At 60.9% G+C, this 113,805-nt stretch carries 111 protein-coding genes, 1 tRNA gene and 3 pseudogenes (1 of these 115 only partly in view); 52 read left to right on the top strand and 63 right to left on the bottom strand.

Annotated elements, in window-relative coordinates:
- A protein-coding gene (locus EQG66_RS10385; protein WP_129404511.1) for a GNAT family N-acetyltransferase crosses the window boundary here: on the top strand, positions 1-919 show its 3' portion. It extends 155 nt beyond the left edge of the window; the window shows 919 of its 1,074 coding nt (coding positions 156-1,074); its start codon lies off the left edge, out of view; the stop codon is at positions 917-919.
- 317 nt (positions 920-1,236) lie between these two features.
- On the opposite strand, the gene EQG66_RS10380 is transcribed toward EQG66_RS10385, so the two are convergent.
- A complete protein-coding gene (locus tag EQG66_RS10380) occupies positions 1,237-2,235 on the bottom strand; it encodes a CobW family GTP-binding protein (RefSeq protein ID WP_129404510.1) in 999 nt (332 codons plus the stop codon).
- Positions 2,236-2,237: 2 nt separating this feature from the next.
- Positions 2,238-3,560, bottom strand: coding sequence for an amidohydrolase family protein (locus EQG66_RS10375; RefSeq protein ID WP_220428655.1), 1,323 nt, complete (start codon positions 3,558-3,560; stop codon positions 2,238-2,240).
- A gap of 174 nt (positions 3,561-3,734) precedes the next feature.
- Here EQG66_RS10375 and EQG66_RS10370 point away from each other — a divergent pair, with 174 nt between their 5' ends.
- A complete protein-coding gene (locus EQG66_RS10370) occupies positions 3,735-4,976 on the top strand; it encodes an MFS transporter (RefSeq protein ID WP_164975659.1) in 1,242 nt (413 codons plus the stop codon).
- On the top strand, positions 4,973-5,269 hold the full coding sequence (locus EQG66_RS10365; RefSeq protein WP_129404508.1) for an antibiotic biosynthesis monooxygenase family protein: 297 nt from the start codon (positions 4,973-4,975) through the stop codon (positions 5,267-5,269). The genes EQG66_RS10370 and EQG66_RS10365 overlap by 4 nt, the downstream gene beginning before the upstream one ends.
- A 523-nt stretch (positions 5,270-5,792) precedes the next feature.
- On the opposite strand, the gene EQG66_RS10360 is transcribed toward EQG66_RS10365, so the two are convergent.
- The 9 genes and pseudogenes from EQG66_RS10360 to EQG66_RS10325 form a co-directional block, all read right to left on the bottom strand.
- Positions 5,793-6,575 carry a class II aldolase/adducin family protein gene (locus EQG66_RS10360; protein WP_129404507.1) on the bottom strand — a complete coding sequence of 261 codons (783 nt, stop codon included), beginning with the start codon at positions 6,573-6,575 and terminating at the stop codon, positions 5,793-5,795.
- A 21-nt stretch (positions 6,576-6,596) separates the two neighbouring features.
- Positions 6,597-7,547, bottom strand: coding sequence for an NAD(P)-dependent oxidoreductase (locus tag EQG66_RS10355; protein WP_245988025.1), 951 nt, complete (start codon positions 7,545-7,547; stop codon positions 6,597-6,599).
- Positions 7,544-8,725 (bottom strand): acyl-CoA dehydrogenase family protein, encoded by a 1,182-nt coding sequence (locus tag EQG66_RS10350; protein WP_129404506.1) that lies wholly within the window; start codon positions 8,723-8,725, stop codon positions 7,544-7,546. Before EQG66_RS10350 ends, EQG66_RS10355 begins: the two co-directional genes overlap by 4 nt.
- Before the next feature lie 257 nt (positions 8,726-8,982).
- On the bottom strand, positions 8,983-11,478 hold the full coding sequence (locus EQG66_RS10345) for a TonB-dependent receptor plug domain-containing protein (RefSeq protein WP_129404505.1): 2,496 nt from the start codon (positions 11,476-11,478) through the stop codon (positions 8,983-8,985).
- A 336-nt stretch (positions 11,479-11,814) separates the two neighbouring features.
- Positions 11,815-12,486 (bottom strand): peroxiredoxin-like family protein, encoded by a 672-nt coding sequence (locus tag EQG66_RS10340; RefSeq protein ID WP_129404504.1) that lies wholly within the window; start codon positions 12,484-12,486, stop codon positions 11,815-11,817.
- Between the two features lie 287 nt (positions 12,487-12,773).
- Positions 12,774-13,205: pseudogene (locus EQG66_RS15745) on the bottom strand (rhodanese-like domain-containing protein); the annotation flags it as partial.
- A gap of 39 nt (positions 13,206-13,244) precedes the next feature.
- A pseudogene (locus tag EQG66_RS10335) lies at positions 13,245-14,348 on the bottom strand (rhodanese-like domain-containing protein); the annotation flags it as partial.
- A gap of 8 nt (positions 14,349-14,356) precedes the next feature.
- Complete coding sequence (locus tag EQG66_RS10330) at positions 14,357-14,938, bottom strand: cysteine dioxygenase family protein (RefSeq protein WP_129404502.1); 582 nt, start codon at positions 14,936-14,938, stop codon at positions 14,357-14,359.
- Between the two features lie 354 nt (positions 14,939-15,292).
- Positions 15,293-16,656, bottom strand: a protein-coding gene (locus EQG66_RS10325; RefSeq protein WP_235399085.1) for an IS3 family transposase whose coding sequence is annotated in 2 segments (ribosomal slippage) — positions 15,293-16,306 and positions 16,309-16,656 — 1,362 coding nt in all. Because the reading frame shifts where the segments join, the coding sequence is not laid out codon by codon here.
- Positions 16,657-16,728: 72 nt separating this feature from the next.
- Here EQG66_RS10325 and EQG66_RS10320 point away from each other — a divergent pair.
- Positions 16,729-17,727, top strand: coding sequence for an IS110 family RNA-guided transposase (locus EQG66_RS10320; RefSeq protein ID WP_020819418.1), 999 nt, complete (start codon positions 16,729-16,731; stop codon positions 17,725-17,727).
- Between the two features lie 311 nt (positions 17,728-18,038).
- Here the strand turns inward: EQG66_RS10320 and EQG66_RS10310 are convergent, their stop codons facing one another.
- The 16 genes from EQG66_RS10310 to EQG66_RS10235 all read right to left on the bottom strand — a co-directional run bounded on the left by EQG66_RS10310 (position 18,039) and on the right by EQG66_RS10235 (position 32,982).
- Positions 18,039-19,004, bottom strand: coding sequence for a DUF2339 domain-containing protein (locus EQG66_RS10310; RefSeq protein WP_129404500.1), 966 nt, complete (start codon positions 19,002-19,004; stop codon positions 18,039-18,041).
- 179 nt (positions 19,005-19,183) lie between these two features.
- Positions 19,184-19,981: a LysR family transcriptional regulator gene (locus tag EQG66_RS10305; protein WP_129404499.1), complete on the bottom strand. Its 798-nt coding sequence runs from the start codon at positions 19,979-19,981 to the stop codon at positions 19,184-19,186.
- A 7-nt stretch (positions 19,982-19,988) separates the two neighbouring features.
- The gene (gene apaG / locus EQG66_RS10300) at positions 19,989-20,387 is read right to left on the bottom strand and encodes a Co2+/Mg2+ efflux protein ApaG (protein WP_129404498.1); all 399 of its coding nucleotides are present in this window, start codon (positions 20,385-20,387) and stop codon (positions 19,989-19,991) included.
- A 16-nt stretch (positions 20,388-20,403) separates the two neighbouring features.
- Positions 20,404-21,612: a trans-sulfuration enzyme family protein gene (locus EQG66_RS10295; RefSeq protein ID WP_129404497.1), complete on the bottom strand. Its 1,209-nt coding sequence runs from the start codon at positions 21,610-21,612 to the stop codon at positions 20,404-20,406.
- A 9-nt stretch (positions 21,613-21,621) separates the two neighbouring features.
- Positions 21,622-22,662: a 3-isopropylmalate dehydrogenase gene (leuB, locus tag EQG66_RS10290; protein ID WP_129404496.1), complete on the bottom strand. Its 1,041-nt coding sequence runs from the start codon at positions 22,660-22,662 to the stop codon at positions 21,622-21,624.
- 46 nt (positions 22,663-22,708) lie between these two features.
- The gene (recO, locus tag EQG66_RS10285) at positions 22,709-23,449 is read right to left on the bottom strand and encodes a DNA repair protein RecO (RefSeq protein ID WP_129404495.1); all 741 of its coding nucleotides are present in this window, start codon (positions 23,447-23,449) and stop codon (positions 22,709-22,711) included.
- Between the two features lie 3 nt (positions 23,450-23,452).
- A complete protein-coding gene (gene uvrC, locus EQG66_RS10280; protein ID WP_129404494.1) occupies positions 23,453-25,387 on the bottom strand; it encodes an excinuclease ABC subunit UvrC in 1,935 nt (644 codons plus the stop codon).
- 76 nt (positions 25,388-25,463) lie between these two features.
- The gene (locus EQG66_RS10275) at positions 25,464-26,354 is read right to left on the bottom strand and encodes a dienelactone hydrolase family protein (protein WP_129404493.1); all 891 of its coding nucleotides are present in this window, start codon (positions 26,352-26,354) and stop codon (positions 25,464-25,466) included.
- 174 nt (positions 26,355-26,528) lie between these two features.
- A complete protein-coding gene (locus EQG66_RS10270; RefSeq protein ID WP_129404492.1) occupies positions 26,529-27,128 on the bottom strand; it encodes a F0F1 ATP synthase subunit B family protein in 600 nt (199 codons plus the stop codon).
- Positions 27,121-27,612, bottom strand: a complete 492-nt coding sequence (locus tag EQG66_RS10265) for a F0F1 ATP synthase subunit B (protein ID WP_129404491.1) — start codon at positions 27,610-27,612, stop codon at positions 27,121-27,123. The genes EQG66_RS10270 and EQG66_RS10265 overlap by 8 nt, the downstream gene beginning before the upstream one ends.
- Before the next feature lie 82 nt (positions 27,613-27,694).
- Positions 27,695-27,922, bottom strand: coding sequence for a F0F1 ATP synthase subunit C (locus EQG66_RS10260; protein ID WP_070157997.1), 228 nt, complete (start codon positions 27,920-27,922; stop codon positions 27,695-27,697).
- A gap of 45 nt (positions 27,923-27,967) precedes the next feature.
- Positions 27,968-28,756 (bottom strand): F0F1 ATP synthase subunit A, encoded by a 789-nt coding sequence (locus EQG66_RS10255; protein WP_181951799.1) that lies wholly within the window; start codon positions 28,754-28,756, stop codon positions 27,968-27,970.
- 46 nt (positions 28,757-28,802) lie between these two features.
- Positions 28,803-29,123 (bottom strand): AtpZ/AtpI family protein, encoded by a 321-nt coding sequence (locus tag EQG66_RS10250; RefSeq protein WP_129404490.1) that lies wholly within the window; start codon positions 29,121-29,123, stop codon positions 28,803-28,805.
- Between the two features lie 162 nt (positions 29,124-29,285).
- Positions 29,286-29,681, bottom strand: coding sequence for a YdbL family probable chaperone protein (locus EQG66_RS10245; protein WP_129404489.1), 396 nt, complete (start codon positions 29,679-29,681; stop codon positions 29,286-29,288).
- Complete coding sequence (locus EQG66_RS10240; protein ID WP_129404549.1) at positions 29,678-29,863, bottom strand: YnbE family lipoprotein; 186 nt, start codon at positions 29,861-29,863, stop codon at positions 29,678-29,680. The genes EQG66_RS10245 and EQG66_RS10240 overlap by 4 nt, the downstream gene beginning before the upstream one ends.
- Positions 29,864-29,895: 32 nt before the next feature.
- On the bottom strand, positions 29,896-32,982 hold the full coding sequence (locus EQG66_RS10235; RefSeq protein ID WP_245988027.1) for an intermembrane phospholipid transport protein YdbH family protein: 3,087 nt from the start codon (positions 32,980-32,982) through the stop codon (positions 29,896-29,898).
- Between the two features lie 79 nt (positions 32,983-33,061).
- On the opposite strand from EQG66_RS10235, the gene radC reads away from it, so the two are divergent.
- Positions 33,062-33,850, top strand: a complete 789-nt coding sequence (radC, locus tag EQG66_RS10230; protein WP_129404487.1) for a RadC family protein — start codon at positions 33,062-33,064, stop codon at positions 33,848-33,850.
- A gap of 46 nt (positions 33,851-33,896) precedes the next feature.
- On the opposite strand, the gene EQG66_RS10225 is transcribed toward radC, so the two are convergent.
- The gene (locus tag EQG66_RS10225) at positions 33,897-34,295 is read right to left on the bottom strand and encodes an EF-hand domain-containing protein (protein ID WP_129404486.1); all 399 of its coding nucleotides are present in this window, start codon (positions 34,293-34,295) and stop codon (positions 33,897-33,899) included.
- A 252-nt stretch (positions 34,296-34,547) separates the two neighbouring features.
- On the opposite strand from EQG66_RS10225, the gene purB reads away from it, so the two are divergent.
- A complete protein-coding gene (gene purB, locus EQG66_RS10220) occupies positions 34,548-35,861 on the top strand; it encodes an adenylosuccinate lyase (protein WP_129404485.1) in 1,314 nt (437 codons plus the stop codon).
- Positions 35,862-35,897: 36 nt separating this feature from the next.
- Here the strand turns inward: purB and EQG66_RS10215 are convergent, their stop codons facing one another.
- Positions 35,898-37,370: a methyl-accepting chemotaxis protein gene (locus EQG66_RS10215; protein ID WP_129404484.1), complete on the bottom strand. Its 1,473-nt coding sequence runs from the start codon at positions 37,368-37,370 to the stop codon at positions 35,898-35,900.
- Between the two features lie 336 nt (positions 37,371-37,706).
- Positions 37,707-39,656 (bottom strand): alkaline phosphatase PhoX, encoded by a 1,950-nt coding sequence (locus EQG66_RS15715; protein WP_129404483.1) that lies wholly within the window; start codon positions 39,654-39,656, stop codon positions 37,707-37,709.
- A gap of 245 nt (positions 39,657-39,901) precedes the next feature.
- Between EQG66_RS15715 and EQG66_RS10205 the strand changes: the two genes are divergently transcribed.
- From EQG66_RS10205 to EQG66_RS10165, 9 genes are all read left to right on the top strand, one after another.
- Entirely contained in the window at positions 39,902-41,770 is a 1,869-nt protein-coding gene (locus EQG66_RS10205) for a methyl-accepting chemotaxis protein (RefSeq protein WP_245988024.1), read from the top strand.
- A 356-nt stretch (positions 41,771-42,126) separates the two neighbouring features.
- The gene (locus EQG66_RS10200) at positions 42,127-42,474 is read left to right on the top strand and encodes an energy transducer TonB family protein (protein ID WP_129404482.1); all 348 of its coding nucleotides are present in this window, start codon (positions 42,127-42,129) and stop codon (positions 42,472-42,474) included.
- A 189-nt stretch (positions 42,475-42,663) separates the two neighbouring features.
- Complete coding sequence (locus tag EQG66_RS10195; protein WP_129404481.1) at positions 42,664-42,999, top strand: LapA family protein; 336 nt, start codon at positions 42,664-42,666, stop codon at positions 42,997-42,999.
- On the top strand, positions 42,996-43,670 hold the full coding sequence (gene pyrF / locus EQG66_RS10190) for an orotidine-5'-phosphate decarboxylase (protein WP_129404480.1): 675 nt from the start codon (positions 42,996-42,998) through the stop codon (positions 43,668-43,670). Before EQG66_RS10195 ends, pyrF begins: the two co-directional genes overlap by 4 nt.
- A gap of 165 nt (positions 43,671-43,835) precedes the next feature.
- Entirely contained in the window at positions 43,836-44,480 is a 645-nt protein-coding gene (locus EQG66_RS10185) for a phosphoribosylanthranilate isomerase (protein ID WP_129404547.1), read from the top strand.
- 99 nt (positions 44,481-44,579) lie between these two features.
- Entirely contained in the window at positions 44,580-45,809 is a 1,230-nt protein-coding gene (trpB, locus tag EQG66_RS10180) for a tryptophan synthase subunit beta (RefSeq protein WP_129404479.1), read from the top strand.
- The gene (gene trpA, locus EQG66_RS10175; protein WP_129404478.1) at positions 45,806-46,618 is read left to right on the top strand and encodes a tryptophan synthase subunit alpha; all 813 of its coding nucleotides are present in this window, start codon (positions 45,806-45,808) and stop codon (positions 46,616-46,618) included. The genes trpB and trpA overlap by 4 nt, the downstream gene beginning before the upstream one ends.
- A complete protein-coding gene (accD, locus tag EQG66_RS10170; protein WP_129404477.1) occupies positions 46,615-47,469 on the top strand; it encodes an acetyl-CoA carboxylase, carboxyltransferase subunit beta in 855 nt (284 codons plus the stop codon). Before trpA ends, accD begins: the two co-directional genes overlap by 4 nt.
- A 12-nt stretch (positions 47,470-47,481) precedes the next feature.
- Positions 47,482-48,795 carry a bifunctional folylpolyglutamate synthase/dihydrofolate synthase gene (locus EQG66_RS10165; protein WP_129404476.1) on the top strand — a complete coding sequence of 438 codons (1,314 nt, stop codon included), beginning with the start codon at positions 47,482-47,484 and terminating at the stop codon, positions 48,793-48,795.
- On the opposite strand, the gene EQG66_RS10160 is transcribed toward EQG66_RS10165, so the two are convergent.
- Entirely contained in the window at positions 48,780-50,444 is a 1,665-nt protein-coding gene (locus EQG66_RS10160) for an AmpG family muropeptide MFS transporter (protein WP_129404475.1), read from the bottom strand. The two genes, EQG66_RS10165 and EQG66_RS10160, sit on opposite strands and share 16 nt — an antisense overlap.
- 101 nt (positions 50,445-50,545) lie before the next feature.
- Between EQG66_RS10160 and EQG66_RS10155 the strand changes: the two genes are divergently transcribed.
- The 5 genes from EQG66_RS10155 to cysK all read left to right on the top strand — a co-directional run bounded on the left by EQG66_RS10155 (position 50,546) and on the right by cysK (position 56,661).
- Positions 50,546-51,505, top strand: coding sequence for a pseudouridine synthase (locus EQG66_RS10155; protein WP_129404474.1), 960 nt, complete (start codon positions 50,546-50,548; stop codon positions 51,503-51,505).
- The gene (gene rsmD / locus EQG66_RS10150) at positions 51,502-52,056 is read left to right on the top strand and encodes a 16S rRNA (guanine(966)-N(2))-methyltransferase RsmD (protein WP_129404473.1); all 555 of its coding nucleotides are present in this window, start codon (positions 51,502-51,504) and stop codon (positions 52,054-52,056) included. Before EQG66_RS10155 ends, rsmD begins: the two co-directional genes overlap by 4 nt.
- Positions 52,057-52,103: 47 nt before the next feature.
- Complete coding sequence (locus EQG66_RS10145; RefSeq protein WP_129404546.1) at positions 52,104-54,374, top strand: ATP-dependent helicase; 2,271 nt, start codon at positions 52,104-52,106, stop codon at positions 54,372-54,374.
- 68 nt (positions 54,375-54,442) lie between these two features.
- The gene (locus tag EQG66_RS10140) at positions 54,443-55,747 is read left to right on the top strand and encodes an MFS transporter (protein ID WP_129404472.1); all 1,305 of its coding nucleotides are present in this window, start codon (positions 54,443-54,445) and stop codon (positions 55,745-55,747) included.
- Positions 55,744-56,661 carry a cysteine synthase A gene (gene cysK, locus EQG66_RS10135; RefSeq protein ID WP_129404471.1) on the top strand — a complete coding sequence of 306 codons (918 nt, stop codon included), beginning with the start codon at positions 55,744-55,746 and terminating at the stop codon, positions 56,659-56,661. The genes EQG66_RS10140 and cysK overlap by 4 nt, the downstream gene beginning before the upstream one ends.
- A 126-nt stretch (positions 56,662-56,787) precedes the next feature.
- Here cysK and EQG66_RS10125 read toward each other — a convergent pair whose 3' ends face one another.
- Genes EQG66_RS10125 through EQG66_RS10075 form a run of 11 tightly spaced genes read right to left on the bottom strand, consistent with a single transcriptional unit; the run spans position 56,788 to position 69,249 of the window.
- Positions 56,788-58,590 carry an acyl-CoA dehydrogenase C-terminal domain-containing protein gene (locus EQG66_RS10125; protein ID WP_129404469.1) on the bottom strand — a complete coding sequence of 601 codons (1,803 nt, stop codon included), beginning with the start codon at positions 58,588-58,590 and terminating at the stop codon, positions 56,788-56,790.
- A gap of 43 nt (positions 58,591-58,633) precedes the next feature.
- Positions 58,634-59,053 (bottom strand): MerR family transcriptional regulator, encoded by a 420-nt coding sequence (locus EQG66_RS10120; RefSeq protein ID WP_129404545.1) that lies wholly within the window; start codon positions 59,051-59,053, stop codon positions 58,634-58,636.
- A gap of 51 nt (positions 59,054-59,104) precedes the next feature.
- On the bottom strand, positions 59,105-59,638 hold the full coding sequence (locus tag EQG66_RS10115) for a hypothetical protein (RefSeq protein WP_129404468.1): 534 nt from the start codon (positions 59,636-59,638) through the stop codon (positions 59,105-59,107).
- Positions 59,631-59,996, bottom strand: coding sequence for a phosphoribosyl-AMP cyclohydrolase (gene hisI / locus EQG66_RS10110; RefSeq protein WP_129404467.1), 366 nt, complete (start codon positions 59,994-59,996; stop codon positions 59,631-59,633). The genes EQG66_RS10115 and hisI overlap by 8 nt, the downstream gene beginning before the upstream one ends.
- A gap of 12 nt (positions 59,997-60,008) precedes the next feature.
- Positions 60,009-61,211, bottom strand: coding sequence for a class I SAM-dependent RNA methyltransferase (locus EQG66_RS10105; protein WP_129404466.1), 1,203 nt, complete (start codon positions 61,209-61,211; stop codon positions 60,009-60,011).
- Between the two features lie 11 nt (positions 61,212-61,222).
- A complete protein-coding gene (locus tag EQG66_RS10100) occupies positions 61,223-62,635 on the bottom strand; it encodes an NAD(P)H-hydrate dehydratase (RefSeq protein ID WP_129404465.1) in 1,413 nt (470 codons plus the stop codon).
- Positions 62,622-64,343 (bottom strand): dihydroxy-acid dehydratase, encoded by a 1,722-nt coding sequence (ilvD, locus tag EQG66_RS10095; protein ID WP_129404464.1) that lies wholly within the window; start codon positions 64,341-64,343, stop codon positions 62,622-62,624. Before ilvD ends, EQG66_RS10100 begins: the two co-directional genes overlap by 14 nt.
- Before the next feature lie 47 nt (positions 64,344-64,390).
- On the bottom strand, positions 64,391-65,107 hold the full coding sequence (locus EQG66_RS10090) for an N-formylglutamate amidohydrolase (protein WP_129404544.1): 717 nt from the start codon (positions 65,105-65,107) through the stop codon (positions 64,391-64,393).
- Positions 65,104-65,934, bottom strand: a complete 831-nt coding sequence (locus EQG66_RS10085) for a 4-(cytidine 5'-diphospho)-2-C-methyl-D-erythritol kinase (protein WP_181951798.1) — start codon at positions 65,932-65,934, stop codon at positions 65,104-65,106. The genes EQG66_RS10090 and EQG66_RS10085 overlap by 4 nt, the downstream gene beginning before the upstream one ends.
- Entirely contained in the window at positions 65,931-67,622 is a 1,692-nt protein-coding gene (locus EQG66_RS10080) for a tetratricopeptide repeat protein (protein WP_129404463.1), read from the bottom strand. Before EQG66_RS10080 ends, EQG66_RS10085 begins: the two co-directional genes overlap by 4 nt.
- A complete protein-coding gene (locus EQG66_RS10075) occupies positions 67,597-69,249 on the bottom strand; it encodes an electron transfer flavoprotein-ubiquinone oxidoreductase (protein ID WP_129404462.1) in 1,653 nt (550 codons plus the stop codon). Before EQG66_RS10075 ends, EQG66_RS10080 begins: the two co-directional genes overlap by 26 nt.
- Before the next feature lie 145 nt (positions 69,250-69,394).
- On the opposite strand from EQG66_RS10075, the gene EQG66_RS10070 reads away from it, so the two are divergent.
- From EQG66_RS10070 to moaB, 3 genes are read left to right on the top strand one after another with little or no spacing between them, the layout of a single operon-like run.
- On the top strand, positions 69,395-70,111 hold the full coding sequence (locus EQG66_RS10070; RefSeq protein WP_164975657.1) for a uracil-DNA glycosylase family protein: 717 nt from the start codon (positions 69,395-69,397) through the stop codon (positions 70,109-70,111).
- 20 nt (positions 70,112-70,131) lie between these two features.
- Positions 70,132-71,847: a lytic transglycosylase domain-containing protein gene (locus EQG66_RS10065; RefSeq protein ID WP_129404542.1), complete on the top strand. Its 1,716-nt coding sequence runs from the start codon at positions 70,132-70,134 to the stop codon at positions 71,845-71,847.
- Between the two features lie 2 nt (positions 71,848-71,849).
- Positions 71,850-72,377, top strand: coding sequence for a molybdenum cofactor biosynthesis protein B (moaB, locus tag EQG66_RS10060; protein ID WP_129404460.1), 528 nt, complete (start codon positions 71,850-71,852; stop codon positions 72,375-72,377).
- Between the two features lie 4 nt (positions 72,378-72,381).
- Here moaB and flaF read toward each other — a convergent pair whose 3' ends face one another.
- Positions 72,382-72,729, bottom strand: coding sequence for a flagellar biosynthesis regulator FlaF (flaF, locus tag EQG66_RS10055; RefSeq protein ID WP_129404459.1), 348 nt, complete (start codon positions 72,727-72,729; stop codon positions 72,382-72,384).
- Between the two features lie 190 nt (positions 72,730-72,919).
- Here flaF and motA point away from each other — a divergent pair, with 190 nt between their 5' ends.
- From motA to EQG66_RS09990, 13 genes are all read left to right on the top strand, one after another.
- Positions 72,920-73,804, top strand: coding sequence for a flagellar motor stator protein MotA (motA, locus tag EQG66_RS10050; RefSeq protein WP_129404458.1), 885 nt, complete (start codon positions 72,920-72,922; stop codon positions 73,802-73,804).
- Positions 73,779-74,120 carry a hypothetical protein gene (locus EQG66_RS10045; protein ID WP_245988022.1) on the top strand — a complete coding sequence of 114 codons (342 nt, stop codon included), beginning with the start codon at positions 73,779-73,781 and terminating at the stop codon, positions 74,118-74,120. Before motA ends, EQG66_RS10045 begins: the two co-directional genes overlap by 26 nt.
- Entirely contained in the window at positions 74,117-74,482 is a 366-nt protein-coding gene (locus EQG66_RS10040) for a response regulator (RefSeq protein ID WP_129404457.1), read from the top strand. The genes EQG66_RS10045 and EQG66_RS10040 overlap by 4 nt, the downstream gene beginning before the upstream one ends.
- On the top strand, positions 74,479-76,689 hold the full coding sequence (locus EQG66_RS10035; RefSeq protein ID WP_129404456.1) for a chemotaxis protein CheA: 2,211 nt from the start codon (positions 74,479-74,481) through the stop codon (positions 76,687-76,689). The genes EQG66_RS10040 and EQG66_RS10035 overlap by 4 nt, the downstream gene beginning before the upstream one ends.
- The gene (locus tag EQG66_RS10030; protein ID WP_129404455.1) at positions 76,686-77,198 is read left to right on the top strand and encodes a chemotaxis protein CheW; all 513 of its coding nucleotides are present in this window, start codon (positions 76,686-76,688) and stop codon (positions 77,196-77,198) included. Before EQG66_RS10035 ends, EQG66_RS10030 begins: the two co-directional genes overlap by 4 nt.
- Complete coding sequence (locus EQG66_RS10025) at positions 77,195-78,061, top strand: CheR family methyltransferase (protein WP_129404454.1); 867 nt, start codon at positions 77,195-77,197, stop codon at positions 78,059-78,061. The genes EQG66_RS10030 and EQG66_RS10025 overlap by 4 nt, the downstream gene beginning before the upstream one ends.
- Positions 78,058-79,116: a protein-glutamate methylesterase/protein-glutamine glutaminase gene (locus tag EQG66_RS10020; RefSeq protein WP_281273934.1), complete on the top strand. Its 1,059-nt coding sequence runs from the start codon at positions 78,058-78,060 to the stop codon at positions 79,114-79,116. Before EQG66_RS10025 ends, EQG66_RS10020 begins: the two co-directional genes overlap by 4 nt.
- A 1-nt stretch (position 79,117) precedes the next feature.
- Positions 79,118-79,507: a response regulator gene (locus tag EQG66_RS10015; RefSeq protein WP_181951797.1), complete on the top strand. Its 390-nt coding sequence runs from the start codon at positions 79,118-79,120 to the stop codon at positions 79,505-79,507.
- Positions 79,507-80,052 carry a chemotaxis protein CheD gene (locus EQG66_RS10010; protein WP_129404453.1) on the top strand — a complete coding sequence of 182 codons (546 nt, stop codon included), beginning with the start codon at positions 79,507-79,509 and terminating at the stop codon, positions 80,050-80,052. Before EQG66_RS10015 ends, EQG66_RS10010 begins: the two co-directional genes overlap by 1 nt.
- A 39-nt stretch (positions 80,053-80,091) precedes the next feature.
- Positions 80,092-80,382: a hypothetical protein gene (locus EQG66_RS10005; protein ID WP_129404452.1), complete on the top strand. Its 291-nt coding sequence runs from the start codon at positions 80,092-80,094 to the stop codon at positions 80,380-80,382.
- 7 nt (positions 80,383-80,389) lie between these two features.
- Complete coding sequence (locus EQG66_RS10000) at positions 80,390-81,256, top strand: flagellar motor protein MotB (RefSeq protein ID WP_129404451.1); 867 nt, start codon at positions 80,390-80,392, stop codon at positions 81,254-81,256.
- A gap of 28 nt (positions 81,257-81,284) precedes the next feature.
- Positions 81,285-81,719, top strand: coding sequence for a hypothetical protein (locus EQG66_RS09995; protein ID WP_129404450.1), 435 nt, complete (start codon positions 81,285-81,287; stop codon positions 81,717-81,719).
- A gap of 165 nt (positions 81,720-81,884) precedes the next feature.
- The gene (locus EQG66_RS09990) at positions 81,885-82,193 is read left to right on the top strand and encodes a hypothetical protein (protein ID WP_129404449.1); all 309 of its coding nucleotides are present in this window, start codon (positions 81,885-81,887) and stop codon (positions 82,191-82,193) included.
- A gap of 75 nt (positions 82,194-82,268) precedes the next feature.
- On the opposite strand, the gene fliP is transcribed toward EQG66_RS09990, so the two are convergent.
- From fliP to EQG66_RS09975, 3 genes are read right to left on the bottom strand one after another with little or no spacing between them, the layout of a single operon-like run.
- The gene (gene fliP / locus EQG66_RS09985; RefSeq protein WP_129404448.1) at positions 82,269-82,922 is read right to left on the bottom strand and encodes a flagellar type III secretion system pore protein FliP; all 654 of its coding nucleotides are present in this window, start codon (positions 82,920-82,922) and stop codon (positions 82,269-82,271) included.
- The gene (locus tag EQG66_RS09980) at positions 82,919-83,347 is read right to left on the bottom strand and encodes a flagellar biosynthetic protein FliO (RefSeq protein ID WP_129404447.1); all 429 of its coding nucleotides are present in this window, start codon (positions 83,345-83,347) and stop codon (positions 82,919-82,921) included. The genes fliP and EQG66_RS09980 overlap by 4 nt, the downstream gene beginning before the upstream one ends.
- A 3-nt stretch (positions 83,348-83,350) precedes the next feature.
- Positions 83,351-83,584 (bottom strand): FliM/FliN family flagellar motor switch protein, encoded by a 234-nt coding sequence (locus EQG66_RS09975; RefSeq protein ID WP_129404446.1) that lies wholly within the window; start codon positions 83,582-83,584, stop codon positions 83,351-83,353.
- A 97-nt stretch (positions 83,585-83,681) separates the two neighbouring features.
- Here EQG66_RS09975 and flgC point away from each other — a divergent pair, with 97 nt between their 5' ends.
- From flgC to flhB, 5 genes are read left to right on the top strand one after another with little or no spacing between them, the layout of a single operon-like run.
- Positions 83,682-84,089: a flagellar basal body rod protein FlgC gene (gene flgC, locus EQG66_RS09970; RefSeq protein ID WP_129404445.1), complete on the top strand. Its 408-nt coding sequence runs from the start codon at positions 83,682-83,684 to the stop codon at positions 84,087-84,089.
- A 13-nt stretch (positions 84,090-84,102) separates the two neighbouring features.
- Positions 84,103-84,435, top strand: a complete 333-nt coding sequence (fliE, locus tag EQG66_RS09965) for a flagellar hook-basal body complex protein FliE (RefSeq protein WP_129404444.1) — start codon at positions 84,103-84,105, stop codon at positions 84,433-84,435.
- A 6-nt stretch (positions 84,436-84,441) separates the two neighbouring features.
- Positions 84,442-84,705, top strand: coding sequence for a flagellar biosynthetic protein FliQ (locus EQG66_RS09960; RefSeq protein WP_129404443.1), 264 nt, complete (start codon positions 84,442-84,444; stop codon positions 84,703-84,705).
- 4 nt (positions 84,706-84,709) lie between these two features.
- Complete coding sequence (fliR, locus tag EQG66_RS09955; protein WP_245988021.1) at positions 84,710-85,495, top strand: flagellar biosynthetic protein FliR; 786 nt, start codon at positions 84,710-84,712, stop codon at positions 85,493-85,495.
- A gap of 4 nt (positions 85,496-85,499) precedes the next feature.
- Positions 85,500-86,561, top strand: a complete 1,062-nt coding sequence (gene flhB, locus EQG66_RS09950) for a flagellar biosynthesis protein FlhB (protein WP_129404442.1) — start codon at positions 85,500-85,502, stop codon at positions 86,559-86,561.
- Positions 86,562-86,694: 133 nt separating this feature from the next.
- On the opposite strand, the gene EQG66_RS09945 is transcribed toward flhB, so the two are convergent.
- Positions 86,695-87,174: a flagellar assembly protein FliX gene (locus tag EQG66_RS09945; RefSeq protein WP_164975656.1), complete on the bottom strand. Its 480-nt coding sequence runs from the start codon at positions 87,172-87,174 to the stop codon at positions 86,695-86,697.
- Positions 87,175-87,217: 43 nt separating this feature from the next.
- Here EQG66_RS09945 and EQG66_RS09940 point away from each other — a divergent pair, with 43 nt between their 5' ends.
- The 3 genes from EQG66_RS09940 to EQG66_RS09930 are packed head-to-tail and all read left to right on the top strand — an operon-like array spanning position 87,218 to position 89,042.
- Positions 87,218-88,315, top strand: coding sequence for a flagellar basal body P-ring protein FlgI (locus tag EQG66_RS09940; protein ID WP_129404440.1), 1,098 nt, complete (start codon positions 87,218-87,220; stop codon positions 88,313-88,315).
- Complete coding sequence (locus EQG66_RS09935; protein ID WP_129404439.1) at positions 88,315-88,608, top strand: rod-binding protein; 294 nt, start codon at positions 88,315-88,317, stop codon at positions 88,606-88,608. Before EQG66_RS09940 ends, EQG66_RS09935 begins: the two co-directional genes overlap by 1 nt.
- A complete protein-coding gene (locus EQG66_RS09930; RefSeq protein WP_129404438.1) occupies positions 88,605-89,042 on the top strand; it encodes a flagellar protein FlgN in 438 nt (145 codons plus the stop codon). Before EQG66_RS09935 ends, EQG66_RS09930 begins: the two co-directional genes overlap by 4 nt.
- A 166-nt stretch (positions 89,043-89,208) precedes the next feature.
- Here the strand turns inward: EQG66_RS09930 and EQG66_RS09925 are convergent, their stop codons facing one another.
- Complete coding sequence (locus tag EQG66_RS09925; protein WP_129404437.1) at positions 89,209-89,610, bottom strand: ArsR/SmtB family transcription factor; 402 nt, start codon at positions 89,608-89,610, stop codon at positions 89,209-89,211.
- Entirely contained in the window at positions 89,607-90,239 is a 633-nt protein-coding gene (locus tag EQG66_RS09920; protein ID WP_129404436.1) for a peroxiredoxin, read from the bottom strand. The genes EQG66_RS09925 and EQG66_RS09920 overlap by 4 nt, the downstream gene beginning before the upstream one ends.
- A 103-nt stretch (positions 90,240-90,342) precedes the next feature.
- On the opposite strand from EQG66_RS09920, the gene EQG66_RS09915 reads away from it, so the two are divergent.
- The 5 genes from EQG66_RS09915 to EQG66_RS09895 all read left to right on the top strand — a co-directional run bounded on the left by EQG66_RS09915 (position 90,343) and on the right by EQG66_RS09895 (position 96,059).
- Positions 90,343-91,260 (top strand): MBL fold metallo-hydrolase, encoded by a 918-nt coding sequence (locus EQG66_RS09915; protein ID WP_129404435.1) that lies wholly within the window; start codon positions 90,343-90,345, stop codon positions 91,258-91,260.
- Complete coding sequence (locus tag EQG66_RS09910; RefSeq protein WP_129404434.1) at positions 91,257-91,697, top strand: YeeE/YedE family protein; 441 nt, start codon at positions 91,257-91,259, stop codon at positions 91,695-91,697. Before EQG66_RS09915 ends, EQG66_RS09910 begins: the two co-directional genes overlap by 4 nt.
- Positions 91,694-92,104: a DUF6691 family protein gene (locus EQG66_RS09905; RefSeq protein ID WP_129404433.1), complete on the top strand. Its 411-nt coding sequence runs from the start codon at positions 91,694-91,696 to the stop codon at positions 92,102-92,104. Before EQG66_RS09910 ends, EQG66_RS09905 begins: the two co-directional genes overlap by 4 nt.
- Before the next feature lie 15 nt (positions 92,105-92,119).
- Positions 92,120-93,928 carry a SulP family inorganic anion transporter gene (locus EQG66_RS09900; protein ID WP_220428653.1) on the top strand — a complete coding sequence of 603 codons (1,809 nt, stop codon included), beginning with the start codon at positions 92,120-92,122 and terminating at the stop codon, positions 93,926-93,928.
- 145 nt (positions 93,929-94,073) lie between these two features.
- On the top strand, positions 94,074-96,059 hold the full coding sequence (locus EQG66_RS09895; protein ID WP_129404432.1) for a TonB-dependent receptor: 1,986 nt from the start codon (positions 94,074-94,076) through the stop codon (positions 96,057-96,059).
- 34 nt (positions 96,060-96,093) lie between these two features.
- Here the strand turns inward: EQG66_RS09895 and EQG66_RS09890 are convergent, their stop codons facing one another.
- The gene (locus EQG66_RS09890; RefSeq protein ID WP_129404431.1) at positions 96,094-97,248 is read right to left on the bottom strand and encodes a polysaccharide biosynthesis/export family protein; all 1,155 of its coding nucleotides are present in this window, start codon (positions 97,246-97,248) and stop codon (positions 96,094-96,096) included.
- A 361-nt stretch (positions 97,249-97,609) separates the two neighbouring features.
- On the opposite strand from EQG66_RS09890, the gene EQG66_RS09885 reads away from it, so the two are divergent.
- Together EQG66_RS09885 and EQG66_RS09880 are read left to right on the top strand one after the other, a co-directional pair.
- Entirely contained in the window at positions 97,610-99,046 is a 1,437-nt protein-coding gene (locus EQG66_RS09885) for a mannose-1-phosphate guanylyltransferase/mannose-6-phosphate isomerase (RefSeq protein ID WP_129404430.1), read from the top strand.
- A 173-nt stretch (positions 99,047-99,219) separates the two neighbouring features.
- Positions 99,220-100,137, top strand: coding sequence for a class I SAM-dependent methyltransferase (locus EQG66_RS09880; protein WP_164975655.1), 918 nt, complete (start codon positions 99,220-99,222; stop codon positions 100,135-100,137).
- 6 nt (positions 100,138-100,143) lie between these two features.
- On the opposite strand, the gene EQG66_RS09875 is transcribed toward EQG66_RS09880, so the two are convergent.
- The 12 genes from EQG66_RS09875 to EQG66_RS09825 form a co-directional block, all read right to left on the bottom strand.
- Positions 100,144-101,520 carry a sulfotransferase gene (locus tag EQG66_RS09875; RefSeq protein ID WP_129404428.1) on the bottom strand — a complete coding sequence of 459 codons (1,377 nt, stop codon included), beginning with the start codon at positions 101,518-101,520 and terminating at the stop codon, positions 100,144-100,146.
- 257 nt (positions 101,521-101,777) lie between these two features.
- The gene (locus EQG66_RS09870; protein WP_129404427.1) at positions 101,778-102,599 is read right to left on the bottom strand and encodes a DUF5672 family protein; all 822 of its coding nucleotides are present in this window, start codon (positions 102,597-102,599) and stop codon (positions 101,778-101,780) included.
- Positions 102,600-102,629: 30 nt separating this feature from the next.
- The gene (locus EQG66_RS09865; RefSeq protein WP_164975654.1) at positions 102,630-103,541 is read right to left on the bottom strand and encodes an NAD-dependent epimerase/dehydratase family protein; all 912 of its coding nucleotides are present in this window, start codon (positions 103,539-103,541) and stop codon (positions 102,630-102,632) included.
- A gap of 16 nt (positions 103,542-103,557) precedes the next feature.
- On the bottom strand, positions 103,558-104,856 hold the full coding sequence (locus EQG66_RS15350; RefSeq protein ID WP_164975653.1) for a hypothetical protein: 1,299 nt from the start codon (positions 104,854-104,856) through the stop codon (positions 103,558-103,560).
- A gap of 27 nt (positions 104,857-104,883) precedes the next feature.
- Positions 104,884-106,188: a hypothetical protein gene (locus EQG66_RS09860; RefSeq protein ID WP_129404425.1), complete on the bottom strand. Its 1,305-nt coding sequence runs from the start codon at positions 106,186-106,188 to the stop codon at positions 104,884-104,886.
- A 162-nt stretch (positions 106,189-106,350) separates the two neighbouring features.
- The gene (locus EQG66_RS09855) at positions 106,351-107,451 is read right to left on the bottom strand and encodes an NAD(P)/FAD-dependent oxidoreductase (RefSeq protein WP_129404424.1); all 1,101 of its coding nucleotides are present in this window, start codon (positions 107,449-107,451) and stop codon (positions 106,351-106,353) included.
- Between the two features lie 48 nt (positions 107,452-107,499).
- Positions 107,500-108,057 (bottom strand): dTDP-4-dehydrorhamnose 3,5-epimerase, encoded by a 558-nt coding sequence (gene rfbC / locus EQG66_RS09850; protein WP_129404423.1) that lies wholly within the window; start codon positions 108,055-108,057, stop codon positions 107,500-107,502.
- Positions 108,058-108,087: 30 nt separating this feature from the next.
- A complete protein-coding gene (locus EQG66_RS09845) occupies positions 108,088-109,131 on the bottom strand; it encodes an NAD-dependent epimerase/dehydratase family protein (RefSeq protein ID WP_129404422.1) in 1,044 nt (347 codons plus the stop codon).
- Positions 109,132-109,138: 7 nt separating this feature from the next.
- Positions 109,139-109,909 carry a glucose-1-phosphate cytidylyltransferase gene (gene rfbF, locus EQG66_RS09840; RefSeq protein ID WP_129404421.1) on the bottom strand — a complete coding sequence of 257 codons (771 nt, stop codon included), beginning with the start codon at positions 109,907-109,909 and terminating at the stop codon, positions 109,139-109,141.
- Between the two features lie 12 nt (positions 109,910-109,921).
- Positions 109,922-110,569, bottom strand: coding sequence for an ABC transporter ATP-binding protein (locus EQG66_RS09835; RefSeq protein ID WP_129404420.1), 648 nt, complete (start codon positions 110,567-110,569; stop codon positions 109,922-109,924).
- Positions 110,566-111,351, bottom strand: coding sequence for an ABC transporter permease (locus tag EQG66_RS09830; RefSeq protein ID WP_245988019.1), 786 nt, complete (start codon positions 111,349-111,351; stop codon positions 110,566-110,568). The genes EQG66_RS09835 and EQG66_RS09830 overlap by 4 nt, the downstream gene beginning before the upstream one ends.
- A 17-nt stretch (positions 111,352-111,368) precedes the next feature.
- Entirely contained in the window at positions 111,369-112,421 is a 1,053-nt protein-coding gene (locus tag EQG66_RS09825) for a KpsE/RkpR family capsule polysaccharide export protein (RefSeq protein ID WP_245988017.1), read from the bottom strand.
- A 456-nt stretch (positions 112,422-112,877) separates the two neighbouring features.
- On the opposite strand from EQG66_RS09825, the gene EQG66_RS09820 reads away from it, so the two are divergent.
- Positions 112,878-112,951 (top strand) — tRNA-Gly (locus EQG66_RS09820).
- A gap of 613 nt (positions 112,952-113,564) precedes the next feature.
- Here EQG66_RS09820 and EQG66_RS09815 read toward each other — a convergent pair.
- Positions 113,565-113,805 (bottom strand): annotated as a pseudogene (locus EQG66_RS09815) (hypothetical protein); the annotation flags it as partial.

The raw sequence follows: 113,805 nt of genomic DNA, 5'->3' as shown, positions 1-113,805 counted from the left end.
GTTGCCGCAACTGCTCGTTATAGGCGACGAGATGCGTGACGAGGGGCTGGCCCTGATCGGCGAGGGACAGGCGAAGCGCCTGCTCGGCTCCGTGCCCGCGCTGTGGCTCAACGAGGCGGGCGATATCGATGCCGACCGCCCCTTCATCGAGTATAATGGCATTTTATGTACTAAGGATACGCTGCCGCTGTGCGTTCATGCCTTTTGCGAAGCGATGGCCGAACGGGACGACTGGAGGGTGCTCCATCTTTCCGGCCTTGGCTTTGGTTCCATGCTGACCGAGGTGCCGGGTGTGCGCCGCCGCGTGATCCGCGATGCCTCGCCCGCTTATAATGCAGACCTCAAGGCCGTGCGCGAAGCCGGCGGGGACTATCTCTCTCTGCTGAGCGCCAACACACGCGGGCAGATAAAGCGCTCGCTGAAAGATGAGCCGGCAGAACTGGCGATCGAAAGCGCGACGAATCTGGCAACGCTCGACCTCTGGCTGGAGGATATGCGCGTGATGAACGCGGGCCGCCACACCGACAATGCGTGGGACAGTGCCTTTTTTCGCGATTTCGCGAGCCGGATTACCCGCGCCGGATTAACAGACGGCACTGTCGAGCTGCTCAGAGTCTCCAGCGGAGAAACACCCGTCGGCTATCTGCTCAATTTCGTGTGGGCGGGCCGGGCGATGAACTATCAGTCCGCCTTCGCCCAGCCGCGCACCGCCAAATCCAAGCCCGGCCTGATGTGCCATGCTGCCGCCGTGGCGCATTATGCCGCACGCGACCTAAAGCTCTACTCCTTCCTCGCGGGCAAGGACCGCTACAAGCACAGCCTGTCTACCGGCGCGGAAGAGCTGAACTGGTGGGCGCTGGAGCGGCCCGACTGGCGGCTGGAGGCCGAGGCAGCCTTGCGGAAAATCTTTCGACGTTAGCATCGCTCTATTTGTATAGTCCCCTCATTTGATAGTTCGGGCTTAGGGTGAGGCATTGAGGTTGGTTTGCAGAGCCTTTGCGGATGTATTCGTATGACGTGAGGCCGCGCAGCGTCTTCAGGTTGCACGTGCAGTTCGACAAAGGCGAGCTTGCTGGTCCAGTCGATCGCCTCCGGGCAACTCAGGCTCTCTTGACTGTGCGGTATCGCTCAACCAACTGCCTCAGTCGTCCCAGCCCTCCCGCATAGATCCTGCCCCATAGTGCATCCTTCCTTTCCCGCATGAATAATGCACCATAAAATGCCGGGACTGAACACTTAGCCTGATATCAGAGCTTTAGGTTTCGTTTGGCAAGCTTCAAAGTTTCTGCGTAGGCGATCGCGATCAAGATTGCGCCCGATGAAAACCAGTTTCGATTTGCGTTGATTACTAGACCATTCGCCAAGGAAATCACCCTCCGCGATGCGATGAACAGCCTGAAACACAAAGCGGCGGTTTTCACCCTCGAAATCGAGAACGCCTTTCACACGAAACAGGTCATCACCACATTTGGCTATCAGATTTTCGATCCAGGGGAGGAACCGCTCAAGGTTAAGCGGCCGGTCAACTTCCATACTGAAGCTACCAACGCCATTACTGTGATGATGTCCGTGGTGATGGTGATGTGTGTCAACCACCAGTCTTTCAGGATTAATATTCCCGCATGCGAGGTCGAATGCATTTCGATCCAACACTTCTGAGGCCGGAATAGCAGACCGCAGCGTATGACGGATCTCCGCATCGGGGTTGATCGCCCGGATACGCTTTTTACAAGCGGTTAGCTGATCCGGGTCCACCAGATCGATTTTGTTCAGCAGGATCAGGTCAGCGCAAGCGATCTGCGCTTGAGCCTCTATGGCATTATCTAGTTGTTGGCTGAGGTGCTTGGCATCCGCAACTGTCACGAAGGCGTCCAGACGTGTGCGGGCGGAGATGCTCTTATCCATGAAGAAGGTCTGGGCTACCGGCGCCGGATGCGCGAGACCAGTGGTTTCGATCAATATGCCGTCAAGATCCGACGCGCGATCGAGAACATCATTGATGATTTGGATCAGGTCGCCACGAACAGTGCAGCAAAGGCAGCCATTGTTCATAGTCAAGACCTGGTCGTCGCTATTGACTACCAAATCGCCGTCGACACCGAGTTCACCGAATTCATTCACAATCACCGCATAGCGGCGACCGTGATTTTCTGAGAGGATGCGGTTCAGCAGTGTCGTCTTTCCGGCACCGAGATAACCGGTGAGGACCGTAACGGGTAGGCGCGCATCAACCATGGTCAATCCTTCTCGACGACAATCTCGCCGTTCAGGATCACCTTTCGGAGCTTGCGTACGTTGCTGATGTTCTCCGTAGGATCAGCACTCAGCAGCAATAGATCGGCACGTTTGCCCGGTTCCACCACGCCGAGATCGGCGCGCTCGCACTGCTTCGCGGCAGCGCTGGTGCCGGCAACAAGCGACTGAAGTGGCGTCATCCCTGCCGCAACCATCAACTCGGTTTCCGCCAACGTGTTTTCCCCGTAAATGCCCTTGCCCGCGAAAGTGTCTGTGCCCAGCGCAATGCCGACACCGGCGTCAGAGACCTTCTTGACATTGGCGACAAGTTCCGGATGGGCTTCGCCATGGGCATAAAGCGTAGGCACGAACATGACATCCCTGTCTATCATCAATTGGATTAGGGAGTCGTCGGTGATCGGTTCGTTCATGACACCATGCTCCAGCGCATCGGCGCCGGCTTCGATCGCCTCACGCGCGACATCCTGTTGAGCTGTGTGAACCGTTGCCCGCAGGCCACGTTCATGCGCGGTTTCTATGCCTGCTTGCAGCATATCGAGGGGAAGCCGTTCCAGCTCGAAGGGGCCGAGGAAACCCGGAATCTGCCACACATATTTTTCGTCGCTATGGCAGGCGCAGGCGCCTTCGGATAGGATCTTGATCGCATCCACCTTCATGTCCGCCAGATAGTGGATCAGGTCACGCATTTCCTGCACAGTGCCTACCTCGCCCGCAAACCGCGCCCGTGCCCACGGGTTTTTGCTGAAGATGGTGGCAGCAGGATGTCCATCACGCCCGGTGACGCCGCAACCGGTCGCCAGCAGCCTTGGTCCACGCAACTGTCCCGATGCTATTTTGGCTCGTGTCGCCAGAATGCCACTAGTCGGATCACCAACTGATTTGATAGTAGTCACCCCATATTGGAGGAACGAGTCCAGACGACCTGGCAGCTCGTTTTCCTCGAAGGCGTCCATCGATGCGGGGTCAGACACGGCGAAGACGTTGTAGAAATGGATATGTGAGTCTATTAAGCCAGGCATCACCCAGCCCTCGGCAGCATCGATCTCTTTGGCACCGTGGATTGGACTTGCTGATACCGCGGCTATTTCTCCACCCATGACAGCTATGTCGTATAGTCCATTAAGCGCTTTGTGACCGTCGAAGACATGTGCGCGGCGGATAACAAGATCATATGTTGCCGGATCGCCTGATTGTGGCTTTGTGATCGCAGGTTCATAGGTCATCGTTTTCCCTCCAGGTGGGCTGCATTTGTGTGATTTGTGGACGCCTAATCTGAGCCATTTTAAACAGGTAATCGTTTTCAATGATGCTGGACACAATCTGTGTTTGTGAATTAAAGTTGCTTGGAAAATGGATGGGGCGGCATGTCAATTGTGACATTCTAGGTATCCCCTGCGAGTTTTTGTGATCGCCCGGAACGTATGTGTTGCAAATATGGATCGGCATCCCTCGCTTGCGGGCGTAAATCAGGGAAGTTGATGACAGAGACGGCACTCAGCAAATCGGACAATGCCGCTTCACCTTTGCTATTGATAGCTGCTGGCGCGAGCGCCGCTTTGTTCGTTGCAAACCTATATTATGCACAACCTCTGTTGACAACGATTGCGGCGGATATCCACATACACCCACAGTATGCTGGAGCTGTAGTGGGAGCGAGCCAACTCGGCTATGGTATGGGCCTTTTTTTGCTCGTGCCACTCGTAGACATCATAGAAAACCGTAGGCTGGTGCTCACATGCATCGTCCTGACGCTGATTGGCATTGTCGGCGTTGCATGCGCCAGTTCTGCACTCACCTTTCTATTTTGCGCCCTCGTGATCGGTATTTTTTCAAGCGGTGCACAGGTGCTGATCCCTTATCTATCATTGATGATCCCGAAAGCCCGCCTGGGCCGGGTCATGGGCAGCGTGATGTCAGGCATCCTTGCCTCTGTCATGTTCGCTAGGCCTTTTGCTCTGTTTGCTGCGGCTGCATGGGGCTGGCGTTCGGTCTATATTTTATCCGCCGCTGCGACTGCAGTGCTTGGTGTGGCGTTGTGGTGGATAATGCCTCCCCGCCAGCCGCAAGTCCGCATTGCCTATTGGCGCACGATCGTTTCGATGTTTGCTCTTTTTGTGGCGGAAACGCCCGTTTGGCGAAGGACTATGTATCAGGCCGTGCTGTTCGGATGCTTCACCATGTTCTGGGCAACCTTTCCAATTTTGCTGGCCGAGCATTTCGGTTTTGGCAAACCAGCGATCGGACTTTTCGCCTTGGTTGGGGCTGGTGGTGTCCTTGCTGCACCGCTTGCCGGACGCATAGCGGAACGGGGGGCCATACGGACTGGAACAATTGTTGCCGCCTTGTGTGTTTCCGGTGCCTTCCTTTGTTCCGCCCTTTCAGTGCAGTTCGGCGCTCCTTTCGGGATTGCCCTGATGGCTTTGTGGCTAGCCGCAACCTCACTGGTTATAGATGGCTCAATACAGGTCTCTCAGGTTTTGAGCAGAATAGTTGTTTTGGAGGTGCCACCGGAAGTGCGGGGCCGGATCAATGCTGTCTACATGACAGTCATATTTCTTTGTGGCGCTATCGGATCGGCCTTCGGTGTAACCATTTACTACCATGCAGGCTGGCTAGCAGTGGCTACAGTAGGCATGGTTGGCGGGCTAGTTGTTTTTATGGCTGCGTTGGCTGAAGGTCAGACGGTGTTTCGATTATCGAAAAAGGATGAGGCGGCGTGATTACAGAGGTTGTTGAAATTCCATTGAAGGCAGGCATGGTTGAGCAATTCGTGGCTGGGGTTGAGAGATCCCGGTCGTTATTCGAGGAATCGCCAGGCTTCATCGCCTTTGAGGTGCATCGTGTCATAGAGCACCCATCGACAGTCATGCTTTTAATACAATGGGAGTCAGTTGCCCATCACATGGACATGTTCCGAAACTCCCCGCAGTACACGGCCTGGCGCGCAAATGTCGGCGAGTATTTTGCTGAGGCACCGCGGCTTTTGCACACACAGACGTTGGTGAGTTACTGACGCAGCCGCCGCTTAGAACGATTTTCAGTCAAATGGTATCATCTGACGATTGAGAAATCACGATAAAACAAAGAATGAGAGCAGTCGATCTGATTCGATCAGATCGAAAACTCCTCTAAATATGGATATTGAGAGAGTTCTTTGTTCACATTTCTTGCCAAGTACATAGTCCGCTCGCTTAGGAAGCGTGGCCTGTAAGGTCACACTATTCTTTGAAGCTCCGCATGGCGGCAGCGTTCAAAGCAATTCATCGTGTCATCTGGGACTGTCATCTGGAGCGGGGCGGGATAACCGGAGGGATGCCGCGCCACAGCAGGTTTTCGCGGAAGCGGCACCGTCATAGCCCTTGTCGGCGGGCAGCCCATTGGGTTTTGGCAGCGACAGCACCATCAGGTCATCAGCCACGGTGTAGTCGGAAAGCCTTGCTACCGGTCAGGAGGAAGCTGAGAGCGCGTCCTTGACTGTCCGTGCAGGCTCTTGCTTGTAAATCCCTTTTGTCAACGCCGCCTGGGTCTGATCCTAACTATTCGAGAAAGTCTGGTTGCTCCCTCAAAATCCTCTCCCAGAACGGCTGGAAGCCCGCCGCGGCTGCATCTCTGCGTTTCATCTGGTTTGATGTGTACTGGGCAACCTCTTGCGGGATCAATTTCACGTTTCCTGCGGCTTCAGCCAGCAACTGCGTCTCACAGCAATTCTCCAACATGATATAACTCATCACTGCATTCTCGACGCTCTGCCCGACCGTCAATATGCCGTGGTTTTGCAAAATCACAGCCTTTTTGTCACCAAGCGCCTGGGCAATCCGCTCTCCCTCTGAGGTATCCAGTACCACACCGCCAAACGTCTCATACAACGCATGCTGCTCATAGAAAAAGCAGGCATCCTGCGTAATCGGATCAAGCAATCGGCCCAGCGTAGACCAAGCCTTGCCATAAATAGAATGGGAGTGCGCAGCAGCAACGACATCTGCACGCGCCGCGTGCAACACCGAATGGATGGCAAAGCCTGCCTGATTGATTGGTCCCTTGCCGTAAACGATTGTGCCATCATGGTCGACCATCACCAAATCGGACACACGGATATGGCCAAACCACGGGCCGAGCGGCGCAACCCAGAAGCGATCTGCATATTCAGGATCGCGCACGGTAATATGACCGGCCAGACCGAGGTCGAGACCACGCTGCGCGAAAATTCGATAGGAGGCCGCCAGCCTGCGCTTGCGGTACGTGCGTTCCTCCTCGATTGAGCGCGGAGCCCCCTCCTGCTGATGCCAGACATGTTTGCTGGCGGGGTCTATCTGGTTCATAAGCGCTTCCTTCCTACAGGATCAATAGCCGGCAATCTTGTCGACTATATCAACAAGTGCCTCACCCCGCACAAAGCGGTCGATATTGGCCGCAACCCTCTCAAGGAGGACTGCATGCACATCCGTATGGTTAGCCGAGACATGGGGCGTCAGCCGCACTCGATCATGCGTCCACAACCGATGACCCTCCGGTAGTGGCTCAGGCTCGGTCACATCCAACGTGGCGAAGCCGAGCCGACCGGCATCAAGCGCATCGATCAGAGCCTCATGATCCAACACTGCCCCACGCCCAACATTGATAAGGTGCGCGCCCGGCCGAGCATAGCCAAGCATGGCCGCATCAATAACGAGCCGCGTGGAATCCGTCGCCGGCAGCGCCAGCACCAGGTGATCAGCCGAGGCAACGACATCTTCGAGTTGATCTAACAATTCAACCCCGTCAACCGGGCTGGGCAACTTACGGCGGCGGACCGCCGTCACGCGGACGCCCGCAGCAAGCGCCCGCCGCGCCACAGCCGTGCCGATCGCACCAAATCCTAAAAGGCCCACCGTGCTGCCTGCCATCCGTCCAAGCGGTCGTGTCTTCCACTGTGAGGGAGCATGAACGCGTACCGCCTCCAGATCCTTGGCCTGGAGATAGATGGCTGCCATCACATAATCTGCAATCTGATCGGATGCGATCCCCCGCCCACAGGTGACGACCGGCGCATCCAGCAACCAGCGCGGGTAGAAATCAATGCCCGTGGTGCCACTATAGACCCATTTGAGCCGGCCCGGCCAAGCGGCAGGTCGAGCCAGATCGCGATTGTCGGTCCACGCCGAAGTCGGGCGCACAAGCATGATGTCAGCATCGTTCGCAGCCACCCAGGGACACTCCTCTGGCGCCGCGATCACGGTCGCATCAACCTTCATGCGTAACCCCGCATTGAAGCTCTCCGTCATCTGGCTGGCGATGACGAGTGCGCTGCTCACAGCCCGAACCCTGCTCGCCCTGCGCCAACCAGAATCGTGTCATCCTGCGGGCTGTGAATACGGCTGCACATAACGTCACGATAGTGGCGCTCCAGCGGGTTCTTGCGCGTGAGACCAGGGTTGCCTGTCAACTCTAGGCCGATCTGGACTGCCCGGATTGCGTTGGACGTGGCAGTATATTTGACGATGTTGAGAAAGACGAGCGACAGTGCCTCGCCATTGTCCGCCTTCTGCGCGGCAGTCTCAAGAAGCGTACGGTTGACCTGCAACAGCGCCTCGATCTCGCCAAACTTCTCCTGCACACGCGGTAGCGTGGCCAGTGAGGCACCCAGATTGGTAGGCACGCGCTCCTTGAGATATGTGCATAGCCAGTCGCGCGCAGCTTGGGCAACGCCATCATAGATGGTCGAGATCGCTAGCGAGTTCCAAACCGCGAGCGACTTGTCATCAACACCGAATACCCACTCGTTCGGTTTGCGCACGTCAACCGCATGATCAAGCGGGATCTGCGTCTCATCGAAGACAACCCGGTGGCTCACCGTCGCACGCATCCCGAAATGGTCCCACTCTGGCTCGATCGAAATACCAGGACGATCGCTTCCGACAAGGAACACCCCGGTTCTCGGCTCTTCCTCATCAGTCATCGCATACACTGCATACCAGTCGAGCCCCGTCGAACCGGTCGCGTATATCTTCGTTCCACTGATCGACCAGCCGTCAGCCGTTCTCCGCGCGATCGTCTTGGGCATCCCGCCGCGCACAGGCGTGCCAAGCTCCGGTTCAACCCGGAAGAAGCCGATCAGCCCCCTGCCGCAGGCCGCTTCCCGCGCCAGCTTTTCATACAAATGTGGCGGCCACCGCGTAAGGCGCTCAGGCTGCGCATGGTGAGCATAGGTCATAAAAAGAATCAGGGCTGTCGAAGGCTCGCCCTTGGCAACAGCGCCCAAAACCCTGATCGCTTCCGCGTAACCGGCGCCGCGACCACCATAACGCCTCGCCACAGTCAGGCCGATCAAGCCCTGGGCAGCAAGATAATCGAAATTGGCACGCGGAAACTCCGAACTGCGATCATAATCCTCCGCAGTCGCCGCCAGCCTGCGCGTAATGTCGTCAAGCAACGTCTGCGATATCGGTTCGTTCACGCTCTCTTCGCGATCAGGGGCCGTGGCGAGGGTCATTCTGTCTCCGCTTTCTTTATGACGACACCGCAGTGCGGATTCGTGAGATCTTAGGATCAATAACTGAAATTGCAGCACCGCTGACAAACTCATAATCTCTAAAAATAGGACAGTCGAGTTTTTATACTTTGCTGTTTTAAATAAAATTCCAATGTATAAACATTATATATAGTACAGTTTAGAAAATATCATAGATTTTAATATATCAGGTTCTGCTCGCATCCCACTTCATAAGGGCGTTGCGAGCAGCAGAGGCATTAAAAATCGAACGACAGCTTGCCATAGTAAAAACCCCCCATTTGCGAGAACGGAGGCTGACCATAAAGGAACAGTGATGAACCTGTCGTCGGATCAGGCGCGCCATTTTCCTGAGGGTGTACACCAAACAAGTTGGCGGCGCCCGCTGTCACCTTTAGCCCTTTCCATAACTTCACAGACACATCAACGTCTGTTAACCAACGCGCGGAGTGAGGTATGCCGTTCGGGATCAGCGCACTGCGGGTCCATCTGTAGCTGCCATAGCGGGTTCCGCTCACGTTTACAGCTAACCCGCCAACCGTCCAATGCGCTCCCAGAACCACTTTGACCTTCGGCAGATTGGTGCTCATGTCGCCAATCGTTCCTACCGCCAGAAACGCAAGGCTGCCGCCTGGATTGGGACCAAGGTTGGAGAGTGCCGCAGGAGAAGCAGCGATCCTCGTTATTTTTATTTCATTATAATTTATTGCGGCATCTAGGCCGAGACGGCCACCGGCTGCATCCATGCTATAGTCAGCTACCAGATCGAAGCCACGGCTACGCGTGTCCACCCCATTGGCGAAGTATGTGACCTGCGCTGTGACCGGCACATTATTGGCCGTGAGGATGTTGGCAAGCGCAGGGCCGAGCAAGGGGCTGGTGCGCACGATTCTGTTCTTGACCTTGATCTGATAGCCATCGAGAGTGATGTTAAAGCGAGAGGCCGGGCGCAAAACAATACCCAGTCCGTAATTGGTGGATTTTTCCGCTTTCAAATCCTGCGCACCCAAGGCTCGCGCAAGCGAGGAGTTGTTGCGAGCGAGTTTCGTAACTGTCGGTTCGACTATATTCGTAACAGGGTTCGGCTGCACCCGGCTGTCTGTTTGCGAATACCCGATCTGGGTGAGCGAAGGCGCCCGGAAGCCCGTACCCACAGTGCCGCGTACTGCCAACCAAGGCGTAAAATCATAGCGCGAGTTGAGCTTATTACCAAATGTTGTTCCAGCAGCATCGTTATAATGCTCGGCGCGGACGGCCGCACCCACAAACCAGTTTTTTACTGGGGTGACACCAACTTCAAAATACCCCGCTAGATCATTTCGAGTCAGTTTGGTTTCATCCGCAGGTGACAGGCTGATACCGCCCTGTGCGGTGGCAACCGCCGGTTTCCCAACGTTAGGATTGCCGTCCTGGTCACCTGGCTGATAAATATAGCCGCCGTTGGAATAGCCTCGCGGATCTCCGGCGAAAGTCTGGAAGTAGTCAACCCGATATTCGATACCTGCGGATACCTGCAACGGCTCTGGCAGATCGATGTCAAATCCGCGCGTTATATCAAGATTAGTGACCCATTGGCCGAATTGAAAAGTCGCCAGGTTATCAAACCGGGTCGGCGAAGCGGGGCCGAGCGACGCATTGATTGTCCGGTCGCTATACTGGCGCACCCGATTGCGCCCGTATGTCGTGCTGAGATCCCAGTGCATCTCCCCTATCTCGCCCTTCAGCCCAACCAGCACCTGATAATCAGTTTCGGCTGTATTGGAGTGCGGAAAGAAGCCATTGGGGAAAATCTGGGAAATATTGGCATTCGAATTCGGGCGACGTAAGGTGTTGCCGCTGACCGTCCAACGCTGACCAAAGGTGCCGTAAGAATAGACCGTCATCGTGTCACTTGTCGGCAATTCTGCATTATAGCTCGTGGAATAGGAGCGAATCTTGGGATCGCCATTTTCTGCAGCCTTGCCGTCAAAACCCACATTCTTGGGGTTGGCCGCGGGAGAAAATGGCAGCACCGTTGCGCGGTAATTGTTCCACGCCATTCCCCGCTTGCGCAGATCACCGCTCAAATGCACAAAGCCGCCATCAGCCAGCTTGAAGCCGAAATCAGCTTCGGCTTTCAGCGTCACAAGATCACCCTCATTACGATCACACGAGCACAACTTACCGGCCATGACGCTTATATGGCCGCCATGGTCCTGTGATTTTAGTTTGAGATTGATCACACCAGCGACCGCATCCGAACCATATTGCGCGGCCGCACTGTCTTTCAAAACTTCGATATAGGCAACAGAGGACAAAGGAAGTGTATCCATGTCAACCGGATTGACTCCACTGGTGTCGCCACCACCATTGGTGAACAGAGCGCTATTGTGGCGCCGCTTTCCATTGACCAGAACCAGTGTGTATGCCGGGCCAAGTCCACGGTTGAAAATCGGCCGCACGACTGAGTACACGCCACCGGCATTAGAGCCGTAATTGATAGATGGCAGCAACTTTGACAGCGACTCTGACAGGTCGGCACGTCCTGGAGCGGCCAGCTGGTCGCCCTTGATAACGTCTATCGGCGCCGGGCTTTCCGCTACCGTGCGTGGCCTGCCGCCACGCTGGCCGATAACGACAATGGTGCCAGACGTGTCCGCACCCGCAGTCGACGGAGCCGTTGCTTGAGGATGCCCCACAGCCGCAGCAGGAACGGCATATATAATTGCATAAGTTGAAAGAAGAATATCTCTCATAATATTCACTCCCCTAATTATAAAATATTTATATTATTGATTTTTATAATAAAGATTTATATATAAAATATCGATATTATTATAATTAATATAAAATACTGCTTTCGCACCTTCAAATTTGCAGCAACAGCTAGATCAATATTCAGAGTTTACTATCAAATAATTTGATTGATATATGGATTTCTGGTCGGCTCGCCAGAAAAATACCAGCTCTTGCCCCAGCCCCTACCTGCCCGCCTTCTCATCCTAGGATCTTTAGGGGATCACGCGGACATGCCATTCTTATTTATATAATTGAATTTACTGTATAATATTGGGATTTTTTGTTGCCACACCCTAAGCGGATGCCCCAACTGTAAGCGCTGTAACAGCGTCAATGATCGGCTCCGCTTCCGTTCGGATAAGCCAGTCCGGTTGCACGTCGATAAAGCGGATATTTCTGTCCTCATCGAGGACAAGCGCTGTCGTCTGCGGAAGATCGGTACTATTTGTACCCAGAAGGCCCGGCAGGTCGATTTCCTTGGCTGCCAGCCACTTGTGAACATCTTCGTTGGAAGAAAAAGTGACGCCCAGATAGTTGGAAAAGCGATTGCCGGGGTCCGAAGCGACAGTAAACTCCAACCCGTGACACGTCTGGATTTCGATCAGCTTTTCCGGGACCTGTTGGCTGACAGCGACAAGCGGGACACCCAATTCGCGCAATCGCGGCCACAAGTTGCGCTGGTAATAGGGCAATGCCACATTACACGAAGGACATGTAGCCCAACGGAAAATGATCAGCACCGCGGCTCCACTCTTCACCAGATCGCCAAGCGTGAAGTTGCCACCTTTGACATCAATAAACTCGAAATTATCGAGATGGTCTCCGAGCTTCATGATCTTGGACGGATCGAATGCTTCGACTAATTCACGTCGCTGCCGGATATTCAATTCAAGATCTTCGGGTGGCCAGGTACGAACACGTTCGGCATGAAGCTCCCCAAGCAATTCACGCAGCGACTCCCCCATGCCATCCTCCATCTCGTTTTTAACAAGCAGATCATATCGGTGTGCAGTGAGCTTGAATAACGAGTTTGTGTAAGCTTGGAGATGACGCCCGCTTATAACACTCGCATGGAATGATCAGTAACTCTCATCATATCTGGCATTTGCCTGCCTGCTTTATCGTACACAACCACTCCCATCCCGCAGCGGCGCAACAAGCCGGAGCGCATTGCTAGAGCATTTTCAGAATGACCGTTTTCGAGCCGATGAGCGTTCTACGCTCATCTTGAAAACGGACCAGGACCAGGCTTTTAAATAACAAAAAAGCCGTGCGTGCCGTCTCGCCGAAGTTGCTCCACCAAACCGAATTCCCAATCCAGATAAGCCTGCATGGCCTCTGCTGCGTTGTCGGTTCCCTCATATGGACGCTTGTAGATGTCGCGCGGTTCGCTCAACGGATTTTCCAGTCCGCTCGCCAATGCACGCCCTGCATCGGTCCAGCCCCCCGTTCCCTGTGCCAATGCATACACGTTCAGTTGTGCCCGGTGACGCCCAGCAGCAAGGCGTGACAGCCGCCCGTCTGGGCAAGTTAGCACAACCGGTCCCTCCGCCACTTTAGAAGATAGGATTGAACCCAGCTCAATGGGCAAGGCAAAGCGGGCACCCGGAATATGCCCTTTTCTGTGTTCACGCGACGTGGCCAAATCGATCAATGTGTATGGACCGGACGCCAGCAAGCGGTCTAGTTCCGTCAGAGAAATGCTGAGTGGCTCTATATGTAGCGGAAGCGGACCAACATAATCGCCTTGTTCCAACTGCACATCAAAGCCACCGTCCAGGACATATACCTCCCAGCCCATTTGCGCGAGCCAGGATGCTGTCATGTCGGCGCGCGAGCCCAACGAATCACAGAGCAGGATGCGCGCGCCCCGCACAGGGGCCTTCATATCGGTTTCCTGCACCAGTTGACCGCCCGGCGCATTGAGATAGCCGGGAATATGACCTTTCCGGTACTCTTCGGGGGAACGGACATCGAAACGGTACAGCGTACGCGATTTATCCTGTGCCAATATATCCGCCTCGGATGGGATCAAATGGCGCACACCGGCGCGATAGGCGGTTTCACGGGCACGCTGAGCCGCGGCTGCCTGATCAGCGGCAGAGACTTCAGGCGCTTGGCGCTGTTGGCCTGTTTCAAGCTCCTGGCCAGCGAGTACCCAGCCTATCGTGCCGTTACGCAGCGCAAAAACAGGATTTGGTATCCCGGCATTTACAAGCGACTGTGTGCCGATAATGCTTCGGGTCCGACCAGCGCAGTTGACGATGATCGTCGTTTCAGGATCGGCTGCCAACGCCGGCGCCTTCAGCACGAGTTCCGCGCCCGGAACACTGGTCGAGGTCGGGATATTCATCGTTTTGTATTCGTCGAAACGGCGAGCATCCATGATGCGGATGTTCGCATTTGTTTCTATCAATTGCCTGACTCTCTCTGCGGGAAGCGAGGGAGTATGGCGGCAGTGTTCGACAAGTTCGCCAAATGCCTTGCTGTATGAATTGACGTCCTGGAAGAGCTCGTAACCGGCGTCCCGCCAACCCTGTAGGCCCCCATCCAAAATTCGCACATCGGAATAGCCCAACGATAGGACAAGCGCTGCGGCGTCATCTACCAGCCCCTCACCGTCATCATACAAAATGATCGGAACATCCTTTCGCGGAATGCGATCGAAGATTTCCATTTCTATACGGCCCGCTGACATCTGGGCTGCAAAAAGCGGATGAGCCAGTGCGAACGGCGCTTCTTCTCTCAGGTCAATGAGAGCAAGCTCGTAGCGCGCAAGCAGCATTAGCCGGACTTCCGACGGTGTGATTATTGTACACGATGTCATATGATTTACTATTTACCCCAGATATTTGGGCAATGCTTGTTAGCATAGCCCGATATAAATGGCCGGACGTTGCCACTTTCATCATAGATGGATCGTTCAACCCGACCGATATTGGCTCCATACACATGAATGCTGATCGATACCCGATCAGCAAGGGCGTTAGCTACGCGATGAATGTCTCCAATGCGTGGAGAAACGCGATCTATATCGCCTGGCTCAAGTCGCTGCGGAGAGCCATCGGCCAGTATGCGCCCATCCTTTCCTCTTGACCAGCGTTCACCGGTTTCAGAGCCACGTAACATACCAATCAAACCCCAGACGCGATGGTCGTGAATAGGTGTCGCCTGATTGGGCCCCCAGACGAAGCTCACGACAGAAAACCGCTCCCGGCTGTCGCAGTGCAGGAGATATTGCTGATACCGGTCCGGGTCTGGCTCCGCATATTCGGGAGGAAGCCAGTCGTCTCTTTCCACCAGCGCCGCAAGCAGCACAGCGCCCTCGGTAAAAATAACGCTCTCCGTTGGATTCCTCTCGATCAACCTACCGAAATCGATCACGAAATCGCGCAGACGAGACAGATTATAGTTCATATCATCCATTTGCTATTATGAGCGATGCAAACGCCACAATCAGGATACAAATCGCCAAAAATTAGACAGCAAGACCGTCTATCAATCTCAGTTGAAATCAATTGATAATTTAAAATATTGCTCTTGAAGGAAAATCAATATTGCCACGTTTCAGGGCACTAAACCGGCTGAGAAAAGTCGCCATGGTCGGACAAAATCAACATCCCGCAGGCCAGATAACATCTTCAATAGGCTAGACCATCTGATCGTTCGAGCAAGCTACGATCGATATCGGCCACTCTGTCCGTCGTCAGAACATTCGGCACGGATTGCGGCGTAAATTAGCGGAGTGCGGGCCTCGTCTGGGGGTTGATGTTACGCGGCGAGCTTGCGGTGTTGCAAGCGCCGATGCTCGATGGTCTGCCGCTTGATCCTTTCACGCTGTTTGATGATGGCTGCGGCCCTGCCGAAGTAGGCGTCGGCGGGCGTCACGTTGTTCAGGCTCTCGTGGTAGCGCTGGTGATTATAGTGCTCGACAAAGGCCTCGATCTGAGCCTCGAGATCACCTGGCAGGAAGTAGTTCTCCAGCAGGATGCGGTTTTTCAGGGTCTGGTGCCAGCGCTCGATCTTGCCCTGCGTTTGTGGGTGCAGCGGAGCACCGCGCACATGGCTCATGTTCTGGGCCTCGATATATTCAGCCAGTTCGCTCGCGATGTAGCTGGGGCCATTATCGCTGAGCAGCCTGGGCTTGTGCAGCACGGTGGCGCTGTCGCAGCCCGAGGCCTTGAGCGCGAGGTCGAGCGTGTCGGTGACGTCCTCGGCGCGCATATTGGTGCACAGTTTCCAGGCGATGATATAGCGCGAGAAGTCGTCGAGCACGGTCGACAGATACATCCAGCCCCAGCCGATGATCTTGAAGTAGGTAAAATCAGTCTGCCACATCTCGTTCGGCCGGGTGGTTTTGGTGTGGAACTGATCGGCGGCCTTGATCACGACATAAGCCGGGCTGGTGATCAGGTCGTGGGCCTTCAAAAGGCGGTAAACCGTGGCTTCGGACACGAAGTAGCGCTTCTCGTCGGTGAAGCGCACCGCCAGTTCGCGCGGTGACAGCTCGCTGTAATCCAACGCCATCTCGACGATCTGGTCCTGGATGTCGTCGCCGATGCGGTTCCACACACGGCTCGGCGCCGATGGCCGATCTTCCAGCGCCTCAGGCCCGCCCTCGAGGTATCGATCATACCAGCGGTAGAACGTCCGGCGGGGGATGCCTAGCTGGTCCAGGGTGCGCTTGGCGGGCAGGTGCGACTGCTCGACGATCCTGATGATCTCGAGTTTCTCGGATGCAGGATACCTCATTCTTCGTCGCCCCCATCCGCAATCATGCTTTTTTTGAGCAGCCGGTTTTCCAGCGTCAGGTCGGCCACGCATTCCTTCAGGGCGCGGGCTTCGCGGCGCAGGTCCTGCACCTCGCCAGTGGTCGCGGCACGGGCGGTATCACCAGCCAGGCGGCGCTTGCCCGCTTCCATGAACTCTTTCGACCAGGTGTAATACAGGCTCTGCGCGATGCCTTCTTTGCGGCACAGCTCGGCAATGCTGTCCTCGCCACGCAGCCCGTCGAGCACGATGCGGATCTTGTCTTCAGCCGAGAAGTGGCGACGGGTCTGGCGCCGAATATCCTTCACAACTCGCTCAGCAGGGGCCTTTGTCGGCGATTTTTTCAAGGAGGGTTGAGCCTTCATCTTATGGGATGGACGCCTCCCGCAAGCGGGCCGAGCATGTTGCCACAGCGACCGGGAAGAGGAGTTCATCACATGCAAATGCTAGCGATCGATTTGGGCAAGCAGTCTTTTCACATCTACGGGATCACTTGCGAAGGTGAGGTAATCTCGCGGAAGGTTAGCAGGGCAAAGCTGGTCGATGCGGTGACCAGATTGCAACCGCAGTCGGTCGCGATGGAAGCCTGCGCCAGTTCACACCACTGGGGCCGCGTCTTCGAGGCGCTGAGTTATGCCGTTCGCCTGATCCATCCGCGTTTCGTCAAGCCATTCGTGAAGGGATCGAAGAATGATGCGGTTGATGCCGAAGCCATTTTCGAAGCTGCCAACAGGCCAACCATGCGGTTCGTGCCGCTGAAGAGCGTCGAACAGCAGGATCTGCAAGCTCTGCACCGAACGCGTGACAGACTGATCGTGCAGCGCACCGCGTTGATCAATCACACTCGTGGTCTTTTGGCCGAGTATGGCGTCGTCATGCCGGCAGGTGCGTCCCGGTTCCGGCTGCAGGTCGACAAGATGATCGAAATTGCCGAACTATCGCACTTGGCGAAGGACCTGTTCCTGAAGCTCGTCGAGGAGTATCGCGACTTGGATGCCAGAGTATCCACTCTGGATGACATGCTGGTTGATATCTGCCGGAGAGACGATCGTTGCAAACGTCTGACTACGCTGCCGGGGGTAGGACCGATTGTCGCAACCTCCCTCATCGCCGCAATTGACGATGGCCGACACTTCGCATCCGGCCGAGCCCTTTCTGCCTGGATTGGACTGGTTCCGCGACAATACACGACCGGCGGAAAGCCAAGGCTCGGTGGTATCGGGAACAGAGCCAATCATTACCTGAGGCGCCAGCTGATACATGGTGCACGGTCTGCGTTGCTGCGGATCGCCAAGCATGACGACCGGCGTTCAAAATGGGCGCAGGAACTGCAATCAAGGGCAGGCCACAACAAGACACTCGTCGCCATGGCAAACAAGACTGCTCGCATGGCCTGGGCGATGTTGCGAAGCGGCGAAAGTTACAAAATGGCGTGACCGTTCGGGCAGCGGGCCGCAATCTGATCAGAGGTTACAAATGCGAGGTGAAGACTTGATGGTGTAACGGCACGGACCGCCGCTTCACAGCCTGTAAGGAACGATGGCCCTCGAGGCCGCTCATCTTAAAAGGCACTGAACCGCGCGGATTCCCATCATGGCCAGGGGCGAAAACACCTCAATCAACAGGCCGGATAGATTCACGCATCCAATGCCGGAGCAACATCGAGAAACTACCTTGCGCGGGAGGCGTCCATAGATTCGTTCCTTCGTCACTACGACGAAGCCCCAACCCTCCTTAAATCACAACCTCAAATCTGTGCCATTGGTGCTGACGGCGGACATGTGGCGACAAAGCCCAGCAGGTTGAGCGGCCGCCAGCTCTTTTTCCAGGCGATACCGAAAATAGCGACATTCAGCGTCGTCATATACGCAAACAGACCGAGCGGCGTCTCGCTCTGGCCGCCCACCAGCACCGGCACAGCAAAGCCGCCGAGGAACGCAATAAATGCCATCGCCAGCGAATTCTGCATGACTGCGAGGGCGCAACCGAGCGCTGCGAACAGGATCATCAGCGCGAATGCGGCAAACGGCGGCATCATGCCATATCCGCGCGCGGCGGCAAACACCGTGAGATACAGCACCGCGATGCCTGCGCCCTGCAACGACAGCGCAAATGGCGGGCGCTCGGCCCGCTTTTTCAGCCCGATCGCCAGCAGCGCGACGCCCACCGCGGCCACCAGCGCCAGCCGTATCTCGATCGGGAACATGCCCGCCATCGCAGCGAAGCGAACAAGGAACACGAGGCCCAGGAACAGAATGACGATGCCCACCCGCACGATGGTGTTGCCGCCCAGCAGCCAGTCTCGCGCTTTGCCGATGATCACCTCAACCGGGCCGGGAGGCGGTGCTTCGTGCGCAGCCGCAACGGGCGCCCGGACTCGCGGCACCGATGGCGCGATGCTTGGCAGCACAGGTGCTTCTTCTGGCAGAGCAGGTGGGTCGTCCACCGTCGCTTGTGTGGCGGGCTGAGGCGCCGCCTGTCTTATACTGGCAGTGGCTGGTGGCCGCGCGGCCTCGGCTATCGGCGCAGGCGGCTGGTTAACCGGGAGCGCCGCATGCACCGCATCGGCAATTTCCCGCCGGATGATCTTGCGCAGCCAGACGCCCATGCCGCCGCCGACCACTCCGCCGAAAAAGAAGCCGAATTCGGAGAAGTCTCCGAGTATAAAGCCTATGAACGCGCCGAGCGCCGCTCCCCAAACCGCTATTCCCATCCCGACAGACCTTCCCCGTTATCATCCGAGATTGGCAGATTTGGCAGAAATTGAAAGCGATGCTTTGATGCTATTCAAGGGCTTTGCCGGTCGATACAGCGCCACATGCCGGGCATGGGTGAGCCTAGAGCGCGCTGCGTTCAGCGCCCGGTAGGCTCTGCCAGTACAAGCGCAGAGAGCTATCCTTCCACCAGAGCCGCGACCAGCGCCTTGACCTTTTTCTGCCGCCATTGCGGCGTGGGGGCGACGAGCCAATAGCCCTGCGGCCCGCCGATATGCTTGCCCACCTGCCTCACGCGCCCGGTGTCGATGGACATCTGCGCCAGAAGGCGGGGCACGCTCGCGCGGCCCAGCCCAGCCGCCGCAGCCGCGATCGCAAGGCCTCCATCCGCCACGCTGACGCATCCCGGCTCGCCCGTTGCCATCGCGCCGGGCCACTCGATCCAGCCTTCAGCGCCTCTGCCATCCTGCGCTTCGACCGTGACATAGTGCATCTCGTCCATGGCCAAACCCTCATGTTCGCCCGGCCCATCGGCCAGCACCACGGCAAGATCGAGATTGGCCTCGGCAAAGTCAGGCGGGGTATCGGCAGCGATAAGCGTGAAGCGCAAATCCTCGTGCGCGGCGGCATAGGCCGTGAGTTTGGGCAGCAGCCAGGCGGCGCTGATGTCCCGCGGCGCGGCGATGGCGAGCGCGCTGGACGATTGCCCGGCCTGCATCGCATGCACCGCCTCCTCGAACATCAGGAAGCCGCCGCGCAACGCATCGAGCGCGCCTTCGGTCTCCGGCGTCAGCTCCAGCCCCTTGGGCGTGCGCCGAAACAGCACGACGCCGAGCATGTCCTCCAGCGCCCTGATCTGTTGCCCCACGGCGGCGGGCGTCACCGCCAGCTCGTCCGCCGCGCGGGTGAAGCTCAGATGCCGCGCCGCCGCATCGAGCACGCGCAGGCCATTCAGGGGTAGATGCGTCCGCTTCACCGCCGCCTCACTCCGCCTCGGCCGGCGCCACCAGCGCAAAGCGCGGGATAGCGACGCGCAGCATCCGCCCATCCGCCGCGACCATGGTGTAATGCCCCTCCATCACCCCGGTAGAGGTGTTGAGCGGGCAGCCCGACACATAATCATAGGATGAATTGGGGTGGATCACGGGCTGTTCGCCGACCACGCCCTCACCCTCGACATGATGGATCGCCCCGCGCCCGTCAGTAATCGACCAGCGGCGGGTGAGGAGCTGCACCGGCGCATCGCCCTCGTTCTCGATGCGCACATGATAGGCCCAGAACCAGCGCCCCCGCCCCGGCTCTGACTGTTCCGGCAGGAAGCTGACCGATACGCGTACGATGATGTCGTCCGTCGCGGCATAATAAGGGAAGAAGGCCTTCATGCCGCTAGAGACTCCCCTAAAGCCCGACCTGCGTCAATGCCTGATCCAGATCGTCGATAAGATCCTGTGGATCTTCAAGGCCGACATTGATGCGCACCATACCCTCGGTCACGCCCATGTCCGCCCGCACGGCTGGAGAGAGGCTGCTGTGCGTGGTGCTGGCCGGGTGGGTCATCAGCGATTTCGCATCACCGATATTGTTGGAGATGTCGATCAGCGAGAGCGCGTTGAGAACGGCCATCGCCTTATCGCGCCCGCCCTCTACCTCAAAGGAGAAGATCGGCCCGGCATAGCGCATCTGGCTCATCGTCAGGGCGTGCTGCGGGTGGCTGGGCAGGCCGGGGAACAGCACGCGCGGCACCCGCTGCTCCAGAAAGCGCCCGACTTCGAGCGCGTTCTCGGATTGCTTCACCGCGCGCAGATCGAGCGTCTCCAGCCCCTTCAGCACCACCCAGGCGCTGAACGGAGAGAGGATCGGCCCGGTGTTGCGCTGATAGGGCAGCAGCTTATTGTTGATGAAATCCGCCGAACCGCAGACCGCACCGGCGAGCACGCGCCCCTGCCCGTCCATCAGCTTGGTGGCGGCATAGGCGACGACATCCGCCCCCAGCTCCAGCGGACGTTGCAGCGCAGACGACGCGAAGGCGTTGTCCACCACGCTCAATATGCCATGCTCGCGCGCCAGCGCGCACACCGCGCGGATGTCCACGATGTCCATCGTCGGGTTGGCGGGCGTTTCGAAGAAGAACATCTTGGTGTTGGGCTTTATCGCCTTTGCCCAGGCATCATTATCCCGCCCGTCCACCGGCGTCACCTCGATGCCGAAGCGCGGCAGCAGATTGTCCGTCACCCAGCGTGTCGGCCCGAAGGCGGCGCGCGCGATGACCATGTGATCGCCCGCCGACAGGTAACAGAGCATCGCGGCAGACATGGCGGCCATGCCGCTCGCCTGTACGCGGCATGCCTCGGCGCCCTCCATCAGGGCGATGCGCTCCTCCAGCATCTGCACCGTCGGGTTCTGGGTGCGGGAATAGGTCATCCCCGGTTCCTCGCCCGCAAAGCGCGCGGCAACGCTCTGCGCGTCGTCATAGCTATAGCCGGAGGTGACGAAGATCGCCTCTGACGTCTCGCCCTGCTCGCTGCGCCATGTGCCCCCGCGCACCGCCTGCGTGGCGGGCCGCCATTTGGAGGTGATCGCGCGATTCTGGCCTGTGTCTCGTTTCATATCTTTACCTTACAGCACCGCAAGCACGGCGTCTCCCATTTGCTGCGTCGTCATCGTTCCACCGAGATCAAAGCTGCGGGCGCCGCCTTCCAGCGCCTTGGCCACCGCGCCTTCGATCCGGTCCGCAGCCTCCGCCATGCCCAGCGAATAGCGCAGCATCATCGCGGCGGAGAGGATGGTGGCGAGCGGATTGGCTTTGCCCTGCCCCGCAATATCCGGCGCGGAACCGTGGATCGGCTCGTAAAGCCCCTTGCCGTTCGCATCCAATGAGGCAGACGCCAGCATGCCGATAGACCCCACGCACATGCTCGCCTGATCGGAGAGGATATCGCCAAACAGGTTGCCGGTGACGATCACGTCGAACTGGCCCGGATTGCGCACCAGCTGCATCGCCGCATTATCGACATACATGTGGCTCAGCTCCACATCGGGATACTCGGCAGCAACCTCGATCACCACATCGCGCCAGAGCTGGCTGGTTTCCAGAACATTCGCCTTGTCGACCGAGCAGAGCTTGCCGCGCCGCACCTGCGCCGCCTTGAACGCGCTGTGCGCGATGCGACGCACTTCGGCCTCGTTATAGGACATCACGTCATAACCCTCGCGCAGGCCATCGGCGGTCTTGCGCATGCCCTTCTCGCCGAAATAGACGTCGCCGTTCAGCTCACGCACGATCAGCAGATCGATGGCGGAGGCGACCTCCTGCTTGAGCGCCGATGCACCCGCAAGCTGGGGGAACACCTTGGCCGGGCGCAGGTTCGAGAAGAGGGTCAGCGCCTTGCGCAGGCCGAGGATTGCCTGCTCCGGGCGCAGATGCCGCTCCAGATGATCGCAGTCGAAATCGCCCACCGCGCCAAACAGAATGGCGTCTGCGCGCTTCGCCACATCCAGCGTCTCCGGGGGCAGCGGATGGCCGACCGCCTTATAGGCCGCGCCGCCGACCAGCCCTTCCTCGAAGCGCAAGCCGAGATCGAGCGCATCCAGCACCCGGCGCGCCTGCGCCATGATCTCCGGCCCGATGCCATCGCCCGCAAAAACCGCTACCAGCATGTATACTTCTCCCTTGTCGCGCGCACGCATATGGGCGCGCGGGCGATCACGCAACCGCTCTTTTGAGCCGATCGACCAGCCTGTCCCGCCCATCGAGCACATCCGCCCGCCGCTCTGTCAGCACCGATCGTTCAAGGAAGTGGCGGGTGAGCGCGAGGGCGGCGAGAATTTCCGCCCAGTCCGCAGCCATGCCGCCTTCGCGCAGAAAGGGGGGGAGAGGGAGCAACTTCGCCTCATAGCCTTGAGCGCCCTCGGCAGACACGCCCGCGCCGGTGCGGGGCGAAACATAGCGCAGGCTCTCCGGCCCCGCGTCGGTCGTCGCGCAGCCAGTCAGGTCCAGCCCAAAGCCGAGATGCGCGAGCAACAACAGCTCATAGCGCACCAGCGCCACCGCCCAGCCCCGCGCAGCGGGCGCCGCCTCGATAGCGTCCAGCACCGCGCCCAGCGCTTCATAAAGCGCGGGATAGCCGCTCTCCTCCGGCAGCGCCACGGCGGTGAGCGCGCATACCCATTCTATCGCCGCGGCGGGCAGCGGCTCGGCCAAGATCGGCGCGATGCTATGCACCAGTTCGACGGTCAGCGACGCAAGCTGCTCCGCCGTGCGGGCGCGAAACTCGGCCTGCACCCGGTTGCCGGGCATCAGCACCGGCCGCATCGCGCGGGATCGTCCACCGCGCACATAGCCCGCCATCAGGCCGTTATCTGGCGTCAGCGCGCGCACCACCGCCCCATGCTCGCCATGCGCCCGCACGGCACAGAGTATGGCAGGCGTGGTCAGACCCGCCACGCCTCACCCGTCTCCATGGAAATAATCATAGATCATCTGCGCCACCTTGTCCGAAACGCCCGGCGCCCGTTGCAAATCCTCCAGCCGCGCGTCCTTCACCGCGCGCGCCGTGCCGAAATGCATCAGCAGCGCCTTCTTGCGCGCAGGGCCGATGCCCGGCACCTCATCGAGCGAGGAGGTGGTGATCGCCTTGCTGCGCTTGCCCCGGTGCGCGCCGATGACGAAGCGATGCGCCTCGTCGCGCAGGCGCTGGACATAGAACAACAGCGGGTCGTTTACCGCCAGGCTGATCTCCCGCCCGTCTGGCAGATGGAAGATTTCGCGCCCGTCACGCCCGTGAAACGGCCCCTTGGCGACGCCGACCAGCGGCACATCCTCCACGCCCAGCTCCTCCAGCATTGCGCGCGCAGCAGAGAGTTGCCCCTTGCCGCCGTCGATCAGCACCAGGTCCGGCCATTCGCCCTCTTCCCGATCGGGGTCTTCCGCCTGCGCGCGGGCAAAGCGGCGGCTGAACACCTCGCGCATCATGCCAAAGTCGTCGCCCGGCAGCGTCTCCGGGTTCTTGATGTTGAACTTGCGATACTGGTTCTTGCGAAAGCCCTCCGGCCCCGCCACCACCATCGCGCCCAGCGCATGGCTGCCCTGAATATGGCTGTTGTCGTATATCTCGATGCGCCCCGGCGGTTCGGGCAGGTCAAACAGCTCGGCGAGATCGCGCAGCAGCTTGGTCTGGCTGGCGCTCTCTGCTTGCCGCCGTTGCAATGCCTCGGCGGCATTGCGCCGTGCCTGCTCGATCAGCTTGGCCTTGCCGCCCCGCTGCGGCGCCTCGATCCGCACCTTGCGCCCGGCCTTGACCGAGAGTGCCTCGGCCAGCACCGGCCCATCCTCTAACGCACGGTCGAGCACCAGCACCGGCGGCGGGGGCGCATCCTGATAGAATTGCGCGAGGAAGCTCGTCATCACCTCGCCCTCGTCCACCTCCGCCGTATGGACGGGGAAGATCGAATGGCTACCGCAATTCTGCCCGCCGCGGATGAAGAAAGCCTGGATGCACATCGCCCCACCCTGCGCGGCCAGCGCGAACACGTCCGCATCCTCCAGCCCCTCGCCGTTGATCGCCTGAGAGGTCTGCACAAAGGTCAGCGCCTTTAGCCTGTCGCGAAACACCGCTGCCAGCTCATAGTCCATCGCCTCGGACGCCTGCTGCATCGCGCCCGCAAGTTTGGCCTGCACCCCGTTGCCCTTGCCGGCAAGAAACGCGTCCGCATCCGCCACCAGCTCGGCATAGCCCGCCGCATCGATCCGCCCGACGCAGGGCGCGGAGCAACGCCGGATCTGATAGAGCAGGCACGGGCGGGAACGGTTGGCGAAGAAGCCGTCTGTGCAGCTGCGCAGCAGGAACAGCTTTTGCATCGCGTTTAGCGTGCGATTAACCGCGCCGCCGCTGGCATAGGGGCCGAAATAGCGCCCCGGCGCCTTGCGCGCGCCGCGATGCTTCTGGATGCGCGGGAACTCATGATCCTGCCGCAGCAGGATATAGGGGAAGCTCTTGTCGTCCCTCAGCAGCACATTGTATGGCGGGCGATATCGCTTGATGAGCTGTGCCTCCAGCAGCAGCGCCTCCGCTTCCGTGCCGGTGGTGACGATGGTCATCGAGCGGGTTTGCGCCACCATGCGTTGCAGGCGCTTGGGCAGGCGGGTGATCTGGGTGTAGTTCGTCACCCGGTTCTTGAGCGCCTTGGCCTTTCCCACATAGAGCACATCGCCCCGCGCATCGACCATGCGATACACGCCGGGCTGAAGGCTGAGCGTCTTCACCGTATCGCGGATCGCGGCAACGCCCTGCTCGATATCCGGCTGGCCCAGCCCGCGCAGGGCGTAGGCCGCCTTCTCCTCGCTGAAACGATCGGGGATGATGGGCGGTGGGGAGGACGACATGAGCGTTATGTAGGAGTCCAACACCCGTTTGCCCAGCCCGATCCGACGGGCCGGACGCTGCCGCAAGCCTCCAATGTCAGGTCAGCGCTTGCCTGAACATGGCCAGCATCCGGCCCCATGCCCTCTCGGCCTGCTCCTTGTCATAGACCGGCGCGTCGATGGTGCACCAGCCATGTTGCGCGGGATAGACCTCGATCTCCGCCGTGCGCCCTGCCGCCTTTGCCGCATCGCGCAGCGCATCCTTGGTGGCAGGCTCTCGCGCGTCGTCATTCTGCGCGACCGCGACCAACAGCTGAGCCTTCATTTTGGGCAGCAGGAGGTGCGGGCTATCCGCCGCCTCCTTGACAAGGCCGCCGCCATGGAAGGAAGCTATTGCGCCCACATGATCCGGCCGCGCCGCCGCTGTGCGGAACGTGAACGCCCCGCCCATGCAATAGCCGCTGCTGCCCATCTTGCGCTTGGCGTCTACGGCGGGCTGTTTGGCGAGCCAGTCGACAAAAGACCCTGCGTCCGCGCTCGTTCCAGCAGGGGTGATCGCCGCGATCATCGGCTTTAGGCGCGCCTGCCCCTCCTCCGTCCGCCATTCGGCAAGGGAGTTCATGATCGGCGCCTTGGCGGAGCGGTAATATTGGTTGACCACCAGCACCGCATAGCCCGCCTGCGCCAGATGAGTGCCCATAACCTGATAGGCTTCACGCAAACCGGCAATATCCGGCCACAGGATGACGGCGGGGTGTCGCCCTTTCGCCGGGTGCACGAAATAGGCGTCGGCGGTGCCATCGGCCGTGGGGATAGAGACGGTGGTGGCCGTGACCGCCGCCTGCGTGGCGCTACTTGCCGCCATTGCGGCGCCCGGCATCATCATGGCGACGGAGGCACTGGCGCCCAGCCCTGCGAATTCACGGCGACCAAACGCGCGTCCCTGCATCCAGCGTTCGTTTTCAGCTTCGGAGATTTCATCGCACATCAGGATTGCCTTTCGCTCAGTCAATGACCAGCCCCCTGGCACCACACTATCCTGTGGGGGCGGCGCGACAAGCCCTTTCATGGCTGGCGCTGGCCGGGCACACAAAAAAACGGGCCGACCGCCCGCCCGGCGCATCGACCCGTTTTTGAACTTCGACAGGAAGCGTCAACTGCCTCAGTTGAGGCTGCTCAGCCCCTTGATCGCGCCATCGACCATCGCCTTGTCGGCCTTGGCATCGTGGTTGCCAGCGATCAGCGCGGCAGCGGCGCTGGTCGCGGCGGTCACGGCTTTCGCACGAATGTCCGCAATGGCGGCGCGCTCGGCGGCGGCGATCTTGTCTTCGGCCATCTTCTGACGGCGCTTGACCAGATTGGCGGTCGCGGTCTTGGCTTCGGCAACCATATTGGCGGCCTCATCCTCGGCGCGGGCGCGCAGGGCTTCCGCCTCTTTTTCCGCCCCGGCGAGCTTCTTCTGATACTCGGCCTTCAGCGCTTCCGCTTCGGCGCGCAGCTTGGCGGCTTCATCCAGCTGGCTGCGGATGCCCGCAATCTGGCCATCGAGCGCCTTGCCAAGCAGGGCAGGCACCTTTTTCCAGATCAGCACGGCGATGAACACCAGCATCGCGAAGCTGACAACCGTGGTGGCGTTGAGATAGCCACCCGCGCCGCCAATCGCCGGATCGGGCGCGTGATGCGCCTCGGTGGTGGCATGCGTTTCCGCAACAGCGCCGTGCGCGTCGACAGCCGGGGCCATGTGGTTTGCTTCCTCAGCCATTGAGCGCCGCCTTTACTGCCTTTTTCGCGTCCGCCGCAGACACCGAAGCGCCGGAAATGCGGGCGACCATATCCTGCGCCGCCTCGGCAGACACCGCCTCTATCTCGGCCAGAGCCTTGGCGGATGCAGCGCGAATGGCGTCTTCCGCTTCCGCGAGCTTGGCGGCGATTTTCTTGTCCTCGGTCGCGACCTTCTTTTCCGCGTCCTTGGCCGCCTTGGCCTTGGCCGCGGCGACGATAGCCTGCGCGTTGGCGCGGGCCTCGGCATCACGGGCGCGGTTCTGCTCTTCCAGCTCGTCCGCGCGGGCGAAGCTCGCCTTGGCGGTGGCGAGATCATCGGCGATCTTTGCGTCGCGCGCATCGACCGTCGATTGCACCTTGGGCACCATGCCCAGGCCGATCACGAAGAACACGAAGCCGAACGTCAGCAACAGCCAGAAGATCTGGGAGCTGTATGTCGCGGCCAACTGGGCTATCTGAGGCATTGCACCCGTCCCGTTAAGTCAAACCGTGGAGCGGGTGGGCGTGTGTTCGCCCACCCCGCCATATTCTTAATCGCCGCGTAAATCAGGCGACGAAGATCAGGATCATCGACACAACGAACGCCAGCAGGCCGAGAAGCTCGGCAGCGGCGAAGCCGATGAAGAGGCGGCCCTGCTGGCCATCAGCGGCCGAGGGGTTGCGCAGCGCGCTCTCAAGGAACGAGCCGAAGACATTGCCCACGCCGAGTGCGGCCATGCCCGCACCGATTGCTGCGAGACCGGCACCGATCAGCTTTGCGGCTTCTGCGTCCATAATGATAACTCCTTTTCTAAACTCTATTGGAAGATGGATGGGAACTCAGTGAAGATGCTCGGCGTCGTTGATGTAGAGCGACGTGAGCAGGGCGAAAACATAGGCCTGGATGCAGGCGACCAGCATTTCCAATGCGCTGATGCCGATCATCAACGTGAAGCTGGGGATGCCGACCAGCGCGCCATAGCCTGCGCCCGCATTGGTCGAGTTGATGACGAAACCCGCCAGCACTTTCAGCAGCACGTGGCCCGCCGTCATCGCGACGAACAACCGCAGGCCGAGCGAGAACGGGCGCACGAGGAACGATACCAGCTCGATCGGGAAGATCACCGGGATCATCGGCAGCGGCGTACCATGCGGCACGAACAGCGAGAAGAAATGCAGGCCATGCTTCCAGAAACCGACGATCAGCACGATCGAGAAGCTCATGATCGCGAGCACGCCGGTAACGGTGAAATGGCTGGTGGGGGTGAAGGGATGCAGGCCGAAAATGCCAATGGGCAGCAGGCCCAGCAGGTTCGCCATCAGGATGAACATGAAGATGGAGAAGACGTAGGGCACATATTTCTTGCCCGCTTCGCCGACATTTTCCATCATCAGCTTGTTGATGAAGCCGGTGAAGAACTCCACCGCCATCTGCCAGCGGCCGGGCACGAGCTGGCGCTTCATGCCGCCCGCAACGAAGATCCACAGCACCACGGCGGTGATGACCATCCATAGCGCGCTGTTGGTGAAGGCAATGTTGTAGCCGCCCAGCGCCAGTTGATCGGTGCCGAACAAGGGCTCGATCGCAAACTGGTGCATCGGGTCGATTTTGCCGGATTCTGCTGCCACGCTTAGCCCCTAAACCACTCAAAATATGCCTGCGACGAAAGCGCCCTTATTCCTTCGGGCGCTGCATCGAAATCCTGTAGATATTCCTGAAGGCCACAATGATCCCCAGAAAGAGGAAAACCAGCAGGAGCCAGGGCTGCGTGCCGAGGAAGTGGTCCAAAACCCATCCCACCAGCGCACCGCCGGCAATCCCCCCGATCAGTTCCGCCAGAACCCGATTGCCGAGGCGGGTGTTTGCATCCGCCTGTTCATCGCGCTGGCCGGTCCTGATCCGCTCGGCCCGCTCGACTTGCTCGATTCGCTCTTTGAGCGACGCAACGCGCGGGTCTTCGCCAACAGGGTCTTGCCCAGGTCCGTTTTCCGTCATTTCAGCCATCCTTCTCCAGCATGCTACCGGAAATACAACGCTTGAAACGCAAAAGCCGCACCCGTCAAGGCGCGGCCCGTTTAGAAAGGGTAGGAGATCAAGTCAACCGGGGTGATGGTGCGCCGCACACTTCATACGCACGCCACCCCGCCGCCCGGCAAATCACCCCGCCGTCGCGCAATAATCCGGCAGGGCGATGGGGGCGCTGCCCCTTGTCTGCCACGCGCCGGTGCCGATGCGATAGGCCTGCCCCGGCTTCACCCGGTTGGCAAGGGTCTGACAGCCGGTGGCCGCCGCCATATCCGCCACGGTAACACCGCGCTTGGCAGCCAGATCGGTATAGGCGGCGCGGCGCTTGATGTTGATGGCGTTCACCTCTTCGCGCACCGCGTCGCTCACCGATCCGGCAATGCCGAGATAGCCGTCGGACTGCTCGCCCACAGCGCCGGAGGCCATTGCCTGCGCTACCGCGCCCTGCGCGCGCGCGGGGGCGGCGAGAAATGCGCCTGCGGCAAGTGCGCCCAGCGCGGCGGCGATGATAAGGGTCTTGCGTGTCATACTGGAAATAGCTCCGGGTTACTCTGGATGAGATCCTGCGCGTCTTTCTGAAGGCGCACGATCACTTCCTGCTGCACTTTCACGTTGAGGTTGATCTCGATCGGCTTGTCCGGCGCCTTCACCGTGATGCATCCGCCCGCAAACAGGCAGAGCGCCATGATACCCAACGCCTTTCCAGCCATCCGACCGGCATCTCCCTCGCCCACTTCGTCGATCATTTCTGTTCCCCTAATGGCATAGTCTGGCTTTCGTTGGGCTGAACGGCAAGCATATTCCGCTTCACCGGCGTGAAGCTGTCTCCCATATGCTGTTGGATCAGCAGGCTTGGGTCGGTGAAGGAACGCGCGGTATTGATCAGCCCACGAAACGGCGCGCTTATCTTGATGTTGAAGATGAACGGCAGGCCGACGAATTGCTGCGCAATCGGCCTGGGCACACTGGAAAGCTCACCCCGGTTGACGCCGTTGAACGCCACCTGCGTCACCACTTCGCCGTCGATGGCGCCATCCATCAGGATGGTGAGGCACTTATATTGCAGGTCTTTCAGCGCATCGAACGCCAGCCGCCCCATCCGCCCCAGATTCTCGTTGGATACCTGCCCCACATAGGCGAGGCGGCCGCCTTGCCGGGTGCGGTCGCACGGGATGCTGACGCCCTCGACATGATCGAGCACCAAAGGCGGCATGCCCGATTGCCGCGCGGTCAGGATGCCGCCGACGATCCGCCCGCCGCCCGCATCGAACACCATCGGCAACAGCCCGTCGAACGTGCCGGTGGCGGAGATATTCTCCAGCTCCATCAGCTGGATGAATGCGCCCGCCTGCAGGCCCACGACGCGGAAGGTCATGGCGCGCGGCTTTTCGGCGCTCATGTCCATCACCGTCGGCAGCATCGAGAGCGCGCCGCCCGCGAACGGCCACTCGCCGCCCAATATCCGCACCCGCTGGCCCGGCAGCAGCGCATAGCGGATCAACCCGTCGCGCACCTCTACGCCGGGGTTGATGGAAGCGAGGCGCATCTCCTGCGTCGGGGCCGTGACGAGGCCGAGCAGGTCGGTAAACTCCACCCGCGTCGAGAGGCCACGAACCGGGCCGAACGCGGCGGCGAGATTGGTGCCTTCGGTGGCGAAAGTGCCGGTGCTGGTCACGCCGTCGCGTGTCCACGCAATCCGCCCCCCGCCCGTTACCGTGCCCTCGACATTGGCGACGACGCCGAGCGCGATATGCGTGATCTCGTCGGGCTGGAGCGCCTTGTCAAAGCGCAGCGAGCCGATATCGAACTCCGCGCTGCCGCTACCCGAATCCAGCATGTGGCGGATGGAAACACTCGCAATGCGGCGCTCCCGCCCCGGCAGGTGAAGGCTGCCACCCGCCTCGATTCGCCCGTTGGCGAGGGTGAGGCGGAAATCCTCCGACTCGACCGGGTTGAACCGATCGGGCGTGGCATCATCCAGCAGGAGGATGCGCCCCTTGAGCGCCAGTGCGCCGTTGGCGAAACCCCATGTGGCGCTTCCCTCGCGCACCAGCAGCGGCACCGTGCCGATCTTCGCCTCGATGCCGCTTGCCAATCCGCCGACACCCTCTTTCATTGGGCGCCCGTCCAGCCGCGCTGCGGAGAGCAGCACCGGCGCGTCGCCCGCGCCCATGCGCAATCGGGCATCCGCGAGCGCAAAGCCATCGCGCAAGGCATAGCGGACAGAGCGCGCCTCCAGCCGCATGGGCGATTCGCCGATTCGCCCCGTCAGGCTCGTCTGCCCCAGCGCCACGCCGCCGCCCAGCCCGCCCCCGCGCGAAACGAGCATCCCGCCATCGACCGGGCAGGCCCGCCCGGAATAGCGCTCAAGGATAAGGCTCCCGGTCTTCAGGCTGCCGAAGCTCACCGGCGCGCAGCCGGGGTTCACGATCAATCCGCGCGGCCCCCATGTCGCTATCAGCGGCATCGCCAGCCCGCGCAGCCGCCCATCGGGCATCGGCCCGTCAAGCGTGAAGGACGTCGTAATCCGCGTCGCGCCTCCCCCGCCCGCCGCAAAGCGCACCGGGGCCATATCCAGCCGCGCATCGCCCGCCGCATAGGGCTGGACAAACATCTCGCCCGCCATGCCGCCGCCCGCCACCGGCCGCAGCCGAAGCGCCATCTCCGGCAGGCCACCCCCGCCGCTGGTCATGCCACCTGCCAGCGCCCAGCGCATGTCGGGTAGCGACAGGTCGATCCGCCCGCCCTCGCTCAGGGCAATACGGCTGCCGCGCGCGCCGCTAAGCGAGAGCGCGTTAATCTGCAACGCGGCCTTGCTGCCCCGCTGATCGAACGCGAAGCGGCTTTCGAGGCGGGTATCGGTATGCAAGGCGCCCACCCCATCCGCCAGCCGCTCCAGCAATGGCCCGACCGGCGTCGACGAAGCCGATCTAGCCATGGAGCGAAGCGCGCGCGCGTCCACTCCCTCCATGCCCAGCCCTTGTGCCGTCAACGCGCCACCGCCGCGCGTGCCTTGTGCGCTGCCGTCGAAACTCAGGCGCAGTTGCGGCGCGGTGCCGATAGCATTGCCGGCGCGCACCGCCTGTGCCTCCGCGCCGATAGTGCCCTGCCAGCGGTCCAGCGCGGGAGAGAGCATTACATCGGGCCGCAGCACCAGCCCAGCCAGCGTCACCGCCCCATCCGCACAGCCCAGCGCTTCCGCCCGCACCGGGCCGGAAAGATGCGGCGATCCGCCATCGCGCATCCGCACATCGAGATAGGCCGTCACGCGCGGAGTAACGCACCCGCTAACCTTCACATCGCGCATCAGCGCCGCCGCCTTGCCGGCAAAGCCGTCATGCAGATTGCCCGCGCCGTTGATGATCAGCCCCAGCGGCCCCAGCGGCGTTTCGATGCGCGCGCGCGCATCATCCAGCGTCAGCGCGATGTCCGGCAGGCTGAACGGCGCGGTCGATTTCGGATCACGAAACTTGTCCAGCTCGCCCAGATGCAGACCCTTCGCATCCGCATGCCCAAAGATCCGCACCCCTCGCGCCCGCACCGCCACCACACGCGGCGCGGCCAAGCCATAGCCGATATCCACCTCAACAGACCGCGCAACGAGATCCGGGCGGGCGGGATCGCCCAGCACCAGATTCTCGATCCGCTGCGTTCGCAATCCGATCTGGCTTACGGTATAGCTGGCGCGCACGCCCCGCTCGTCCAATGCCTGCTCGATATAGTGCTCTGCTATCGGTGTGCGCCTTGCCCACAGCACCGCTATGGCCACTATCACCACCAGAGCCAGCAGCGCGATTATGCGGCTTTTCATGGTGGTGGGAACGCGCATCACAGGGTAAATATCCTTGCGGGGAAATATAGCAACGCCTAGCCAGCAACACATGAATGGTGACTTGCCAAAAAAGGATATGCAAGCGGAACGGCTGAACGACGCCGGCTTTCGCCCGCCTGATGCTGCGTCTGGGCTTTTCGGGGCACTACCCGAAGCTAGCTCCGCCGCCGAGGAGAGCGGCAACAAGGCCGCCCCGCATCATGGCACCGGCCATCGCGCCCGCCTGCGGCAACGCTTGGCGGAGGGCGGGCCGGAGGCTCTGCTCGATCATGAGCTGGTCGAATATCTGCTGGCGCTGGCTATCCCGCGCCGGGACACCAAACCGCTGGCAAAGGCGCTTATCGCGCATTTCGGCGGCATTAATGGGGTTCTGACGGCAGACTGGGACGCGCTGTGCAACTATCCTGGCATGGGCGAAACAAGCACGGCAGCGCTGAAGATGGCGCAGGCGGCGGCGTTGCGCCTGCTACGCGCGCCGATAGCGCAACAGCCGATCCTCTCAAGCTGGCAGGCGCTGCTCGATTATCTGAGGGCCGACATGGCGCACCTTAAAGTCGAGCGGGTGCGGGTGCTTCACCTCAATGCGCGCAACATCCTCATCCGCGATGAACATATGGCCGACGGATCGGTCGATCAGGCCGCGATCTATACGCGGGAAGTGATTCGCCGCGCGATAGACCTCGGCTCGACCTCGCTGATATTGGTCCACAACCACCCCAGCGGATCGCCCCAACCCAGCAAGCAGGACATCGCCGTCACCCGCAACATCTTGGAGGCGGGCAAGCGCCTCGGCATCTCCGTGCTTGATCACATCATCATCGGCACCGAGGGCCATAGCAGCATGCGGGCGATGGGCCTGTTTTGACAGGGTTTGGCGGGGAGGGATCATCTCCCCCCCCCCAGTCCCGGCTTTACCCGCCCAGATATTTGGTCAGCTCCGCCTTGTTGACGCTCTTGCTCTTGTCAGCATCGGCGGTGGTAAACGCGGCAGAGGCCCACGCGCCCAGCTCTGTGCTGGTGGCGGTTTTGCCCGTCGACTGAAGCTCCTTGGCCTTGAGGTCGAGCACCCATTTCGAGAACTCTGCCTTATCAAGCTGGCCGGATTTATCGGCATCGTAGGTCGGGAACTCCTGTTCCACCACGGCGGCGATCTGCGCGTCGGTGGCGGCAGTACCCGTCGCGGAGGCATCCGCAGGCATTGCCTCGCTCGGCGTGGCCTGAGCGGGAACGGGGGCGGCTTCCATTGCCTGCTGCGCCATCAGCGATGCAGGGGCAGCCAGCGCAAGGCCGGCCAAAATAATGCGAACCATAAAAACTCCTCTGAATACTCATTCAACCAACCCCGCATGGATAACAATGATGCGCATGGCATAAGGGTTCAAGGCGCGGATTGGGCGGCTTGGCGGTCTGTCAGGCTGATCCCTCGGCCTGCCCCGCCGCCGTGCAATATTTGCGACATCGCGCCACCCCTTGCACCGATACAGCCCGTCAGCTTGCCCCCGCTGGCGCATGCTGCTACCCGGCGCGCGTTCCTCCAACCCAGCTTTTGAGAAGAGTCGCTTATGGTCCCGCGTTACTCCCGCCCCGCAATGTCCGCCATCTGGGAGGCGGAGAACCGGTATCGGATCTGGTTCGAGATCGAGGCGCACGCTACCGATGCGCTGGCCGAGCTGGGCGTGGTGCCCAGGTCCGCTGCCAAGGCGCTGTGGGACTGGTGGGCGACCAACCCCGCGATAGATGTCGCCGCTATAGACGCGATCGAGGCCGTGACCAAGCATGACGTCATCGCCTTCCTCACCTGGGTGGCGGAGCATGTGGGCGAGGAAGCGCGCTTCATGCATCAGGGCATGACCAGCTCTGACGTGCTGGACACCTGCCTTGCCGTGCAGCTTAGCCAAGCGAGCGACCTGCTGCTTGCCGATCTCGATGCGCTGTTGGAAGCGATCAAGCGCCGCGCCTATGAACACAAGCTGACGCCCACCATCGGCCGCAGCCACGGCATCCACGCCGAACCGGTGACGTTCGGCCTCAAGCTGGCCGAAGCCTATGCCGAGTTTGCGCGCTGCAAGACACGCCTTCAGGCGGCGCGGCTAGACATCGCCACCTGCGCGATCTCCGGCGCGGTGGGCACCTTCGCCAATATCGATCCCCGCGTCGAGGCGCATGTCGCCGCCAAGCTGGGCCTCGCTATCGAGCCTGTCTCCACACAGGTGATCCCGCGGGACCGGCACGCCATGTTCTTCGCGACGCTGGGCGTGATCGCCAGCTCGATAGAGCGCCTCGCGGTCGAGGTGCGGCATCTGCAGCGCACCGAAGTGCTGGAGGCGGAGGAATATTTCTCGCCCGGCCAGAAGGGCAGCTCCGCCATGCCGCACAAGCGCAACCCGGTGCTGACCGAGAACCTCACCGGCCTCGCCCGTATGGTGCGCAGCGCGGTGGTGCCTGCGATGGAGAATGTCGCGCTGTGGCATGAGCGGGATATTTCGCACAGCTCGGTCGAGCGGTTCATCGGCCCCGATGCCACCATCACGCTCGATTTCGCGCTGGGCCGCCTCACCGGCGTGATCGACAAGCTGCTGGTCTATCCTGAGCGGATGATGAAGAATCTCGATCGCATGGGTGGCCTCGTTCACTCGCAGCGGGTGCTGCTGGCGCTCACCCAGGCGGGCGTAAGCCGCGAGGACAGCTACAAATATGTTCAGCGCAACGCGATGAAGGTGTGGGAGTCAGACGGCGCGCTTTCGCTTATGGAGCTGCTGAAGGCCGACACGGACGTAGCCGCCGCGCTGTCCGCACAGGAGATCGAGGACAAGTTCAACCTCGATTATCACTTCGCGCAGGTCGACACCATCTTCGCCCGTGTATTCGGGGAGTAGCGGGCAACATCACTCGCTGCCTCCCGCACGGTCCGTTCAGGCTGCGCGGCGGCCGACATCCAGACTCCGCTTCCAGGTGGACTTGTCACCCTCCGGGCGCAGTTTTTCCCTGCGCTCCAGGATGAACTTGTCCACAAGTTGCTTGAGGGTGCTTGCCTGACTATCCAGCGCACGGGTAGCCGCATTGGATTGCTCGACCATCGCGGCATTCTGTTGCGTGGTCACGTCCATCTCCGCGATCGAGCGGTTGACCCTCTGCAGGCTGCTGGCCTGCTTGTCGGCAAATTCGGAGATCTCCTTCGCCTGCTCCGTCGCCGTGCTGACCTGCTGGATGATCTGTTCCAGCGCCTTGCCGGTCTGGCCGACAAGCTCCACGCCTTCATGCACGTCCGCGCCGGACTTGCTGATCAGCTCCTTGATATTCTTGGCCGATTCGGTCGTGCGATGCGCAAGCGCGCGGACCTCGTTCGCAACCACGGCAAAGCCCTTGCCCGCCTCGCCCGCGCGCGCGGCCTCCACCCCGGCATTAAGCGCGAGGAGATTGGTCTGAAACGCAATCGCCTCGATCACTTCGGTAATCTTTGCGATCTCCAACGATGAGTTCTTGATCTTGTCCATCGCAGCGACCGCGCTCTCGACAATCTCGCCGCCCTTGCACGCCTCGATGTTCGCCTGAGAGACGCTGTGATTGACCTGCTTTGCGTTCGTCGCGCAATCGATCATGCCCTGCGTGATCTCCTGCATAACCTCGGTGGTGCTGGCGAGTGAGGATGACTGTTGCTCGGTGCGGATGGCGAGATCGTGCGCCGCGGCGCTGATCTGGCCCGCCCCGGTGTTGATATTGTCGGCCGCATCGGCAATCTCCTCGATAATCTCGCTGATACGGCGGCGCATTGTATGAAAGTCCTCGGCCAGCGCCTTATAACCCGCCGGCAGACCATCAAGCTGCGCGCGCAGGTCGCAATTGGCGACCTTGGCGAGCGCCTCGCCCACGCTGGTCAAAACCGTGGTGCGATCCCGCTGCTCCGCAACCGAATAGGCCGAAAGCGCCGCATCCATATCGAGCAACGCGGTCTTGACGAGCGTAGCGATCAGGTTGCCCATTTCGCGCCCATTGAGGCGCGTATGCAGGCCGCTGGTTAGCGCCGCGCTGATGACCTCCTCTAGGACCAGTGCATAACCGCCGATATAATAAGTGGGCGCGAGGCCGACCCTGGAATGCACCTCGCCGATATTGGCAGAGCGCGCCTTGGCAGGGGCGTCAAACTGGCCGGAAAACAGATTGACCCAGTGCTTGTACTGCGCGCTGGCCGCTCTGTTGCGTATTTCGGCATTGGGCAGCAGCTGCGCGGTGACAGGATGAGAACCAATCCTCGCATATAGAAGTTTAAGCGCCTTGTCGGCCGAGCGTTCCACCAGGGACTTGATTCTTGGAAATACCCGATAGTTCCTGTCGGTCAGGGTAACGAAGTCTTCGGGCTGGGATTCTCCAACTGCGGTCACGGTCATTCTGTCACTCCTTTGACAAAAGGATTGATGCCTTGTCTATGTCGATGAGAAGTGCGGAATCTTGACCCGATATCGTTCCGCTGCTTGATGCCAAAGCTACAGCGCAATGGTTGACGCTTATTTAATATTGTTTGTTTTCATATGGTTTTGCGACGAGCTGAGTGGCACACACCCGCCGCAACCGGCTTATAAGCTGGAGTTTACAGTACGGTTGGGAATTGGCGTCTCAGCCAATTTGCTGTTTCGGTTCCAAACAGACCCTTAGACCCCAACACTAAAACAAAAAGGGGGCCGATGCATTACGCACCGGCCCCATTCCCGAACTATTCCGCGTTTTTAGAGTACGAAGTCCGCCGCCGTGAGCTGTGTGCGCGAGATGACGGAGATGCCGAAATCATAGCCGCCGTCGTGATCGAGATCGAGCGCGACGACATAGCTGTTCTTCGCAATCTGGTTGATCGCGAGATCGGACGCCAGAATGTGGAACGCGCTGAAGTCGATCTTGTCACCCTGAGCGGCGCTGAAATCCGCCACCTTATCGAGCGCGGCAAAGCCGCTGTCGCCTGCCTGGAACACGAACATATCCGCGCCAGCGCCGCCTTTCAGAACGTCCTGACCGAGGCCGCCATTGAGGATGTCGGCCCCGCCGCCACCGTCGAGCATATCGTTGCCAGCACCGCCAAGCAGCGTGTCCGAACCGCCACCGCCCTTGAGCGTATCGTTGCCCGCAGCAGCGTTGAGCGTGTCATTGCCCGCGCCGCCTTCCAGCGTATCGTCGCCTGAGCCTGAGTTGATCGTGTCGTTGCCACCGGCACCTTCAAAGCTCTCGTTCGCGGCGCTGCCGTTGAGCGTATCGTCGCCCTTCGTCCCCTGCGTCACGACATCATCGACATACATCGCGAGCAGCTGGCCATCCTGCACCAGTTCGGGGTCGACAAGGTTGAGGTGAGACTGCACATCGACCAGATAGGCCTTGGTGTCAGCGTCGCCGAGCATATCGGTCACGTCGATCACGCCAGAGCTTTCCTCGTCCTGCGTCTTGAAGCCGGGCTGGCCGGAAATGAACAGCGACGGGTCATGCTGCGCGATCTGGGTCAGCGTATCCGTTACCGGATCATATTCCCAGATCTTGGCAATATAAGACTGGTTGCCCGGATCTTCCTGCATGATCACCTTGCCCTGCGCATTGACGGTGATGTTGTCGAGCATCTGCTGGCCCTCGGTGCCATCCAGCACCGCGACAATGCTGCCGCCCGCTTCCGGGTTGGTGATGTCGGTGAAGGTCGCCTTGTAGAGCCGCGACGGTGCGTTGAAGCCATTGGTCGTCACGAAATAGAAGACATTGGGGTTGGTGGGGTCGAAGTGGACGTCTTCCGGGCGAAGGAATTTGGTGACGCCCAGCGCGTTGCTCTGCGCCTCAAGCGCGACGCCGGTCATCTTGCTCACATCGCCATCGGGCGTGCCGTCGCCGTCCTCGTCCGCACCCAGCTTGGTGAGGGTGAAGCTGCCGTTCGCGATCGTGCCATTGGCTTCGGCGGTGATGCCGCTCACGGTCAGGCCGAACAGGTCGCCATACATCAGGCCCGCCTTCTCGACGGCGTTGCCGGTCGTCTGCTTCTCGCCGATGTAGATATAGACCTGGCCGCCGGTCGAATCGTCGGTGCCGATGTTGATGGTCTTGAGCTGCGAGTAGTTGGAGCTGACCGCATTTTCCCATGAAAACAGGCCGGTATAGGCCAACTCATAGGCCGTGCCTGCTTCCGCACCGCTTACGACCAGCCCAAATTCCTTGCCTTCCGAGCCGGCTTCCTCGCCGGTCATGAAGATGCGGTCCAACGTACCATAGACCGTGCCGTCCGGCGCGGTGAAGGAGTAAGCAGATTGCAGCGCGAGATCGGCCGAGCACAGGCGGCCGATGGCATAAGTGGAGGTGACGAAGCTCTCGGTCACATCATCCCACAGCTGTACGTTGGTGATCGAGTCCTTCACATCGAGCACTTGCAGCGTCGTCTTGTCGATCACCCATTGCGACACGAACGCGCCCTTGGCGCCATGATCGCGCACAATGCCTGAGGTCGCTCCCAGCTCATGGTTCATCAGCAGGGTGAAGGTGCCGTCGCCATTGTCGAACGCGCCGAGGCCGTCTGGAATCCCGACCATGCGATAGGCCGACCCGTCAGCCTTGGTATCCAGAGTATCGCCAACCGTGGCGATGCTGGTGAAACGCACATTGGGCTCGGTGCCCAGCAGATAAGGTGCGGTGGTGGTAGAAGGTCCGATAGCCATGATTAAGCCCCCAAATGAGAAATGGTGATCAGGGCGTTAACCAATGGACATGACGCGTTGATGTTGGATTGGTTTAGCTTTTGCGACGCGCGCGTGACGCTTCTGTCACATAGTCGCGTTCCAAGCCGCGCAATGCGAGAGCGTGACCCGAAATATTCGACGAATGGTTTCTGTCGCAGTTACCAAATATCAAGGCTTTGCCGTTAGGAACCCATCCCAAACAGGTTCTTGCAAAGGAAAATGCCGTGCCCAAGGGTATAACCATATCAGCGAAAATGCTGTTCGCATTCGCGGCGCTCCTGGCGCTCGTCGCGGCGATCGGCGGCTTCGCAATGATGAAAATAGGCGAGGTTAATCAGCTTTCGACGCAGATGCGCTCCAACACGCTGCCCGCTACGCAGCTGATCGGCGACATCCACGCCTACACCTCGCAATATCGTATTCAGCAGAGCGGCATCGTCACCGCCCCCACCCCGGAGTCGAAGGCCAAGGCGGAGAAAATGATCCGCAACGCCAGCAACGCGATCTCCGGCATGATGGACGATTACGAAAAGCTGCTTGAGGCGAAAGATCAGAAAGACCTGTTCGCCACGCTGAAGACCAACTGGGCACAATATCAGAGCCAAACCGATCAGCTTATCGCGCTGGCAAACGCGGGTGATCCTGCCGCGAACGATATGTTCGAGGGCGAATCGCTCGATATGTTCTATACGGTGGAAGATTCGATCCTCCAGCTAATCGACCTCAACGCCAAGAGCGGCCAGGCGATCAGCGCCAAGAGCGAGAGCATCTATGCCGACTCGCGCCGGATGCTGATCGGCGCCATCGGCCTCGGCCTTGTCGTGACGCTGCTGCTTTCGGGACTCTTGATGCAGACCGTCGCGAAGCCGATCCGCAAGATGTCTGGCGCGGTGGGGCTGCTGGTGGACGGCGACCTCTCGGTCGAAATCCCCGGCATGAAGCGCAGCGACGAGCTGGGCAGCCTCGCCCGCGCGCTCGATAGCTTCAAGGATCTGTTCGAGGCGGACAAGCGCCGCGCAGAGGCAGAGGCCGTGCGCGCTCGCGAGACGGAAGAGACGATCAACGCCATCGGCGCGGGCCTCTCCGCCCTCGCCAAGGGCCAGCTCACCCACCGGGTGGACGAGAACGCCAATGGCCCGCTCGCCAAGCTCTATAATGACTATAACGATGCCCTGTCGCACCTTCAGGATGCGATGATGCAGATCGTCGATGGCTGCAACACGATCAAGAACGGCACCAACGAGATCGCGCAGGCCTCGTCAGACCTCTCGCTGCGCACGGAGCGCCAGGCCGAGTCGCTGGCCCACACGTCAAAGACGCTGGGCGAGTTCACCGGCTCGGTGAAGGTCGCGGCAGACAACGCCCGCCAGACCAGCAGCCGCCTTGCCGTGGCCCGCGAATCTGCGGAAAAGGTCGATGAAACGGCGAAGCGCGCTGCCGTTGCCATGCGCAACATTCAGGCATCGTCGAAGGAGATGAACGAGATCATCTCCACCATCGACGGCCTCGCCTTCCAGACCAACCTGCTGGCGCTCAACGCAGGCGTGGAAGCGGCACGGGCCGGCGCATCGGGCGCGGGCTTCGCGGTCGTCGCCACCGAGGTGCGGCATCTGGCTCAGCGTTCTGCCGAGGCGGCGAACTCTATCCGCCAGCTCGTCGCCACCTCCAGCTCGCAGATCACCGAGGGTGTGTCGCTGGTCGAAAACAGCGGCGAAGCGCTTCGCCAGATCGTGACCGAAGTGACCGAGGTTTCGGACCTGATGGACGAAATCGCGGCTGCTGCGGGCCGTCAGGCCAGCGGGCTTGCCGAAATCTCCGACATGGTCACTGCCATGGACACCGCCACGCAGCAGAACGCCGCGATGGTGGAGGAAAGCACAGCCAGCTCACGCAACCTCAACGACGAGACGGAGCGCCTGTTCGAGCAGCTCTCCTTCTTCGAGCTGGGCCGCTCTGCGGGCTATACCGGTGGCCTGGGCGTATCGCCGCCCTCCTATGAAGAGCGCGCGCCCAGCCCACGCAAGGCTTCGGCGCCGGCCAGCCACGGCAACCTTGCGCTGAGCATGGATGAGGACGACTGGGCCGAGTTCTAAGAGCATCGCGCCAAAAAGTGGGAACCGGTTTTTGGCAAAAACGATGCGACAACAAAAAGTTAGAGCGCGCATCTTGCGTCAGATTTAACGCAGCGCGCTCTAAACCGCCTGTTTCCTCTATTACCCCCTCCCTGATTGGCCCGGTCTCCACCATGGAAACCGGGCCTTTTTTTGTGGCGCATCTGCCGGTCGGGTTTTTCGAGACTGGCTGCCAGCCGCTTGTAAAAACGCAGATATTACAAAGTTTAATGCCCAATTTACCATAGCGGTAAACCCCATCTTATCGGCTTCAGACTATACGGGACTTCACCGGTTCAATCTTCATGCAAAATGAAGCTCAGAAAGGATTACGCATAATGTTCAATAAGTTCGCAGGCAAAATGATGGTCGCTGCCATTGCCGCCGCCGTCGCCACCCCCGCTTTCGCTCAGCCCGCCGCCTGGCAGCAGGCCGTAGCGCGTCAGATCGCTTCGAAGCAGACCTATCCCCGTGCGGCGCAGATGCGCGGCGATGAGGGCACCGTGAAGGTGAAGGTCTATGTCAGCGCTTCGGGCGCTGTTGAGAAGACCGAGCTGGTCGCACCTTCGGGCTCGTCCGTGCTGGATCGCGAAGCTCTGGCCCTGCCGACCAAGGTTGGCACCCTGCCTGCCCCTCCGGGTGGCGCGGCCGCAGTCGTTCTGCCGCTGACTTACAAACTGATGTAATCTTCGGCCTCGCGCCGAATATCATAGCAGGCTTTGGCCCGCCCTTCTCTCCCGCCTGTGACCGGATATGGCGAGGGAAGCGGCGGGCCGGTCTGTTTGTGCCAAACCCCATACCCGGCGAGAATCCGGCTCTGGCAAAGCGCGCCAAAATTGCCTAAGCTCAAAGCCCTGTCGGCGTGAGGATAGGGCATGCAGTTGCTGAGGACCATTTTCTGGGTAGTCGTCGCGGTGGCGCTGGCGCTGTTTACCAAGGCGAACTGGGAAGCTGCCACGCCGGTTGTGCCGGGCCGGGTCGCGGTGAAGCTTTGGGGCGATGCCATCATGGAAACCCGGCTGCCGGTGCTGATCCTCTCCGCGTTCCTGCTGGGGCTGGTGCCGACATGGGCCTGGGCCAGCGCAGTGAAATGGCGCCTGCGCCGCCGCCTCGCCAGCACGGAGCGCGCGCTGGAAAGCGTCACCGCGCCGCAAAGCCCGCCAGAACCAGCGCCCGCCCTTTCCTCCGCCCCACTATCGGAACAGCCATGACCAGCCCGATCTATGTCGCGATCGACACGCCAGACCTCGCCCGCGCCCAAAGCCTGGCACAAAGCGTTCACAGGCATGTCGGCGGCATCAAGCTGGGCCTGGAGTTCTTCTGCGCCAACGGGCATCATGGCGTGCACGAGATGGCGAAGATCGGCCTGCCCATCTTCCTTGACCTCAAGCTGCACGATATCCCCAACACCGTGGCGAAGGCGGTGCAGGCGCTGCATGTGCTGGAGCCCGCGATCCTCACTGTCCACGCCGCCGGGGGCCGGGCGATGCTGGAAGACGCCAAGGCGGCGGCGGGGGTTCACACCAAGGTGGTTGCCGTCACCGTCCTCACCAGCCTCGACGCCAGCGATCTGAATGAGATAGGCGTCGCCCGCAATGCTGCCGCGCAGGTCGAGCGGCTGGCCGATCTTGCGCAGGATGCGGGGCTGGATGGCATCGTCTGCTCTGGCGAGGAAGTGGGCCTGATCCGCAAGCGCTGGCCCGGCGGTTTCTTCGTGGTGCCCGGCGTACGCCCGGCTGGCGGCGCGATGGGCGATCAGAAGCGCGCCGTCACCCCGCGCGCCGCGATAGACGCGGGCGCCTCGATCATCGTCGTGGGCAGACCGATTTCCCAAGCCAAAGACCCGGATATGGCCGCGCGGGAGATAGAGGCGACGCTCTGATACGATCGAATTCGCGGTAGAAGCGAATTCGATGGCCGTACCAGCCCTCTCCCCCTCCCAGCCTCCCGACAGGGTATCTTATGGGAGCGCTGCCGAGGCACGTGACTCGGCTGCGGGAGGGGGAGAGGGCTGGTGCCGAACCCCAATAAAAACTATGCCCCAGCCATGTCCCGAATCGCGATCAAAATCTGCGGCCTTTCGACGCCGGAAACGCTCGACGCGGCGGTGAAGCACGGCGCGAGCCATGTCGGCTTCGTCCACTTCGCCAAAAGCCCGCGCCATGTCGCGGCGGAGCGGCTGACGCAGCTTGCTGCGCGGGTGCCGGATCATGTGATGAAAGTCGGCGTGGTGGTGAACGCGGACGATGCGGCGATAGAGATGCTGGTGCAGTCTGCCCGGCTCGATGCGCTCCAGCTTCATGGAGATGAAGCGCCAGCGCGCCTCGCCGCCATCCGCGCGCGCTTCCCGGCGCTAAAACTCTGGAAGGCCGTTCCGGTGAAAACCGCCGCCGATATTGCCGCCGCCGCGCCCTATGCAGATGTGGCGGACCTCATCCTGTTCGATGCCAAGACGCCGGACCATGCGGACCTGCCCGGCGGCATGGGCCTGCGCTTTGACTGGACATTGCTGGCCGAATATCGCGCATCCGGCCCGTGGGGGCTTTCAGGCGGCCTTGATCCCGCCAACGTCGCCGAAGCGATCCGAATCACCCGCGCGCCGCTGGTCGATGTTTCTTCGGGCGTGGAAGTCAAGCCGGGCATGAAGGATGTGGACAAAATCGCCGCCTTCTGCAAAGCGGCATTGTCATGACGACGGACGTTTCAGGATTCCTGCCGACACGATGGCGGTGATTGCTCTCCCACCCGGATTGCAGCGATTGCCCCACCGTGCCAGAAAAAGAGTATTGCCATGACTGTTCCCAACCCGTTGCCCAATTCCCTTCGCAGCCAGCCAGACGCGCGCGGCCATTTTGGCCAGTTCGGCGGGCGCTATGTTGCGGAAACCTTGATGCCGCTGATCCTCGCGCTGGAGGCGGAATATCGCCGCGCCAAGGCGGACCCGGCGTTTGAGGAGGAGTTCCAGTATCTTCTCCGCCAATATGTCGGGCGGCCCAACCCGCTTTATTATGCGCAGCGGCTTACGGAAGAGCTAGGCGGCGCGAAGATTTACCTGAAGCGCGAGGAGCTGAACCACACCGGCGCGCACAAGATCAACAACTGCATCGGCCAGATCCTGCTCGCCAAGCGCATGGGCAAGACGCGGATCATCGCGGAGACGGGCGCGGGCCAGCATGGCGTCGCCACCGCCACTGTCGCCGCGCTGTTCAATATCCCCTGCACCATCTTCATGGGCGCGGTCGATGTCGCGCGGCAGGCGCCCAACGTGTTCCGCATGAAGCTCTTGGGCGCGGAAGTGCGCGCGGTGGAGAGCGGCACCGCGACGCTGAAAGACGCGATGAACGAGGCGCTGCGCGATTGGGTCGCGAATGTGCATGACACCTTCTACATTATCGGCACGGTGGCAGGGCCGCACCCATACCCGGAGCTGGTGCGGGATTTTCAGAGCGTGATCGGCAAGGAAACCCGCGCGCAGATGATGGAGGCGGAAGGCCGCCTGCCCGATATGGTGCTGGCCTGCGTCGGCGGCGGATCGAACGCGATCGGCATGTTCCACCCGTTCCTCGATGATACAGACGTCGCGATCGTCGGTGTCGAGGCGGCGGGGCGCGGCATAGAGCTGGGCGATGGCCATCACGCGGCGAGCATCGCGGGCGGGGCGCCGGGCGTGCTTCATGGCAACAAGACCTATTTGTTGCAGGACGCGGACGGCCAGATCACCGACGCGCACAGCGTGTCCGCTGGCCTTGATTACCCCGGTATCGGGCCGGAGCATGCCTGGCTGCACGAGATTGGCCGGGCGCGCTATGTCTCCGTGACGGACGACGAGGCGCTGGCGGCGTTCCAGAAGCTGTGCCGCCTCGAAGGGATCATCCCCGCGCTCGAAAGCGCCCACGCCCTCGCGGCTTTAGAAACCCTCGCGCCCGAACTGGGCAAAGACAAGATCATCGCGGTGAATCTCTCTGGCCGGGGAGACAAGGACATCTTCACCGTCGCCAAGGCGCTGGGGGTGGAGATATGAAGGACCGCATAGCCTCCGCTTTCGCCCATGCCCGCGCCGAAGGGCGCGCCGCGCTCATCACCTTCGTCACCGGCGGCGATCCCACGCCAGCCGACACCGCCGCCGTGCTGGATGCGCTGGTCGAAGGCGGCGCGGACCTTATCGAGCTGGGCATGCCGTTTACCGATCCGATGGCCGATGGCTCCGCGATCCAGCTCGCCAATCTGCGGTCCTTAAGCGCAGGCACGAAAACGGCGGACATCTTCGCCATCGCCACCGCCTTTCGCACACGCCACCCCAACGTCCCGCTGATCCTGATGGGCTATGCCAACCCGATGATCCGGCGCGGGGCGGAGTGGTTTGCGGCGCAAGCCAAGGCGGCGGGCGTCGATGGCGTTATCTGCGTCGATATCCCGCCCGAAGAAGATGCCGAGCTTGGCCCGGCCCTGCGCGCTTGCGGAGTTCACCTCATCCGCCTCGCCACGCCGACGACAGATGTGGCCCGCCTGCCTGCCGTGCTCGAAGGCTCCAGCGGCTTCCTCTATTATGTCTCGGTCGCGGGCATCACCGGCAAGCAGCAGGCCGCGCAGGCGAGCATAGATGAGGCGGTTGCGCATCTGAAATCCGGCACCGGCCTGCCTATCGCCGTCGGCTTTGGCGTGCGCACGCCCGAACAGGCGGCGGCCATCGGCTCGGTGGCGGATGGCGTGGTCGTCGGCAGCGCAATCGTAGAGATTATAGGCCAGCATGGCGCGCAGGCCGCGCCCCATGTCAAAGACTATGTCGGCTCGCTGCGCGCGGCCCTCAACGCAAAGGAACCTGCCCGATGAGCTGGCTCAGCCGCGTCCGCAAGGCGATCCCCTTCATCGCCAAGAAGGAAAGCAGCGCCGATACGCTGTGGCACAAATGCCCCGGCTGCCACCAGATGATCTTCACGCGCGAGTGGGAGGAAAACCTCTCGGTCTGCCCCAAGTGCGATCATCATGGTCGCATCGGCGCCAAGGAGCGGTTCGCCCAGATCCTCGACGAGGGCAGCGCGAAGATACTCCCCACGCCGCAGGTGCGCGAAGATCCGCTCAAGTTCCGCGACACCAAAAAATATACCGACCGGATCAAGCAGGCGCGCGCCGCCACCGGCGATCATGACGCGCTGATCAACGCCTGCGGCACGGTCGATGGGCAGGCGATTGTCATGGGCGTCCAGAACTTCGCCTATATGGGCGGGTCGATGGGCGTCGCGGTCGGCGCCGCGTTTGTGCAGGGCGTGGAGGAAGCGATTGCGCGCACATGCCCCTATGTCATCTTCACGGCGGCGGGCGGCGCGCGCATGCAGGAGGGTATCCTGTCCCTCATGCAGATGCCGCGCGCGACTGTGGCGATCAGCAAGCTGCATGATGCGGGCCTGCCCTATATCGTGGTGCTGACCGATCCCACCACTGGCGGCGTTACCGCGAGCTATGCGATGCTGGGCGATATCCAGATCGCGGAGCCGAATGCGCTGATCGGCTTTGCGGGCCAGCGCGTGATCGAGAGTACGATCCGCGAAAAGCTGCCCGAAGGGTTCCAGCGTGCCGAATATCTCCTCGCCCACGGCATGATCGACATGGTCGTGCACCGCAAGGATCTGCGCGAGCGGCTGGCGCAGGTGGCCTCGTATCTGATGCCCAAGAAGGCGGCTTGAGCATCCTTTCCTATGGCTGATCACGCCGTTTCCGATGACCCCGCCGTCCAGGCGCAGCTGGACCGGCTCGCCAGCCTCTCCCCCGGTGCGGATGTGCTGGGGCTGGAGCGGATTACGCGGCTCCTCGCCAACCTTGGCAATCCGCACCTTTCCCTGCCGCCGGTCTTCCATGTTGCGGGCACGAATGGCAAAGGCTCTACCTGCGCGTTCCTGCGCGCCGCGTTGCAGGCGGAGGGGTATAGCGTCCACGCCTACACCTCGCCGCATCTGGTGCGGTTTAACGAGCGCATCCGCCTGAACGATACTCTGATCGACGACGCCCGCCTCGCGGCCTACCTCAAGCGCGTGCTGGACGCAGCGGGAGACATCGGCCCCAGCTTTTTCGAGGCGACCACCGCCGCCGCCTTCCTCGCCTTTGCGGAGCATCCCGTCGACGCCTGCATCATCGAGGTGGGCCTGGGCGGCAGGCTGGATGCCACCAACATCATCCCCGCGCCCGCCGTGTGTGGCATCGCGCAGCTCGGCATGGATCATGAGGCATTTCTGGGCACCGACCTCAAGGCCATAGCGGCGGAAAAAGCGGGCATCGCCAAATCCGCCACTCCGCTGGTCACGCTGGCCTATGAGCCGCATATCGCCGCCGTGATCGCGCAAAAGGCGGCGGACGCGGGCGCGCTCTGGCTGCCGATGAAAGAGGCGTGGGACGCCGCGCTCTATCGCGAGCGCCTGCATTACCGCGATGAGGCGGGGCGGATCGACACACCGCTGCCGCGCCTTCCCGGCCCGCATCAGGCGATGAACCTCGCGCTCGCCATCGCGATGCTGCGGCATCAGGATGCGCTGCGCATCGGCGAGGCCTCGCTCAACGCCGCGCCGCTCTGGGCGCACTGGCCCGCGCGGCTGCAACGACTGAGCCAAGGCCCGCTGGTCGCGCGGCTGGGGGAGGCGCGCGCAATATGGCTCGATGGCGGGCATAACCCGGCGGCGGGGGAAGCCATCGCGCGCTTTTTCGACTCCGCACTGCCGGGCGGAGAGAGACTCACGCTGCTGATCGGCATGCTGGCGAACAAGGATATGGCGGGCTTTCTCGCCCCGCTGCGCCCCCATATCGGCGCGATCCACTCGGTCCCGGTCGAGGGCCATGCGCATCATGGGCCAGAGGTTTTCGCCGCGCTCGCAAGCGAATGGGGCATCGCCCATAGCGCACACGCCAGCCTCCATGACGCCGCCGACGCGATTGGAGCGTCGGGCGGCCCGCTGCTCATCACCGGCTCGCTCTATCTCGCGGGTGAAGTGCTCAAGGCGAACGATCAACTGCCGGATTGAGCGCGCCCCTGCCGCATCCATTCCACCACACACAGCGCCACCGCGATAAAGCCCAGCCACGTCACGAAGATAAACACCGCATAATAGCCCTGCGCCTCGATCATCTGGCCCAGCGCCCCGCGCCCCAGCGTCCCCATCAGGAATGTCAGCGAGGAAAGCAGCGCATATTGCACCGCGCTATATCCCTTGGACGTGATGGAACTCAAATACGCCACCAGCGCCGTGCCCGCCAATCCGCCCGCGATATTCTCTCCGCCGATGGCGAGCATCAGCTTCGCCATGCGCTCGTCGCCGCCCAGATGCTCGACCGCCCAGCTAAATCCGGTCAGCCGCGCGCTCACCGCCATCACATGCCCGCCGGTCGCGAGGTCTGCATAGAGCAGGTTCGTCAGCGCCGCCGTCAGCGCGCCCAAAGTCATCGTCGCCATGCGGCCCAGCAGCGCCATGCACACCCCGCCCAGCGCCACGCCCAGCATCAGCGCGCCCACGCCAAAGAACTTCGACGCCACCGCCATCTCGGACTTGGTATAGCCCAGCTCGGTCAGGTAGAAGGGCGAGGCGAAGCTGCCCCAGATCGTGTCGGTCAGGCGATAGGTCAGCACCAGCGCCATCACCAGCACCGCCGCCCATTTGAGCCGCCCCATGATATCGATCAGCGGCAACACCAGCGCGCGATAGCCATGATCGAGCGCGCGGTCGCCCATGCTGCGCGCCGGTTCGGCTTCCTTAAGCACATAGCGCCCCTTCGCCTGCCAGCGCGCCAGCACGGCGGCGATGATCGCGGGGATCACCACCGTCGCCAGCACGATCACCGGCCCCTGCACCTTGATGAAGGCGGTGCTGTCAGGCCTCTGGTCTGCGGGCAGGGCGAGCGAGGCGATCATATAATAGAGCACCAGCCCCAGCGACACCGCCCAGAAGGTGCCGACCAGCCCCAGCGACACCGCGCGCACCTTCGGGCTCAAATGCCCCGCCGCACGCAGTTCATGCGCGTCATGCTCCGCCCGGTCCGCGGCGTGTGCGCTTTCGGGCGCGAAGATGCTCAGCACCCCCAGCCCCAGCATCACACAGCCCATCAGCGTATAGACCGGCACCCAGCCCCATGCGTCCGCCATGAACAGCGCCAGCGCCCCGCCGAGCAACACCGCCGCGCGATAGCCAAGCTGATAGACGGTGGACAGCGTATCGACCGGCGCGTCCTCGCCCGCCACATCGACACGCCATGCATCGATCACGATGTCCTGCGTGGCGGAGGCAAATGCGCCTATGCCGGCGCAGAGCGAAAACAGGCCGATGGCGTTCAGCGGGTCCATCTGCGCCATGGCGAGCAGCATGACCGCCAGCAGAAACTGCGCGGGGACGATCCACTGCTTGCGCCGCCCCAGGCGGGCAAAGCCGGGCAGAGAGAGCCGGTCGAGCAGCGGCGACCACAGGAACTTGAACGCATAGGCGAGGCCGATCAGCGAGATCACGCCCATCGTCTCCAGGTCCACCTTGGCGTCCGTCAGCCACGCGGTCAGCGTGCCGAGCAACAGCGCATAGGGCAGGCCGGAGCCAAAGCCGAACAGCGTCATATAGCCGGTCTTGGGATTGCCCAGCACCGCCCGCGCCCGCGCCAGTGCCGATGTCTTTATCGCGGTTGTCGCCATATCCCCGAACTCTCCTCAAACTCGGCCATGGGTTGTAATGACTTTGCGGCGAAGGGCAACGCACGTTGCTCTTGGGCGCGAAGTGGGGCATGGGCGGTGCGATGAAGCCGCCCTCACGCCCCTCGCGCAAGCCCGCCGTCAAGCCCGCGTCCGTCCGCCCGCCGCGCCGCGCGGAAAAGCCCGCGCCAGACAAGCCCAGAGCCGAAAGGCCTGTCGCCGCCAAGGGTGCAGCGCCCAAAAAACCCGCGCCACAGAAACCCGCTTTCCGCAAAGCGCCGCCGCGCGCCGCGCGTGCATCCGGTGCCGCCGAACCCCGGCCAGAGGGCGGGCGCGAGGAGCATCGCATCGCAAAGCTGCTCGCCCGCGCAGGCATTGCCTCGCGCCGCGAGATCGAGCGGATGATTGCGGAGGGGCGCATCGCTGTGAACGGCGAGGTGCTTACCACCCCCGCCACCCTGCTCACGTCCCTCGCCGGCGTCACTGTCGATGGCGCGCCGGTGGGCGAGACAGAGCAGACCCGCCTGTTCCTGTTTCACAAGCCGTCGGGCTGCCTCACGGCAGAGCGGGATTTTTCCGGTCGCAAGACGATCTACGATTTCCTGCCCAAGGATCTGCCGCGCCTGATGCCGGTCGGGCGGCTCGATATGACGACCGAAGGCCTGCTGATGCTCACCAACGATGGCGGGCTGAAGCGCACGCTGGAGCTGCCGTCGACTGGCATAGAGCGCACCTATCGGGCAAGAGCTTTCGGCTCCGTCAGCCAGGCCCAGCTCGAAAGCCTGATCGAGGGGGTGGAGATAGACGGCATGCGCTATGGCCGCATCGACGCCAATCTGGAACGCAGCACCGGCCATAACAAATGGATCGAGCTGACGCTGACCGAGGGCAAGAACCGCGAGGTGCGCCGTGTGCTGGAGCATCTGGGCCTCAGCGTCAGTCGCCTCATCCGCACCCGCTACGGCCCGTTCGATCTGGCGGACAGCGCGCCGGGCGCACTGGTGGAGATCCGCAAGGGCGATCTCGATCGCTTCCTCGCCGCGCTGAAAAAGCTGAAAAAATGAGGATCATATCCGGCGAATGGCGCGGGCGTACTCTGGTTGCGCCCAAGGGAGACACCACCCGCCCCACAGCGGACCGCACGCGCGAAGCCTTGTTCTCCATGCTCACCAGCCGTCTGGGCAGCTTCGAGGGGTTGGCCGTGGGTGATTTCTTTGCCGGGTCCGGCGCCTTGGGGCTGGAGGCATTGTCACGCGGGGCGGGCTCGTGCCTGTTCGTGGAGCAGGACAAGGCGGCGCTCGATTGCCTGCGCGCCAATGCGGAGAAGCTGGGCCTTGGCCGGGCTGACCCGCGCGCAGACATCCGCGCAACATCGGTCATGGCGCTTGGCCCCGCCCCTGCGGCGCTGCACCTCATCCTGATGGACCCGCCCTATGACAGCGGCGCGGGCAGCGTGGCGCTGGACAAGCTCGCCCGCCTCGGCTGGATCGGCCCGGAGAGCTGGATCAGCATAGAGACGAGCCGACGCGAGGATGTGTCTGTGCAGGGCTTTGAGGTCGAGACCGCGCGCGATACCGGCAAGGCGCGGCTCCATCTGCTGCGCCCTGTTGCATAATCCTTGCCCAAGGCCGATTTGTTCCCTAATTGTTCGTCATGACCGCCATGCCCAGCCTGATGCCAGACCCTGAACCATCCTACCTCGCCGGGCTGAACCCGCCCCAGCGCGAGGCGGTGTTGACGACCGAAGGCCCGCTGCTGGTGCTGGCCGGTGCGGGCACGGGCAAGACGGCGGCCTTGACCGCCCGCCTCGCGCATCTCATCGCCACGCGCCGCGCCTATCCTTCGGAAATCCTCGCCGTCACCTTCACCAACAAGGCCGCGCGGGAAATGAAGGAGCGTGTCGGCCGCCTCATCGGCGCGGCGGTGGAGGGGATGCCGTGGCTCGGCACCTTTCACAGCATCGGCGCGAAGATGTTGCGCCGCCATGCCGAACTGCTCGGCCTGCAATCCAATTTCACGATCCTCGATACCGACGATCAGCTCCGGCTCATGAAGCAGCTGATTCAGGCCGAGGGGCTGGATGAAAAGCGCTTTCCCGCGCGGCAGCTCGCTGGCCTCATCGATCAGTGGAAGAACAAGGGGCTTACCCCTGCCGATATTGGCGCGGAGGAGGGCGAGCTTTTCGCCAATGGCCGCGGGCAAAAGATGTATGCCGCCTATCAGGCGCGGCTGCTGGCATTGAACGCCTGCGACTTTGGCGATCTGCTGCTGCTTCCCCTCGTGCTGCTGCGCAAGGACCGCGAGGTGCTTGGCCAATATCAGACCCGCTTTCGCTATATCATGGTCGATGAGTATCAGGACACCAACAGCGCGCAATATCTGTGGCTGCGGCTGCTGGCGCAGGAGCGCAAGAACATCTGCTGCGTGGGCGACGATGACCAGAGCATCTATAGCTGGCGCGGCGCGGAAGTGGCCAACATCCTGCGGTTCGAGCGGGATTTCCCCGGCGCGAAGATGGTGCGGCTGGAGCAGAACTACCGCTCCACACCCCATATCCTCGGCGCGGCGTCTGGCGTGATCGCGGGCAATGCCGAACGGCTGGGCAAGACCTTGTGGACCGAGGTGGATCAGGGCGACAAGGTGCGCGTGCTCGGCGTCTGGGACGGCGCGGAGGAAGCCCGCACCGTCAGCGAGGAGATTGAGCAGCGCCAGATGCAGGGGCAGGCGCTCGATGATTTCGCGATCCTCGTGCGCGCCCAGTTCCAGACGCGCGAGTTCGAGGAGCGCTTCCTCCAGATCGGCCTGCCCTATCGCATTGTGGGCGGTTTCCGTTTCTACGAGCGGGCAGAGATCAGGGACGCGCTCGCCTATCTGCGCCTCGTCGCCCAACCGGCGGATGACCTCGCGTTCGAACGCGTCGTCAATGTGCCCAAGCGGGGGCTGGGTGACAAGGCGGTGGAGAAGATTCACCGCCTCGCCCGCGCGGAGGGTACGCCGCTGCTCACCGCCGCCGCGCGCATATTGGACAGTGACGAGCTGACCCCGCAGGCGCGGCGCGCCCTCTCCGGCTTCGTCTCCAGCATCGCCCGCTGGCGCGACATGGCTTCTGCCCTGCCCCATGCCGAGCTGGCGCGCATCCTGCTCGATGAGTGCGGCTATACCGCGATGTTGCAGGCGGAAAAGACCGCCGAAGCATCGGGCCGCCTCGAAAACCTGTCAGAGCTGGCCCGCGCGATGGAGGACTATGAGTCGCTCAGCGCGTTTCTGGAGCATGTCAGCCTCGTGATGGACAACGACGCCGCGCCGGATGAGCGCAAGGTGACGATCATGACGATCCACGCCGCCAAGGGGCTGGAATTCAACAGCGTCTTCCTGCCCGGCTGGGAGGAAGGCGTCTTCCCCTCGCAGCGCTCGCTCGATGAAGGCGGCCTCACGGCGTTGGAGGAAGAGCGCCGCCTCGCCTATGTCGCGATCACGCGGGCGCGCCGCCATTGCGCGATCCTCCATGCCGCCAACCGCCGCATCTATGGCCAGTGGACCAGCTCCATCCCCTCGCGCTTCATCGCGGAGCTGCCGCCTGAGCATATCGAGGAACAGAGCAGCGTCGCGGGCAGCGCCAACTTGTGGCGCACCAACTGGATGGAGCGGCCAGACCCGTTCGCCAGCGTCGCGATGAGCGGCGCGCGCGGGCCGGGCTGGCAGCGCGCGGCGCAGGCGGGCGGGATCGGCACGCCCGATGTGCGGGCACGGGATGCGCGCCCCGCAGCCTCCGTCGCTGCAAAAGCGCGCGATGACCTGTCCCTTGGCATGCGCGTCTTTCACCAGAAATTCGGTTACGGCATCATCGCCGCACAGGATGGCAACAAGCTGGAGATCGATTTCGACAGCGCGGGGCGCAAGCGGGTGATCGACAGTTTCGTCAGCATCGGCTGAATTTTTTTCTCACCCCACTGAAGAATTAGCCAGTTGCTGCAACTCCCGCGAGGGTGCAGAGACACAATATGAACGTCTCCGCCAACCCCTCTCACCCCCTGCACGTGCGCGATTTCCGGCTGTATCTCATCGGTCGTTTCGCCACGATCATCGGCCAGTACAGCCTGCTGCTCGTCATTGCGTGGCAGGCCTACTCCACCGCGCGCCTGACGATGGACACACGGGAGGCCGCGGTTCAACTCGGCCTGATCGGGCTGGCGCAATTTTTGCCGCTATTCTTCCTCACGCCGGTATCCGGCTGGGTGGCGGATCATATCGACCGGCGCAAGGTGGTGATGATGGCGGTCGTGCTGCAGATGATCTGCACCGCGATCCTGGGCGTCGCGACGCATGATGGCTGGGTATCCCTGCCCCTGCTCTTCGCTATGGCCGGTCTGCTGGGCGTCGCGCGCTGCTTTGCCGGGCCCGCCTACAGCTCAATGGCGCCGCGCTTGCTGCCTGCGGCGCTGGTACCCGGCGCCATCGCTATGGGTGCGCTCATATGGCAGGCAGGCATGATTGCCGGGCCCGCCTTCGGGGGCTATCTCTATGCCGTCAAGCCCTGGCTGCCGCATATGATGTCTGTCGGCATGTTTGTCGTTGCGATCGTAGCGATATCTCAACTGCCTGCGATCCCGCCGACCCAGATAGACCAGCGCCGCCACCCGATCCGGCAAATGTTGGATGGCCTGGTCTATGTGCGCACCAACCGGCTGGTTCTGGGCACGATCACGCTGGATCTGATGGCTGTTCTGCTGGCTGGGTCGACAGCGCTCCTCCCCATCTATGCGCACGATATTTTCCATGCCGGGCCGGATGCGCTGGGCATGCTCGCCGCCGCCACGGGGATAGGCGCCGGGCTGACGGCGCTGTGGTTCGGGTTCCGCCCGCCCTCCAGCAATGTCGGCAACAGGATGCTGCTGGCAGTGGCGGGTTTCGGCGTTGCAACGGCGCTGTTCGGATCGACCGCGTTCATGCCCTTGGCGGTCGCGATGCCGGTGGCGTTTGTCGCGCTGTTCCTGTGCGGAGTGGCGGACATGTACTCTGTCTTCGTGCGGCAGACGCTGATTCAGGTCTATACGCCCGACGAAATGCGCGGAAGGGTGAGCAGCGTTTCGCAACTCAGCATCTCCGCCTCCAACGAGCTGGGCGAGGCGGAGTCGGGCTTTGTCGCTGCGCTGATCGGCCCGGTGACGACCGTTATCGCGGGCGGGATCGGCGCGATCATCGTCGTCGCCCTATGGGCGCGGCTGTTCCCCGAAATAGGGCTTGCGCGCCGCTTCGATGCGCACGACACTGACGAAAAGACACCGCAGCAGGAGAAGCAGGCATGATCGCGGCCAACATCCTCGAAACTATTGGCAGAACGCCGCATATCCGCATGGGTCGGTTGTTTGCTGATGCGAATGTGTGGATCAAGTCCGAGCGGGCGAACCCCGGCGGATCGATCAAGGACCGAATCGCCCTCTCCATGATCGAGGCGGCAGAGGCGGCGGGAGATCTGAAGCCCGGCGGCACGATCATCGAGCCGACATCGGGCAACACCGGCATCGGCCTCGCCATGGTGGCCGCGGTGAAAGGCTATAAGCTGGTTCTCGTCATGCCCGAGAGCATGAGCCTGGAGCGCCGCCGCCTGATGCTGGCCTATGGCGCGAGCTTTGACCTTACGCCGCGCGAAAAGGGCATGAAGGGCGCGATCGAGCGCGCGCTGGAGCTGGTGGCCCAGACCCCCGGCGCATGGATGCCGCAACAGTTCGAGAACGCCGCCAATATCGACGTGCATGTGCGCACCACCGCGCAGGAAATCCTTGCCGATTTCGCCGACGCGCCCTTGGATGCGCTCATCACCGGCGTTGGCACCGGCGGCCACATCACCGGCTGCGCACAGGTGCTGAAACAGGCTTGGCCCAATCTCAAGGTGTTCGCGGTCGAACCTACGCTATCCCCGGTCATCAGCGGCGGCGCGCCCGGTCCCCACCCGATTCAGGGCATAGGCGCGGGCTTCATCCCGGCAAACCTGCGCACCCAGCTGCTCGATGGCGTGATCCAGGTCGATCCCGCCGTCGCCAAGGAGATGGCCCGCCGCGCCGCGCGCGAGGAGGGGATGCTCGTCGGCATATCCTCCGGCGCGACGCTGGCCGCCATCGCGCAGAAACTGCCCGATCTGGGCGCGGGCGCGAAGGTGCTGGGCTTCAACTATGACACGGGTGAGCGTTATCTCTCCGTGCCGGATTTCCTGCCGGAGTGATTTTGCCCATAGCGGCCTGCGAATAGCCGATGTTTCCGCTTCCGGTGCTCACGTACCTTAAAGTACGCTGCGCTCCGGTTCTCAACATCGACTATTCTCGGCTCGCTCTGAGCAAAATCGAGGTTGTTATCTGTCGGCGAACATTTCGGGCGGCAGCGCCATCAGGCTCTCCGCCCCGCCCTCCAGCTTGCGGCGCAGCGCGCCTGCATCCGGCATGATCCGCTCGGCATAAAAGCGCGCGGTGGTGAGCTTGGCTTCCAGCCACGCCGCGTCCTCGGCACCAGCGTCCAGCCGCTCTGCCGCCGCCACGGCCATGCGCAGCCACATCAGGCCCACGGCAACGATGCCCATCATGTGCATATAATGGTGCGATCCCGCGCCGGCGTTGTTGGGGTTGGTCATGCCGTTCTGCATCAGCCACATGGTCGCGGCCTGAAGCTGGCCGTTCGCCTTTTCCAGCGCCTCGGCAAAATCGTTCGTGCGCGCATTGCCCTTGGCCGCTGCCACTTCCTCGGCAATGATCTTGAAGAACGCCTGCAGCGCGCGCCCGCCATTTTGCGCCAGCTTGCGGCCCACAAGGTCCATCGCCTGCACGCCGTTCGCGCCCTCATAGATCTGGGCGATGCGCGCATCGCGCACATATTGCTCCATGCCCCATTCGACGATGTAGCCATGCCCGCCATAGACCTGCTGGCAGTTCACCGCCACTTCAAAGCCCTTGTCCGTGCCATAGCCCTTGATGACCGGGGTGAGCAGCGAGATGATGTCATCCGCCGTCTGCCGGTCTTCCTCGGTCGCGGCGTGGTGCGTCAGGTCCACCTGCACCGCACCCCACAGCATCAGCGCGCGCAGCCCCTCGGTCAGCGCCTTCGCCTCCATCAGCATGCGGCGTACATCGGGGTGGACGAACAGCGTGTCCGCCTTCTCCGCCGGGTCCGCCGGGCCGGTCAGCGCGCGGCCCTGCCGCCGGTCCCGCGCATATTGCACTGCGTTCTGATAGGCGATCTCCGCCTGCGCCAGCCCTTGCAGGCCCACACCGAGGCGCGCATCGTTCATCATGATGAACATCGCGGCGAGGCCTTTATTCTCCTCGCCCACCAGCCATCCGGTCGCGCCGTCATAGTTCATCACACAGGTGGCGTTGCCGTGGATGCCCATTTTGTGCTCCAGCGAGCCGCAGGACACCGCGTTGCGCGCGCCCAGCGAGCCATCTGCATTGACGAGGAACTTGGGCACCACAAACAGTGAGATGCCCTTGCTGCCCTCCGGCGCGTCGGGCGTTTTCGCCAGCACCAGATGGATGATGTTTTCGGAAAGGTCATGCTCGCCCGCTGAGATGAAAATCTTGGTGCCGGTGATGGCATAGCTGCCATCGGCATTGGGCACCGCCTTGGTCTTGATGAGGCCCAGGTCTGTGCCGCAATGTGGCTCGGTCAGGTTCATCGTGCCGGTCCATCTGCCCTCCACCATCTTGGGGACATAGGTGGCCTTCTGCTCCGGCGTGCCCTTCACCAGCAACGAGTTGATCGCGCCGGTGGTGAGGCCGTGATACATCTCGAAGCTGTGATTGGCGGAGCAGAAATATTCGCCGATCGCGGTCGCCACCGCAGAGGGCAGGCCTTGCCCGCCAAACTCTGTCGGCGCATGCAGCGTCGGCCAGCCAGCGGCGACGAACTGGTCATAGGCGGCCTTGAAGCCATCGGGCGTGGTCACGCTGCCATCGGCATGGCGGGTGCAGCCCTGCGCGTCACCCACCGGGTTCAGCGGCGCCATCACCTCGGCGGCGAACTTGCCGCCCTCCTCCAGCACCGCAGAAACGAGATCGGGCGTGGCCCCCTCGAAACCGGGCAGGTTGGCATAGGCATCGAGCCGCACCACGGCATCGAGGACAAAGCGGGTGTCTTTCACCGGGGGGGAGTAGACGGGCATGGCAATCCTCCAATTGTCTTATGACGGGGGAATATGGTCTATCTTACTTATCATTCCGTTTCGCAGTCTCTACGAGGGCCACGAACCCGGCTAGTTCCTCGATCGCGCCATTGATGTCTTCGCGCTGGCGCTCCAGCAGCGCAATCCGGTCCCGGCATTTCCGCAGCGTAACCTCGCGCTGGGTCGCGCGGCCATCGCCCACATCATACAGGTCGATCATCTCACGAACATCGGCCAGTGAAAAGCCCACACGCTTCGCCCGCAATATCCATGCAAGGCGGGCGCGGTCACGCTTGCCGTAGATGCGGGTCGAACCCTGCCGCTCCGGCGCGATCAGGCCTTCATCCTCATAGAAGCGCAGCGCGCGCGAAGTGATGCCGAATTCGCCTGCGAGGTCGGAAATCGAGTAGGTCGTCTGCGCCTTCGCATCAGGCAGCTCGACCCAGCCGGGTTTGGGACTCATGTCGTTCATGGCCGCAACTATACTTGACGTTCACGTAAACGTCAAGCCGGTTCAACTACACAACTGCTCGCCATCCTTGCCCCGCGCATCGCGGGCCACGCCCACTTCGCGCGAGACGCGGGGGAAGCTCACGCCCTCCAGGCTGCCGCGCTTGTTGCACAGGCCTGCACATTCCACATCGAGCGCGCCGGGGATCACCACCCTGTCGCCCTCATAGCCCGCGACGATGAGGCAGGCGGAGCGATCGAAGTTCATCACCAGCCGCTCGCCCGATCGGCGCAGGCTGCCGCGCCCATGGCACTCGCTCTGCTCGCCAAATGCCGCCTCCAGAGCGAACCGCATTTTGCCCGGCTCCTCGGCGGGGACGATGCACAGGCTGTCCAGCCCGGATTCATGGCGGCTGCGATAGAGGCCGATGGGCGAGGCGCTGGTGTCTCCCACCACGCCCGCATCGCGCGCAGCCTGTTCCAATGCGGACGCGGCGGGGGAGGAAGGCGGATCGTCCTTCACCGGCGCGCCCTGCTGCCCGCCGCATGCGCTGGCGAGCAGGATCAGAGCGAGCGCAGCCGCCGCGCGTCTAGTCATGCACCCTTTCAAGCCCATCCTCGGTCACGCGCCGGTAAAAACAGCTCGTCTCGCCGGTATGGCAAGCCGGGCCAGCGGGCCGCGCGATCACCCAGACCGCGTCCTGATCGCAGTCGATCCGCATCTCCACCACATGCAGCACATGGCCGGATGTCTCACCCTTCTTCCACAGCCGCCCCCGGCTGCGCGACCAGAAATGCGCGAAGCCGCTCGTCTGCGTCAGGCTCAGCGCCTCAGCGTTCATATGCGCGAGCATCAACACCGCGCCGCTCGCCGCGTCCGTCACCACCGCGGTGATGAGGCCATTGGCGTCATATTTGGGGTCAAGGGCCAAGCCCGTCTCGCGTTCGCTGCTCATAAGCGCCGACTATTAGGCGCGGCGGAAGATCGCGGCAAGCTCCACATGCGTCGACCAGCGGAACTGCCCCACCGGCTGCACGGTCTCCAGCGTATAGCCGCCCTCGATCAGCATCTTGGCGTCGCGCGCGAAGCTGGATGGGTTGCAGGATACATAGGCGATGGCGGGCACCGTCGCGCTGGCGAGCTGGATCGCCTGTTCGCGCGCGCCGGCGCGGGGTGGATCGAGCAAGATCGCGTCAAAGCGGTTCGCCTCTTGCGTCGTCAGCGGCCTGCGGAACAGGTCGCGATGATCGGCGAACAATTGCGCCTGCGCCCGGTTCGCCGCTCCTTTCAGCGCCATCACAAGGTCGCGCGCAGCCTCCGCCGCATAGACGCGCTTGCCCGCCCCCAATGACAGCGCGAAGGTGCCAAGGCCGCAAAACAGATCGGCCCACACGCCCGCGCCATCCAGCGCCGGGCGCACGGCATTGACCAGCGCCGCCTCGCCATCCGCCGTTGCCTGCAAAAAGGCATAGGGCGGCATCGGCACCGCAACGCCGCCGAACGTCATGGTCAGCGGCTCCGGTTCATGCCGGGTCTGGATGCCAGTGCCATCGTCAATCGAAAGCCGCGCGAGCCTGTGGTCGCTCGCAAAAGCGGAAAGCCGCTCCGCCGCTGCCAAACCGTCCGCCTCTACGCCCTCGATCAGCACATCGACACCTTGGTCGGCGAGGGTCAGCTTCACATGGGCGGCGCGCCGCTCGCCCACCATATCGCCCAGCAGCGCGCGCAATGGCTCCACCAGCGCGAACAACGCCGAGTGCAGCACCGCGCACATGCTCAGGTCAACGATCCGGTGGCTGCCCTCGCTCGAAAAGCCGAGCGCGGTCTTTTTGCCGAAGCGCGCAACGCGCAGCGCGGCGCGGCGGCGGGTCTGCGGCGCCGAAAGGATCGCGGGCAACACGTTCACACCCTCTATCCCCTGCCCCACAAGCGCGCCTGCCACGCGCCCGCGCACATAATCGGCAAGGCTTTCCTCATCGAGGTGCTGGAGCTGGCATCCACCGCACAGGGGGTAATGTACGCAGGGCGGGCTGGCATGATGCGGGCCATAGTCCAGCCCGCCGTCACCTCGCAGCCGGTCTCCCGGCGCACTCATCGGCACATGGCGGCCGTCCGCCGTCACGCCGTCGCCCTTCGCGGCGATGCGAACGATCAGGCCGGGGTCGCTCATGCCGATAGCGTTTACAGGCAGGCGGCGATGGCGGCGGGAATATAAGGCAGCAGGTCGTCGGCGAGGAAGGCGGGGCCAGCCAGCCGCGCCGCCTCGCCATGCAGCCACACCGCCTCAGCCGCCGCACGGAACGGATCGCCCGTCACCGCCAGCCGCGCGGCGCACAGGCCCGCCAGCACGTCGCCCGTGCCAGCGGTAGAGAGCCAGCTCGGCGCGGCGTCTGCCACCACGGCGCGGCCATCGGGCCCTGCCACCACCGTCGTCGGCCCTTTCAGCACCACAACCGCGCCAGAGCTTTGCGCTGCCGTTACCGCAAGCTCGATCACGGTGCCGGAAATGTCCAGCCCGCTGAGATTGGCGAAAATCTGTGCAAATTCGCCCGCATGCGGCGTCAAAATCGCGTTTTCGGGCAGGGCCGCCATCGCGCCCTCGGCCAGATGCCACAAAGCGTCGGCATCGAGCACGACCGGGTGGCTGTGCACCAGCGCTTGCCCCAGTCGCTCCGCCCCCGCCTCGCCCCGCCCAAGGCCGGGGCCGATCAGCAGCGCGCGGATGCGCGGGTCGCTCAACGCCGCCTCGTTCTTCATCGATGCGCGCACGATCGCGTGGCTGGTGCGGTTTACGGACTGCACGCCGATCAGCCGCACATAGCCCGCCCCGCCGCGCGCCGCCGCCTCTGCCGCCAGCGCGGACGCGCCGGGCATCTCGCCCGCCACCGCCGCCACCAGCCCGCGCGTATATTTGTGCGCGTCGTCCGCGGGGGGAGAGAGGCGCGGGCGCTCCAGCCGGAACAATGTGGCGTCGGGCGCGGGGATGCCGATGTCGCACAGATGCTTGCGCCGCCAATGGCCGGTCGCGGGGCGCAGCATGTGTGCGCGCTTCCATTGGCCCAGCGCGATGCACAGGTCGAAATGCGGAACGGCGGAGAGCGGCATGCCGTCGTCGGTTGAGATTCCGCTTGGAATATCAATAGCATAGCTGCGTTCTGATGCTTCGACGAGCTGCACCAGCCGCGCCGCTACCTCACCCTCCAGCCCCCGCGTCAGCCCCGTGCCGAACAGCGCATCCACCACCTGCGCAAAATGCGTTTCCACGTGGAAAAAGCCCTCGACAGCGCCACCCCATTCCGCCCGCGCCTGTCTCGCACTCTCCGTCACCGGATCCGCCAGCGCCGCCACCTTCACCGGCACGCCATAGTCGCGTAGCGCCTTCGCGATCACATAGCCGTCGCCGCCATTATTGCCCGGCCCGCACAGCACCAGCGTCTCGCGCTTGGCCCCCGCCCGCCAGATGATTTCCGCCGCCGCCTTGCCCGCGCGCTGCATCAGCGCATATTCGGGCACGCCGCCGGCGATTACCGCTGCCTCCGCCGCCCGCATCTCGGCGGCGGTCAGGACCGGAGCGTTCCGGTCAGATATCGGCATAGATATGCGTTTCCGCTTTGGCGCCGGGATGCGTCACCGCACCCTGATAGGCGGGGCCGACATTCTGGGCAAAGCGCCACAGCGCGCCCGCCTGATAATCGTTGCTTCGCGGCTGCCATCGCGCCTTGCGCTCCGCCAGAACCGCCGTATCCACCATCAGGTCAATCGTTCCGGCCTCGGCGTCTATGCTGATGATATCGCCATTTTCCACCAGCGCGATCGGCCCTCCCTCCGCCGCTTCGGGGCCGACATGGCCGATGCAAAAGCCACGCGTCGCGCCAGAGAAGCGCCCGTCGGTGATGAGTGCAATCTTCTCACCCATACCGAGGCCATAGAGCGCGGCGGTGGTGGACAGCATCTCGCGCATGCCGGGGCCGCCCTTCGGCCCTTCATAACGGATAACGACGACCTGGCCTTCCAGAATCTCGCGCTTCTCCACAGCGGCGAAGGCGTCTTCCTCGCAGTCGAACACCACTGCCGGGCCTTCGAACTGGAGCCGCTTCATGCCCGCGACCTTCACGATCGCGCCGTCAGGAGCCAGCGAGCCTTTGAGGCCGACTACGCCGCCAGTGGGCGAGAGCGGCGCCCTGGCGTCGTAGATCACCTTCTGATCCGGGTTCCACGTCACCTCGTCGATATTCTCGCCCAGAGTCTTGCCGGTCACGGTCATGCAATCGAGGTTAAGCAGGCCGGTCTGCGCGAGGGACTTCATCAGCATATAGATGCCGCCCGCGTCATGCATGTCCTTCGCTACATATTTACCGCCGGGCTTCAGGTCCGCCATGTAAGGCGTGGTCTTGAAGATTTCTGCGACATCGAACAGGTCGAAGGAAATGCCACACTCGTTCGCCATGGCAGGAAGATGCAACGCGGCGTTGGTGGAGCCGCCCGTCGCAGCAACTATGCGCGCCGCATTTTCGAACGCCTCGCGCGTGCAGATATCGCGCGGGCGGATATTCTTTGCGAGCAAGTCCATCACCTGCTTGCCGGCAGCAACTGCAACCTCCTGACGGCTCTGATACGGCGCCGGGGCCATGTTGCTGTTCGGCAGCGAAAGCCCCATCGCCTCGCCCACGCACGCCATGGTGTTTGCGGTATATTGCCCACCGCACGCACCGTGACCGGGGCAAGCGACCTTTTCCAGCGCGATCACATCCTTGAGCGGACATGCCCCTGCGGCATATTTGCCCACCACCTCAAACACATCGACCACCGTGACATCGCGGTCCTCGAACCGGCCCGGCAGGATCGAGCCGCCATAGACGAAGATCGAGGGGACATTCAAACGCAACATCGCCATCATCATGCCGGGCAGAGACTTGTCGCACCCGGCAAAGGCGACCAGCGCATCATAGCAATGACCACGCACCGACAATTCCACCGAGTCCGCGATTACCTCTCGCGAGACAAGCGAGGATTTCATCCCCTGATGGCCCATCGCGATGCCATCGGTCACGGTGATGGTGTTGAAGCGGAATGGGGTGCCACCCGCCGCCATCACGCCCTCGCGCGCCCAATCAGCCTGTGCATCCAGCATCGTGTTGCACGGTGCGCTGTCATTGCCCGCAGAGGCCAGCGCCACAAACGGCTTGGCGATGTCCTCTTCCTTCCAGCCCATCGCATAATAATAGCTGCGGTGCGGCGCGCGCTCTGGCCCCACGGAGACGTGGCGGCTGGGAAGTTTGGATTTATCGAAGCTGTTCGTCATGAAAGAAACCCTTGTTAGTGGGCCTGCCTCTATTCCCTCAGTACATCTTATGCAAGCAAGGCGCGGCACTGCTGTGCAATCGGCGCGAGTATCCCGGCATAGCGTGCCTGTCCTTCAGCAGTGCAGGATATGTCCTGTCTCAGCTCGACACCGAGATACGGGATGCCATTCGCCTCAGCATGGCGGTTCATAGTGTAGTTGAGCTGGCGCCCGGAGTAGGGCAACTGATCGCCCACGATCAGTCCGGCCTCCTGCAGTAGTGGGATGGCTATGCGCGCGGCGCGGTCATCCTCGTTATACAGCACGCCGATCTCCCACGGGCGTTTCTGATCCGGGTCTGTCGCAAGGCTGGGCGTAAAGCTATGGATTGAGAGGATGAACGGGCGATCAATACCCGCCAGCAGCTGCTCAATCCGATGATGATAGGGGCGGTGAAAGCGGCCGAGGCGCTCTTCCACATTGGCGCTGCGGTTGCCAGGGATGGCGTGGCCATCGCTCGCGGTAACGAGCAGGCCCGGCGCATCTTCTTCGCGGTTAAGGTCTATGACCAGACGGGATATGCCGCCCAGGATCGCGGTACACGCCAGACGCTCCGCCAATATCCCCGCAACTTCTGCCGCGCCGATATCGAGCGCGATATGCTGATCGAGCAGCTCCGGCGCGACACCCAGATCAACGTCTTCGGGCACATGGTTCGAGGCGTGGTCGGACACGATCAGGATCGGCACGTCGCCATGTTTCAGGATGCGGAAGACCTCGCTCACCGCAGCACACTCGCGCAGGTCCACCAGTCGGGCTGTTGTGCGGCAATCTCATCCCGCGCCGCATCGCGCGCTGCCTCAGTCTCGAAAAGGGCGAAGCAGGTTGCGCCAGAGCCGGACATCCGCACGAAATGCGCCGTACCGATCTCGTCCAATAGATATAGCGCCATACCGATTTCGGGCACCAATGCCACCGCGCCGGGTGTCAAATCATTGCGCCAGCCGGAGCGGACAATGGCAAGCGAACCTCGATCCGCGCCGTCCCACCCCTGATAGACCGGCCCAGTGGGGCAGAGCTTCAGCGGGTTTACGAGAAGTATCGGTGTTGCCGATACAGGGGTATCAGCCGGAGGTGGCAACAACGCATCCCCCACCCCTTTCCCCAGTGCGGGCCGGGAGGCAACACACGCCGCCACATCGGCACCCAGCCGGCCTATGGCATCACACAGCGCCGCCTCGGATGCGTCCAGCCGCCAAAGCCGGTTCAACGCCCGCGCGGCGGCAGCTGCATCCGCCGATCCACCACCCAGCCCTGCCGCCACCGGCAGGCGCTTGTCGAGAGTGATCCGGGCACCGGTACGCACATTGAAATGCGCCTGCATCGCCCCTGCCGCCCTTAGCACGAGATTGCCTTCGTCCACCGGCAAGCCGTCGGCAAAAGGGCCGGTGATACTTAGCGAAAGCTCGTCCGCAGCTTCCGCCGATATCCCATCGCCATCCGCGCAAAAGGCAAAAACGGTTTCGATATCGTGATAGCCATCGGGCCGCCTTGCGCGCACATGCAGTGCAAGGTTGATCTTGGCATAGGCTGTTTCGGCAATCAGGCTCATGATGCGGGCTTGGGCACCTCCGCCCCGAAATCGAGCTTGCGGTTGATGCGCATGCGCACCGCGTCCTCACCCTTGTCCGCATCCAGCCCGACGAGAGCCGCGCGCCATGCCGCCCGCGCATCAAAACGCCGCCCCAGCGCCCACAATATATCACCCAGATGCTCGTTGATTTCAGCATTGCCGGGCGCAGCGGCCACCGCCCCCTCGATAAGGGGAAGCGCCTTATCTGGCTGCCCCGCCTTGAACAACGCCCAGCCCAGGCTGTCGATAAAGGCGGGCTCCTTGGGCGCGATGCGATTGGCCCGCTCCAGCAGTGCAATGGCGCGGGGCAAATCCTCGCCTCTGTCGGCCATGGCATAGCCTAGATAATTGAGAGCGGCAGTGCTGTCTGGTGCGCGCTCTACCACCTTTTCAAGCAAAGGTTTCGCATCGCGCCAGTTGCCGGACTGCTCCAGCGCAGCCGCCAGTTGCAGCAACAAAGCGGGGTCATCCTTGTCCTGCATCAGCGCGCGCGCCTGTGTATAGGCCACGACTGCGCCTTTGTGGTCTTTGGTCTGTGAGAGAACATCGCCCAAGAGGCGCAAGGTGTGCGCATCCCCTGCGCCAGCTATGCGCCGTGCCTCTGCCACAGCCTCCGCGTCTTCTGCGGATGCGATCATCGCGCGCAACCTAAGGGATTGCGCCTCCAGATAGGCAGGCGAGCATGGGCCAGCCTTCTCCGCCTCCGTGCGCGCCTCTGCATATAAATCCGCGACCAGCGCAGCGCGCGCTACCAGCAAACGCACGTCATCGTCGGTGTCATCTGCAAAGCTGGCCATTCGCGCGATGCTCAAGGTGGCAGTCGGATCACCCTGACCGATCAGATCAAGCGCGAGACGGGCAAGCAAGCGCGACAACCCGCCCTGGGGGGTAAAGTCATGAGACACGGCGGCGCAGCTAGTGGATGCCGGCTGCATAGTCCCACGCAAGTCTCTCGCAAGATCAGCCCGTCCCAGTGCAGCAAAGCGGGCGGCCATCGCGTCCCGCTGGGCCGGGCCGAATGCTGTGCCGCGCGCTCGTGCCTGCAAGAAAGTGTCCGCCGCCCCAACACCATCGCCAAGCGCCAGCCGCTGGAGAAGCAACTGCTCCTCCAGATAGCGTACGGCAAACACGGCGTAGGGCTTGTCCACCGGCACGACCGGTGGATCATATGGTCCGTCCTTCATCGACACCCAGCTCTGCATGAACGGCACGATGAAGGCGAAATTGCCCTCCTGTTCAATCCGTTCCAGCAGGGCCGAGGCTTCCTTCCACTTGCTGCGCGCCATCGCATCGATGAGCAACAAGACAGAACTATCGGGCTGCGAAAGCCCTGCAGCATCCAGCGCCCGCGCAGCCTTCAACGCCAGCGCCCTGTCTCCCGCCAGCACAGCCTGACGGAATGCACGACTTGCTATATCTGGGCTTGCAGGATCAAGCCTAAGCGCCTGCGCGTATGCCCGCGCCGCATTCTGGACCGCGCCATCGCTCTCGGCCATGCGCGCCTCTACATAGGCGCCCAGCCTCTGCTGCTCCATAGTGAGGGTACTGGCAGCCGAAGCGCCAGCTACCACAGCCGGCTGAGCCAGCAGCACAGCAACCGGCATAAGACCAGGCCAGCGCTTCAAACGCAGCACCGCCCGCTCACATATTGGGATAATTGGGGCCACCGCCACCTTCCGGCGTCACCCAGTTGATATTCTGCGTCGGGTCTTTGATGTCGCATGTCTTGCAATGGACGCAGTTCTGCGCGTTGATCTGGAAGCGTGGATTGCCCTCGTCCAGCCCTACCACTTCATAGACTCCCGCCGGGCAATAGCGCTGCGCCGGCTCGTCATAGAGCGGCAGATTGTAGCTGATCGGAACGGAAGGATCCTTGAGCTGAAGATGGCAAGGCTGATCTTCCTCGTGATTGGTGTTGGAAAGGAAGACTGAAGACAGCCGGTCGAAGCTGATGACGCCATCGGGCTTGGGATAGTCGATCTTGGGGCAATGCTCTTTCCGCCACAGCTTGGTGTGGTCGGGCTTGTGCTTCATCGTTATCGGCAGGCCGATTTTCAGCACCCGCATCCACATATCGATGCCCGCAAGGATAGTGCCCAGCGTGCCGCCGAATTTGGAGACGGCGGGTTCGGCGTTTTTCACGAGTTGCAGTTCGTCGGCAATCCAGCTTGAGCGCAACGTGCTCTCATAAGTGCCCAGCTCATCGCCCGCGCGATCCGCCACCACGGCGTCGAACACGCTTTCAGCGGCCAGCATGCCTGATTTCATCGCCGTGTGTGTACCTTTGATGCGCGGCACGTTGACGAAGCCCGCCGAGCAGCCGATCAGCGCCCCGCCGGGGAATTCCAGCTTCGGTACGGATTGCCAGCCGCCCTCGTTGATCGCCCGCGCGCCATAGGAGACGCGCTTGCCGCCTTCCAGATATTTGCGGATTTCCGGGTGCTGCTTCCACCGCTGGAACTCCTCGAACGGGAAGAGATGCGGATTGCGATAGGAAAGGCCGACCACAAAGCCCAGTGCCACCTGCCCGTTCGCCTGATGATAGAGGAAGCCACCGCCATAGGCATCCGTAAGCGGCCAGCCTTGGGTATGGATGACGAGGCCCGGCTTGTGCTTGGCGGGATCGATATCCCACAGCTCTTTCATGCCGAGGCCATAGACCTGCGGCTCGCAATCCGCCTCCAGCGCGAATTTTGCCTTGAGCTGCTTGGTCAGATGTCCGCGCGCGCCCTCGGCAAAGAGGGTATAGCGCCCATGCAGTTCCATGCCCGGCTGATAGTCGCCCTTGTGGTTGCCCTCTCGGTCAACGCCCATGTCGCCTGTCGCCACACCCTTCACGGAGCCATCCTCGTTGTAGAGAATCTCTGCTGCAGGGAAACCGGGGAAGATTTCCACGCCCAAACCCTCAGCCTGCTCCGCCAGCCAACGGCACAGATTGCCGAGCGAGCCGGTGTAAGTGCCCTCATTATGCATGAATTTGGGTGTGAAGATGTGCGGCATGCCGAATTTTCCGCCTTTGGTGAGGAACCAGTGCTGGTTATCCGTCACTGGCACATCTGCCAGCGGACAGCCCATTTCGCGCCATTCCGGCAACAGCTCATCGAGCGCCTTCGGGTCTATCACCGCACCGGACAGGATGTGCGCACCGATCTCCGATCCTTTTTCGAGGATACAGACCGAAATCTCCCTCCCCGCCGCATTGGCAAGTTGTTTCAGCCGGATAGCGGCAGACAGGCCCGCCGGGCCTCCGCCGACGATCACAACATCATAGGGCATTGACTCGCGTTCGCTCATTTTCGTCTCCATCGGGCGTGACGCATGGCCTTATCGCTTCTGGCTAGCGCGCTGTTCCAACAGTTTAACACACTGGCGCGATGACCCTTCTTGACGCGTTCGTCAAGCCATGCGCCTATGGCATCTTATGCCTATGGATGAATTCATGATTAGGGAATCGCAAGCCACGCGTGCTCAGCTAGATGGGCTGATGGCGTGGTGGACACTGGCAGGGGTAGACAGTCCTGTTAGCGAGGATTCTGTCAACTGGCTGAAGCCAAAGCGGCCCCCATCCCCTATGGCGCTTGCGCCAGCCAGTCCGACGGGTTTTCCACATACGCTCGACGCCTTTCATGATTTTCTGGCACATGCCGCAGACCTGCCCGAAGCAGGCTGGCCCGGTCATCGTGTCCTGCCCGCCGGGTCGCGCGCGCCGCGCCTGATGATCCTCACCCATGCCCCCGATCCTAAAGCGGACGGTCCCGGAACTCCGTTCGATCAACAGGGCATGATGCTGCTTTCAAGGATGATACGCGCAATCGGCCTTGCTCCTGCGGATTGCTATTGGGCATCCATGAGCCTCATCGCTCCTGCGAGCGGAATGATTGACCCACCGACCCTTGAGAGACTGATCGCAAGGATGCGGCATCATGTCGGCCTCGTTGCTCCCACTTCGCTCCTGCTGGTGGGAGATCAGGTGAACCGTGTTCTAGGTCCGACCGACAGCCTTGATGTTACAAAAAATTTACCTTTTGTTAACCATTCGGGCGGCATCGTCACAGCCGCTGCGGTTGCGCATCCCAGGCTTATGTTGGCTCAGCCAATGGCCAAGGCAGGTGCGTGGCAAGCATTGCGGGATCTGGTCAAAGGTTGGGGACAGTGAGAGCATCTTTGATCGCCATCATGGCGGGCGCGCTGGCGTTGCAGGCAAATATTGCCCGTGCCGAGCCGACGCTCACCCCACCCCAGAATAGCGCCGAAGCCCAGAGCGCGGTTGCGCCGCTCTCAGTGCAGGACAATTACCGCACCTTGTTTGCAGCATTACGGGCTTCAAACTGGGCGGAAGCGAAAGCGCGCATCGGTACGCTGGATCGGGATGACCCTGTCCGCGCCGTCGCGCTTGCAGAGCTTTATACTGCCAAAAACTCCCCACGCGCGGAGCTGTTTGACCTGCTGGACCTGATGAACAAGGCGAGCTGGCTGCCAGAGTCGGCGCAGCTTGCGCGCATGGCCAAGAAGCGCGGGGCCGATATTCTGCCGGATGGGCCGCAGGTGCAAAAGCTGATGTGGCTGGGTGCGGCGCCCAAGCGTCAATATACGCCAACCGTCAGACAGGACACAGCCGCGCAGGCGCTCGTTGCGCAAATCCAGCCTTATATCAAGGCGGATACGCCCGGCGCAGCCGAAGCGCTCATTACGCCAGAGATAGAAGCGACTCTCTCTGCCGATGGTCTCGCAGAGGCCCGTCAGCGCGTAGCCTGGGCTTATTATATCGGCAACGACGATACGAATGCACGCCGCCTTGCCGCGCGCGCGCTGGAGAGCGGCTCCACAGGCGATTGGGTAGTGCAGGCTCAGTGGACCATTGGCCTGGCAAACTGGCGGAGCAACGATCCACGCACTGCAGCAACAGCATTTGAGCGCGTCAATGCGCTTGCCTCCAACGAAGACATGCGGGCGGCAGGTGCCTATTGGGCTGCGCGCGCGTGGATGAATGCCGGGCAGCCGGAGAAGGTCAACGCTCTGCTGAAACGCGCTGCGCAAAGGGCGGATACGTTTTACGGCATGTTGGCGCGCGAGACCTTGGGTCTGGAAGCGCCGCAGGCCTCCATCAACCCCATGCGTTCCGCCGCGATAATGGACAAGCCAGCCGTGCGCGCGGCCCTCTCCCTCCATGAGATTGGCGAGAACGACCGCGCCGACCGGCTGTTGCGCCATCAGGCAGCAATCGGAACCGTGCGCGATTATGATTCGCTCCTGGCACTTACCGACACGCTCGATCTGCCTGCGACGCAAATCTGGCTCGCCCAGCATGGCCCTGCAGGGCATGATGGCGGCAGCTTTGGCCGCTTCCCCCGTCCAAGCTGGGTGCCGGAAGGCGGCTGGCGGATTCATCCGGCGCTGGTCTTTGCGCATGCGTTACAGGAATCAGGCTTCCGCACAGATGCCGTCAGCCCTGCCGGCGCGCGCGGACTAATGCAGGTGATGCCTGGTACTGCGCGGCTGGTGGCGGGTGATACCGTCAGCGCGGCTCGCCTTGCGAACCCCTCCACCAACATGGAATATGGCCAGAGGTATCTGGAACAACTCCGCGACATGAAGGCGACCGGCGGCCTTCTGCCCAAGGTTATGGCAGCATATAACGCCGGGCCAGCGCCGGTCGAACGCTGGAACACTCAGGTGCGCGACAATGGCGACCCGCTGCTCTTCATGGAATCCCTCCCCTATTACGAGACACGCGCATATGTGAATATCGTCATGCGCAACTACTGGATGTATGATCTGCGTGAAACCGGCAGGGCGGAGGCGCTCACCGCGATGGCGCAGGGACGCTGGCCGGCTTTCCCGACCCTGAAGAACGGCAAGCCTGTAGAACTCAGCTACCGGATCAGCCGCTGACCATGCCAATCGACGCCAATGCCATTTTTCTGCCGGTCCGCATCGCACTTATGACCATATCGGATACGCGCGGGCTGCACGATGACCGCTCTGGCGATGCACTGGTCGAACGCATTCATGATGCAGGGCATGAGCTGGCGGCCCGCGTCATCGAGACGGACGATGTCGAGCGCATCGTCGAGCGCCTTCAAGAGTGGATAGAAGATCCACAGGTCGATTGCATTATCACCACTGGTGGAACCGGCGTTACAGGGCGAGATGTGACTCCAGAAGCACTGGCTCAAGTGGCGGAGAAGTTCATACCCGGCTTTGGTGAACTGTTTCGCCTGATCAGCTTTCAGAAGATCGGCAGTTCGGCCATCCAGTCGCGCGCATGCGCATGCGTGGCGAACGGCACCTATATCTTTGCGCTGCCCGGCAGCCCCGGTGCGGTGAAGGACGGGTGGGACGGCATCCTTGTCACTCAGCTCGACAGCCGCTTCAAGCCCTGCAACTTTGTCCAGCTGATGCCGCGTCTGAAGGAAAGCTGAGCAGCTATCCGGCCGCCAACCCGTCCATGATGAGGCGGTTGACTTCGATAAGATCGACAATTGCTGCGCGCCCGGCAATCACTTCGCTGCTGTGCCTGTCCACCCACAATGAGAGCGAGATGATGCTGGCGCGCAAGGGCGGGGGCAGACGGTTGGCCCCATCGGCGCAGGTCGCCCCAAAGGTGACCCAGACCTCGCGGTTCCAATGGATAACGTCTACAAGTGCCGCTCCTTTGAGGCCACGTCGATCCGCTTCGATCAACGCACCTGTAACCTGACCGAGCAGGCGATGCTCCGTGCTGCGTGGCGCCTCTGCAAAGCCGCGTGCACGCTGATAGGCAGACAGGCCCATAATTCCTCCCGGCGCGCATGAACTGCGCAAACATCACCTCATTATAGCGCGCAAGGCCGCTTGGGCGGCCGATACAAGGACGATTCCGACACTATGGTAAACATTCTGGTCAGATGATGACCGGCCTGCGGTCGCCCGTCCTATAATTCCCGATAAGCAATGTCTTAATCGTGAGGGAACGGCCCGCATCATGCTGAACGGCGTAGGCTTCATCATCATCCTGGTCTGCGTGTTCGGCAGCTTCGTGATGGCGGGTGGCAAGATGGACATCATCCTGCACGCGCTGCCACATGAAATGATGGCGATCGGCGGCGCATCTATTGGCGCGTTCATCGTCTCCAATACCATGCACACGGTGAAGCTCGCTGGAAAAGGGCTGGCGCGCAGCTTCAAAGGCTCGCGCTGGAAGGACAGCGACTATCTCGATCTGCTCACCCTGCTGTTCCAGTTGCTGACGCTTTTTCGCAAGGACGGCGCCACCGCGCTGGAGCCTCATCTCGACAATCCACACGAGAGCAGCCTTTTCAGCCGTTTTCCCCGCATCGGGGCGGACCACCACCTGATCGAGTTTATCTGCGATTATCTGCGCATGATGACGGTCAACTTCGAAGACCCGAACCAGATGGCCGAGGCGATGGAAGCAGACATAGACCGCCATCATCACGAGGAAGCCGAGCCGCAGCATGCCCTCCAGACCATGGCCGATGGCCTGCCCGCCATCGGTATCGTTGCGGCCGTGCTGGGCGTCATCAAGACCATGGGGTCGATCGACCAGCCAGTCGAGATACTCGGCGGCATGATCGGCGGCGCACTGGTCGGCACCTTCATGGGCGTGCTCCTCAGCTACTGCATCGTCGGGCCGCTCGCCTCAAAGCTGAACCAGACGATTGAGGCGGACAGCAAGCCCTATATCCTCGCGAAGACCGCGATCGTCGGATACGCGCAGAGCCTCCCCGTGCAGGTCGCCATCGAGATCGCCCGGCGGATGACCCCTTCCGCATACGCTCCGACATTTCAACAACTCGAAACCGCATTAGACGAGGCGAAAAATGGACTCACCCCACAAGCTGCTTGATGGCCCCATGGATGGTCTTGAGGCCGATGGCCGCCTGCGCCTGCCACCCAATGTGACCACGCTGATGGCTGAAGACTTGCGCGCCGGGTTGGTGCTCGCCGCCGATCATGAATCCGCGATCCTTATAAATGCTTCCGAGACCGTGAACATCGGACAGGCCGCACTGCAATTGCTGATCGCGGCGCGACAGGAAGCGGATCGGCTGAACATTCCATTCGAGATTGAAAATGCGCAGGCACCGCTGATCGCGCGGCTGGATGCGCTGGGGCTGGCAGACATTCTCGGCCTCACCGGAAAAGGGGAAACAATGCAATGAGCAAGCTCATTCTTACCGTGGATGACAGCGCGAGCATGCGGATGCTGCTCAAGGTGTCACTTACAGCCCAAGGTTACGCGATCGAGGGTGCAGAAGACGGATGCAAGGGTCTGGAACGCATGAAGGAGCTAGACCCCGATCTGCTCATCACCGATATCAACATGCCGCATATGGACGGCTTCGAGCTGATCGAGGCGGTGCGCGCATTGCCCGAATTTCGCGGCACGCCGATCCTCGTTCTCTCCACAGAGTTCTCAGACGAAAAAAAATCCCGCGCGCGAAATGCCGGGGCCACGGGATGGATCACCAAGCCTTTTGACGCGGAAAAGCTGGGGGCGGCGATCCGCCGTGTGTGCTCATGAGCGAGGACAAGGAACTGGACGAGATCCAGGCGATCTTCTTCGAGGAGTGCGTCGAGGGTCTGGGCACTGCCGAGGCGGGGCTGACCGCCTTTGCCAATGGCGACATCTCGGCCGAGGTGATCGCGGGCGTATTTCGCGCGGTCCACTCGATCAAGGGTGGGGCAGGAGCGTTTGGTCATAACGCGCTGCTGACCTTCGCTCATACCTTCGAGAATGTGCTGGATCGGGTGCGCGCCGGAGACATTGCAGCGACAACCGAAATCGGCCAGCACTTGCTCAGCGCATTCGATACATTGTCCGACCATGTTTCGGCGGCGATGGGGCGGGCGGATGTGCCGCAGGATGGAACCGCGCTTGCCGGGCTGAACGCGCTGCTGGCGGGAGAAGCGCCTGCCGCCGCCGCGACGCATCCGATACCGTCTCCATCGGCACCGGAACCTGCTTCGCAACCCGCCGAAGCGGACGATATGGGCTTTGTGCCCGTTGCCGTGGCGCTGGATCTGGAGGATTTCGATGCGCCTGCCATAGCCGCGCCTGAGGGCAACGGCAATGACGGCCCCTGGCGCATCAGCTTCGCGCCCTCGCGCGCCGCCATGGCGAACGGGGCCGAGCCTCTGCTGGTGGTACGCGAGCTGGAACGCATGGGCGCTCGTGTGATCCATGCCGATCTCGCGAAGCTGCCGCCCTTGCGCGAGCTGGAGCCGGAGCAGGGCTATATTCGCTGGGAATTGCTGCTCGATGGATCGGTCGAGCAGCAGGAGCTGGATGAATGTTTCGATTTTGTAGCCCCCGATAGTTTGATTGAATATCGTCGGGAGGGCGCAACCATTACCGCCGCGAACGAGCCAGAGGCGATTGTTGCGCCAGAGGCAGAGATCGTAACCGCCGCAGACCTGTCCAACCCGGATGACGAGAGGACTCCGCCAGTTTCCGCGCCGCCGGTGCTCTCAATCGTACCTTCTGCGCCACCGCCCACAGCTATGCCCGCAGGCGACGCCAAGATGCTCGACGCAGCGGCGCAGACCATCCGCATCGATGTGACCCGGCTCGACATGCTGCTGAACCTCGTGGGAGAGCTGGTCATACGCAACTCCATCCTTAACGATCGTCTCGCGGCGGAGGATCAGGAGCGGGTAGAGCTGCCGCAGCTGGCGCGCCTCACGCGCGAGATACAGGACAATGTCATGTCGCTGCGCGCCCAACCGATCCGGCAGGCGTTCAGCCGCGTGCCGCGCATCGTGCGTGAGTTGTGCGCCGCTACCGCCAAGCAGGTGAATCTGGAGGTGCAGGGCGAAGGCACCGAAGTGGACAAGAGCGTGATCGAGAAGATCGGCGAGCCGCTTACCCACATGATCCGCAACGCCATCGACCACGGCCTCGAAAGCCCGGAGGAGCGGATCGCGGCGGGCAAAGACCCGGTAGGCACCGTGCGCCTCTCCGCAGAGCAGAAGGGCGCGCGCATCGTCATCCGCGTGGCGGACGACGGGCGCGGCATTGACCGGGAGCGGGTGCGCGCCAAGGCGATAGAAAAGGGCATCGTAGCGGCCGACACGCCGTTGACCGATGAAGACATCGATAATCTCATCTGCGCGCCCGGCTTTTCCACGGCGGAAACGATCTCCAACATTTCAGGCCGCGGCGTCGGCATGGACGTGGTGCGCACCAATGTCGAGGCGCTGGGCGGGCGCATAGAGATCAGTTCTACTCCGGGGCAAGGCACCAGCTTCACGATGGTCCTTCCACTCACACTTGCGATATTGGATGGCATGATCGTGCGGATCGATGGTCAGCGTTACGTCGTGCCGCTCGCGCATGTGGTGGAATCCATCCGCCCCAATCCCGGTCAGGTCAAGGCGCTATCGCCCACATCCGAGGTCATAGACCTGCGCGGAAGCTATGTGCCCGTGCGCCGCGTGAGCGATATCTTCGGCCTCAGTGCTCATGATCGGCGCTGCCCTGAGGAAAGTCTGGTCATCATTGCCGAGAGCGATACGGCGGGCTGCATCGGCCTGATGGTCGACACCATCGACGACCGGCGCGAGTTGGTGGTCAAGAGCCTCGATCAGAACCTCTATCCTATCGCCGGGCTTTCGGGCGCCACCATACTTGGCGACGGCTCCATCGCCCTCATTCTTGACATAGACGCGCTTGTCTCGGCTGCCAATTCGTCGGGCGCGCGCTTTACGCTGAAAGGAATGGCCGCATGAACGACCAGACGGAAACCACTGATGTTACCCATGATCTGAAGATCGTCACCTTCACTCTGTGCGGCCATATGTTTGGCATTGCGATGACATCGCTGCTCGAAATCCGCGAATGGGAGGAACCGACGCCTCTGCCCGGCGTGCCGCATTATGTGCGTGGCGTCACCAACCTGCGGGGCAATGTCGTGCCAGTAGTAGGACTGTCTGAGCGGTTGGGATGGGCGCCGAGCGAAACGCATGCGCGCTCGTGCATCCTCGTCGTCAATCTCGATGGCAAGCAGGCCGGCTTTCTGGTCGATGAGATGAACGACATCGTGACGGTGAGCGTGGCCGAGATCCAGCCGCCGCCCGCGCTTGATGGCGCGGATACCAGCATGATTTCAGGGCTTGTGCGCGTGGTCGACCGCGGCGGGGATAATGCAGAGACCACTCAAGGCGACAAGAGCGCGATGGTGCTGTTGATTGATGTGCCTGCATTAAGCCTCACTCGCCATCTGGATGCCGCTGCATGAACCAGCTTACCCCACTCGATCGTGACCTGTGGGGCGGCGCGCCACTCACCGACGCGGAGTTCCGCGAGATTGCGGCCATGCTTCATCAGGAGGCACGCATCTCCCTTGCCCCGCAGAAGGCGACCTTGGTGCGCTCTCGCCTGTCTCGCCGCCTGCGCGAAAAGGAGCTGAAGAACTTTGGAGATTACATTTTGCTCGTCAGGCGCGATGCGAACGAGCGGCGGCAAATGATCGAATTGCTAACCACCAATCACACCCATTTCTTTAGAGAGCAACATCATTTCAACCATCTCAGGAACGAGATGATGCCGCTCTGGCGCGGACGGAGCATGCGTGAGCCTGTGCGCATCTGGTCCGCCGCCAGCTCGTCCGGCGAGGAGGTCTACACCATCGCGATGACACTGCTGGGGCAGGACCTGCGCGAGGCGCAATGGGCGCGCGGTGCGGGCGTCCAGCTTTTCGCGACCGACATATCGGAGGAAATGGTGTCTGCCGTGCGCAAGGCGGAATATCCCAAGGGGCATCTGGAGCAGATCCCCCAGCCATGGCGCAAGCTGTGGGCGAAGGAGACACGCGACGGTTTTGCCATCGCGCCCGAAGCACGCAATCTTGTTACCGCATCCCAGCTCAATCTCTTCGAACGCTGGCCATGGCGGCACTCATTCGATGCGATCTTCTGTCGCAATGTCATGATCTATTTCAACGAGGAGGCGAAGGCCGAGCTGGAGATGCGCCTTGTTGCCCAGCTCGTGCCCGGCGGTGCACTCTATATCGGCCATAGCGAGCGACTCGTCAGCAAGGCGAAGGACTTTATGATCCCCTGCGGCCACACCATGTATCGCAAGCCGGAGACTATGCGGTGAGAGAGAATATCCCCGTAGGAGAGCGCACGCGCGTGCTGATCGTGGACGACAGCGCCTCGATGCGCGCCATCCTCAAGAAGATTCTTCAGGCGGACCCGCGCATAGACGTGGTCGGTGCGGCGCCGGATGCCGAGATCGCGCGGCGTATGCTGAAAGACCTCCACCCGGATGTGCTGTTGCTCGATGTCGAGATGCCAGGGACGGATGGGATCACATTTCTCGAAAAGATCATGCGATTGCGGCCGATGCCTGTGGTGATGTGTTCCTCGCTCACGGCCAAGGGCACGGAAACGACGATCGAAGCGATGCGGCTGGGGGCTGTCGAGTGCATCGGCAAGCCCGCCGGCGGCCCTGAAGCCCTGATGCGCGAGGCAAAGACACTGCGTGAGACGGTGAAAGCCGCCGCGCGCTCCACCATGCGGTCAATCAACCATGATATGCCCCGCACTGTTGTCTCATCAGGCGGGTGCGACCCGGAGCTGGTGATAGCCATTGGCGCATCAACCGGCGGGGTGGAGGCTTTGTTTTCGCTGCTCTCCGCCCTCCCACCCGATATTCCGCCCACTTTGGTGGTGCAGCATATGCCCGGCATGTTCACGAGCGGTTTTGCCGCACGATTGGATCGCACCTGCCCCATGCGCGTTGCCGAGGCGCGCAACGGAGAAAAGCTGGCGCCCGGCACCGTCTATATCGCCCCAGGCACAGATACGCACATGGAACTTTCAGGTGGGCGGCATGGACACATCCGCCTGCGCAATACAGCGCTCGTCTCCGGCCACCGGCCCAGCGTTGATGTGCTGTTCAAGAGCTGTGCGCCATTGGGCCGCAAAGCCATCGGCATCATCATGACCGGCATGGGCAAGGATGGCGCCCACGGACTGCATGCCATGCGCAAGGCGGGAGCACTAACGCTGGGGCAGGATGAAAATAGCTGCGTAATCTACGGCATGCCGCGCGCCGCCAAGTTGCTCGGCGCGGTCACGCGCGAGGTCAGCCTCGATACATTGCCCAAGGCGCTACTCCGCGCCTGCCGTGAACCAATGGGGGTACACTGACATGCCTGCCGCGTCCGCAATCAAGGTGATGGTGGTTGATGACCAGACCAGTATGCGCGCCATGATCCGCCGCACGCTGCAGGATCTCGGCTTTCGCGACGTGCGAGACAAGGCGAGCGCCATCGAAGCTCTGCCCGCCGTGCAGAACGACCGGGTGCACCTCATCATCTCGGACTACAACATGCCGGACATGGACGGACTGGAGTTTCTGAAGGCCGTGCGCGCCGATCCCGTCATCGGCAAGACAGTGTTCATCATGTTGACCGGCAGCTCAGAAAAATCTGTCGTGCAGAAGGCAGCGGAATTGGGCGTCAACAATTATGTCGTGAAGCCCTTTGCGCCCGCCGCCCTCAAGGAAAAGATCGAGCGCGTCTTTGGGGAGCTGAACTGATGACCATGAGTGGCCCCACCAAGAGGATCGCGATCATACAGGGCGAAAATGCGGTGGTAAGCGAACCGGGTACGGTGATCACGACACTGCTGGGCTCGTGCATCGCTGTGTGCCTGCATGATCCGATTGCGCATATCGGCGGGATGAACCATTTCCTGCTGGGCGAACCGGGGCGGGGCCAGCATGTCGCCGCCGCGGACATGAACCGCTATGGCCTGCATGCGATGGAGCTGCTCATCAACGCGATGATGCAGAAAGGCGCATCGCGGCTCCGCCTCTCGGCGCAGGTGTTTGGCGGCGGCAATATTCAGGCTGCGTTCGGGCCGATCGGCACCCGCAATGCCGAGTTCGCGCTGCGTTTCCTCAAGACTGAGGGCATCGCGGTTGGCCAGACCAATGTCGGCGGCGCTCAAGCGCGCAAGGTGGAATTCCGCGCCTGGGACGGAATCGCCACCTGCGCGCTCGTCGCCCAAGCCCCGCCCCTGCGCCCGGTTGCGCAGTTCCGTCCGCCATCTGCATCCAGCGATGTCGAACTGTTCGCCTGATCAATGCACGCCCGTTTCCTCCTAGCTTCATGGTGAGTCATGGCCTTCCATCCCTCTGTTTATCCGCTGTGCACCGCGATGGCGAATGAGTGGCGCGAAATGCGGCACCATCTTGAGCATCTCGCGGCCATGCTTTGTGTGGATGAGGCATTCGCCAAGCGCCACATCGACAGCCTGCAGTTGTTCGATGCGTTGGCGCAACAGGCGGATGAGAGCGCGGTGATGCTGGACCGGCTTTCGGAGGGCATGTGCGCGTCTGAGGCGCTGGCGCTGGTGCGGCTGGGGCTTATGCAACAAAGGCTGAGTGACGCGCTCGGTGAGCTGACCTGAGCCCGTCATGGCAGGCACGGACAAACAGGCCGCACCCATCGTCATCCGCCGCGTCAAGAAAGTGGTGGGCGGCGGGCATCATGGCGGCGCATGGAAGGTCGCCTACGCCGATTTCGTGACGGCGATGATGGCGTTTTTCCTGCTGTTATGGCTCATATCCAGCCCGGATAAAGAGCAACTTAAAGGACTGGCCGAATATTTCACCCCCGGCCCGCCAAGCGCCCCCCAAGCGACAGGCACCACATCTGGCGCAAGCGATTCACCCGGCACGGGCGGCCATACCCAGCGCAATCAGGCCGACAGCCGCTCGCCCACAGGCACCCCGGCGATGACAGCTGCCTCGGCAGGCGTCGCGCGTGGCGGCAGCGCCGATGTACCGAGCGCGGCTCTGCGCGTGCTGGCGCAGGAGCTGAAGGTGGCGCTGGACGCTGTGCCGCAGGATCATGCCGCGCCCACCAGCTTCATGACCGACATGGGGCGGGATGAACTGCGCGTCAGCCTGACCGATACAGACCGGCAATCGATGTTTCAGGGCAACAGCGCGAACCTCAACGCCTATGGCCGCAATATGCTGGCGCGGATCGCCGCGAAAATGAAGGACTTCAAGGTCAACATCGCGGTCGAGGGGCATACCGATGGCGCGGGCGGCAGCAGCGATGCGAACTGGCAGCTCTCCGGCGCGCGTGCACTCGCCGCGCGCAATGCGCTCATCGCCAGCGGCGTGGCGGCGGATCGCTTTACTCAGGTGGTGGCGATGGCAGCGACCCGGCCCGTATACCCCGATCAGCCCAATCGCCCCGAAAACCGCCGCATCACCATCGTGCTGCTAGCGGACCAATCCGCGCTTCCGGCAAACAGTGGCTTTGCCTTCTGAGAGGCTGTTTGGAAACGGACAGTAAGCAATGAAGAAGCTGCTCACACTGATTCTGCTGTTGGCGCTCGGCTTAGGGCTTGGCGGAGGCGCAGCCTATGGTGTGGCTCAGCTCCTCGGCCCGCCTCCACCAAAAGCCGCGCCACCGAAGGCGGAAACAGTATTCATATCGGCAGGAACCCTGCTTGCTCCCATTGTTGCTACAGACGGCAGACTGTCCGGCTACGCCAATTTTGAGGTGCAACTGGAGGTGTCAGCAGACAAGCAGGCAGAGGTGACGGAGAAGATTCCGTTGCTGCTGCACGCCATCAACCTGCGAACATGGGCAACGCCGATGGCCGCAGGGCCAGACCATATCCTCCCGGATCTGCGTGTATTCGCTGCCGTGGTTAACGGCGCCGCCATCGAGTCACTCGGCAAAAATATGGTGCATCGCGTCATCATAACAAGCGCCAAGCCGACCTGATCCACAATATAGAATTTCCTGGCAAAATCGATAAAATTTTCGGGCAATGCAAGCTTTGCAACCGCTCTTTCCTTCTTTGCAGTTGCATGAATTGCTGCACCGCGAGAAAAAGAGATCGAAAATAAAACCGGATGTTTGTCTGGCATTCAAATGAGGAGATCACTTATGCGAATGCTGTTTATTTCTGCCGCTGCGGCTGCTCTTTCTATTTCGTCCCCTGCGCTTGCAGAAAAACCGGAAGTAAAAAATTTTACTCATGATGGCACAACCTACAGCTATACTGTTATAGATAAAGGCGCGGCCAAAGTAATCAGTGGCAAAGCGGGTTCCATTGAAACGCCATTTCGTCTCGTTCTCGCAAATGGAAGGGTGTCCGGGTATTTTGGAAGCTATTCTGTAGCCTTTACGGCGGATGAAGCAGAAGGCGCCACCAACACGGGCGGAGCAGAGCTGATTGCTCTCCTGACCAAATAGTCTGCCTCGCCCGGCGATTGGGGAACGCCGCAGAACACGCGCCATGGGGGAGCGGGCATCATGGCTCGCTCCCCCTCATGCCGTAAAGCTTTTCACCAGCGAGCCAGCCACCAGCGACCAGCCATCGACCAGCACGAAAAAGATGATCTTCATCGGCAGTGCGATGCTGGTGGGTGGCAGCATCATCATGCCCATCGCCATCAACACAGCGGAGACCGCCAGATCTATCACCAGAAACGGCAACAGCAGCAGAAAGCCGATCTCGAACGCGCGGCGCAGCTCGGATATCATGAACGCCGGGACGAGTACGCCCATCGGCATGGCCGCCCGTTCGGGTGCGGGCTTGCGCGACAGCTCAACAAATAGAGCCAGATCATCCGGCCGCACCTGCCCCAGCATGAAATCGCGCAAGGGGGCAGACGCCCGCTCCAACGCGGCCTTCTCATCCAGTGTACCGTCAGCATATGGCGCCGCCCCGGCCTCCCATGCCTTTTCAAACGTCGGCTGCATTACGAAAAAGCTTAGAAACAGCGCGAGGCTGATGATAACCGGATTGGGCGGCACGCCTGGCGCGCCTATGCCGGTGCGCAACAGCGAGAGCGCCACTACGATGCGCGTAAAGCTCGTCACCGTCATCAAGATGCCTGGCGCGAGGCTGAGCACCGTGAGGCCAATGACGAGTTGCACCAGATGGCGGCTCATCTCAAACTGAGTGGGGTCGAGGGTCATGCGCAACGGGCAGGAAAGGGATCGGGGCGCGGGATGCGTGTTGGACGGTGACGGATAGCAGGCAGTGCGGGCAATAGGGGCTGGGAAGGCGCAGGTGGCAACGGCACGGTGGTTGCAAGCGCCCGGCAGGCAACCAAATCTATTACCATAGGTTCGCCAATCTCTTCCCGCTGATCACCCAGCAGGATATTGCCTTCGGGTGCGAGCAAAATCAGATGCTCTGCGGTGCCATGCCGCACAAGCGCGATGCTGCGCTTCTGGTCAAGCGCTATCCGTTCGGCCAGCGCCAGTCGCGCCACACGGCCATGCCCTGCACTCCCCCCTCCTACGACGCCGAAACGCCGCGCCATCCATAGACCCGCACCGAGCAGGGCAAGTACAGCAGAGAGGGCGGCAAGGGTGCGCAGTATGTCCGTAATGTCCATCGCTTAGCGCCTCCGCTTGATGACTTCGGTGATTTCAAGCGACATGCGGTCTTCCTCCACCAATATATGCCCGCGCGCGATGGTGTGGCCATTGACGATGACAAGGCTAGGGTCGTCCTGCGTGCAATCGAGCGGGATCATTGCTCCGCGGCTCATCGCGAGGATTTCCCTCACCGGCAGGCGGGTCGCACCCAATATTATAGACAGCTCTACCTCGACATCGTTGATGGCGGACATGCGCAATCCTCTTCCTCACCATGATAGGAAAATTCTGCCGCATCCCGGCCGTAACCCGGAAATTATTGCCTATAAGATGAAGCAAAGGAGACATTTCATGGATCTGGAAAGCTCGGTTCAGGTGTCGGCTAGCGGCCTGCGCGCGCAATCGCTGCGGATGCGGGTGATCGCGGAAAATCTCGCCAATGCGGACTCCGTGGCGACCAACCCCGGCGGCCAGCCATATCGCCGCCGCGTCCCCACCTTCCGCGCGGAGGTGGACAAGGCAAGCGGCGCACGAGAGGTGTCCGTCCCCGCCATCAAAGGCGACAAAAGCGCCTTTCCGCGCGTCTATCAACCCGGAAATCCGGCGGCAGACGCCAAAGGCTATGTGCTGATGCCCAACGTCAATTCGCTCACCGAAGCGGCAGACATGAAAGCGGCGCAGCGCGGCTATGAGGCGAACCTGAATGCCATAGAGGCCGCACGCACGCTGACGATGCGCACGATAGACCTGCTGAAGTAGGAGGGAGGGCGCGATGGTAAACTCTATCGGAGCCTTGGACGCGCTTTCGGCCTATGGACGGGCGCGCGGCGTGGCGGACGGAGTGGCGGGCAATGCCGCTCCGTCATCGGTCGGAGATATCCCGGCCTCTTCCGGCTTTGGCGATCTCGTCGCAGGCGCGGTTAGTCAGGTGGGGGGCGCACTTTCAAAGGCCGAAAGCGCCAGTCTCGCCCAGGTTGCGGGCAAGGGCGACCTGATCGACGTCGCCACCGCGATCGGCGCAGCCGAAACTGCGCTCGACACCATGGTGGCGGTGCGGGATCGGGTTGTGAACGCCTATAACGACATCATGCGCATGCAGATCTAGGCGCGTATGGACCCCGCCGATATGCTCGCCCTCTCGCGCACGGCACTGATCCTGCTGCTCACCATAGCGGGGCCGATGCTGATCGCGTCGCTCGTCATCGGCGTGATCATAGGTCTGGTGCAGGCGCTGACGCAAATACAGGAAATGACGCTGACCTTCGTGCCCAAGCTGATCGGCATCGGCGTAGTGCTGCTCTTGAGCCTGCCGATGATCGGTGCGGCGCTCTCGGCCTTCATGGCAGAGCTGTCCGCGCGTATCATCGGGCCTTGAGCGGGTGGACGCGCTCAGCGCGGTAGCGCCCGATCTCCCGCGCATCCTCACCCTCCATGCACTGATCTTCGCCCGCGTGGGCGCGATGCTGATGCTGCTTCCCGGCTTTTCCGACGATGCGGTGCCGGGAAGGATCCGCCTGCTCATCGCGCTGGGGCTGGCAGCAGGGATGCAAGGGCTGCTCAGTCCGCATATGGGCACGGCAGTAGACGCAGCGATAGAAGGCAATGCGGTGCTGGCGCATCTGCTGCTGGTCGAGCTGCTCACTGGCATGATGCTGGGCGGGGTAGTGCGGCTGATGTTCCTTGCTATTACGATTGCAGGCGCGATCATCAGTCTTCAGGTCGGCCTCACGACAGGGCTGGTACAGGATCCTTCCGCCGGGGGGCAGGTGCCGCTGCTTGCCCGCTTTATCAGCATAGCCGCGCTGCTGGTCTGCATGGCGCTGGGCGTGCATCATCTGTGGATCGGCGCGCTGGTGCAAAGCTATGGTGTCTTTCCGCCCGGAGAGATGGCCCCCGCAGCAGACTTCGCGCAACTTGCATTGAAAGCGGCAAGCGGCGCGATGGCGCTGGGGCTGGGCCTCGCCGCGCCGCTGGTGATTTATGGCATCCTGTTCAATACCGCGCTGGGAGTTGCAGCCCGGCTGGCGCCGCAGTTGCAACTCTTCTTCATCGCGCAGCCGCTGGCGATCGCGCTGGGCCTCGCGCTGTTGGCGATGACGCTGAGCGTCGCGCTTTCGGGCTTCGCGCAGGAGATGGCGCAATGGGCGGGGGCGCTGGCGAGCTAAAAACATGGCTGACGCGGATCAGAAAACTCTAGACCCCACGCCCAAGAAGCTGGAGGACGCGCACAAACGCGGCGATGTGCCTTCCGCGCCAGAGATGCGTCATGCGGCGATGTTTGCGGCAATGCTGCTGATTGTCGGCGCACTCGGTGCGGTGGCGACGGCACAGCTGGCGGCGCAGACCGAGGCTTTGTGGGAGGGCGCGGGCGATCTTGCGCTCACCAGCGGCAATGCCCAGCGCCTTGCCCGCACGCTGCTCGGCGGGATTCTGGTTGCAGTCGGGCCGATCCTGCTGCTGACGCTGGTCGCGGCGGTAGCGGGCGCGCTGGTGCAAGGGCGCGGCCTGTTCCTCTCCGGCCAGCTCAAGCTCAAATGGGATCGGCTATCGCCCATGGCCGGGGCAAAGCGTCTGTTCGGCAAACAGGCGTGGGTCGAGTTCGGCAAGACGCTGATGAAATTCATATTCGTCGCGATTGTGGCGGGCGCAGTCGTCTGGCCTGCGCTCCACGGGCTGGACCGCATGACCGGCGCGGATGCAGGCGCGATAGGGCAATATGCCTCCGCTATGGCGCACGATATGCTGCGCGCGGTGGCGCTGCTGGTGGCGGCGCTGGCGACGGCAGATTTCCTCTATCAGCGTCGCGCGTGGCTGGCCCGGCAGCGCATGAGCCATCAGGAAGTGCGCGACGAGCACAAACAGAACGAGGGCGACCCGCAGATCAAGGCCCGTATCCGTGCCATCGGCATGGCGCGGGCGCGACGGCGGATGATGTCCGCCATCCCCAGCGCCAGCGTGGTCATCACCAACCCCACGCACTATGCCGTGGCGCTGCGCTACGATCATGGCGCAATGCAGGCACCGGTAGTGGTGGCGAAGGGGCGGGACAGGATCGCGCTGCGTATTCGCGAGCTTGCGGCGGAGCACAAAGTGCCGGTGGTGGAAAGCCCACCGCTTGCCCGCGCGCTCTACGCCAGTGTTGAGATCGACCAGCCGATCAAGCTGGAGCATTATGCCGCCGTTGCGGAGATTATCAGCTATGTTCTGAGGCTGACGCGTTCCAAACCCTGATCCGAAACAGGCTGCTTTGCAGCGTTTCGGATATGCCGCACCAGCCCGCTCCCCCTCCCAGCCACCCATAGGATACCCTGTCGGGCGGTTGGGAGCGGAAGCGGGCCGATACCGTAGTCTCAACGAAATCCGGCTAAACCTCGATATTGAATTTCGCCAGCTCCACCCGCACGCGCAGCTCTATTTGGTCCATCAGGCCGGCAAAGCGCGGGTCTTCGGGCAGTTGACCTTGACTGTCCGTCACCTTGCCTTCACTCAGCCAGCCTTTCAGCGCATCGAGCGTCTGCCGCCCGGCATGGCCATCCAGCAATTCGCGGTGCAGCCGCTCCAGCCCGTCCAGCCCGCGCCGAGCATGGGCGATCTGCTCCCGCCGCCGCACCTCCTGCGGATTGAGCGCCGAGAGCGCCACCAGCATCTGCACCGAACCGAGCACCTGCTGCGGGCTGGCTTGATAAATATTCGCGCCGCTGGACAAGGGCGTGGATTGCGCGCCCTGCCCTTCGCCCAGCAGCTTTTGCGCGGCCTGCGCAATCGGCATTGCCTCGCGCACCAGCGCCAGCGCCTGCTGGGTGATGGCCTGTGGAGTGCCAGTGCTGATGGGATTGATTGCCATAGGCGCCGCTGCTCCGGCCCTCCTCCCTTCTATAATAGGAGGGATGCTCATCCCGCAAAAACTTCTGATGCTGCTCGCCGTGCTGCTGCTCTGGCCCGGATCCGCCGTCGCTGCACCGCGCATCAAGGATATTGTCGATGTCGAGAATGTCCGCCCCAACCAGCTGATCGGCTATGGCCTCGTCGTCGGGCTGGCAGGCACGGGGGACAAGACGCGCAATACCCCCTTCACCGAGGAATCGATGCAGGCAATGCTGGAGCGCATGGGCGTCAATGTCCGCTCCGCCCAGATGAAGACGCAGAATGTCGCTGCCGTTTCGGTCACTGCCGCGATGCCGCCCTTTGCACGCGCGGGAAGCCAGATTGACGTGACGGTGAGCGCGCTGGGCGATGCCACCAGCCTGCAGGGCGGCACGCTGCTCGTCACGGCCTTGAGGGGGATGGATGGGCAGATTTATGCCGTGGCGCAGGGGCCGGTTGCGGTGTCGGGCTTCAAGGCGCAGGGCGCGGGCGCGAATATCAGTCGGGGCGTCTCGACCTCGGCGCGCATCGCTTCGGGCGCGATCATCGAACGCGAGGTGCCTTATGCGCTCAAATCCGCTACTGCGCTGAAGCTCGCGCTACGCAACCCGGATTTCACCACTGCGCAGCGGATCACCAAGGCGATCAACGCCACCTTTCCAGGCAGCGCAGAGATGCTCGACCCCGCAACCGTGCGCCTATCCGCCGCGGATGGCGCGGCGCTGGTCGAGCGCATTGCGCAGGTGGAGAATCTGGGCGTGGAGGTAGACAGCCCGGCCCGCGTCATCGTCAACGAGGCGGCGGGCACGGTGGTGATGACCGCAGATGTGCGCATCTCGCCCGTTGCCATCGCGCAGGGCGGGCTGACCATATCCGTGGCAGAGAACCCCATCGCGTCTCAGCCCGGCCCGCTTTCCGGAGGGCAGACGCAGGTTTTGCCGCGCACCCAGGTTTCGGTGGATGACGGAGGCGGCGCGTCGCTGGCGATGGTGGAGGGCGAGAGCCTCAAGACTTTGGTCGGCGGGCTCAATCGGCTGGGCGTCTCCCCGCGCGACCTCATAACCATATTGCAGGCGCTGCGCAGCGCGGGCGCGCTTCAGGCCGAGATCGAGGTGCAATAATGACTGATCCTGTCCGCTCTATTGTCCCCCCTACCGTAGCGCAAACGGACCAGAAGGCGCGCGCGGCGGCGCAAGACTTCGAGGCAGTATTCATCGGCCAGATGACAAAGCTGATGCTGGAAAGTGGCGCTGAGCCGGGGGCATTTTCCGGCGGGCATGGCGAGGCGCTGTTCCGTGGTGTGCTGGCCGAACAACTAGGCAACGCTATTGCGCGCGGCGGCGGCATCGGCATAGCCGACAGCGTGCTTGCCGAGATCGTGAAACTGCAGCAGGCGGACGGAGCCACGCCATGAGCATGCGAGTCGACCTCGCGGAGCTTCTGGATACGATGATCGACCTCATCCGCCTGATGGAGGAGGAGAGCGAGCTGCTCGCCCTATCCGGCCCGCGCGGGACGATAGAGGCAATCGCGCAGGCGAAAATCCGCCTTGCCGATCGCATGGAGGCGCAATGCGCTGCGCTCTACCGGCGTGATCCGGGCTGGATGGAGGCGCTAGCGGGGGATGACCGCCGCGCCTTTGCCGAAACCAGCGAAGACCTCAACCGCGCCGCCACCGTCAACAGCGCCATCCTGGAGCGGCAGATCGGCCTCTCCGCCGAGATGCTGGACGCGGTGGGCAAGGAACTGGAGCGCGTGACAGGCCGGGGCGGAACAACCTATTCCCGGCGGGGTGCCATGCGCCGCCCCAGATCCAGCCCGCCTTTATCGATAGACGGGAAGTTCTAGAGCATTTTTAATCGCCGCGGTTGTCCATCACCCTGCATGGCTGCGGCGCCAATCCCTCCGGCACTGCGTCGATCTGTATCGCGAAGAGAGAAGTGTTACGCATGAATGCGCCTGAGCGAGATGTTGTGGCCAGAGCCGTATCTCAGCACTCGGACATAGACGGCTCTCATCCGATCCTCGCAAAGGCGGCGGCACCGGCAGGCTTCCCGGATGGCGCATCGGCTGCTTGCTCCGACCGGAGAACCGAACCGAGCGCCTTGGGCAGATCGGCGCCGTCACCGAGAATTACCTCCATACTGCGCACGCACAGCCGGACCTTGTCGTCGGCGAGGTCATAAAAGACCTGCTTCGCCTCGCGGCGAGTCCTCACCATCTCGGCGCGACGCAATTCGGCTAGTTGCTGGCTGAGCGCGGGCTGGCCAATCCCTGTCGCCATGTCGATTGCGCCCACCGTCTTCTCCCCCCGCAGCAGGCAAGAGAGTATCATCAGCCGCTGCGGCTGGGCGTAAACCTTGAGCTTTTCGGTCGCGGCATCGGCAAGCGCCCGGCTCTGATAGAGCGCGCTCATGGCGCAGCCACCCGCCGGCAGAACCAGCCAGCGTCACCCTCATCGACCGCGGCTGCGGATGGCGGCATCAATACAGGCTCGCCCGGTTGCCAGCCTTCTGGCGTCAACACGGTATCGCCCGCAGCGCGCTGCAGCGCCGCGACCATCCGCAGCATCTCATCCACCGAGCGCCCGACATTATGCGGATAGCTGGTGATCGCGCGTATGATGCCATCGGGATCAATGAAGTAAGTGCTACGGATAGTTGCGCTATCGCGCGCGTACTCGCCGATCATCCCGAATGCGCGGCCCACCGCCATGCTGGGATCCTCGATTACAGGAAAATCGATAGTGACGCCGAAGACCTCCCGGATCGCGCGTATCCAGGCCATGTGCGAAAACAGGCTGTCGACCGACAGGCCCAGCAAGGCGCAATCGAGCGCGGAGAACCGGCTGGCCGCTTGTGCCAGAGCAACGAACTCGGTCGTGCAGACCGGCGTAAAATCTGCCGGGTGAGAGAAAAAGACCAGCCATTTTCCGCGAAATTGCGATAGTTTCACGTCCCCGGCGGTACTGCGTGCGCTGAAGTCCGGCGCGCTGTCGCCGATGCGCAACGGCGGCCTGCCATCCATTCGGTACTCATCCTGCATGCATGATGCTCTTTCATAATCGCGATCAAGACGCAACGCCCTTGACGTGGCAATATTATTCAATTACATATATTATGTAAATATAAAACTTCAGGAGTTTCCTATGAGCGACTCAGCCCTTGCAACCGCCTGCGCGCAGGTTCGCGCGGCGCAATCCGGGGCTCCTGTGATCAAGGCATTTTTCGACGAGCCTACCTTCACCGTCTCCTATGTGGTGCATGACCCCGAAACCCATCGGGCGGCAGTCGTCGACAGCGTGCTCGATTATGATCCCGCATCGGGCCGCACCTCCCGCGCGTCAGCCGACGCGATCCTCGCTTATGTCAAAGATAAGGCGCTCGGCGTCGACTGGCTGCTCGAAACCCACGCGCATGCCGACCATCTCTCCGCCGCGCCCTATCTTCAAAAGGAACTGGGCGGCAAAATCGCTATCGGTGAGCATATCGCCACGGTGCAGCAGGTGTTCGGCGCCGTCTTCAATGCCGGGCCGGAATTCAGGCGCGACGGCTCGGACTTCGACGCCCTGTTCGCCGATGGCGACACATTCAAGATCGGCAATCTGGATGTCACGGTTCTGCACGTGCCGGGTCATACGCCCGCCTGCATCGCCTATGTAATCGGCGACGCCGCCTTCGTCGGCGACACCATGTTCATGCCCGATTACGGCACCGCGCGGGCGGACTTTCCGGGCGGCGACGCGCGCAGGCTCTATCAGTCGGCACGCCGCCTGCTCTCGCTCCCGCCCGATACGCGGCTATTCATGTGCCATGACTATCTGCCAGAAGGGCGGACGAACTATGTCTGGGAGACGACGGTCGAGGCCGAGCGGAAGGCCAATATCCATATCCACGATGGCATAAGCGAAGATGAGTTCGTCGCGATGCGCGAAGCGCGCGACAAGACGCTGGCGATGCCGAGGCTGATCCTGCCATCGGTGCAGGTCAACATGCGCGCCGGGCATATGCCGCCGCCTGAGGGCAATGGCATGACCTATCTCAAGATCCCGGTGGACGCGCTGTGATACCGGTCTTCCCTCACGCCATGCCGGTCGAAGGCTTTGTGGGCGGCCTGATGATCGGGCTGGCCGCAGCGATCATGCTGTTGGGGCTGGGCCGCATTGCCGGCGTGAGCGGGCTGGCCGCGCGCGCAACAGGGCTGGCCGATACCGGGGCGCCGCGCGTTGTGGCGGCCGCTTTCATCCTTGGCCTGCCTCTGGGCGCACTGATCGTGTCGATGTTTACCGGAGGCGTTGTCACGCACTTTCCCGACTCGCCGCTCCCGCTCATCATCGGCGGGCTTCTGGTGGGATTTGGCACGCGGCTGGGATCGGGATGCACCAGCGGGCATGGCGTATGCGGCATGTCCCGCCTGTCCCGACGATCCATCGTCGCCACGGCAGTGTTCATGGGCGCGGGATTTGCGACCGTGGCCGCAATGCGCGCGGGAGGTATATTGTGAACCGCGCTGGGGTCGCCCTGATCGCGGGCCTGTTGTTTGGCACGGGTCTGGCCTTTTCCGGCATGGCCGATCCGCAGCGGGTGCAGAGCTTCCTTGACCTGTTCGGCAACTGGGATCCGACCTTGGCCTTCGTCATGGGCGGGGCGATGATCCCGATGGCGATAGCATGGGTCATCCAGCGTCGCCTCGACAAGCCCTTTGCCGACGCACATTTCGATTTGCCGGGCACGAGCAGGATCGACGGCAAGCTCGCATCTGGCGCGGTTCTGTTCGGCATGGGCTGGGGCATCAGCGGCCTGTGCCCAGGGCCAGCGCTCGCCGATCTCGCGCTCGCGCCCGGCAAGGCGGTGATCGTCGTTCTGGCGATGCTGGGGGGAATGATCGCGCACCGGGTCGCCACTCGATAACAGAACGGACCGAGAATGGATGGTGAAGCCGCACAGGATCGGGCGCTGATGATGAACGGGCTTGCCCGGTTTCTGCCGGTTCTCGACTGGGGGCGACGGTATAAGAGCGAGACCCTGACCAACGATCTGGTCGCGGCGGCGATCGTCACCATCATGCTGATCCCGCAGAGCCTTGCCTACGCAATGCTCGCCGGGTTGCCGCCGGAAATCGGGCTCTATGCCTCGATCCTGCCGATCATCGCCTACGCGCTGTTCGGAACAAGCCGGACGCTGGCGGTGGGGCCGGTGGCCGTCATATCGTTGATGACGCTGACGGCAGCGAGCGACATCGCGCCGCCAGGCAGCCCGCAGTTCATCGCCGCCGCGCTGGTGCTGGCGCTGCTCTCTGGCCTGATGCTGGTCCTGATGGGGGTGTTGCGGCTGGGGTTCCTCGCTAATCTGTTGTCACATCCTGTTGTATCTGGCTTCATCACCGCCTCCGGGCTGATCATCGCCACGAGCCAGCTAAAGTCCATTCTGGGCATCAGGGCGAGCGGCGAGGCTATGCCGGAATTGCTGCGTACATTGTGGCAGAATGTTGGAGCGACGAGTCTGCCGACGGTGATGATCGGTGTTGCGGCAACCGCCTTTCTCTATTGGGTTCGCAAGGGGTTGAAGCCGCTGCTCATGCGCATGGGGCTCGCCGCCCGCCCCGCCGATCTGATCGCCAAAGCCGGACCAATCGCCGCCGTCGCCGTTTCGACGCTGGCGGTGATCGCGCTCGATCTGGAAGCACAAGGCGTCAAGGTCGTCGGCGCCATTCCGCAGAGTCTGCCGCCCTTGACCGTCCCGTTGTTCGATGCCGATTTGTGGCAGCGGCTGGCGGTGCCGGCGTTGCTGCTCTCTATCATCGGCTTTGTCGAGAGCGTCTCGGTCGCGCAGACGCTCGCCGCCAAGAAGCGCCAACGTATCCGCCCGGATCAGGAGTTGATCGGTCTTGGCGCGGCCAACATAGCGGCGAGCCTGTCTGGCGGCTATCCCGTAACCGGCGGATTTGCGCGCTCGGTCGTCAATTTCGATGCGGGCGCCGAAACGCCAGCGGCGGGCGCCTTTACCGCCGTGGGGATATTGCTCGCGGCGTTGTTCCTGACACCCCTGCTCGCGTCGCTGCCAATCGCCACGCTCGCCGCGACCATCATCGTCGCCGTGCTCAGCCTCGTCGATTTCAAGACTCCCGTCCATGTGTTCCGCTATTCCAAACCGGATTTCGCGGCGATGATGGCGACGATCCTCGTCACCCTGCTGGCCGGGGTCGAGCCGGGCGTAATCGCCGGTGTGGGCTTGAGCCTGGCACTGTTTCTCTGGCGCGCATCGCGGCCTCATGCCGCCATTGTCGGGCGCGTTCCCGAAACCGAGCATTTCCGGAACGTCAAGCGGCACAAGGTTTTCACCGATCCGCGTATCCTTACCATCCGCATTGACGAGAGCCTCACCTATCTGAACGCCCGCTGGCTGGAGGACTATGTGCTGGAGGCAGTGGCCGAGCAGCCAAGGCTCAGGCACCTGATCCTGATGTGCTCCGCCGTGAACGCGATCGACGCCTCCGCGCTCGAGAGCATCGAGGCGATCAACCATCGCCTCGCCGATGCCGGTGTAAAGCTTCACCTCTCCGAGGTAAAAGGCCCGGTGATGGACGCGCTGGAACATTCGGCGCTGCCAAGCGATCTTACCGGGCAGATCTTTCTTTCGCAGAACACTGCGTTCACCACCGCAATGACTTTGGCGGATGCGGAGGACGCAGCGCAAGGGCAGTCCGACCTCTGGCTCGCAAGGGGGATGATATAACGCAGCGCGCTCTTGCCGTATCGTGGGGCGTCGCGCGTTGCCCCCCCTCGGCTGCGGTGAGTCTGCCGCGCCCTGCCGCACTCCGCCGCAAAGATCAGCAACCCACCTTCCCTTGCTGTGCCAAAGCCCCTAAACGGCTGGCCCGATGCCAAGATATATTATCGCCCTCACCGCGCTGGGATGCGCGCTGCCTGCAGCCGCGCAGGAAAACAGCACTATCGTCGTATTGGGTGGTGTGCTCCCGCTCCCGCCCGCGACACCGGCTTATGGCTCGGTGACGATCGACCGCGACCGGCTGACGGACAGCGCATCGGGGCGGATCGAGACGATATTGGCTGACGTTGCGGGATTTCAGCAGTTCCGCCGCTCCGACAGCCGCTCCGCCAATCCTTCGGCACAGGGCGCGACGGTGCGGGCGCTGGGCGGCAACGCTTCGAGCCGCACTTTGGTGCTGCTGGACGGCATACCCGTCGCCGATCCCTTTTTCGGCTATATCCCCTTCAATGCGCTGGTGCCGGAGCGGCTCTCGCTCGTTCGCATCACGCGCGGTGGTGGCGTCGGGGCGTTCGGCGCGGGAGCGGTGGCGGGCACGATCGAGCTCGCCAGCGCGACGCGCGCAGACCTGCCGCTCCTCTCGGCGAGCGCCTTTTATGGCAGCCGCGATGCGAGCGAGCTGTCCGCCTCCTTCTCCCCCAATCTGGGCGCGGGGTTCGTCTCCATCTCAGGCCGGTGGGATCGGGGCGACGGATTCTGGACGACGCCGGAGAACCAGCGCGTAAGCGCCAGCGTGACCGCGCGTTACGAAAGCTGGTCCACCTCCGTGCGCGCGGCCGTGCCGCTGCGCACCGATTTCGAGCTGCAGGCGCACGCAACCGTGTTTCGCGACGACCGCACCCTGCGCTTTGCCGGGGCCGACAGCCGCAGCGAGGGCATGGATGCCAGCATCCGCCTTATCGGACGGGGTGCCTGGCAGGTGGATGCGCTCGCCTATGTGCAGGCGCGCGATTTCGGCAATGTTGTGATCAGCGCGACGAACTTCCGCAAGACGCTCGACCAGCGCAAGACACCGTCCACCGGCATCGGCGGCAAGATCGAGCTGCGCCCGCCGGTCGGCAAGGCCCATGTGCTGCGCATCGGCGCGGACACGCGATATGCAACCGGCGACATGTATGAAGATCCCTATAGCACCGTCACCGGCCTTGCGACCGCGCATCGCCATGCGGGCGGCGACCAGACCACGACGGGCTTCTTCATAGAGGACGACTGGACCTTGGGCCGGCTGATCCTGACCGGCGGCGCACGGGCGGATCGCTGGAGCATCCGCAACGGGTTCAACGACAGCACCAGCCCGGCGGGCGTGCTGACCCATATCGGCTATGCCGACCGCAAGGACTGGAGGGTGAGTTTTCGCGGCGGTGCGCTGCTGCGGCTAAGCGAGGTGGCAAGCGTCCGCGCCGCCGCTTATACCGGCTTTCGCTTGCCTACATTGAACGAGCTTTATCGCGGATTTGTCGTGTTTCCCATCACCACACAGGCGAATCCCGCCCTGAAACCGGAGACGCTCAAGGGTTTTGAAGCGGGTTTTGACGTGAAACCGGCGGGCGGGGTCACGCTTTCGGCAAGCGCCTTCTTAATCCACGTGGAAAAAGCCATTGCCAACGTCACCGTCAATACCACGACACGCAGGCGCCAGAATGTCGATGCGATCGTCGCCAAGGGGATAGAGCTCAATGCCAGCGCGCGGCGGGGCGATGCCTCCCTCTCCGCAAGCTATGCCTATACCGACAGTAAGGTCAAAGCGCCGGGGCAGCAGTTCGACGGCCTCCGCCCGGCGCAAACCCCCGCCCACGCCGCGAGCACCACCCTCGCATGGGCACCCGAGCGCGGCCCGTCGCTCTCCGCAACCCTGCGCTATGTCAGCACGCAATATGAGGATGATCTCCAGACCGACGCCCTGCCCGGCGCGTTCACCGTCGATGCCACCGCGAGCCTTCCATTGGGACATGGCGCTTCGCTGGTAGGCCGGGTCGAGAATCTGTTCGACAAGGCGGTCATTACACGCAATGCGGGCGGCTCGATCGATCTCGGTACCTCGCGCACCATCTGGGTCGGGGTGCGGTTCGCGCGCTGAGCGACGCCGGGCGAGCGGCGCAAACGACTCTCCGCTATTTCGTCGCATTCTGTACGGCGATGATCGGATAGACGACTGACGCGATGATGTTCACGAACTTCTGCATATCCGCCAGCGGGGCGTTCGATACATAAAGCACATCCTTATTGCGGATCGGGAAACCCTGCGCGATGAAGAAGGTCGCCGGGTTTTTCATGTCGACACGATATATGACCGGGATCTTGCCATCCGGCGTGGTTTGTGCGCCGTTCGCTATCGCCGGATCGAGCGCGGACGGTTCCTCGAGCCGGAAGACGAACACGCCCTTCACGTCGGCACGCTGATCCTGCAGACCGCCGACCCTGCCGAGCGCCTGAACCAACGTAATACCGGTGCCCTCGAAGTTGATTTCGGCATTGGTGCCTGTCGCGCCCAGGGCCGTGAAGCTGTAGGGCTGGAACAGGGCCGTCACCACATCGTCGGGCTGGAGGCGGATATTCTGCTGCGGGTCCTTGATGACGGCCTCCAGCGGCAGCGACGCGACCTTCTCTCCGCGGGTAATCTGGATCGTCGTCTTGCCCACAGGCTGCTTCACACCGCCCGCCGCAGCCAGAATGTCGAGCAACCGCTCGCCCTTGGCGGTGAGGGGCACGCGCGCGCTGTTCGTAACATCCCCGACAATGGTGACGTTAGACGTGGCGTTGCGCACGAGCCGAATGATCACCTGGGGCTGATGCGCCATGCCCTTGAGGCGCCCCGCGATATCACGCTCTATCTGCTGCGGTGTGCGCCCTGCGGCGGGAATGGAACCGGCGAACGGGATGGTGATGCGACCATCGCTGTTCACCATCTGCTCGGGTAGCGAGGTTCCGCGCGCGGTGGAGCTGGATGACGAGAGCCGCGCGTCTCCACCCGCCGCGCCGAACAATGCGGCGGGCGGCGCTTCCCAGATTGCTATGTCGAGCACATCACCCTTGCCGACAATCGCCCCCACCGGATAGCCATCGCCCAGAGCTTCCGAAAAAAGCGCGGAGCGGCCACTGGCGATCACCTGCCGTGCGACGGCATCGGTTACCTCAACAATCTTGATATCGGCGTTGGCGACGGCCTGGTTTTCCGCGCTCTTTACCGCTCGCGCCGAAGGGCCGGAAGATGTACATCCAGCCAGCGCAACGGATAGCGGCAGGGCGCAATATAATCCGGAACGCATCCATCTGTGTGCCTTAGAATGGAATATAGCTGTCATCTTGAACCCTTGAGGAAACCTGTCACCAATCACTCTTGCTGGCACTTCATACTTTTGGTCGGTGCAGCTGTTCGCCATGCCATCGACCGCGCGCAGTTCTCTATAACTGCAGGCGGGCGTTTGTCACTGTTGAATACATCTGTGGGCGCGATGACATCGCTCGGCGTAACAGTCCTGCCTCATGGATGCGCCAAAGGGCATGCGAATCACGAAACGATCGGGACCCGCAAATTCTACCAAACCAAATATCGCTGTTGGCTAAATGCGTTCGTACCGATAGTCCTGCAGCGACGGACCGACACAATAAGAGGCACACATCAAGGCCATGACAAACGAGCGGCACATCTATCCCGTCATTCTATGTGGAGGCTCTGGCACGCGGCTGTGGCCGCTGTCTCGCAAGAGTTTTCCCAAGCAGTTCGCTCAATTGATGGACGAGACCAGCCTGTTTCAGCGGGCCGCCACCCTTGCCTGTGGCGAAGGCTTTGCGCCTCCGCTGGTGGTAACCGGTGACCCCTTCCGCTTCATCGTGCTGGAACAGCTTGACACGGTGGGGCAAAAGCCCACTGCCGTGCTGATCGAGCCGGAGGGGCGCAACACCGCGCCTGCTGTGCTCGCCGCCGCTCTGGCACTTGCGCAACAGGCGCCCGATGCGCTGATGCTGATCCTGCCGTCCGATCATCTGATCCCCGGCGCAGGTGCCTTCCGCGCAACCGTGCGCGCCGCCGCCGGGAGGGCGGATGCGGGCGATCTTGTCACCTTCGGGATCGAGCCGACGCGGCCCGAGACCGGCTATGGCTATCTGGAGCTGACCGATCCAGCGGCCCGCTCAGCAGCCGAGCCACAGTCGCTCGTCCGCTTTGTCGAAAAGCCGGATGCGGCGCACGCGGCAGAAATGCTCGCCTCCGGCCGCTATCTCTGGAACGCGGGGATTTTCCTCTTCTCCGTACGCGCCATCATCGAGGCCTACCGCGCCCATGCGCCGGAACTGCTGGACGCCGTCAGCGCCGCGGTAGACGCAGGCACCACCGATCTCGGCTTCACCCGCCTCGGTGCGCAGGCCTGGGGCAAAGCCCAAGCGATCTCGATCGACTATGCCATCATGGAGAAGGCCTCGAACCTCGCCGTCATGCCCTTTTCTGCTGGCTGGTCTGACCTTGGTGACTGGAAGAGCGTATGGCAGGAAAGCGGACCGGATGCGCAAGGGAATGTCTGTTCGGCGCAGGCGACCGCGATTGATTGCAGCAACACGCTGCTGCGCTCGGAGGCGGGCGGGCTTGAGCTCGTCGGGATCGGGCTGGACGAGATGATCGTCGTCGCCATGCCGGACGCGGTGCTGGTGGCGCCCAAATCCGCGAGCCAACGCGTGGGTGAAGCGGTGAAAAGCCTCAAGGAGCGCGGCATCCGGCAGGGCGAAGCCATGCCGCGCGACATGCGGCCCTGGGGCTGGTTCGAAAGCCTCGCGGTCGGCAACGGCTTTCAGGTGAAGCGCATTGTTGTCAATCCGGGCCAAGCACTCTCGCTCCAGAGCCACACCCATCGCGCTGAGCATTGGATCGTCGTTGGCGGAACCGCGCAGGTGACGATCGGCGATTTCAGCAAACTGGTGAGCGCGAACGAGTCCGTCTATGTGCCGCTGGGCGCGGTGCACCGGCTCGAAAATCCCGGCAAGATCCCGGTCGAGATGATCGAGGTGCAGACCGGCGCCTATCTCGGCGAGGATGATATCGTGCGCTATGAGGACCGGTACGCGCGGAGTTGAAGCGGCCTAGAATCAGTTATCGCAGATTAGGCTCTAAAGGCAATTCAGTTGATTGAAAAATGTTCGCCGCCTATGCCTAACAGCGTAGACGGGGAAACTATCCAATTATGATAAAGACAACGCGCTCGATCTTTCAAAGGCTGCGAGGCAAATCGCAAGTTGCCCACGGAACCATGGCGGAAATTGATGCCGCCGCTAAATTCCATGATTTCTTGTATATTAATGGGTGGTTCCATTGCCCTGACTCATCTTTGGTCGCTGTGAACTTCGAGCATCTCGATATAGAATTTTTTCGAGCAGAAGTCGGGCTCCCTCATGGTGGCGTATTGGCGCTTGGCCCAGACAAGGGATTCAGATGCCAGATCATCAAATCCACCTCGTCTTTCCCAGCTGGTGGACGGCTTATCTTCCATACTTCCGACGGAAAACAAGTCGCATATGATTTTGATGAGATGATCAGCCGCCGATTAGCAAATGTTTCGACGGCCGAACTGCACGGACGTTTTCTGCAGCGCCTTCAAGCGCCAGGCTTTTCGACCATGCTCGACATAGGCGGCCGAGCACGCTCCGCAGTAGACCGATCGGCTCTTTTTCCTCACCATGAGGTTACCGTACTCGACATCGCCCCAGGCGACAATGTGCACGTGGTGGGGGATGCCCACCAGCTTTCATCTCATTTTCCTGCAGGCAGCTTCGACGCGGTCTACTCGGTCAGCGTGTTTGAACATCTCCTCATGCCTTGGAAGGTCGCCCTTGAAATGAATCGCGTTCTTCGGATGGGAGGAATCGCATATATTCACACACATCAGACTTTGGGACTTCACGATATGCCATGGGATTTCTGGCGCTTTTCCGATACCAGTTGGGATGGGCTGTTTAACAAATTGACGGGTTTTAAAATCATCGGGCGCGCAATGGCGCACGAGCATTTTCTCATTCCCTTTATCTGGAGGCCAGACAAGCACGATGCCGAGTATAGTGCGGGCTACGAGAGTTCAGCCGTATATTTGGAAAAGACAGGTGAATGCACGATGGAATGGCCCATTAAACTGGATCAGATCATTAAAAGCCAATATCCCCCCAGTGTTTGACAGCCCCTAAAAATATCTAGTGGTAAAGTAGGGATCTCTCTTCGTAAGATACCCCTTTGCCCAGCCAAGCGTTGTGCGGTCAAAATGGTTAGGGAAATCACCCACAACTCCCTTGCGGAAGAAAGATGAATTGTCGCCAGCACCGCGATCACGACCGCCGCTCACCTTGTTAAAATCACAGCGCGCGACGACCTCGGCAACGATGTCGGCTGAATACTCTAGTCCAACCCTCCGAAAGAGTTGCGTCACCGTCCCTTCAGGTCTGACCGACAAAGATTCGTAACTCACGAAATGGACTCGATCAGGGTATTCGCGCTTTGCAAGCGCTGCATAGTGATTGAACGAAAGCCAGCCATCGAAAATGTTGCGGAGATAGTCCTTGTCTCGAAGTGAGTCGGCAATCATCGCTTCCACATCATCCTGCCCCTCTAGAATCGCACTAACTACCCTGGACGGCAGAATCGAATAAACCTCCGAAGAAACCAGTTTGTCGGCGGCATTTCTAAGAATAAGCACCTCATGATAGGTTCTGGAAACCGCCACATCGAACGGATTACGGTAGCAATGAATGTAATGACCGCAAGGGAACAACATGAGTATCTGTTGGGCGTGGAGCGCATTTCCCGGGGTTTTATCGCCTACGTGGGATGAACCTGTAAGCGCAGCCAGTTGCCGAAAAGTAATCTCTGCGCGACCGTAGCCCATCATACCAATTGCATTAGAATATGGCTTTTGTACAACCGAAGCTTTACGAATGTATCGCTCCTCGGCAGGCATAGGAAGTTCCGAGAGGTTGTAAGTATTAACCGGCCACTCCCAAAATGCGTTTTCTCCTGTGATGATACAAGAAGGATGGGCATTGAGCAGCATTTCAATCCAAGTTGTCCCCGACTTCGGCGCACCTCCAATAAGTAATGGCGTGTAGTGCGAATCATACATTTCTAACAAATTTACTGATTTGCAGATCAGAGGATTAAAAGGTTCCACTGAACATTGCCCTTGGCGCTTCTCAGCGAATGCGATCCTATGATGAGATCCGCCATTGTCTACAAGACTGATTGATCGCCTTTGCCCCTCTTCTAGAATCAAATCGAATTTCAAGTAGCAGGTCACGCGGCCCCAGCCTCCCGCCTCCTTAATGAGCGCCCAGTCAAAATTGATGAAATCGAAGGCATCGCCTTCCGCATGCGATATATGCAAACCAGACAAGTTCTCGGTAACCGGACTTTCCGCTTTAAGAAAAAAAGAGGGCTGCGAGCCAGGTTGGACAGTTCCGAAACAAAACTGATAATCGGTGAGGCTTGGCTCATCATGATAAACGATTTTCAAAGCACCGTTCGCAACGTCCATGCCTGAGGATTTTTGTTTCACAATCTTTGTCAAGGTATTTCTCTCATCATTAGAATCGCCATAGCCTGACTTCCGTATAATCTCTTAACGATTCCATGCACATCGAAATCTATTTTTTCCAGTAGTTATACTCATGGGTATAGGCATATCTGTTAAGCTTATATATAAAAGCGCCCTGATGAGTGGCAGCCAAATGATGGCTTCCAAATGTCAGATAATAGTCCATCTTATTTGTACCTTCCGCCTCAGAATGATCTTCGCACTGAATGTCGCTCTCGAAATATACGGTCTCATCTGCACAACTTATGCGTATCAAGCAACGTCTTCCATGACTGCCGCGAAACCGGAGAGAGGCGAGCGAGCTCCCGGGCCAGTCGCCTTCCCGCTATAGCGGTCGCGCGATCCGAGCTGCTCGCCATTTTACGACACAGGTCACGCCCATCTCTATTGAGGAACAGCTTAGCAGGGGTTTCATCGATGAAAGCGCGCAGGTCGTGCCCCAACACCTCAGGGAAATTGAATGAGCCATGGAAGCCGAAACATTTTCGCGTATTTTCTCGCTCGTATGCGAATTGGTTAGCTACCTCCCATGGTGCTATGCGAATGTCAAAGCCCTGCTCCAACACTGAGCGATTGACGTGGCAGATACCCACATCCTCGGGATGGTAAGCACTTACGGCAGGATCGGCTGTGGCCTCCAGTAGTCTGAGGGAGCGCAAGGAAAAGCCCCCGTTGCCTACTGACCGCGCTTTTTCAAATTGAGGCCAAGGCGCTCCTACGTAATCATAGGAAAGGAAATCGGCATTCCACATTCCGGGATCGGTCACGAAGCCGTCCCACTGAACAACCAGTACATAAGGCGTACTGATGTAGGAGCAGAGATCCTTCATCATAAAACGCGAATAGCCGCGTATGTCAGAAAATGGTTCGATCTTGATTTGCTCAATGCTCGCGGGGACGTCATCAAGAAGAATGCTACTGATTAACTTGACACTGCCGAACCGTATACCACGCATGCTGAGCCGCAACGCCCGCAAGGCCGGTGCTGGATCGATGGAAGCGACCGCGCAAAGCGTTATTTGCGGAAGATGCAGCGTATCCGAAGTATTCAAAGCTTATTCGCTATCGAAGGCTGAGAAGCGTCACGCGCTCAGCAAAGCTTGTTGCCGGAAATGGACCATGTCCCTTAACGTCTGTGGTAGCGTAATCTGCGGCTGCCATCCGGGGGGCAACGGCTGCCCATCATAGGGACGCATGATCTCACGCGCACGATAAGGACGTCCCCCGAATTCTACGTCGATCCGCAAACCTGTCTCCTGCTGCAACTGGTCGACTAAATCCTTTAGGTTGATCGCTTCATGGGAGCGAAGACCATAAACGCTATGCGCATCCGCCTCTGCCGATGTAACAAGGTCGACCGCATGAACAAAGGCGCGCGCTGCGTCGCGGACATCGACAATATACATATGCTGCTCACCTGGAGACATTTTGAGCGCTTCACCTCGCAAACCTGCATCGATCAACAGGTCGATTATCCTGTTGCGGTCATCTCCCGGTCCCACGATATCGAACAGTCTCAGGGTCGCACATTTGAGGCCGCTTTCGCAATAATGAGGGAGAATATCCTCAAAACATTGCTTGGTAGCAGCATAATAGTTGAACGGACGATAAGACCCGTCCTCACCCCATTGCCAACTGGTGCCCGCGTTCACCAGAGCGCGGACATTAACCGCCTCCATCGCTTGCAGGAGCCGGCTGGGGAACAGGATATTGGCATCGACATATTCCTTGAGCTCTGAAGGTGACTCTCCACCCCTGCTCTTGGCTGCGACGTGGATGACGGCATCTGGCTTGAAGTGCGCGAGAATATCCTCCAGATTATCATAGCCTTCAGACATTTTTGCGGTTGCCAGATGGTTGCCAATCACCTTTTGCAAACGGTCGAGCCGGGTTCCTGGTCGATGTATGGCTAAAACATCATCTCCACGTACCACGAGGTGGGCCGCAATATGAGAACCCAGAAAACCAGTCGCCCCCGTCAGCAATACTCTCATTTGCCCGCCCCCAGTTTCAGTCGTCCAACCATTCGCCCAGTCGCGCCGCCAGACGCCCCTTAAACATGCTGCCCGCCCGTCGGGTTGCGAAATCCAGCACAGTTTCAGGCCACGCCGCAAAATCCTGCTCTGGGCGCCTCGGACTTGCAACAATATGGTCAATTGCCACACCATAGGTGGCGCGGCTATCGTAACTGCGCGCAAGTTTGTGCATCGCTGCTGCCCGGGTCGCCAAAGCCTTCGGGTCACTTTCGATTGTACTTAGCACGTTCAGATAACTTTGCTCGTTTCCAGGCTTCACCACGAACAAGGCTTCCGGGCACACCTCGTCTGCAACTTGATCCCCTGCCGTGTTGATCGCAGGAATTCCGAAGTAGAGATAGTCGAGAAAGCGGAGACGATAGCTCTGCCAGTTCTCCAGAGTGGGAAGATTGACATTCAGGCCAACGTCAGCTGCAGCGGTATATTGCTTTACCACTTTGCTGGCACGATACCATTCATCCTCAATTACAATATTCCGGCCGATAAGGTGAGAGTGCTGGCTGATAATTTTCTTAGTCTGGGCGATATAAGCTGTATGAAAATCATTCTCAGGTTGCTGAAATCCCATGATGAAGATCTTCAGCTTGCTTGCGCGCGCATCGCAATGACGGCAAAAGGCAGAAATGAAGCAATTGAAATCAGTCCAAGACCATACGCCACCGGAATTGACGATGGCTATTTCACCGTCTGCTAGTCCCATCTGACGCCGGATTTGTTGTCGATCAACGACCTCGCGACGTTCCTCTTCCACAATTCCGAGCGGCGCCACGATTATGCGGTCAGCAATCGAGGTCTTAGCGACAAACTTGAAAAACACGTCAAGCAAATTTTTCATCCGCTCGTTCTGCGTAATCAAAAAGTCGACATTATATCGTATGGCTGTGATGGTATCGAAGAGATATTCGGCACCAAAGGTTTCAGGAGATTCCGACCAGTGAATGGCGGCCTGGATTGCCACGATCTTTGCATGAGGGAAGACGGTGCGGACGTTCATCGCCTCCAGAAACACGCCTACCACAATGTCGGGGCAAACCGTGCCATAGTCCGTTCCATCGGGCCGCGCATCCCAGAACGGATAAACGCTATAAATACGATTATATTGCGTCGTGCGCTTGTCGTCTTGGATCGAGCAGATGAACAGTTCGTAACCCTTACGCAGCGACTCGTGAGCGAATTGAAACAGATTCTTATCGTGGCTAAACCCTGCAATTGGGGGTTGACCGGAAACCAGCTGTGCCAGCGTGGCATTGTCCATCAAAATCAGTATGCGCATAGTTAAGCTACCGCTCCGACCTGAAATTCATATAAAGTCCCAGCGCAGCATGAGTGCTCGCCCGCCTCGGAACGATTTGGGATGACCGCGGGCAACTATTTCCATCAATATTTCGTCTACTTCGTGAGAAGCGCAAGCCCTCGAGTCCAGCAGTAACTTCTCGATGTTGAATGGCTCGATGATACGCCGCAATACTAGGTCCTTTTTGAGAACACCGGCACCCAGGAACAGTAAGGGAGCTGCGCCATGATGAATATGACTACCACGAAAAATATAGCCGACGATTGTGTCCGTCATCCGATCTCGGGCGGTACGATTGAATACGGCGACCTGCTTATCGTTAGGAAGGTCGACCAATTCCATATGTCGACCGCCGACTGGCTTGGGTTGTGGCTTATTCCCGGAAGATCGAACGAACTGGCTGATTAAACCACCGAGCTTCTGAGCAGGGTCTTCAGCTAAAAGCTTCTTCCTCGAAGACACAAATTCATCAAGACTTTCATTCACTTGAATTAGCGGATGTTTGTGCCGGGATTTGAAATGGGGTTCCATAGCCTCGGCAATCATGCTGACACGGTCTAGGTCCAATCTCTCGAGCCGAGATTTCAGCTTTGCTATAGGCCATTGAACATGCGGGATATAGCCCGTCTTTGTTATACAGCGCGAAAAGCCTATTTCGCCTTTGGAAATAGCGTATCGACGCGTAGAAACCGCACCATATTTGCGCCAATAGTCACGCACCCGACGCTCACGAAACACCTGACCTGATATGCCAAACATATACGAACTGATGTGATATCCGCGGTCGTAATTGTCGGTAATGCCAACGAAATGACGGCTTGGCGCGTCAATATAGCTGATGATCTGCTCCTCAGCGGTATCGACCGTGACGACGCTATCGTTAATGTATACGACACGCGAAAAATTTGCCTGCCCGCTGTCCTGCAGATCATAGAGCAATCGAGATGCATCCCGGTAACAGCCAAAATCCCGACCGAACGGCCGACGCCGGATCACGCACCATCCACGCTCAGCCAAAGGTCGAAGGATTTCCGTTGCGCGTGGGTGGTGGCTAGCTATGATGATGCAATACCCTCGCCGCTCCCACTTTTCTAGAAAGCGGATGTGGAATGATGCGAGCTTTTCAGTGGGATAGGCCGCAAATATAACAACTCGGTCGCTCGTGAGGCGATCAGCATTTTGCACGTCTACAACTGTGGATTTGCCGCTTAGCTTCAGCATTGCAAGGCCGATGCGGTCGCGCCATCGCAGATATCCCTCGATCAGCGGAACCGCCACTGACTTGGCATATGTAGCTAATTTCCAGAACATGAGGCGGTCATCAATATCCAGAACAGAGTTTGCAAACGCGGAAAATGCATATTTCCGCTATTCGTGGGGAGCCCATATGTAAGCACCGTGACAGGAAGCCTCCTCTAATACCATGCGGTTATCCTCGCGAAAAACCCGATCCAGGCCATTTCGCGCGATAGATTATCGCTGAGCAATAGCAGCTACGGTCTTGGCGATGGATAAGGATGCCGTCAACCCCGGCGATTCTATACCGAAGAGATTTACCAGCCCGACAGTGCCATGCGCTCGCTCGTCCTGAATGACGAAGTCCATATCCGGCTTGGAAGCGCTGGCGATTTTCGGTCGAATGCCGGTATAGCCTTCGCAGAGCATATCCGGATTGAGTCCAGGAAAATATGACTGTATCGCCTCAATGAAAGCTGGGCGTCGACTATCGTCAAAGCTATAGTCAAGCTTGTCGATCCAACGAATGTCCGGTCCGAATTTCACCTGGCCGCCCATATCCAAAGTAACGTGAACGCCTAGCGCTCCAGGAGGGGCAACAGGATAGACCAAATGCGAGAATGGCGACGCCCCGTTCAAGACATAATAATGACCGACCGCAAAATGGCTATCGGGGGCGTGTTCTGGCAAAAAACCCTCAATCGATCGCGCGGTCGCTGGCGCGTTATGCCCGCAACAGTTGATAAGCCATCGGGTGAAAATTTCAGTTCCGTCATTGAGACAAACGCGAATGCCACGCTCACCTTCTGAAATGCCGCCCGTCATTTCGCACGACGGGACGAAATGGCCGCCGGCCATCTGAAAGTCATGAAGCAGGGCGAGCATAAATGCATGACTATCGATGATGCCGGTACTGGGCGAGAGTAGCCCTGCAACAGCGCGAACATTGGGCTCGATCCGCTCTACTTCATCGCCATCTAACCAAATCAGGTCATTCACGCCATTGAGGCTAGCACTCGCTCGATAACGATCAAGCGCTCCTACCTCGGAATGTGAAGCAGCGACAATAATCTTTCCAATACGCTTGTGCGGAATATCTCTATCCACACAGTATTCATAAAGCAGCTGTTTGCCTAGTACGCAATGCTGCGCTTTAAGGGAACCAGAAGGATAATATATACCTGCGTGAATTACCTCAGAATTGCGCGAACTGGTTTCTGTGCCAAAAGTCTGTGCTCGATCAATGACAAACGTTTCATAGCCAGCCAGCTGAAATTCTCTCGCAATAGCTAACCCAACAACTCCCGCTCCCACCACGAGGCAATCACAACGATACACTATACCCCCTATCGTGCCTCGCGTAATGGCAAATTCAAAAACTTAACCTCAGAGACCCCTTAAAAACTCAAGGTTCTGCTGAGCCAAGTCCGGCCAGGATTGGTCTTTGTCAGAAATCTCTGATATCGCGATGGGCAGATTAATCATTAAATCTGGATCGTTAAAGCGAACGCCACCTTCAGAAGCGGGGTCATAAAAAGCGCTTGCCATGTAAAGCGCCTCTGTATCGTCTTTCAACGTCACAAATGCGTGTCCGAAACCTCTCGGCACGTAAATCATGCGCCGATTTTCTGCCGTAAGTTCAACGCCAGACCACTGCTTAAACGTGGGGGAGTCAGGCCTCAGGTCGACGATGAAATCGAACAATGCACCCCTGATACATCGCACAAGCTTCACTTCAGAAGAAGGCGGACGCTGAAAGTGCATGCCTCGTAATACACCCGCCTTCGCATTGAACGAATCGTTCATCTGAACAAAATTAGTCTCCAAGCCCAGTTCACCAAACTCTCTCTGGCAAAAAGCCCTAGCAAAAAAACCACGTTGGTCACCGCGAGGCTGCAAATCTATTGTGTATGCGCCTTTCAGCGGCATCTCGTTGAAAATCATATAAAAACCTCATTTCACAGTACAGAGCGGTCAGCGCCAGTATAGAGCATCATCGAGGCGTCCGGCCTGAGCATGATCCTCCAAGACCTTCAGCCTCATGAACTGCGACGACCTAAAATTACCGTCAGCGAAATTCATTGCCCGCAACCCTTCAACGAGTTCATTGATAGCTTGTTCCAGCTTAACCTGCGGCTGATGATCTGGCGCCAGTTCACGATACCGGGAAAAGTCGACACGGTAGGATCGTTTGTCGGGCAGTGCGTCGACATTTATGGATACGCTGGTGCCTGGAACCGCTTTTGCTACGGCTTCCGCAAGGTCTTTGACCTGATAATTCCATTCGTCGCAGCCCACATTAACAGCGACATAATTGCCGCCTGCTTCAGGTGTACGAACGAGCGCCCATTCGATCGCCCGCGCCATGTCTTTCACGTCGATAAGCGGGCGCCATGGCGTACCATCGCTGAGCACCGTGATTTCCTGGTTGGCAAGAGCGCATGCCACAAAGTCGTTGAGCACAAGATCGAGCCGCAATCGAGGCGACATTCCGCATGCGGTGGAAAACCGCAGGGAGGTGACCACCGCATCTCCGCATTCCAGTTGTTCCAGCGCCTTCTCAGTAGCCACCTTGGAGCGCGCGTAAGCCGTGAGGGGATTGAGATCGTCTGTTTCCTTGCGGGGTCCTCCAGTTGCAAACCCGTACATGCTGCAACTTGAAGCAAAAACGATGCGCCTTACACCTAGCCTAAGCGCCCGCTGGGCAATATCTGCACAGGCCTCATAATTTATTGCGCTGGTAACGCCCTCATATTTTTGCCCCATAGGATCATTGGAAACAGCGGCAAGCATTACCACAGCATCCACCTCTGACAGCAGTTCTTCCGGCAAATCCCGGACATCCCCAAAATACTGGCGAGCACAGCCTGTTTCTGGAAAGGCGCCAGGCGCCGTCAGGCAGTGCGCAAAAAGACCGCTATCATAGCCGTACAGAATTGCATCGGGCATGGCACTTCTAAGATGCGATACCAGCTTTGGTCCGACATAGCCCATGTTGCCGGTAACAAGAATTTTCATGATTTCCTCACCAAATCTTCCAGGGCGCAGCGCCCGATGCCCACAATTCTTCAAGTTGCCGTTTGTCACGCAATGTATCCATAGGCTGCCAAAAGCCATCGTGAAAATGAACCGACAGCTGGCCTTCTACAGCCAGCTGCTCCATGGGCTCACGTTCCCAAACAGTCTCATCGCCCTCAATATAATCTCCAACTTTGGGCGAAAGCACAAAGAACCCACCGTTGATCCAGCCACCGTCTCCCTGCGGCTTTTCTTGGAACCCAAGAACCTGATTACCCTCGTACCGCAGGGATCCGAAACGGCCTGGCGGCTGAGTTGCAGTAACGGTTGCCAGCCTGCCCTCAGCGCGATGCGTTGCAATCACCGCACTTATGTCGACATCTCCAACACCGTCCCCATAAGTTAGACAAAAAGCCTCGTCATCGCCGATGAACGGCAAAATTCGCTTGATCCGTCCACCAATCATCGTGTCATCACCGGTGTCAACCAATGTTACGGACCATGGCTCTGATTTATTAGCATGAACATGCATAGAATTATCGCGCATCTGAAACGTAACATCAGAAGTATGCAGATAGTAATTGGCAAAAAATTCCTTTATCACATAACCCTTATATCCCAGACACACGATGAAATCATTTATTCCATGAGCAGAATATATCTTCATAATATGCCAAAGAATGGGCTTCCCACCAATCTCGATCATGGGCTTTGGCTTATTGACAGTTTCTTCTGAAATACGAGTTCCGAGTCCACCCGCAAGTAAAACTGCTTTCAATGCGTCAACTCCTCAATTACTTACATAATTCTCAATCGCTTCATCGATACTCGAAAAGCGATGGAAGGTGCTGTCTCTCAGGACAAGTGCGATATCGCAGTGGTGGCGAATGTATTCTGTATCGTGAGATACGATCACGAAAGACCGATCGATACGCTTGACGAACAACTCCTCATGGCATTTCTGATGGAAACGGCTGTCTCCTACGGCGACTACTTCGTCAATTAAAAAACAATCAAATTCTATTACCATTGAGATGGCGAAAGCTAGGCGTGCGCTCATGCCAGAGGAATAGTTCCGTATCGGTTCATCAAGGTAGGCGCCAAGCTCGGAGAAATCGCTTACGAAATCAATACAGTCCTCGTGGTCTTTACCGTATATACGGCAGATCAACCTGAGATTATCTCTTCCAGTGAGTGAACTTTGGAAAGCCCCGCCGAAGGCGAGCGGCCATGAAACGGTCATGTCCCGAACCACTCGTCCTGCTGATGGGAGCTCCGCCCCGCTCAGCAGCCTTATTGTGGTAGACTTTCCAGATCCATTGCGCCCTAATATACCAACTTTTTCGCCTCTGGCGATTTCCAAATTTACATCCTGCAGGACAACGCGCTGGCCATGGCCCAGCGGATAGCGCTTGGATACCTGCTCGAACCGGATCATTGCAGCACTACCCGGTTAGCGACATAATTGACATTGAGGAACCCTGCGACACTCATAACGCAACAACAGGTTACCACATAACCGAGGTCGTAATGTGCAACAAAAGCGGAACCAAAGAACCCCTCCCGGATATACTCTACACAATGGACCATTGGCAACCATAGCACAAAGTCTCGGAAAGCCGGGGGAAGCGCATCCGCTATAAAAGCAGCTCCAGAAAGGGGGAAAAGGAAATAGGTCGCCGGATGCCAGATTTTTTCGATGATTTCGGTTTGCTCACTCAAGGAACCTATCAGCAGCCCCATAGACCAGCCAAACCAGTTCAAAAGAAGCCAACCCGACAGAACCTGCAACACGTCTTCCGGCAAAGCAGTCCATTCGACTACCCAGAATGCAAGGGTCAAAAAGAGAAATGACATCGATACACCTGACGTTTCTAGCAGAAGTCGAGCGAAATAGATGTCAATCAGCCGAACGTTGCGGTGATGCATGATCCCGACGTTGGGCAACACCGCGTTGGAAAGCCTACCAGGGATATTGCGCCATACAAGAACCGATGAATAGCCAGTAATGGCGAACGGCACGATCGGCAGATCGGAACCATGAGCTGCCTTGGTAAACGTCCAGAAGATGGTGATACCGATGGTGAAAATCATCGGTTCTACAAACAGCCACAAGAAACCTATATTATGTCTGCCGTAGCGGGTCAGGGCCTCACGCATCACTAAAGCGAAAATGATGCGCCTCTGGATGGCCCAAGATTGTGACAACGAACTGTTCAACTCCCTGCGCATAGGAATTAGCCGATATGCTCGCGGATACCTGCGAACAACATACGCAATACACCCCAGACTGCGAGCCCCAAAGCTAGGACAGCCAATACCCCTCTCCACCTCCGAGGCTCCAGTGCATCGTCGGGCAGGTTCGGCTCGACGATGCGTTCTACATAGGCTTGCTTGCGCTGCGCCTCGTTTCGCGCATCCTGGAGAGAGGCCAGCGCGCCCGCCAAATTCTTGTCGGCAAATTGCGCTTCCAAGGCAAGGCGCTGATATTGCGCAGCGGTGGATGAAAGGGATTTGCTATCCCCTGCTACTTTCCCAAGCTCCTCGTCGATCTGCGCCTTGAGGTCTTCAGCCTTCGTCTCCAGAACCGGAATCTGCGGGTTCTGCGCGGCAAAGTTGCGGAGCTGGCGCAGCTGCGATCGGGTCGCGATCAATTCGTCCTGAATCTTAGAGATCATCTGGAGCTGCACGGCCGCCTGTTTCTCAGGGTCCACTACGCCTTCGCGGTTACGATATATCGCCAGCGCGGAGGCGGCATCACGCGCTTTCTGCTTAGCTTCGTCGACCTCGATCTGGGCAAAGCGGATCAGATCCTGCCGCCCCCGTGTATTGAGCTTGTTGACGGTTGCCTCAGCCATTTCGAGCAGCTGGGTATTGAACCGCTGCGCATCTTGCGGCGTGTAGGCGCGCACGGACAGCGTGGTGATCGACGAGGTAGTGTCGTGATCGACCTTCACTTTCTTCTGATAATATTTGTAAAGATCCTCGAACGTATCGCCCGTGCCCAACGAATTGAACCTGTCGAAAATCGAAATACCAGCGGCCGAGTATGCCTTCTCAAATGATCCGCCACGGTTGAGCGCCGTCAGGGCATCACGAGACGCAACATAATCCTGTGCCGCAAAGATTTCGTCGCCACCGTTGGTGAATCCGGTCGATTTCAGGAGCACGCCAAGCCCGGTCGTCGCGGGCTTGTCTGGGCTGCGCACAACGAAGCGCGATTCCGATATATAGACATCGGAGGCGAACAATCCAAAATAGAGAATAGCAATGGTGGTGGGGATCACCACGGTGATCCAGAATAACGAACCGAGCGATTTGAGCCGGCGCATTACATTGCCCCCAATGCTTGACGACACATAAGAATCTGACCCGGAGATCCGCGAGTAACCTGCCTCGACTTCAGAGCCTATGCGGGGGCTATCCATAGCGTTTAACCATATTCTTGCTCATGCGCCGTCCTAACCGGCAGGGCATTGCCTGTCCAGAGCGCTTTACCGGGCAACGCTCAGCCGGTCACACGTGGGAGGCATGCTTTTAGAAAGCGCTCAAAAAGTCAGCCCGTCTTGCTCAGCATGCCTAAAGCCATAGTCGCCTCGAACATTCGCAAATCCCGCGCCATCCCCTAGCTTGGCGCAATAACTAATGATGCCGGATTTTCGTCATGACAGGGGATGTAAGGCGGCCCCTCGCCCCAATCCCCGTTGACGCAGCACGCGCCCCATGCCACACAGCGCCCCTCTCGCGCGGGTGTAGCTCAATGGCAGAGCAGAAGCTTCCCAAGCTTACGACGGGGGTTCGATTCCCCTCACCCGCTCCAAATCTTCAGATTCCACTAAAGATTTGAAAAACAATAGCAAAAACCGCCGGTTTTTGCCTGTGTAGGTACTGTGCAGAAAAATTTGCGGAACCGTCGCGCGGCCACGCGCGCAAAATCCGCTTCTACCCGCCCCATTATCGCGCATCAAAGCGGTCCCGTCTCCGGTTGATTCGAGCCTTGTTGTGGGCCATCTCTCGGTCAATTCGGCTATGGCGCGCAGCGCACATATTAGGGCTGTAAGCGGCAGGACAGGACGGATGCGGGCAAGGCGCAGACAAGACGAAGAACGGATGAAAGCGCGGGCGCGGCGCGTCATGGCTCTGTGGTCGCGTGGCCTTGCTGACGCGCCCACGCATTCGCCGCGCGCGGTCGGGCGCAATGCCTCTACGCATTGCCGCCCTTGCTCCTGCTGGCTGTGCAGCGGCCACAAGGACGTGCCGCGTAAGCGGGAGCGCGGTTTCGAGGATTATCGGGGCTGAAAGCCCCTGCGGGGGCGGCCCCAAAGGCCGCGCCGTCCGCTTAGGGGTGGGTCGGGCGGGATACGACATTGCCGCCGTCACCATGGCGGCGGTTCCGCGAAACGCCGGAGGGTTTTCCCTCCGGCGCTTCTGTTTCAGGCGGCTTCCTTCACTTCATCGGGCTGCGGCTGCAATCTGTGGAGATAGTCGGCGGCACGCTGCGCATGCGCGGCTGCGCTGAAAATGGCGCGTTTATCCTCCTTCAGCACCTTGAGTAATCGCGAGGTGTCGATAATGTGAAGGAACGCGGTTTCAGTGTCTGAAATGCGCAGAATTCCGACGGTATCTGACGGGCTTTGCTCCGCATTATTTCTCGACGAACCTCTGCGGTCGTTT

The sequence above is a fragment of the Sphingobium fluviale genome (assembly GCF_004122115.1).
Taxonomy (GTDB): Bacteria; Pseudomonadota; Alphaproteobacteria; order Sphingomonadales; family Sphingomonadaceae; genus Sphingobium; species Sphingobium fluviale.
The sequence above is the reverse complement of the archived record's forward strand: the minus strand, read 5'-3'. Positions and strand labels throughout refer to the sequence as shown.

Bases quoted from the DNA above. Each gene is read 5' to 3' on its own strand.
- EQG66_RS10155 (WP_129404474.1), top strand. From the start codon at position 50,546: ATGAAGCCGCCCTCACGCCCCTCGCGCAAGCCCGCCGTCAAGCCCGCG.
- EQG66_RS10360 (WP_129404507.1), bottom strand. From the start codon at position 6,575: ATGAACCAGATAGACCCCGCCAGCAAACATGTCTGGCATCAGCAGGAG.
- EQG66_RS10025 (WP_129404454.1), top strand. From the start codon at position 77,195: ATGAACCAGCTTACCCCACTCGATCGTGACCTGTGGGGCGGCGCGCCA.
- EQG66_RS10260 (WP_070157997.1), bottom strand. From the start codon at position 27,922: ATGGACGCAGAAGCCGCAAAGCTGATCGGTGCCGGTCTCGCAGCAATC.
- EQG66_RS10040 (WP_129404457.1), top strand. From the start codon at position 74,117: ATGAGCAAGCTCATTCTTACCGTGGATGACAGCGCGAGCATGCGGATG.
- flgC (WP_129404445.1), top strand. From the start codon at position 83,682: ATGGATCTGGAAAGCTCGGTTCAGGTGTCGGCTAGCGGCCTGCGCGCG.
- EQG66_RS10195 (WP_129404481.1), top strand. From the start codon at position 42,664: ATGCAGTTGCTGAGGACCATTTTCTGGGTAGTCGTCGCGGTGGCGCTG.
- EQG66_RS10140 (WP_129404472.1), top strand. From the start codon at position 54,443: ATGAACGTCTCCGCCAACCCCTCTCACCCCCTGCACGTGCGCGATTTC.
- EQG66_RS09835 (WP_129404420.1), bottom strand. From the start codon at position 110,569: ATGATCCGGTTCGAGCAGGTATCCAAGCGCTATCCGCTGGGCCATGGC.
- EQG66_RS10370 (WP_164975659.1), top strand. From the start codon at position 3,735: ATGACAGAGACGGCACTCAGCAAATCGGACAATGCCGCTTCACCTTTG.
- ilvD (WP_129404464.1), bottom strand. From the start codon at position 64,343: ATGACGAACAGCTTCGATAAATCCAAACTTCCCAGCCGCCACGTCTCC.
- EQG66_RS10125 (WP_129404469.1), bottom strand. From the start codon at position 58,590: ATGCCCGTCTACTCCCCCCCGGTGAAAGACACCCGCTTTGTCCTCGAT.
- EQG66_RS15715 (WP_129404483.1), bottom strand. From the start codon at position 39,656: ATGGCTATCGGACCTTCTACCACCACCGCACCTTATCTGCTGGGCACC.
- EQG66_RS10340 (WP_129404504.1), bottom strand. From the start codon at position 12,486: ATGGGGGAGTCGCTGCGTGAATTGCTTGGGGAGCTTCATGCCGAACGT.
- EQG66_RS10310 (WP_129404500.1), bottom strand. From the start codon at position 19,004: ATGGGAATAGCGGTTTGGGGAGCGGCGCTCGGCGCGTTCATAGGCTTT.
- EQG66_RS10045 (WP_245988022.1), top strand. From the start codon at position 73,779: ATGGACTCACCCCACAAGCTGCTTGATGGCCCCATGGATGGTCTTGAG.
- EQG66_RS10200 (WP_129404482.1), top strand. From the start codon at position 42,127: ATGTTCAATAAGTTCGCAGGCAAAATGATGGTCGCTGCCATTGCCGCC.
- EQG66_RS10265 (WP_129404491.1), bottom strand. From the start codon at position 27,612: ATGCCTCAGATAGCCCAGTTGGCCGCGACATACAGCTCCCAGATCTTC.
- EQG66_RS10015 (WP_181951797.1), top strand. From the start codon at position 79,118: ATGCCTGCCGCGTCCGCAATCAAGGTGATGGTGGTTGATGACCAGACC.
- EQG66_RS09915 (WP_129404435.1), top strand. From the start codon at position 90,343: ATGAGCGACTCAGCCCTTGCAACCGCCTGCGCGCAGGTTCGCGCGGCG.
- rfbC (WP_129404423.1), bottom strand. From the start codon at position 108,057: ATGATTTTCAACGAGATGCCGCTGAAAGGCGCATACACAATAGATTTG.
- leuB (WP_129404496.1), bottom strand. From the start codon at position 22,662: ATGCTGGTAGCGGTTTTTGCGGGCGATGGCATCGGGCCGGAGATCATG.
- EQG66_RS10115 (WP_129404468.1), bottom strand. From the start codon at position 59,638: ATGACTAGACGCGCGGCGGCTGCGCTCGCTCTGATCCTGCTCGCCAGC.
- EQG66_RS10275 (WP_129404493.1), bottom strand. From the start codon at position 26,354: ATGTGCGATGAAATCTCCGAAGCTGAAAACGAACGCTGGATGCAGGGA.
- purB (WP_129404485.1), top strand. From the start codon at position 34,548: ATGGTCCCGCGTTACTCCCGCCCCGCAATGTCCGCCATCTGGGAGGCG.
- flhB (WP_129404442.1), top strand. From the start codon at position 85,500: ATGGCTGACGCGGATCAGAAAACTCTAGACCCCACGCCCAAGAAGCTG.
- EQG66_RS09920 (WP_129404436.1), bottom strand. From the start codon at position 90,239: ATGCAGGATGAGTACCGAATGGATGGCAGGCCGCCGTTGCGCATCGGC.
- uvrC (WP_129404494.1), bottom strand. From the start codon at position 25,387: ATGTCGTCCTCCCCACCGCCCATCATCCCCGATCGTTTCAGCGAGGAG.
- trpA (WP_129404478.1), top strand. From the start codon at position 45,806: ATGAAGGACCGCATAGCCTCCGCTTTCGCCCATGCCCGCGCCGAAGGG.
- EQG66_RS10000 (WP_129404451.1), top strand. From the start codon at position 80,390: ATGGCAGGCACGGACAAACAGGCCGCACCCATCGTCATCCGCCGCGTC.
- accD (WP_129404477.1), top strand. From the start codon at position 46,615: ATGAGCTGGCTCAGCCGCGTCCGCAAGGCGATCCCCTTCATCGCCAAG.
- cysK (WP_129404471.1), top strand. From the start codon at position 55,744: ATGATCGCGGCCAACATCCTCGAAACTATTGGCAGAACGCCGCATATC.
- flaF (WP_129404459.1), bottom strand. From the start codon at position 72,729: ATGGGCCTGTCTGCCTATCAGCGTGCACGCGGCTTTGCAGAGGCGCCA.
- EQG66_RS10035 (WP_129404456.1), top strand. From the start codon at position 74,479: ATGAGCGAGGACAAGGAACTGGACGAGATCCAGGCGATCTTCTTCGAG.
- EQG66_RS10065 (WP_129404542.1), top strand. From the start codon at position 70,132: ATGGCGGGCGCGCTGGCGTTGCAGGCAAATATTGCCCGTGCCGAGCCG.
- fliP (WP_129404448.1), bottom strand. From the start codon at position 82,922: ATGACCCTCGACCCCACTCAGTTTGAGATGAGCCGCCATCTGGTGCAA.
- EQG66_RS09860 (WP_129404425.1), bottom strand. From the start codon at position 106,188: ATGTTCTGGAAATTAGCTACATATGCCAAGTCAGTGGCGGTTCCGCTG.
- apaG (WP_129404498.1), bottom strand. From the start codon at position 20,387: ATGAAGGCCTTCTTCCCTTATTATGCCGCGACGGACGACATCATCGTA.
- EQG66_RS10330 (WP_129404502.1), bottom strand. From the start codon at position 14,938: ATGAACTATAATCTGTCTCGTCTGCGCGATTTCGTGATCGATTTCGGT.
- EQG66_RS10225 (WP_129404486.1), bottom strand. From the start codon at position 34,295: ATGGTTCGCATTATTTTGGCCGGCCTTGCGCTGGCTGCCCCTGCATCG.
- EQG66_RS10320 (WP_020819418.1), top strand. From the start codon at position 16,729: ATGCAAATGCTAGCGATCGATTTGGGCAAGCAGTCTTTTCACATCTAC.
- EQG66_RS09995 (WP_129404450.1), top strand. From the start codon at position 81,285: ATGAAGAAGCTGCTCACACTGATTCTGCTGTTGGCGCTCGGCTTAGGG.
- EQG66_RS10240 (WP_129404549.1), bottom strand. From the start codon at position 29,863: ATGGCTGGAAAGGCGTTGGGTATCATGGCGCTCTGCCTGTTTGCGGGC.
- EQG66_RS10010 (WP_129404453.1), top strand. From the start codon at position 79,507: ATGACCATGAGTGGCCCCACCAAGAGGATCGCGATCATACAGGGCGAA.
- EQG66_RS10295 (WP_129404497.1), bottom strand. From the start codon at position 21,612: ATGAAACGAGACACAGGCCAGAATCGCGCGATCACCTCCAAATGGCGG.
- EQG66_RS10070 (WP_164975657.1), top strand. From the start codon at position 69,395: ATGATTAGGGAATCGCAAGCCACGCGTGCTCAGCTAGATGGGCTGATG.
- EQG66_RS09940 (WP_129404440.1), top strand. From the start codon at position 87,218: ATGCTCATCCCGCAAAAACTTCTGATGCTGCTCGCCGTGCTGCTGCTC.
- EQG66_RS09980 (WP_129404447.1), bottom strand. From the start codon at position 83,347: ATGGACATTACGGACATACTGCGCACCCTTGCCGCCCTCTCTGCTGTA.
- EQG66_RS10085 (WP_181951798.1), bottom strand. From the start codon at position 65,934: ATGAGCCTGATTGCCGAAACAGCCTATGCCAAGATCAACCTTGCACTG.
- EQG66_RS09925 (WP_129404437.1), bottom strand. From the start codon at position 89,610: ATGAGCGCGCTCTATCAGAGCCGGGCGCTTGCCGATGCCGCGACCGAA.
- radC (WP_129404487.1), top strand. From the start codon at position 33,062: ATGCAAGCGGAACGGCTGAACGACGCCGGCTTTCGCCCGCCTGATGCT.
- EQG66_RS10270 (WP_129404492.1), bottom strand. From the start codon at position 27,128: ATGGCTGAGGAAGCAAACCACATGGCCCCGGCTGTCGACGCGCACGGC.
- pyrF (WP_129404480.1), top strand. From the start codon at position 42,996: ATGACCAGCCCGATCTATGTCGCGATCGACACGCCAGACCTCGCCCGC.
- EQG66_RS09935 (WP_129404439.1), top strand. From the start codon at position 88,315: ATGACTGATCCTGTCCGCTCTATTGTCCCCCCTACCGTAGCGCAAACG.
- EQG66_RS10030 (WP_129404455.1), top strand. From the start codon at position 76,686: ATGAACGACCAGACGGAAACCACTGATGTTACCCATGATCTGAAGATC.
- EQG66_RS09890 (WP_129404431.1), bottom strand. From the start codon at position 97,248: ATGCGTTCCGGATTATATTGCGCCCTGCCGCTATCCGTTGCGCTGGCT.
- EQG66_RS09930 (WP_129404438.1), top strand. From the start codon at position 88,605: ATGAGCATGCGAGTCGACCTCGCGGAGCTTCTGGATACGATGATCGAC.
- EQG66_RS10120 (WP_129404545.1), bottom strand. From the start codon at position 59,053: ATGAGTCCCAAACCCGGCTGGGTCGAGCTGCCTGATGCGAAGGCGCAG.
- EQG66_RS09990 (WP_129404449.1), top strand. From the start codon at position 81,885: ATGCGAATGCTGTTTATTTCTGCCGCTGCGGCTGCTCTTTCTATTTCG.
- EQG66_RS10380 (WP_129404510.1), bottom strand. From the start codon at position 2,235: ATGGTTGATGCGCGCCTACCCGTTACGGTCCTCACCGGTTATCTCGGT.
- EQG66_RS10160 (WP_129404475.1), bottom strand. From the start codon at position 50,444: ATGGCGACAACCGCGATAAAGACATCGGCACTGGCGCGGGCGCGGGCG.
- EQG66_RS10005 (WP_129404452.1), top strand. From the start codon at position 80,092: ATGGCCTTCCATCCCTCTGTTTATCCGCTGTGCACCGCGATGGCGAAT.
- EQG66_RS09900 (WP_220428653.1), top strand. From the start codon at position 92,120: ATGGATGGTGAAGCCGCACAGGATCGGGCGCTGATGATGAACGGGCTT.
- EQG66_RS09880 (WP_164975655.1), top strand. From the start codon at position 99,220: ATGGCGGAAATTGATGCCGCCGCTAAATTCCATGATTTCTTGTATATT.
- rsmD (WP_129404473.1), top strand. From the start codon at position 51,502: ATGAGGATCATATCCGGCGAATGGCGCGGGCGTACTCTGGTTGCGCCC.
- EQG66_RS15350 (WP_164975653.1), bottom strand. From the start codon at position 104,856: ATGCGCATACTGATTTTGATGGACAATGCCACGCTGGCACAGCTGGTT.
- EQG66_RS10215 (WP_129404484.1), bottom strand. From the start codon at position 37,370: ATGACCGTGACCGCAGTTGGAGAATCCCAGCCCGAAGACTTCGTTACC.
- EQG66_RS09895 (WP_129404432.1), top strand. From the start codon at position 94,074: ATGCCAAGATATATTATCGCCCTCACCGCGCTGGGATGCGCGCTGCCT.
- moaB (WP_129404460.1), top strand. From the start codon at position 71,850: ATGCCAATCGACGCCAATGCCATTTTTCTGCCGGTCCGCATCGCACTT.
- EQG66_RS10185 (WP_129404547.1), top strand. From the start codon at position 43,836: ATGTCCCGAATCGCGATCAAAATCTGCGGCCTTTCGACGCCGGAAACG.
- EQG66_RS10145 (WP_129404546.1), top strand. From the start codon at position 52,104: ATGCCCAGCCTGATGCCAGACCCTGAACCATCCTACCTCGCCGGGCTG.
- EQG66_RS10165 (WP_129404476.1), top strand. From the start codon at position 47,482: ATGGCTGATCACGCCGTTTCCGATGACCCCGCCGTCCAGGCGCAGCTG.
- EQG66_RS09845 (WP_129404422.1), bottom strand. From the start codon at position 109,131: ATGAAAATTCTTGTTACCGGCAACATGGGCTATGTCGGACCAAAGCTG.
- trpB (WP_129404479.1), top strand. From the start codon at position 44,580: ATGACTGTTCCCAACCCGTTGCCCAATTCCCTTCGCAGCCAGCCAGAC.
- EQG66_RS10345 (WP_129404505.1), bottom strand. From the start codon at position 11,478: ATGAGAGATATTCTTCTTTCAACTTATGCAATTATATATGCCGTTCCT.
- hisI (WP_129404467.1), bottom strand. From the start codon at position 59,996: ATGAGCAGCGAACGCGAGACGGGCTTGGCCCTTGACCCCAAATATGAC.
- EQG66_RS10105 (WP_129404466.1), bottom strand. From the start codon at position 61,211: ATGAGCGACCCCGGCCTGATCGTTCGCATCGCCGCGAAGGGCGACGGC.
- EQG66_RS10250 (WP_129404490.1), bottom strand. From the start codon at position 29,123: ATGACGGAAAACGGACCTGGGCAAGACCCTGTTGGCGAAGACCCGCGC.
- EQG66_RS09885 (WP_129404430.1), top strand. From the start codon at position 97,610: ATGACAAACGAGCGGCACATCTATCCCGTCATTCTATGTGGAGGCTCT.
- EQG66_RS10350 (WP_129404506.1), bottom strand. From the start codon at position 8,725: ATGACCCTCGCCACGGCCCCTGATCGCGAAGAGAGCGTGAACGAACCG.
- EQG66_RS10100 (WP_129404465.1), bottom strand. From the start codon at position 62,635: ATGCCGATATCTGACCGGAACGCTCCGGTCCTGACCGCCGCCGAGATG.
- fliE (WP_129404444.1), top strand. From the start codon at position 84,103: ATGGTAAACTCTATCGGAGCCTTGGACGCGCTTTCGGCCTATGGACGG.
- EQG66_RS09960 (WP_129404443.1), top strand. From the start codon at position 84,442: ATGGACCCCGCCGATATGCTCGCCCTCTCGCGCACGGCACTGATCCTG.
- EQG66_RS10075 (WP_129404462.1), bottom strand. From the start codon at position 69,249: ATGAGCGAACGCGAGTCAATGCCCTATGATGTTGTGATCGTCGGCGGA.
- EQG66_RS09945 (WP_164975656.1), bottom strand. From the start codon at position 87,174: ATGGCAATCAATCCCATCAGCACTGGCACTCCACAGGCCATCACCCAG.
- EQG66_RS09975 (WP_129404446.1), bottom strand. From the start codon at position 83,584: ATGTCCGCCATCAACGATGTCGAGGTAGAGCTGTCTATAATATTGGGT.
- EQG66_RS09865 (WP_164975654.1), bottom strand. From the start codon at position 103,541: ATGAGAGTATTGCTGACGGGGGCGACTGGTTTTCTGGGTTCTCATATT.
- EQG66_RS10245 (WP_129404489.1), bottom strand. From the start codon at position 29,681: ATGACACGCAAGACCCTTATCATCGCCGCCGCGCTGGGCGCACTTGCC.
- motA (WP_129404458.1), top strand. From the start codon at position 72,920: ATGCTGAACGGCGTAGGCTTCATCATCATCCTGGTCTGCGTGTTCGGC.
- EQG66_RS10235 (WP_245988027.1), bottom strand. From the start codon at position 32,982: ATGCGCGTTCCCACCACCATGAAAAGCCGCATAATCGCGCTGCTGGCT.